The sequence below is a fragment of the Haemophilus sp. Marseille-P9675 genome (assembly GCF_916862695.1).
Taxonomy (GTDB): Bacteria; Pseudomonadota; Gammaproteobacteria; order Enterobacterales; family Pasteurellaceae; genus Haemophilus; species Haemophilus haemolyticus_K.
In genome coordinates this window covers 1-115,343 of sequence record NZ_CAKASP010000001.1, presented here as the reverse complement: position 1 = coordinate 115,343, position 115,343 = coordinate 1, and the positions used below count along the sequence as shown (strand labels likewise).

Here is a 115,343-nt window from a genome sequence, read left to right as displayed (position 1 = left end):
TAAATTTATACCATCTTATTTAGATAACTTAATTACCCCAATGTTTTCACTTTTTATTGCGGGTTTCCTTGCATTTACGGTAATTGGTCCATTTGGTCGAGAGGCAGGCTCTCTTATTTCAGCTGGATTAACTTGGTTATATGATACATTAGGTTTCTTTGGTGGAGCGATTTTCGGTACTTTATATGCACCAATTGTCATTACAGGTATGCATCAAACCTTTATCGCAGTAGAAACTCAATTGCTTGCCGAAATCACACAAACTGGAGGAACATTCATCTTCCCAATTGCAGCAATGTCAAATATTGCACAGGGCGCAGCTTGTTTAGGTGTAGCCTTAGCATTAAAAGATGCCAAAATTCGTGGATTAGCTGTACCTTCAGGTATTTCTGCATTATTAGGTATCACAGAACCCGCTATGTTTGGCGTAAATTTACGTTACCGCCAAGCATTTATTGCTGCGATGATTGGCTCTGGGTTAGCTAGTGCATTTATTGCATTCTTTAACGTAAAAGCGATTGCATTGGGTGCCGCTGGTTTCTTAGGTATCCCATCTATCAAACCGGACAGTTTGGCAATGTATAGTATAGGAATGGTTATTTCGTTTGTTGTGGCATTCAGCTTATCTTTCTTATTTGTAAGACGTGCACATACTAAATAACCTCATTACATCAAACAAATCACAATAAGAATCAAAAAGATAAATTTCTGCTAGAAATATATCAAAAAATAACCGCACGTCAGATCAAAGTGCGGTTATTTTCTTAACGTTTTTCCAAAATTGGTTTAAGGAATCTGGCAGTATGAGATCCTTCGACTTTAGCAACTTCTTCAGGCGTGCCTGTAGCAATAATTTGTCCGCCACCGCTTCCCCCTTCAGGGCCAAGATCGACAATCCAGTCTGCCGTTTTAATCACATCAAGATTGTGTTCAATGACGACAATAGTATTTCCTTGAGCGCGTAATCGATGCAGTACTTCAAGTAATTGCTTAATGTCAGCAAAATGCAAACCCGTCGTCGGCTCATCTAGAATATACAAGGTTTTACCTGTATCACGTTTAGAAAGCTCTGTCGCTAGCTTAACGCGCTGCGCTTCACCGCCTGAAAGTGTTGTGGAAGACTGACCTAATCGAATATAGGATAATCCCACATCCATCAATGTTTGTAATTTTCTTGCAATCATTGGAATCGCATCAAAAAACTCGCGAGCCTCTTCCACCGTCATATCTAAAACTTGATGAATCGTTTTACCTTTATAACGAATTTCTAAGGTTTCGCGGTTATAGCGTTTACCTTTACATTGGTCGCAAGGGACATAAACATCGGGTAAAAAGTGCATTTCAACTTTGAGTACACCATCGCCCTGACAAGCTTCACAGCGTCCACCACGTACATTAAAGCTAAAACGCCCTGGATTATAACCACGCGCACGCGCTTCTGGCACTCCTGCAAAAAGTTCACGAATCGGAGTAAATAAACCTGTATAAGTGGCTGGATTTGAACGTGGCGTACGTCCAATCGGGCTTTGGTTAATATCAATAACTTTATCGAAATGTTCTAATCCATCGATAGATTGATAAGGTGCATAATCGGTTTTTTCAGCTCTATTTAATGCATTTTGCGCAAGTGGAAATAAAGTGTCATTAATGAGTGTTGATTTTCCTGAGCCTGATACACCAGTTACGCAAGTAAACAAGCCAACGGGAATATCTAAATTTACATTTTTTAAATTATTGCCTGATGCCCCTTTAAGTTTTAGCCATTTTTTCTTATCAAGTGCAGTGCGTTTTTTAGGAATTTCGATTTTATCTGCGCCCGATAAGAATTTTCCTGTGATGGAATTTGGATTCAGCATAATTTCATCAGCATTTCCTTGCGCAATAACTTGCCCGCCATGCACGCCTGCTCCAGGACCGATATCAATAATATGGTCAGCTGCACGAATCGCGTCTTCATCGTGTTCCACGACAATTACCGTATTACCAAGATTACGCAGATGAATTAATGTGTTAAGTAAGCGTTCATTATCACGTTGGTGCAAGCCAATAGAAGGTTCATCTAATACATACATCACACCAACAAGCCCCGCACCAATTTGGCTAGCAAGGCGAATACGTTGTGCTTCACCGCCTGAAAGAGTTTCAGCAGAACGAGAAAGAGAAAGATAATTCAAGCCAACATTGACTAAAAACTGCAAACGCTCGCGAATTTCTTTAAGAATTTTTTCCGCAATTTGCGCTTTTTGACCAGTGAGAGAAAGTGCAGTGAAAAATTCGAGCGTTTCACCAATACTTTTTTCCGCGATCATCGGTAAATTCGTTTTTTCGATATACACATTACGCGCTTCTGGTCGTAAACGAGATCCGCCACAGTCTGCACAAGGGCGATTGCTAATATTTTTCGCTAATTCTTCTCGCACCGACATTGATTCTGTTTCTTTATATCGGCGAGCCATATTATTCAAAATACCTTCAAAAGGATGCTTGCGAATAACCACATCGCCACGATCATTCATATATTGGAATTCAATTTCCTCTTTACCTGAACCATGCATAATGATGTGTTGAATTTTCTTTGGCAAAGATTCATAGGGCGCTTCAACATCAAAATTATAATGTTTCGCCAATGAGGTGAGCATTTGATAATAATAAAAATTACGACGATCCCAACCTTTCACCGCACCACCAGCAAGGGAAATAGTTGGATTTTGTACCACTCGCTCTTCATCAAAATATTGTTGCATACCCAAACCATCACAAGTAGGGCACGCTCCGGCTGGATTATTAAAGGAAAATAAACGAGGTTCTAATTCTGGCACAGAATAACCGCAATGCGGACAAGCAAAATTTGCCGAAAAAACTAATTCTTCCGCTTTCGGATTATCCATATCTGCCACAATCGCGGTGCCACCTGAAAGCTCTAATGCGGTTTCAAAAGACTCAGCTAAACGTGTTGCTAAATCTGACCGCACTTTAAAGCGATCCACCACTACTTCAATAGTATGTTTTTTCTGTAACTCTAATTTTGGTGGATCAGATAAATCGCAAATTTCGCCATCAATACGCGCACGAATGTAACCTTGTGCAGCAATATTTTCTAAAATCTTAACGTGTTCGCCTTTTCGATTTTTGACAACTGACGCAAGTAACATCATCTTGCTGTCTTCTGGCAAACTTAATACCTTGTCCACCATTTGACTAATCGTTTGTGCCGTTAATGGAACATCATGATCTGGACAACGCGGTTCACCTACTCGAGCAAACAATAAACGTAAATAATCATAAATTTCCGTAATTGTTCCCACCGTAGAACGTGGATTGTGTGAGGTAGATTTTTGTTCAATCGAAATTGCAGGCGAAAGTCCCTCAATAGAATCCACATCAGGCTTTTCCATTAAAGATAAAAACTGACGTGCATACGCCGAAAGAGATTCAACATAGCGGCGCTGCCCTTCTGCATAAAGTGTATCAAACGCTAAAGAAGATTTTCCCGAACCTGAAAGCCCTGTGATAACCACAAGTTTATTGCGTGGAATAGTTAAATTAATATTTTTCAGGTTATGGGTTCTAGCCCCGCGAATATCGATATTTTCCATAAAATAACTCAAAAGGATGAAATAAGTTTAAATTCTGCGATCATTATCGCATATTTTAACATCTGTGCAAATATCCAGTTAAAATATATAGATCTTTTGAAAAATTTCAGGCAAAATAACCGCACTTTTTAAGATAAAAAATGAGGTTTTTTATGGCTGGAGTTAATAAAGTCATTATTGTGGGTCATCTAGGCAATGATCCTGAAATTCGTACCATGCCAAATGGCGATGCTGTAGCAAATATTAGCGTAGCGACTAGTGAAAGCTGGAATGACCGCAATACTGGCGAGCGCCGTGAAGTAACGGAATGGCACCGCATTGTATTCTATCGTCGTCAAGCGGAGATTTGTGGTGAATATTTGCGTAAAGGCTCCCAAGTTTATGTGGAAGGTCGTCTAAAAACGCGTAAATGGCAAGATCAAAATGGCCAAGATCGTTACACCACAGAAATTCAAGGTGATGTAATGCAAATGCTTGGTGCGCGTAATCAAAACGCAGGTGGCTACCCTAGTGATATGGGATCTGCACCACAACCATCTTACCAAGCTCGTCAAACTAACAATGGTGGTAGTTACCAATCATCTCGTCCAGCACCACAACAAGCTGTACCACAGGCTGAGCCACCAATGGATGGATTTGATGACGATATCCCATTTTAATTAAAATAATTTGAAAACCATCTTTTGATGGTTTTCTTTTTTCTCTGGGTTTTCATTGAGATAATTTTCTAAATCAGGTAAACTACCGTCCCGTCTTTGATAGCTAGTTATCTTCGATTTTTGACCGCACTTTTGGTTGATTTTGTCTGTAAGATGATTAGCTATAATCATTTATATCCCAATACAGATTAGGTTCCCTATGGCTACAAATTATATTTTCGTCACTGGCGGTGTGGTTTCATCGTTAGGTAAAGGCATTGCGGCAGCATCATTGGCGGCAATTTTAGAAGCTCGTGGTTTAAATGTAACCATTATGAAATTAGATCCATATATTAATGTGGATCCAGGTACGATGAGCCCAACCCAACATGGGGAAGTTTTCGTCACTCAAGATGGTGCAGAAACAGATTTAGATTTAGGTCACTATGAGCGTTTTATTCGCACGAAAATGACTAAACGTAATAACTTCACCACAGGCAAAATTTATTCTGAAGTATTACGTAAAGAGCGTCGTGGCGATTATCTTGGTGCAACAATTCAGGTGATTCCACATATTACCAATGAAATTAAAGATCGCGTTATTGCTGGCGCTCAAGGTCACGATGTTGTGATTGTTGAAGTGGGCGGCACTGTTGGGGATATTGAATCACTTCCATTCTTAGAAGCATTACGTCAATTAGCCGTTCAAGTTGGTCGTGAACACACGTTATTTATGCACTTAACTTTAGTGCCTTATATTCCAACTGCGGGTGAAGTAAAAACTAAACCAACTCAACATTCTGTAAAAGAATTGCTTTCTATTGGTATTCAACCTGATGTGTTGATTTGTCGTTCAGATCGTATGATTCCGCCAAATGAGCGTGCGAAAATTGCTTTATTCTGTAACGTTCCAGAACGCGCAGTCATTTCATTAAAAGATGTAAATTCGATTTATCAAATTCCCGCATTATTAAAATCTCAAGGTTTAGATGATTTTGTCTGTGAACGTTTCCGTTTAACTTGCCCTGAAGCGGATCTGTCTGAATGGGAGCAAGTGCTTTACAAACAAGCCAATCCAGTGGGTGAAGTGACCATTGGGATGGTGGGTAAATATACTGAGTTACCCGATGCCTATAAATCTGTAAATGAAGCATTGAAACATGCAGGTTTAACGAACCGTTTAAGCGTTAACATTAAATATATTGATTCCCAAGATGTTGAAACCAAAGGTGTTGAAGTATTAAAAGGCATTGATGGCATTCTTGTTCCTGGTGGATTCGGTTATCGTGGTGTGGAAGGTAAAATTCGTACCGCACAATATGCACGTGAAAACAAAATTCCTTACTTGGGCATTTGCTTAGGTATGCAGATCGCGTTGATTGAATATGCACGTAATGTAGCAGGTTTAACTAAAGCCAACTCGTCTGAGTTTGATAAAGATTGTGAACAACCTGTGGTTGCATTAATCACGGAATGGCAAGATGCGGATGGTAATACAGAAGTGCGTACCGATGAATCAGATCTTGGTGGAACAATGCGTTTAGGCGCACAACAATGTCATTTAGTGTCAGGCAGCCGTGCTCGTGAGCTTTATGGCAAAGAAACCATTGAAGAACGTCATCGTCATCGCTATGAAGTGAACAATACCTTACTTCCACAAATTGAAAAAGCAGGATTGAAAGTAACGGGTTTATCTGCAGATAAAAAATTGGTAGAAATTATCGAAGTGCCAAATCATCCTTGGTTTGTCGCTTGCCAATTCCATCCAGAATTTACTTCTACGCCTCGTGATGGTCATCCGTTGTTTGCAGGCTTTGTAAAAGCAGCCTATGAAAATCACAAACAATCAGTGAAGTAATGGATTAAATTAGAGTAAAAAGAGCGGTGAGAAATGACAAATTTTTTCACCGATCTTTTATTTTGTAAAAATAGATAAAGATCAAAGCATACGCATTTTTTACAAGACAAAATCTCAAAATAGCTTTATTATATCGCCTGTTTTAGGCTCGCCTAACCCGTTTTAATTAACTTAATTGAGGAAAATAAAAATGGCAAAAATTGTTAAAGTGATTGGTCGCGAAATCATCGACTCACGCGGTAATCCAACTGTTGAAGCTGAAGTCCATCTTGAAGGTGGTTTTGTTGGTTTAGCTGCGGCTCCATCCGGTGCATCAACTGGTTCTCGCGAAGCATTAGAATTACGCGATGGTGACAAATCTCGTTTCTTAGGTAAAGGCGTATTAAAAGCTGTAGCAGCAGTAAATGGTCCAATTGCTGAAGCAATTCTTGGTAAAGATGCGTCTAACCAAGCTGAAATCGACCAAATCATGATCGATTTAGACGGAACCGAAAACAAATCTAACTTTGGTGCAAATGCAATCTTAGCGGTATCTTTAGCAAACGCAAAAGCAGCTGCAGCATCTAAAGGTTTACCACTTTACGCTTACATCGCAGAACTTAACGGCACTCCAGGTGTTTACTCTATGCCATTACCAATGATGAACATCATCAACGGTGGTGAGCACGCAGATAACAACGTTGATATCCAAGAATTCATGATTCAACCAGTTGGTGCAAAAACGTTACGTGAAGCACTTCGCATCGGTGCAGAAGTGTTCCACAACCTTGCGAAAGTATTAAAATCTAAAGGCATGAGCACTGCTGTTGGTGATGAAGGTGGTTTTGCACCTAACTTAGCCTCTAACGCTGACGCTTTAGCATGTATCAAAGAAGCAGTAGAAAAAGCAGGTTACGTATTAGGTAAAGACGTGACTTTAGCGATGGACTGCGCATCTTCCGAGTTCTACAATAAAGAAACTGGCAAATACGAAATGAAAGGCGAAGGTCGTTCATTCACTTCTCAAGAGTTCACACACTATCTTGAAGAATTAACTAAACAATACCCAATCGTGTCTATCGAAGATGGTCAAGATGAATCTGACTGGGAAGGTTTTGCATACCAAACTAAAGTGTTAGGCGACCGCGTTCAATTAGTGGGCGATGACTTATTCGTCACTAACACCAAAATCTTAAAAGAAGGCATCGAAAAAGGTATCGCAAACTCTATCTTAATCAAATTCAACCAAATCGGTTCTTTAACTGAAACTTTAGCTGCAATCAAAATGGCTAAAGATGCAGGTTACACAGCGGTTATCTCTCACCGTTCTGGCGAAACTGAAGATGCGACTATCGCTGATTTAGCGGTGGGTACAGCAGCAGGTCAAATCAAAACTGGTTCTATGAGCCGTTCTGACCGTATTGCGAAATACAACCAATTAATCCGTATCGAAGAAGCATTAGAACGCGCAGGTACTCCAGCAGCGTTTCCTGGCTTAAAAGCGGTTAAAGGTCAAGCGTAATTCACGCTGAATTTACTGTAAAATCTCACCGCACTTTGTATAAAAGTGCGGTGTTTTTTTAGGGAGTTTTTATGAATACTCAATCTGATTCACTGCTTACTGAACCTTGGTTATCTTGGGCGATTGAAATTCAAAGTATTGCACAAAGTGGCTTGGCTTATTGTAAAAATATTTATGATATAGAACGCTATGAGCGACTTCGAGATTTAGCAGCTGAAATGATTAGCCATAAAATGGCAATACCAAAAGAAACGGTTAAAAATCTTTTTTGTAATGAGGATGGATACCAAACTCCCAAAATAGATACTCGGGCAGCGATTTTTCAAGACGATAAAATTTTGTTAGTGCTAGAAAATGATGGACTTTGGTCATTGCCTGGGGGATGGGTTGATGTATTGGAGACGCTTCATAGTAATACAGTAAAAGAGGTGTATGAGGAAGCAGGGCTTGATGTGAAGCCAACTTTTATTATTGCGATTCACGACCAACATAAGCATAACTATCCACCTTTGGCTCATCGTGTACAGAAGGCTTTTATTATGTGTGAAAGATTGTCAGGTGAATTTAAGAAGAACAGTGAAACGTTGGAGTCTGCTTATTTTTCCTTGGATAAACTTCCACCAATGAATGATGCAAAAAATACGAAAGCTCAAGTAGAGCTTTGTTTTCAAGCATATAATAGTCGCCATTGGATTACACAATTTGATTAGGAAAGATTATGTTACATTTAACTTTAGAGGATGAACTCTTTTTAGGAACGCCAAAGCAAGTGGGAACGCATTCTACGGTATTTGAGCATTTTGCTGTAATGTTTGAAGATGACGGTGAAACGGGCTATTTTTATGCACTTGATATGCGTCAAAATGCTCAACCGATAGTGGATATGTTGCATGTGTATAATGTTGATTCAACCTCTAATCCTCATGAAGCACGCAAACTTGAAATTTGTTGGGATGAGAGTGGTTATTTAGCATTGTTGCTTATTAATGGTTATCCTCATGCCGTATTTGATTTTGCTCGTTTAGTCGGCTATAACAGCAATAAATATCCACAACCAGATTTAATGAGTATGTGGACTCGTGAAGAAATTACCAATAAACAGGCCGAGCAATGGCTAGGCGTGAAAACCATTCGATAAAAATTGAGAACAATGAAAAAGAAAAATCAGATTTTAGTTAGTTTATCTATTGTGGCCTTATTAGGAGGCTGTTCAGAAGAACAAGTACAACGTGATGTGTATCAGTCTTTAGATGATTGTTTAGCGGATTGGAAAAAAATTGAGCTTTGTGAGGTAGATAAAAATACCGAGAGTACTCAGAAAACTGAAACCACACCACAACAGGGGCTTGGTTTAAATATTCGTGATAATGGTAATGAAGAAAGTGCGGTAAAAAATCCAGCTGAAAATAATGCACAAGCGAATCAAAGCGAGAACAATGTCGAATCGACTGCAAAAGCTGAAAGTACCGATCCTTCTTTAGGGGCCGCGATTGCTGGTGGAGTTATGGGGTATATGGCGGCTCGTGCAATTAGTAGTTTCCTTGGCCCAAGTTATCATCCCGGAAATCGCGCTGTCACCACGCCAACAGGGCAAGTTGTGCAACCGCAAACAAATCGTTCTGTTGGAAAACCAATGCTTGTGAAAGGAAATGCAGGAAGCATGAATAGTAAACCTGTATCTCGTGGTGGTTTTAGTAGCCCAAATAATACTAATCGTAGCAGTGGGGGCTAAATGAAACGTGTAACAGGGTTTCCTACTCGTCCAGATATGGTGCAACAGCTACTTAATGTTGGATTTGATTACTATAACTTGCCTTCCAGTGATGGATCTCATTATTGGTCTGATAATGTCGCCTATGAATTTACCTTAGCGGAAATTGATCGCATTGAGGATACAACTAATGAATTACATTCAATGTGTTTAGATTTTGCGGCGGATGAAATTAAAAAAGGCGATTATGAAAATTACCGTTTTACGGAGTTGCAAAAACAGCTTATTGAAGCCTCTTGGCGTAATCAAGATCCTTATTTATATGGACGCTTTGATTTTGGCTATGATGGTGAAAACCTAAAAATGTTTGAATATAACGCCGATACGCCAACATCCTTGTTGGAGGCTGCGGTTGTTCAATGGCAGTGGTTGGAGCAAATTGAGGGCTTGAAACATCGGGATCAATTTAACTGGATTCATGAAGAATTAATAAAACATTTCCAATTTTTGAAACAACAAAGTGGCAAAACCGATTTCCATTTGAGTGCTATGCAAGATGCTGGCCGTGAAGATTGGGGCAATGTGGATTATTTAGCTGATGTGGCTTATAACGCTGGTTGGAATATTCATCAATTAGCGGTAGAGGATATTGGCTATAACAGCGAAACAAAAAAATTTGTAGATTTAAATGATCAGCCTATTGAAATGTTATTTAAATTGTATCCGCTAGAATGGTTAAGCCACGCTGAGTTTGCTCGTCATATTACAACGGCTGAAACACGATTTATTGAGCCTGCGTGGAAAATGCTGTTAAGTAATAAAGCACTATTGGCAAAACTTTGGGCGCGTTATCCTAATCATCCGAATTTATTGCCTGCTTATTTTACGCCCTTCGAATTACCAAAAGATTTATCAATGTGGGTGAAAAAACCGTTGTTAGGTCGAGAAGGTGCCAATGTATTCTATTATGAGAAAAACCATGGCGTAGAATTTGCAGCGAAAGGAAGCGAACACTCTGCGTTTTATACTAATTCAGGTTATGTTTATCAACAAAAATTTGAATTGCCGAGTTTTGATGGAATGTATCCAATTATCGGCTCTTGGGTTGTGGGTGATGTGGCTTGCGGTATGGGATTACGCGAAGATTTTACTGCAGTGACGGGGAATGATAGCCATTTTATACCTCATTATTTTGTACCTTAATGTGTCCTGAGTATTGCTAAAATAACTAGAAAACAAACCGCACTTTTGTCTTTTTTGATAAAAGTGCGGTTATTTTTTTACCTAAAAACTATTACTAAAGAGTTATGGTTATTTTATCTGAAAAAATCTTGCAAAATATCAAATTTTGTTAGAATAAATCGTAGCATTTCTTTGAAATGAAAAATTAAAAGAGTAAAATGTCCCTGGTAGTAGAAGTATTTGAAGTTGTAAACATATTAGAAGTATTAAATTTTCATCAATTTTTTTTAATATTTGGAGTTTGATTATGGCATCAGAAATTCAAAAACTGTCTTCTGTTGCGCTCACACCTGTTGAAGCAACGGATTGTGCAGAAAGTACAGCTACTTATAAAGCAAATAAACGTCCATTTTTATCGTTTATGTCTGGCATTAGTGCTGGAGCTTGTATTGCTTTAGCTTTTGTATTTTACACGACAACACAAGCTGCTAGTGCCGGAGCACCTTGGGGACTGACCAAATTAGTGGGTGGGTTAGTATTCTCATTAGGTGTGATTATGGTGGTGATATTAGGATCTGAATTATTCACCTCTTCTACTTTAACCTTAGTTGCCCGTGTTGGTGGTAAGATAACCACAGCGCAAATGATCCGAAATTGGATTGTCGTATATTTAGGTAACTTTGTGGGCGGCTTATTTATTGCTGCAGTGATTTGGTTTGGGGGACAAACCATGGCAGCAAATGGCCAATGGGGTTTAACAATTCTTGCAACCGCCCAACATAAAATTCATCACACGTGGTTTGAAGCATTTAATCTAGGTATTTTATGCAACATTATGGTGTGTGTGGCGATTTGGATGTCTTATTCTGGTAAGACTGTTACAGACAAAGCTTTTATTATGATTATGCCGATTGGTTTGTTTGTTGCGTCAGGATTTGAACACTGTGTGGCTAATATGTTTATGATTCCGATGGGAATTATTACTGCACATTTTAGTACTCCTGAATTTTGGCAACAAATCGGCGTTGATCCGATGAAATACGCAGATTTAGATTTGTATCATTTCATTGTGAAGAATTTAATTCCCGTAACGTTGGGAAATATTGTCGGCGGGGCAATTTGCATGGGTGTATTCCAACGTTATTTAACCAAAACGCATTAAAGATTTATTTACTTATTTATTAATTAACAAAGGAAATGACTATGTCAGAACTTAATGAAGCGCAAAAATTAGCGTGGGCTGGTTTTACTGGTGGTGATTGGCAAGAAAATGTCAATGTACGTGACTTTATCCAAAAAAACTACACCCCATATGAAGGTGATGATTCTTTCTTAGCAGGTCCAACTGAAGCGACAACAAAACTTTGGGAGGCTGTAATGGAAGGAATCAAAGTTGAAAACCGCACACATGCGCCATTAGACTTTGACGAGCATACGCCTTCAACAATTACTTCTCACGCACCAGGTTATATTAACAAAGACTTAGAAAAAATCGTTGGTCTTCAAACTGATGAGCCTTTAAAACGTGCCATTATGCCATTTGGTGGTATCAAAATGGTGGAAGGGTCATGCAAAATTTACGGTCGAGAATTAGATCCTGAAGTGAAAAAAATCTTTACTGAATACCGTAAAACCCACAACCAAGGTGTATTCGATGTTTATACGCCAGATATTTTACGTTGCCGTAAATCTGGTGTATTAACTGGTCTTCCAGATGCTTATGGTCGTGGCCGTATCATCGGTGACTACCGTCGTGTAGCACTTTATGGTGTTGACTTCTTAATGAAAGATAAATACGCACAATTCTCTTCTTTACAAAAAGATTTAGAGGATGGCATAAATCTTGAAGCAACAATTCGTTTACGTGAAGAAATCGCAGAACAACACCGTGCATTAGGCCAATTAAAACAAATGGCTGCAAGCTATGGTTATGATATTTCTAACCCAGCGACTAATGCTCAAGAAGCCATTCAATGGATGTACTTTGCTTATCTTGCTGCAATCAAATCACAAAATGGTGCGGCAATGTCATTCGGTCGCACTGCAACCTTTATCGATATCTATATCGAACGTGATTTACAAGCAGGTAAAATTACTGAAACTGAAGCGCAAGAATTAGTTGACCACTTAGTCATGAAACTCCGTATGGTTCGTTTCTTACGTACACCTGAATACGATCAATTATTCTCAGGTGACCCAATGTGGGCAACTGAAACCATCGCAGGTATGGGGTTAGACGGTCGTACATTAGTAACCAAAAATACATTCCGTATTTTACACACTCTTTACAACATGGGTACTTCTCCAGAACCAAACTTAACTATTCTTTGGTCTGAACAATTACCTGAAAACTTCAAACGTTTCTGTGCGAAAGTATCGATTGATACCTCATCAGTTCAATACGAAAACGATGATTTAATGCGTCCAGACTTCAACAATGATGACTACGCAATCGCATGTTGTGTATCACCAATGGTTGTGGGCAAACAAATGCAATTCTTCGGTGCACGTGCAAACTTAGCGAAAACATTGTTATACGCAATCAACGGCGGTATCGATGAAAAATTAGGTATGCAAGTAGGTCCGAAAACTGCACCAATTACTGATGAAGTATTAGATTTCGATACAGTCATGACCCGTATGGATAGCTTTATGGATTGGTTGGCAAAACAATATGTGACTGCCTTAAACGTAATCCACTATATGCACGATAAATATTCATACGAAGCAGCATTAATGGCATTACATGACCGTGATGTATACCGTACCATGGCTTGTGGTATCGCAGGTCTTTCTGTTGCGGCTGACTCACTTTCAGCAATCAAATATGCGAAAGTTAAACCAGTTCGTGGCGACATCAAAGATAAAGATGGCAATGTTGTTGCAACTAACGTAGCAATCGACTTTGAAATCGAAGGTGAATATCCACAATATGGTAACAACGATAACCGTGTTGATGACATCGCTTGTGACTTAGTTGAACGTTTCATGAAGAAAATTCAAAAACTTAAAACTTACCGCAATGCAGTGCCTACACAATCTGTATTAACCATTACTTCTAACGTGGTTTATGGTAAGAAAACTGGTAACACCCCAGATGGTCGTCGTGCTGGTGCGCCATTCGGACCAGGTGCAAACCCAATGCACGGTCGTGACCAAAAAGGTGCGGTAGCATCATTAACTTCTGTAGCTAAACTTCCATTTGCTTACGCGAAAGATGGTATTTCTTATACCTTCTCAATCGTACCAAATGCGTTAGGTAAAGATGCCGAAGCACAACGCCGTAATCTTGCTGGCTTAATGGATGGTTACTTCCACCACGAAGCAACAGTTGAAGGTGGTCAACACTTAAATGTGAATGTGTTAAACCGTGAAATGTTGTTAGACGCAATGGAAAATCCGGATAAATATCCACAATTGACTATCCGTGTATCTGGTTACGCAGTACGTTTCAACTCTTTAACTAAAGAGCAACAACAAGACGTCGTAACTCGTACATTTACTGAGTCTTTCTAAGTAAATAAAATTATGTTTTAATATAAACCACTCACAGAATAGTTTTGTGAGTGGTTTATTTTTATATAGGAGAGCAAATTATGCTAACAGTTATTGCCCAATTTTCAGTAAAAGCGGACAAAATTAATGATTTTCTAACTCAATGCCAAGAATTAATTAAGCATACTCGTCAAGAAACAGGATGCGTATCTTATGAATTACAACAAAATAGCGAGCAGGCTAATCATTATGTTTTTATTGAGCAATGGAAAAGCAAAGCCGATTTAGAACAACATTTTGCAACGCCACACTTTACCTCAATTGTACCTGTATTGGTCGAGTATTGTGAACAAGCGCCAGTGGTGCAAACCTTTCAAAAAGTCAGCGAATAATGACCGCACTTTGATAAATATATTTTAATTATGAGCCTGATTTAAATCAGGCTCATTTTTTATAGACCAAATCTTTGGTAAAATTTAGCTATATCTAATTTTAGGAAATCTATGTATGTCAGTTCTTGGAAGAATTCACTCTTTTGAATCTTGTGGTATGGTAAGTGATTTGAGGATTTTCATTATTTTGTTTTTATTAAGGGCAATATAAAGTGATATTGGGTATTATAGTATTCTTTGCTTTGCTTAGTTTGTGGATGCATGATTATGGTTCTCAAAATTTAGAAAAATTACTATGTATATTGAGAAAAAGGCCATCCTCATTTATTCCTTTCTTAATACTAATACTTACACTATTCTGGTATGAGTATAGGTTTCATCTTCCTTATATTAGTTCATTATTATTTATTCCACATGAGCTAAATATTAGCAATGAAATTCTAGATATATTGACTCCTGCAATATTATTGTTTTTATCATCCTTTTATATTTTTCAGGTTTTACTGGTTAAGGTAAGGAGATTTGGTGAGAAAATTAATTTAAATAAAAATATTTCATTATTAAATAAACTAATAACAATTCTTGTTGCTGTTGTTTTTTTTCCTATGGTAAAGTCTTTTGTTGGGGCTAGTATAAATACAACAATTATTGGTATTGTAGGGTATTCCTCTGAGTATTTCCCTTATTTTCAAAATGTAGTGCTCTCTATTTGTTTGATTCTTCAGTTTGTGTTTATTATTTTTTTAATGAATATTTTATTTATATATTCTTACTTTATTATTTTAAAAAAATATTTTTTTAGTTTGTTTCGTTTATTAAGTTTTTTTATATTTTTGGCAATTTTAGGTAACAATATATATTTAACTTGGATTGTCTTTGACCGAATACAATTCATTTTGTCTGAAAATGGAGATAGCAAAGAAATTAGGGAGCTTCTATTGGTTACCTCATATAATGAAATACCAAATAGGTGTAATTTATTATTAGATAGTTATGGAAAAAAAGAAAATGCATTATTGGCTTTTATAGATAAAGATTCTGTTTCTCTTTATATAATAAAAGAAAACAAATTTATTAATGAGTCATGTAGATAATATTGGAGATGTCATGTCTGTTTTAGGAAGAATTCACTCTTTTGAATCTTGTGGCACTGTAGATGGGCCAGGTATTCGTTTTATTTTATTTATGCAAGGCTGCTTGATGCGCTGTAAATATTGCCACAATCGTGATACTTGGGATCTTGAAGGTGGTAAAGAAATCAGTGTCGAAGATTTAATGAAAGAAGTTGTGACTTATCGCCATTTTATGAATGCTACTGGCGGTGGTGTTACGGCATCTGGCGGTGAGGCTGTGCTACAAGCAGAGTTTGTGCGTGATTGGTTCCGGGCTTGTAAAGCGGAAGGGATTAATACTTGCTTAGATACAAATGGTTTTGTACGTCATTATGATCATATTATTGATGAATTATTAGATGTAACGGATCTTGTTTTACTCGATTTAAAAGAGCTTAATGATCAAGTTCATCAAAATCTTATTGGAGTACCAAATAAACGTACCCTTGAATTTGCAAAATATTTGCAAAAACGTCATCAACGTACATGGATTCGTTATGTTGTTGTTCCTGGTTATACTGATAGCGATCACGACGTGCATTTATTAGGTCAATTTATTGAAGGTATGACCAATATTGAAAAAGTTGAACTTCTTCCTTACCATCGATTAGGTGCGCATAAATGGAAAACCCTTGGGTTAGATTATGAGCTTGAAGATGTATTACCGCCAACCAAAGAATCATTAGAGCATATTAAAACAATCCTAGAAGCTTATGGGCACACTGTAAAATTTTAGAATGAATGTCAGCTAACATAAGGAGTAAATAATGAAAAAACTGATTTTAATATTATCATTTGGGTTACTTAGCGCTTGTTCTATTCATCCTAAACAAAATCCAATACAACAAGATGTAAAACTCGCAACACCAATAGAAATTAGAAATGGCTATATTCGTCTAGTGAAAGATATAAATTACTATATCGATACTAGTTCAATTTGGGTTGATAATGAAGAACCTCAAATTGTCCATTTTGATGCAGTGATTAACTTAGATAAAGGTTTATTTGTTTATCCAGAAACTAAACGTTATGCCCGTTCTGTTCGACAATATAAAATATTAAATTGCCAAAACTATCACTTAACCCAAGTCCGTACTGACTTCTACGATGAATTTTGGGGCGAAGGCGTACGTGCAGCCCCTAAAAAGCAAAAAAAACATACTTTACGCCTAATGCCTGATACTACACTTTATAATGCTGCACAAATTATTTGTGTAAATTATGGTAGAGAAATATCTGAAATAAAATCAACTAAAAAATAGAAATAAAAAATAGAAATAAAAAATAGAAATAAAAAATAGCTATAAATAAATTTATAGCTATTTTTCTTCTCTATTAAAAGAAACTTTGCCAAAGATAAGAAATCGGCATTGCTAAAAAAAGTGCCGGTAGCATATTTGCTACGTGGAACATTTGAATATTGCAAATTCGAAAACCTGTAGCAATCATCAACACTCCACCTACAGCGCCAAAATCAGCACGCATTTCAGGTGTGACAAAAGGGATAATAAATACTGCTGAATATGCCAAAATAGATTGTAATAAGGTTTGTGGGATAAAAGTTGTTGTCACCGCATAACCTAATGTTGTTGCAAAAATCATTGCAGTGAAAAAGTCCAAGAAAGATTTTACGATTAAGATGCTTGGGTCCCCTGTCATGCCTTCATTCATTGCACCAAAGATTCCAGTTCCACTAAAAGAAGCAAGAATCACAAGAGCCACAAATTTTCCTAAAAATTCATCATGACTAATCCCTTTAGGGGCTGAAGGAAATACCCGTTCTACTAGACTTTTAGCATAGCTAGCCAATTTATTAATACCATTTTCAAGCAAGATGATTTCACCAATAATTGTTCCAATCAGTATAGATAAAACCATTGCTGGCATACTTTCTACTTTAGAAAGCATTACTATTCCCATACACATTGAACACAAACCAAAAATTAATGTTAAATTAACTCGTAATCGTTCTGGTAATTTTCCACCAATCATTGCACCGATTAATGTGCCAGTAATAATTGCTGCCGCATTAATATAAGGCCCCACTATCATTATACTTCCCCTATTTTTCAAAAATAAAATAGCGCTTAAATATCAAGCGCTATCTTTAACATCTCAATTAAAATTTACCGCACTTTATTACTTCAATAAGTAAGCCCGTAGTTGTGCAAAATCATTATCCATTTCATCAGAAAGCAATGGTAGCTGATTATGTTTATCCAGTGCTTCAGGTAATGAAAGCTGAATACCAAGAATACGTTCTACGGATTCTTTAAATTTCGCAGGATGCGCTGTACACAGAAAGATTCCTGTTTCACCTGCTTTAAGTTGATCTTTCAACACTTGGTAAGCTATCGCACCGTGCGGTTCACATAAATAACCTTTTGCCTGCATCGCTTTTAAGGTATCTTCTGTTTCACTATCACTTAGCATTCCGGAACCTAAATCACTTAGATTCCAGCCATTTCGTTTAAACAATTCTTCCACTCTCGGCCAATTATTTGGGCGACTTACATCCATTGCATTAGAAAGGGTTGCAACTGTCGTTTTAGGATCCCAATTTCCCGATTTCAAATAACGTGGCACTGTATCATTTGCGTTTGTTGAGGCAACAAAGCGTTTTATTGGCAAGCCTAATGTTTTTGCAATTAATCCTGCAGTTAAGTTACCAAAATTACCACTTGGCACAGAAACCACAACATTATCACGTTTTTCTTTTGGCAACTGTGCTACAGCCTCAAAGTAGTAACAAACTTGAGCTAATAAGCGGCTGATATTAATAGAATTTGCAGAGTTAAGTCCGATAGCTTGGCGCAATTCACCATCATCAAAGGCTTGCTTAACCAAAGCCTGACACGCATCAAAATCACCGTTAATCGCAACAGTACGAATATTCCCACCTAAAGTACAGAATAGCTTTTCTTGTAATGGGCTGATTTTGCCTTTTGGATAAAGGATAACTACATTAATATTTTCTAATCCATAAAATGCATGTGCTACAGCGGCTCCGGTATCGCCAGACGTAGCCGTTAGAATGGTGATTTTTCCATCACCACGAACTGCTGCAAGTGCCTGAGCCATAAAACGGCCACCAAAGTCTTTAAATGCTAATGTAGGCCCATGAAATAATTCAAGTGCATAAATATTATCTTCCACTTTTTCTAACGGTGCGGTGAAAGTGAATGCATTTTTTACCATCTCATCTAACGTTGCTTTCGGTAATTCTTCACCAATTAATGCACCTAGAATTTTTTGGCTACGCTCCACAAGAGGCAATTCAAGTAATTCATCAATGTTATTAAGTTGAGGAATAACTTCAGGAAAGAATAAACCTTGATCCCGACCAAGTCCTTGACGAACAGCCTGAGAAAAAGTGACTTGTTCTTCGGGATGTTTGATATTGTATAAATTCATATTTAATCCGTTTTTAATTTAATTTTATCTATTTAAATTATGCTTATTTAATTTCTCTTGCGCCTTCGTTATCAACCTTACATACATGCACAAAACCTTCATTATTTTGTAAATAATGATTCTCTAAATAAGTTGAAAGTTTAATTGCAGTTTGTAAATCTGGGGCAATAGAGAAAATTGTTGGGCCTGAGCCTGAAATACCTGTGGCAAGTGCACCTAAATCGCGTGTAGCTTGTTTTACTTCAGCAAAATTAGGTAGCAGAGATTCACGATAAGGCTCGGCAATGACATCTTTCATCATAATCGCCGCAAGGTTTTCCTGATGGGTATGGCAAGCATGCACAAAGCCACCTAAATGACGACCATGGGCAATCACGTCTTGTCGAGTATAGCTTTTCGGTAAAATTGCTCGAGCTTCAGCAGTAGAAACTTCAATTCCCGGATATGCTAACACCCAATACCAATTATCAAAAAATGGCAATTTTTGACAAATATTGCCGAGCGATTGCACCATAAATTGCACACCGCCAAGATAGCAAGGTGCAACATTATCATAATGGATTGAACCAGAAATACGGCCTTCCAATTCTCCCATCATTTCAAGCAACTCCATTTTCGAAAAAGGGCCATCATGAAACTGATTTAATGCCACTAATGCAGCAACAATAGAACAAGCACTAGAGCCTAAACCAGAGCCTATAGGCATATTTTTTTCTAACGTTAAACGTAAAGGTTTAACATTTCCTCCGCGTAATTTTAATTGCTCGCTAAATAGCACATAAGCTTGGTAAACAATATTTTTTTGTGGTTCTTTCGGTAATTTACGAACAAAATAGCCCGCACTTTCTAACTCAAAACCACTTGATATAGATTCTATTTGAACCACATCACCTAACAATGAACCATCAATAGGAGAGATCGCGGCACCTAAAGTATCAAAACCTACGCTAATATTCGCGCTAGATGCAGGGGCGTAAATTCTTAACATTGGGAATCCTTATTAATGTTGTAATGTTCTTAAAATATCTGCAAAGATACCTGCCGCAGTAACTGCATTGCCTGCGCCATAACCACGTAATAAAAGTGGGATAGGTTGGTAATAACGAGTATAAAATGCCAAAGCATTTTCACCATCTTTCACTTTATAAAGAGGGTTATTCTGATCAACTGCAACAATAGATACTTTACATTTACCTTCGCAAATTTTTCCAACATAACGCAATACTTTTCCTTCAGCTTTAGCGGTAGAAACACGAGTTTTAAACTCTTCATCAAGCTGTGGCAATATTGCCATAAATTCATCTGCAGATTTTCCTTCAGAGAAGCCTTTCGGCAATACGCCTTCAACTTCAACATCTGAAAGTTCAAGCTCAATTCCAGCTTCACGAGCAAGAATTAATAATTTGCGCGCTACATCTTGTCCCGAAAGGTCATCACGAGGATCAGGTTCAGTAAACCCTTTTTCTCGGGCAAGTGCGGTGACTTCTGAAAGAGAAAGTCCTTCTTCCAATTTACCAAAAATAAAGGAAAGGGAGCCAGATAAAATACCTTCAAAATATTCAAGCTCATCGCCCGCAGCAAGTAAGTTTTGAAGATTTTCAATAACTGGCAAACCTGCGCCCACATTGGTTTCATACAAAAATTTATGTTGGCTTGCTTGAGCATTTTGACGTAACTCATTGTAATAAGCTAATTCTCGTGTATTCGCTTTTTTATTTGGCGTAACCACATGGAAACCTTCTTTTAACGCACGAGCATAAAGCCCTGCTACAGATTCGGCTGAGGTACAATCGACAAATACTGGATTCACCACATGATGTAATTTTATGAAAGAAAGCAATACATCAAAATCTGATGGCTGAGTCGCATTTTCTAAATCGTTTTTCCAATCGTCTAAACATAATCCATTTTCATCGAGCAACATGCGGTTGGAATTCGCAATAGCGCAAACTCGAATTTCAACATTCTTCTTTGCTAGATACTCCTTTTGGCGCTTTACCTGCTCAATTAATTCTCCGCCTACTCCACCAACGCCCACTAAAAACATATCCACGACTTTTTTATTATTGAAAAGCGCCTGATGGGTAGCTTTCACCGCTTCAATCGCTTTATTTTGCGGCACAACCGAAGAAATTGAACGTTCACTAGAACCTTGTGCAATCGCCACAATGCTAATATTTGCCTGTGCTAACGCAGAGAAGAAACGAGCAGCAATACCCTTCGCTTGTTTCATTCCATCGCCTACTACAGAAATAATGGATAAATCTTTAATCACTTCAATTGGTTCTAATTGATGTTCGTTTAATTCATTAGCAAACTCAGTTTCTAGTACAGTTTTCGCTACTTCTGCAGATTTCACAGGCACACAGAAACTAATACTATATTCAGACGAAGACTGAGTAATTAAAATGACTGAAATGCCTGCTCCTGACATAGCTGAAAATACGCGAGATGCCATTCCTACCATGCCTTGCATACCAGGGCCTGATACATTAAACATCGCCAAGTTATCTAAGTTAGTGATACCTTTGACTTGTAAACCTTCTGATTTCACATTGCCATCAATAATAGAACCTGGCGCAGAAGGATTTCCTGTATTTTTAATGACACAAGGAATATTTTGTGGCAACAATGGGCCAATCGTACGAGGATGAATCACTTTCGCACCGAAATAAGAAAGCTCCATCGCTTCACGATAAGAAAGAGTTGGTAATAAACGTGCATCTGGCACTAAACGCGGATCACAAGTATAAACGCCATCCACATCGGTCCAAATTTCGCATACGCTTGCGCCTAAACAAGCGGCTAAACAGGCTGCAGAATAGTCTGACCCATTACGACCGAGCAGCACTAACTCACCTTTTTCATTACCCGCAGTAAAGCCTGCCATAAGCACTACTTTATCTTTTGCGATACTTGCTGCATCAACACGTTTTGTGGATTCTTCAATTTCAACAGAAGACTCAAGATAACCGCCTTTTGCTAATAATTGTTTGACAGGATCCACAATATGTACGCTATAGCCACGCGCTTCAAACCAAGCTTTCATCATTGCGATAGAAAGTTTTTCACCACGGCAATCAATCGTCGCTTTAACTGCATCTTCTACTTTTCCTGCCTGACGAATTTCTTCTAATAATCCTTTAATTTGAGCAAATTCAGCATCAATAAGCGCTTTGGTGCCATTTAAGTCGAATTGATTATTTTCGGCATGTAAGCCATTGATGATGTTATAGAAAATTTCGATTGCTTCGTTGAAATGCGTATCGGTTGGTTGATTTAATGCAGCTTTTTCAGAAAGGGCGACGAGATGATTAGTTATTTTGGCTGGTGCTGATAAAACACCTGCAGCCTGCTCTTCTAAATGAGCTTGCTCGATCAATTTCGCTGCTTGGGAAAAACGTTCCGGATTTGCAAGCGAAGTGCCGCCAAATTTAAGTACGCGCATGATTGGTTCTCCTAGAGATATTGTGTTTTTGAATTTATAAAAAAACCCGCTATTCAGTTGAATCGCGGGTTTTCTGTATCCTGTTTTTTGGTGCACTAACCCGCGCCATTAATCATAGTAATGGTCATCATAATAGTGGTAATCGTGCTAATGATTACGGATAAAGTGCGGTTATTTTTCATTGTGTTTTATCTTGAAAAATGAATACGTAAAGAAATACCGAAATTTCCCGAGCTTGTCAAACAGAAAGTAACAAATTTTTCAGAAATTTTCTCAGTAAATAAATTTCGTGTAAACTAACCGCACTTTTATAAAGGAGAACCTATGGATATCCAGCATAATCTCAACCTAATTCATCAAAAAATTAAAACAGCTTGCGAAGAAGCAAGACGCGATCAAAATACTGTTAAATTACTTGCCGTATCTAAGACCAAACCTATTTCCGCCATTATTTCGGCTTATCAAGCTGGACAAACGGCTTTTGGGGAAAATTATGTGCAAGAAGGTGTAGAAAAGATCCAATATTTTGAATCTCAAGGTATTAACCTTGAATGGCATTTTATCGGTCCATTACAATCGAATAAAACACGTCTCGTTGCAGAACATTTTGATTGGATGCAAACACTTGATAGAGCAAAAATTGCAGATCGTTTAAATGAACAACGACCGACGAATAAGGCACCGTTGAATGTCTTAATTCAGGTTAATATCAGCGATGAAGAAAGTAAATCTGGTATTCAACCAGAAGAAATGCTAACACTGGCAAAACACATCGAAAATTTACTGCACTTACGCTTACGTGGCTTAATGGCTATACCCGCGCCAACTGATAAAATCGCTGAACAAGAAGCCGTGTTCAGAAAAATGTCCGATCTATTTGAACAACTAAAACAGGCCTTACCCAATCAACAAATTGATACCCTTTCTATGGGAATGACCGATGATATGCCGAGCGCAATTAAACGTGGCTCAACAATGGTAAGAATTGGTACCGCTATTTTTGGCTCAAGAAATTATACCCAAAAGTAAAATGAATAATTAAAAACGGCTTATGTTTCCATAAGCCGTCCCCAAAATATACTGTACCTTAAAAAATATTCCGTATATTAGAAAAATAGGATTCCCCCCCAAACAACAGCAACAATACAAAGGGCAATAAATACCGATGCAGAACCTTGATCTTTCGCACGCCCTGAAAGCTCGTGGCGTTCTGTACCAATGCGATCGACAACAGCCTCCACCGAACTGTTTAAAAGTTCCAACGCCATCACAAGCAAAACAGAAGAGAGCATCAAGATAATTTCAATTTTTGTTTCGCCTAAAAAGAAAGCAAGAGGAATTAAAATGCAGGCTAAAAAACATTCGTGGCGAAAAGCCGTTTCATTTTTAAACGCACTTTTTAAGCCTTGTAATGAATATTTAGTGGAATTGATTAAATGGGCTAGCCCCGTCGTTTTATACATAAATTTTCCTATTTTTATAAACGTTTCGCTTCGATAACATCATCTAATTTTGCTAATCGAGCCAATATTTTACTCAAACTTTCAACATTATGGAGTTCAATTTCCATATCAATAGTTGCAAGTTGTTTTTTTGTATCAGCACGGCTTGACACCCCTAATACACTAATTTTTTCATTTGCTAGAACGGTCGTAATATCACGTAATAAGCCATTGCGATCGCCTGCCACAATACGGATATTAATATGGAACCCACTTGCGTAATTTTCACCCCAAATAGATTCTACTACTCGTTCTGGGTGAGCCGCTTGCAAATCTAAGAACTGTTCACAATCTGCTCGGTGAATAGAAATACCACGCCCCATAGTGATATAACCAACAATCGCATCGCCAGGAATAGGTTGGCAGCAACGTGCAATATGATGCATAAGATTGCCCACACCTTCCACAATCACATAACCATTGTTTTTCTCAGATTTCTGCTGAGAATTCACCGCACTTTTGTTAGCGACATGACGTAAAATTTCTTGATCAGCTTCTTCAGCGGTCACTTTAATCAATTTACTTTGCAAGAAATTGATTAAGTTATTTAAACGAATATCACCACTGCCAATGCCGGCATAAAGATCGTCCAAATTTTTCAAGTTATAGCGCGGTAATGCATAAGGTTCCACTTGCTTAATACTTAAATTTAAACGCGCTAATTCATTATCGAGTAATTCTTTACCCGCTGGAATATTTTTATCGCGATCTTGCTTTTTAAACCACGCTTGAATTTTGGCTCGAGATTTTGCAGTGTGAGTAAATCCTAAATTTGGGTTTAGCCAGTCACGGCTCGGGTTAGGATTTTTCTGGGTAATGATATCGATTTGATCACCCATTTGTAGCTGATAGGTAAATGGCACAATACGTCCCGCTACTTTTGCCCCGATGCAGCGATGACCAATTTCACTATGAATTGCATAAGCAAAATCTAATGGTGTAGATCCCGTTGGCAAATCCACTACTTCACCTTTCGGCGTAAACACATAGACGCGATCGTCAAATACTTGGCTACGCAACTCTGCCATCACTTCGCCTGAATCCGTAATATCATCTTGCCAAGCTAGCAATTTGCGCAACCATGCAATTTTTTCTTCGTAGGCAGACATGCTGCCCGTATTACCTTCCTTGTATTTCCAGTGAGCCGCCACCCCTAACTCTGCATCATCATGCATTTGTTGGGTTCGAATTTGCACTTCAATTGGCTTGCCGCCTTTACCTAAAACAACAGTATGAATGGATTGATAACCGTTTGGTTTCGGGTTCGCGACATAATCATCAAATTCTTTGGGTAAGTGTTTAAATTGAGTATGCACAATCCCAAGTGCGGTGTAACAATCTTGCAATTTTTGCACGATAATTCTGACCGCTCTTACATCATATAAACCGCTAAACTCAAGATGCTTTTTCTGCATTTTGCGCCAAATGCTATAAATATGTTTCGGACGACCATAGACTTCTACTTGCTCGATATTTTCGCGTAAATAACCGCTCAACTCACTGACGAAATCAGCAATGTAATGTTCACGATCAAGACGACGTTCCTGCAATAATTTAGCAATAGCGCGATATTGTTCAGGATGGAGATAACGGAAGCAGTAATCTTCTAACTCCCATTTCAACTGACCTATCCCAAGACGATTGGCAAGAGGGGCATAAATATTAGAACATTCTTTGGCAGCAAGGACTTTGTCTTCCTCTGCGCAACGATGCTCTGCATCACGCAAGAAAGTAATACGTTCGGCAAGTTTAATGATTACACAGCGGAAATCGTCCACCATCGCCAACAACATACGGCGAACATTATCTACTTGTAAGGCATTAGCTGAGTGACTAGCATTAAGTTGACGGATGTTATCCATCTCCAACACACCTTTAAGTAATTTAGTGATTTTCGCACCAAACTTTTCTTTTAGGCTTTCCCAATCGGTTAATTTATTTGCAACCACAGGAAACAACATTGCAGTAAGCAATGTTTCCGCATCCATATTAAGTTCGTGCAAAATTTCTACCATTTCCACACCAGACTGGAGCATCAAGGTAGCATTCTTCATTTCATCGGGATGGGTGCTCATTAAGTCACGTGCGTAATACCACGCATCGATCAAACTTTTTTCTGTTTGTTCTGCCAGTTTTAAGCCAGCGCACCATTGTTCAATCACAAAATCCTGCGGATTTAACAAATGAGAACCACGAACAGCAACCATAACACCCCCTTGTTGATGAAGAGCAAGCAACTTCCTGTCGCTTTTATTTTGGGTGGATATTGTACCGAATAACCGAGTTATTTTGTAGTGAATAACGTTATCGATTCCAAATGCCCCGTATGAGGGAACATATCTATCACCGCACTTTTTTCAATCTTGTAGCCAAAATCACGTAAAATTTCCGCATCACGCACTAATGTTGCGGGATTACAAGACACATATAAAATTTTCTCTGCTTTCAACTCGCACAAAGCATTTAACGCGAAAGCTGCGCCACTACGTGGAGGATCAAGCAAAATTTTATTGAACGACTGACGTGCCCAAGGTTGTTCAATAAAAGATTGGTCAAGATCGGCTTGGAAAAATTCAATATTCTTGATTTGGTTTCTTGCAGCATTTTGCTCCGCTTTTTGTACCATTTCAAAAACGCCTTCAATTCCTACCGCACTTTTCACGCGTTTGGCGAGAGGAAGCGTAAAATTTCCCATGCCGCAAAATAAATCTAACACACAATCTTGTTGGTTCAATTCAAGCCAATCCAAGGCTGTATTGACCATACGTTCATTTAATGCACGATTTACTTGGATAAAATCACGAATATCAAAATGTAATTTTATGCCATCAGAAAATTGATAATAAGGTGCATCGCCATAGCTTTGTTCAATGCCTTCATCGCTTTGTAAAAACAGCATTAGCTTTTCTTGTTCAGCAAATTTGAGCAATAAAGTGCGGTCAATTTCCGAAAGTTTTTTGGTGTAACGTAACAACATTGCGACACCATTATCGGCCACCACAAGTTCAATATGCCCAAGCTGTTTCGGTGCTGAAAATTTTTCTAAAAGTGCGGTTAATTTAGGCAGTAAATAATTAATTGCAGATTCTGCCACTTCGCAAGATTGAACAGTAATTAAATCGTTGGTATTTTTCTGACGAAAGCCCATCTCAATTTGTTTTGTGCTTGGATTAAACCATAAACTCAAACGCACACGACGACGATACGCCCAAGCATCGCCACAAATCATAGGTTGAAATGAAATCGGCTCTGACTGTAATTTACTTAATCGTTTAAACAATGCGGATTCTTTCGCTTTTCTCTGCATTTCAATAGGAATATGTTGCCCTTGGCAACCACCACAACGCATAAAATGAGCACATTTAGGTTCTAAACGTTCAGAACTTTTTACTCGCCATTTTTTTGCCGTAGCATGCCCATATTGGAGTTTATCCTCCAGAATACGACATTCCACTTTTTCGTGCGGAAGCGCATTTTCAATAAACCAAGTTTTACCATTAATTTTCGCGACGCCTAAACCTTGATAATCTAAATCAAGAATATCAGCCGTAATGGTTTGAACATTGTTTGTTTTTTGCTTTGGAGTATAAAGAAGAACCATTATTTTAAAAGTAAAATATTTTGAGTGAATAATTCCCGGCTTTTTAACGGTTTATCGCCAAGATAAGGTTTCAGTGCAATACGAGTAAAACGTTTTGCCGCTTGACGAACCGCCTCATCGGAAAAATCTAGGGCTTCAAAGGCTAACAAATCTCTGCCATAAAAGGTGAGATTATCTTTCACTAAGGAAGCAATAAAACCTTTTTCCTCACGATAACGATATGTCATTGTGCAATCCACAGGCTCGCCAGAGCCTGCACAATGCAGAAAATCCACGCCGTAACCGAGAATTTGTAAAAGTTGAAATTCAAAAAGACGCAATGTTGGTTCAACGTTGGTTTCAGTTGCCAAGCCCGTTAAGCATTTTAAATAATGTTGAAATAGCGAAGGATTCGGTGTTTCAGGCTCAATGACACGAGTCAATAACTCATTCACATAAAAACCGCTATAAAGTGCGGTTTGTTGTAAAGGCAGTGTAATTGCGGCAGGTTCAGCTTTAGTGAGGGTTTTCAATGAGCTTTTTCCCGACCAACGCAACAATAAAGGTGTGAAAGGTTGCAAGACCGACTTCCAAGATGAACGCTTTGCTCGTGCACCCTTGGCGATCACGGTTAGGCGACCACTTTCTTCAGTAAACAAATCGACTAAAAGACTCGTTTCACTATAAGGGCGACGATGAAGAATAAAGCCACGTTGGAGTTCGGTTTGCACAATTAATTACCGGATAAACGCTCTACGGGTTGTAATACACATTGTTCCGCTAAAACTTCACCTAAATTAGTTTTTAGCACACTAAAATCCTCGCGCTCTTGCCACGTCCAACGAATATTGCCGTAATTCTTACCGCGCTCAGAAATCATTAATGTCAATTTTTCTGACATAGAATTGAACGTCACCGTAATGTGATGCAATAATTTTTTACGTTTTTTTTGAGTGGAATGAACAACACGAACTTGCTTGTCATCTTTACACAAATAAACTTTCGCCTCACCTTTTTGCAAAGCTTTATCTACTTTTTCCACCTGCATCTTTTGCGGCTCTGGCTTCTTTGGTAAATCACTTTGAGCACAACCGACCAAGCAAAGTGCGGTTAAAATTAGAAACGTTTTTTTAAACATAACATCCTACTTAAAAAAGAAAAATGGGCGATTGCTCGCCCTAAAAATTATTTTTTATATTCATAAGAACCATCAGACTGACGAACAAATCGCGCACCGTTAGATAAACGCATTTCATTTACTCGCCCTTGACTGTTTACGGATACCGCAACTTTATCACCCGGTTTAAAGCTACTTAAAACATTGCCCGCACCCGCTGCTTTACTCATTGCATTAACATCCGAAATATTAAGTTGATTATCACGGAATACTTGCATAAGAGAAACGCCTTTAGGCACAGTTAATGTTTTCGCCGATACAGTTGGTGCAGCTGCTTTCGTTGCAGGTTTTGCATCAACAATTTGAACTTTAGCTTCTTTTTTAACTTGAACCGGTTTTGCCTCAACAATTGGTGCTTTTCCAGCTGTTTTAGCGACGGTTTGTTCAGTTGCTTTTGCTGGTACATGTGCTTTTTCCGCAACTTTCACTTCTTTTTTCGCGGTATCTTTATGTGCAACTTGTTGTTCTACTACTTTTTTCACCGGTTGAACTGGCGCTACAACAGTTGGTGCTTTTGGCTGTTCCACTTGAGTTTGTTGAGCTTGAGTTTGTGATTGCTCAGGTTGAGCTGCTTGCATAGGTTTAGCTGAAGCTGAATCCATTGTATTTGAGGTTTGAACTGGAGCTTGAGCCATATTTTGTGGCGCAGCCATGTTTTGTGGCGTAGCCATGTTTTCTGCAGGTTGATTTTGAGCGGTCAAACTATTAGCTGATTCATCTGCTTTTGGCGCATTTTCAGGTTGGTTAGCTTGCTCTGCTGCCATCTGATTTTGTGCAGGAGGATTATCTAAAATCGTGGTTTCAACTGGTTGATTTTGATCTAAAGATTGGAACTGCACTGGGATTTCATTGCTGTTAGATTGAGTGAAAGACTCAACGGTGTCAGAACTTGGTTTTAATGCAAAGAAAATAATTAATAAAATGACCAACGCCAAAATAGCCATAAATAAACGGCGATGTTTTGCTGGTAATACTTGCAACACTTTCCATTTTTCCGGTTGGCCTAAAGTACGTTTTTCTGCTTGCTCAACAGTTTCTGTGGCAATCGTTTCAGTCTTAATTTCTTCTTCAACAGCAGATATTGTCTCTTCTGCAGATACAGTCTGAATAACTGGCTCTTGTTCTGTTCTCAATGTTTCGCTAGAAATAAAAGGCGCGCTTTCTTGAGCAGGAGTATGCCCAAAAGTGGGCTCTTTACGCTCATGAAAATTTGTTTCTACATGATCTTTTTTCGCAAATAAACCCTTTGCTTTATCAAAAATTGACTCACTAGGTTGCACCACTTTCTTTGGTGTAATTGGTTCAACTTGATTAAGACCTAAATCTAATTCATCTTGAGATGATTGTTCATTTTGATTTTTATTCATAGAATCCACTGGATTACTCCTGATACTTGTTGTTATTCATGTTAATTAGCCACGGAAGTGCGGCAAAAAAATTACGTGATATTTTATCGGATCTTATGCCGCGTATAAAGTCTTATTTGGTTCGCCGGCAATTTCTCGTGCGAGTTTGGGAACAAGATAGCCAGATGTAAGAGATTGCAAGGTTTTATAAATTTGCATAGCTTCAATATCGCTAATCAAAAAATGGCTCGCCCCTTGCACTTTATCTAGCAAATGCAAGTAATAAGGCAAAATTCCTGTTTGAAAAAGTTTATCACTCAATATTTTTAGAATTTGCGCGTCATCATTCACGCCTTTTAGCAAAACGGATTGATTCAAAAGCGTGACATTCACGGCTTTTAATTTTTGCATCGCATGAGCAAAAATTTGATCAATTTCATTGGGGTGATTAATGTGTGTCACCATAACAGTTTGCAAGCGACTTTCTGCTAATAAGGTACAAAATTCATCAGTAATCCGTTGCGGAATCACAACAGGCAAACGGGTGTGAATACGCAAACGTTGTAAGTGCGGTATATTTTCTAAATGTTTTATTAACCACGCTAACTCATGATCTTTCGCCATTAAAGGATCGCCACCTGAAAAAATCACTTCTTCAATTTCAGGATGCCCCGCAATGTAATCTAATGCCAGTTGCCAGCTTTTTTTATTTCCTGGGTTTTCGTCGTAAGGAAAATGTCGGCGGAAGCAATAACGACAATTCACCGCACAACCGCCCTTCGCCATAAAGAGCAAGCGATTTTGATATTTATGAAGAATATTCGGCACCGCATTGGCATTTTTTTCTTCTAATGGATCCGTACTAAATCCTTCGGCTTGTACAAACTCTAGATCAGAACACATCACTTGCAAGAAAAGGGGATCTTGCGGATTACCTTTTTCTATTTTATCAATGAAAGGTTGTGGTACGCGGAGCGAAAAAAGTTTCCGCGCAGCAATGGATTGCTCAAAATCATCTTCTGGTAAATTTAAGGCTTTTAGCAATAATTTAGGATCTGAAATCGCATTTTTTAGAATTGTGAGCCAATTTTGTTCTTCTCTAATGACGGGTTCTTGGGTTAAAATACGCACTTTTCAAACCATCTCTAATTTTTAGGATATTAAAAATATGGCTACATATACTACCAGTGATTTCAAACCAGGTCTAAAATTTATGCAAGACGGTGAACCTTGCGTAATCGTTGAAAATGAATTCGTAAAACCAGGTAAAGGTCAAGCTTTCACCCGTACTCGTATTCGTAAATTAATTTCAGGCAAAGTATTAGACGTAAACTTCAAATCTGGTACTTCGGTTGAAGCTGCTGATGTTATGGATCTTAACTTAACTTATTCATACAAAGATGATGCATTCTGGTATTTCATGCACCCAGAAACATTTGAACAATACTCTGCTGATGCAAAAGCTGTAGGTGATGCAGAAAAATGGTTATTAGACCAAGCAGATTGTATCGTGACTTTATGGAATGGTGCACCAATTACTGTTACTCCACCAAACTTTGTTGAATTAGAAATCGTCGATACAGACCCAGGTCTTAAAGGCGATACCGCAGGTACTGGCGGTAAACCAGCAACATTAAGCACTGGCGCAGTAGTAAAAGTACCTCTTTTCGTTCAAATCGGTGAAGTAATCAAAGTAGATACTCGTTCTGGCGAATACGTATCTCGCGTAAAATAATATTTTACTGTTAAACGAAGGTAAGTTATTTTCGCTGCTATTCAAAGCAAAAAATCTAAATAAAAAATAGCCCCAGACAATTATAGTCTGGGGCTTACTTTTAGTTGATTATCAAGAAATCACGGTAATTCATCAATTTCCTTATCTACTTTAGGCGGGATCATATGTTCACGCCGTAATCCAACATCGTATGCAATTGCGATTGCAATAAAGATTGAAGAATATGTACCAAATCCAATACCCACAAGTAACGCTAAAGAGAAGTTATGAATTGATGGTCCACCAAAAAAGAACAATGCAATAACAACAATTAATGTTGTCGCAGAGGTCATGATGGTTCTTGATAAAGTTTGAGTTAAAGAAACATCAATAATATCAATCGTATCTAGACGTCTTATTTTTCTGAAGTTTTCACGCACACGGTCAAAGACCACAATACTATCGTTAATAGAATAACCCACAACAGATAAAATCGCTGCCACGAAGGTTAAATCAATTTCGATTTGTAATGCTGAAAACACACCAAGAGTAATTATTACGTCATGCGCAAGGGATGCGATACCGCCGAAACCTAAACGCCATTCAAAGCGAGAGCCTACATAAACTAGCATCATCGCTAATGTCGCTAATGTCGCATACACCGCGCCTTGAGCCAACTCTTCCCCTACGTTTGGTCCAACGAATTCAACACTACGAATCTTAATGCCAGAATCTACTTCTTGAAGCATTCCTTTTACACGATCGCCAATGCCTGAATCATTATCCGTAGCTGGTAAACGAATCATGACATCTTGAACAGACCCCGTTGTCTGCACAATTGGACTTTCAATACCATTTTCATGGAGCTTACCACGGATTTTTTCTAAGTCTGCAGATTGTGAAAAATGGGTATCAAAAACAACACCACCAGTAAAATCCAATCCCCAGTTAAAGCCTTTTGATACGATAAAAAATAGCGAAACGGCCATTAAAAGTGCGGAAAAAACATAGCCCCATTTACGCATTTTCATAAATTCGGTCAATGGGAACGGGAGTTTAATCCCATTGATTTCACGGATAAAATGTCCGTCTTTATCTTTTGCAAAAATTTTCATCGTTCCCTACCTAAATTGATAATTTCTTAAGTTGTTTGCCGCCATAGAGCGCATTAACTAATGCTCGTGTTCCTGTAATTGCGGTAAACATTGAAATTGCCACACCAAGTGAAAGCGTAATCGCAAATCCTTGAATTGGGCCTGTCCCCACAGCATACAAGATAATTGCAGTTAAAATTGTCGTTAAATTCGCATCAAAAATAGAGGTAAACGCCCCGTTATAGCCTTCGTTAATTGCTTGTTGAATTGGACGACCATTACGAATTTCTTCTTTAATACGTTCAAAAATTAACACGTTTGCATCCACCGACATACCTAAGGTTAATACGATACCGGCAATCCCTGGCATAGAAAGTGTCGCACCAGGTAAAATGGACATTAAACCCACTAACAACACAATATTAATAACCAAAGCAAAACTTGCGATAATACCGAACATTTTGTAGTAGAACAGCATAAAGACAATCACAGCGATGAGTCCCCAGAAACTCGCATTAATCCCTTGTTCTACATTTTGTGCACCTAAAGATGGGCCAATTGTACGTTCTTCAACAATTTGAATTGGTGCAATTAATGCGCCAGATTTCAATAAGGTAGAAAGATTGTGCGCTTCCGCGATACTATCAACACCGGTAATTTGGAAGTTAGAACTGAAACGACCTTGGATCGTCGCCACATTAATGACTTCCTCATGTTTTTCTAAAATGGTTTTACCATTTTCGTCTTTTTTACCGTTATCTTTATATTCAACATAAAGCGTCGCCATTGGCTTCTTGTAATATTTTTTGGTGGTTTGAGACATAATCTCCCCACCTTCACCATCCAAGGTTACACTCACTTGTGGGGTGCTTGAATGCTGATCTAAACCAGAACTTGAATTAATAATATGCTCACCACCTAAGACCGCGCGTTTAAATAATGCGACAGGATGACCTTGGCGATCATATTTAACTTCCGAATCAGCTGGCAACATATTACGAGAAATTGCATCAGCTGTAACATTTTGATTTACGATACGAAACTCAAGTGTTGCAGTTGCACCTAAAATTTCTTTTGCGCGAGCAGTATCTTGAACACCTGGTAATTCAATTACAATACGTTCAGCGCCTTGACGTTGAATGACCGCCTCAGATACCCCTAGTTCAGCAACACGTTTACGCAAAATCGTTAAGTTTTGCTCAATGGCTAAGTCGCGTGCTTCATTTAATGCTGAAGTTGAAAGACCTAAATTGATACTATCGTTATCCAACTCTGTGATATCTAAGGTTGGATGCAACTGATGAATAATACGTTCCGCTTTAGAGCGTTGACTTGCATCAGCCAATGTGACAGACGTGCCAAAATGCTCAGTATTTTTAATTGTCGTATATTGAATTTTTTCTTTGCGAAGTTCGTTACGTAAACTGTCTTGTAATTGCTCTTGACGTTTTACAAGTGCAGCATTCATATCGACTTCCATCAAAAAACGAACCCCACCGCGTAAGTCTAATCCCCATTTCATTGGGTTAGCACCAAACATGCTTAACCAAGCTGGAGTGGCCGGAGCAAGATTTAATGCGGTGGTGTAATTATTGCCAAGACGTTCAGCAATTTTATCTTTAGCGAGAAGTTGATCATCGGTATTAGTGAAACGAGCTAGAATTGAGCCCTTCTCAAGCACGACAGATTTGGTTGGAAGATTATTGGTTTTAAGCACATCTTGAACTTGTCCAAGCACGCTAGTATTCGCTTCTTGACCGCGCGTACCGGAAATTTGCACCGCAGGATCTTCACCATAAATATTTGGAAGAGAATATAAAATCCCGATGGCCACAATAAAAATAACCATCAAATTCTTCCATAATGGATAACGGTTTAACATAGTTTTCCTTTTCTTTTCTAACGCACAGAGCCACAATTCGTGGCTCTGGAAAATAATTTAACGTTACTCTTAAAGTGATTTTAATGAACCTTTAGGAAGAACGCTCACAATGTAGTTACGATTAATCGTAATTTCTGTCGTGTCGTTTAACGCAATCACGATACTATCGCTACCTTCAGTTACTTTAGTAATTTTGCCGATTAAACCACCAGCAGTTAAAACTTCAGTACCCTTTGCAAGCTCAGACATCAATTTTTTATGTTCTTTATTGCGTTTAGCTTGCGGGCGATAAATCATAAAGTAAAAAATTAAACCAAAGATCACGAAAATAAATAACGTGGACATCGGGTTTTGTGCTTCCATTGTATGTTTTCCTTGTTAATTTAAGTTAAAAATTGCGCTTAAAATACCATAAATTGGCTCATTGGGAAAGGTGAACCACACCCAATATCCTACGTTATGGCGATTAATTTTATTTTTTCAAGATAACGATAAATTCTTTTTCCGAAGCGTAATATTGCTCGACCAAAGCAACAGAATTTTCCTTTGCAAAAATAGAAAAATTTTCCACCGCACTTTCAAGGTTTAAGATCAACATTAGCTCATCATTTTTATCCAAATTTTTTAAGGCTTTTTTGGCACTTAAAAGAGGAATTGGACATCGAAGTGCGGTTAAATTGAGCTGATATTTCATTCTTTCACTTGACGACGAGCACTCATGCTCTTGCCCATTTCAGCCAAAATATCCGCACTTAAGCATTCACGCCCCATTTCAAATAACGGTTCTTCTAACGCAATATGACGATCATAACCTTGAACAAAGCATTCAATTAAATGTTCATCAATATTTTGACGTTGTTCAGAAATAAGCTCTTCTAACTGCGCAGATAATGCATTCCAATTTTCATGCAAATATTCGTGCTGTTGTTCTAATTCATCAATGGAGCTTTGTGCTTGCGGAGCGACTTTGACTAATTGAGGGAAAAAATCTAATTCTTCATCCTCATGATGTAGGGGGGCGGCACGATTGAAATAAGTTAAAATCTGCTCAACATCATTTAATACAGCCTGAGTATAGCCGTGTTTTTCTAGATAATCAGGCAAAATGCTTAACTGACGACAAAAACGTTTTACCTTACTATGACAGGCATAAAGCATTTCAATAGGTTCATTCCAGGTGGTGAATTGTTGAGGTTCAAGAATTTGCATAAGGTTTCCTTTGTTAAAAAATGCGGTCAAAAAACATTTCATTTTTCTACCGCACTTTCATCAATTATGATTTATCCGCTAATTGTAATGGTGGAACAGGTTTGCCCATGCGAGCATAGAATTCCACCACAAAATCATCAAAACGATCATCTTCAATCGCTTGACGAATTTCCGCCATTAAACGTTGATAATAGCGTAAATTGTGAATGGTATTTAAGCGTGCACCTAAAATTTCACCGCACTTATCTAAGTGATATAAATAAGCTTTCGTATAGTTTTTACAGGTGTAGCAATCACATTCAGGATCTAATGGGCTCGTATCATCGCGATATTTTGCATTACGGATTTTAACAATACCATCAGTCACAAATAAATGGCCGTTACGTGCGTTACGAGTTGGCATTACGCAGTCAAACATATCAATACCACGACGCACGCCTTCCACTAAATCTTCTGGTTTCCCCACGCCCATTAAATAACGTGGTTTATCAGCGGGAATTTGTGGGCAGATATATTCTAAGATACGGTGCATGTCTTCTTTTGGTTCGCCTACCGCTAAACCGCCCACTGCATAACCGTCAAAGCCGATATTCACTAAGCCTTCCAATGAGACTTTACGTAATTCTTCAAATACGCCGCCTTGGATAATACCGAATAGCGCATTTTTATTGCCTAATTCATCAAAGCGATCGCGGCTACGTTTTGCCCAACGAAGAGACATTTCCATAGATTTTTTCGCATAATCGAAAGTAGCTGGATAAGGCGTACATTCATCGAAAATCATCACGATATCAGAACCTAAATCATATTGAATTTCCATGGATTTTTCAGGCGAAAGGAAGATGCGCTCACCGTTAATTGGATTTTGGAATTTCACGCCTTCTTCAGTGATTTTACGTAATTTACCTAAACTAAATACTTGGAAGCCGCCACTGTCAGTTAAAATCGGGCGATGCCATTGCATAAAGTCATGTAAATCACCGTGTTTACGCATGACTTCTTGACCTGGACGAAGCCATAAATGGAAGGTGTTACCCAATAAAATTTCTGCACCTGTCGCACGCACTTCTTCTGGCGTCATGCCTTTTACCGTACCATAAGTACCCACCGGCATAAATGCAGGGGTTTCTACGCTGAACGTGCCTTGTGGACGTTCAAATACCAAGCGACCACGACGCGCACTGCCGCTTGTTTTATCTAATTCATACTTCATTTTGGCTCCAACGAATAAACAGTTCGAAGATTTTTGTGAACAAAAAAGCCTGTTAAAAAATACAGGCTTTGTGCTATCATATTTCCAATGCTCTTTGAGCAGAGGCGGATCTGTTAAAATCAGTCCGCCAGTATGCACCTGACGGGCTGTTTGAGTAGATCCTTCATTTGTAATCAAATTGAGGATAAAAACTATGATTAATCTCATTATTAAACTAATCATTGTTATTCTACTTTGCCTACTATTGAAAGGTAGCGCTGGCTAGGTAGATTCTCCGACAAGGGATGGTTACCGCTCTTTATTGTAGGTGCTGACTAATTACAAGTCAAACAACTTATTCCAATCCTCTCACATTAGAATTTTTATTAATAAACATCGCATCGCCATAACTAAAGAAACGATATTTTTCTTGCACTGCATGTTTATACGCATTCATAGTATTTTTATAACCAGCAAAAGCTGAAACTAACATTATCAATGTGCTTTCAGGTAAGTGGAAATTAGTAATTAAACAATCTACCACTCGGAATTTTTTACCAGGATAAATAAAAATAGAGGTATCAGAAAAATAAGGCTCAATTAAATCTAGATTGCCAAATTCTTCTGCAGAAAGTGCCGCACTTTCAATAGAACGAACAGAAGTGGTTCCTACTGCAATCACACGTTTACCCACTTTTTTTGTTGCAATAATTGCATTGCAAACTTCTTGGGAAACTTCTACGTATTCTGTATGCATCACATGATCTTCAATATTTTCGACACGAACTGGCTGGAATGTTCCTGCGCCCACATGCAATGTAACAAATTCAAAATTCACGCCTTTCGCTTTAAGTTTTTCAAGTAAGGGCTCATCAAAATGTAAGCCTGCTGTTGGTGCTGCTACCGCACCCGGTACTTTACTATAAACGGTTTGATAACATTCTTGATCAGCTTCTTCATCTGGACGGTCGATATAAGGCGGCAATGGCATATGTCCAATGGATTGCAACACATCTAAAAGAGCGGTTGATTTATCACTTAATTCCACTTCAAATAATGCGCCATGACGCACTGTCATTACCGCTCTAATTCCATGATTTTCGCCTAATTTATCTTCACCTAAAAATAATTCAGTTCCTTCTTTTGGTGATTTTGATGAACGAATATGCGCTAAGAAACGATGCTCATCTAGCATGCGTTCAACTAAAACTTCAATTTTTCCACCGCTGGCTTTACGCCCAAACATTCTTGCAGGAATGACGCGAGTATTATTGAAAATCAATAAATCGCCTTCATTAATTAAATCCAATACATCTGAAAAAGTGCGATCAATTACCGCGCCATTTTCCCCATTCAAATGTAATAAACGGCAAGATGCTCTGTCCTCTTTTGGATAACGAGCAATAAGTTCATCAGGTAAATCGAAATTAAAATCTGAAACACGCATAATCAATATGGATAAAATAAAATGATGGTTAAGTCTAGTTTGAATTCAATATGAACTCAAGAAAAAATCAAATTAAGAGAATTTTATCCCCCTCATTGTATAGCTGTTAATTTAAGATTTGTTTCTTTCGAGAGATAATAGCTAAATATCTTATGATAGCCTTACATTAGCCATCAATGAGCATTCAAAATGTTAATAAACTATACCTACACGATCTTTTTGCTATCAAAAAAGATATCCTATAGAATGCCGAAATCAAGATAAGGTGAAAGACAATGACAAAGAAAAAAATAAAACCCGGATCAAATAATATTGCGTTGAATAAACGAGCAAGACACGATTATTTTATTGAAGATGAGATTGAAGCAGGCCTTGAACTACAAGGCTGGGAAGTAAAATCAATGCGTGCAGGCAAAGCCAATATTAGTGATAGCTATGTAATTTTCAAAAATGGAGAAGCTTTTTTATTTGGTGCCAGCATCCAACCTCTAAATGTTGCCTCAACTCACATTGTTTGCGATCCTACACGAACACGTAAATTATTACTCAATAAGCGAGAACTTGCCTCACTATTTGGTAAAGCTAATCGTGACGGATTCACTATTGTGGCGCTATCTCTTTATTGGAAAAGTGCTTGGGCAAAAGTTAAAATTGGCTTAGCAAAAGGGAAAAAACAACACGACAAACGCGATGATATTAAAGAGCGTGAGTGGAAAGTTACAAAAGATCGCATTATGAAAAATGCACATCGTGGATGATATGAAAAAAGCATAAAGCCCGAAATGATTCGGGCTTTATTGCATTGTTTATTTTACTTTAGGCAAGGCTAATTCAGGTTCTTTCGGTTTTTCTACCGCTTCAAAAGATTTACCTTTATTCGCATCAATAATTTGTTGAGTTTGATTTTCTAATGTAGTTAGCCCCATCTTATTGTAGGCTTCTTTCATTAAGAATAAACCTTCATAGGTTGCTTGCGCATCGGGATATTGTTTTAACATACCAACAACACGATTTGACACAGCTACCCAAGCATCTCGTTTAGCATAAAACTTCGCAATATCTAGCTCATGGCGAGCAAGGGCCGCTTTAATATAAGCCATACGAGCAAGCGCATCTTGTGTATAAGGACTATTTGGGAAATGCGTAACTAAACCTTGGAAATAATTAAATGCATTACGCATAGAAACCGTTTCACGTGTTGCGCGATCGATTCCAAAAAAATCTTGAATAAAATTATCGCTCATAGCCGAATATGCAAGACCTGTCATATAAATCACATAAGGTTGGTTTTGGCTTTGAGGGAACATACGAATAAAATCATTTCCCAACGTCTCAATATCCGTATAGTTTTGTGACTTATAATTTGCGTAAATCAAATCAATCATTGCTTGCTCTTGATAGATGCTGCCAGGGAAGCGCTCATTTGCAGCTTTTAAGTAGCGAATAGCTTCTGAATATCCACCTTCTTGCAACGCGTTTGAACCTTTCGTATAAAGTTCACTCACCGATGCTTGTTCAACATCTTTTGAGCCTGAACACCCAACTACCAATGCTGCCATTGCCAATAAAGCTAAAGATTTCATTTTACGCATTGTTTTTTCCTTAATTTTTACGAAAACCGATAAATAAGATACAATTGCCAGCTATTGTATAGAACATTAATCAATAAGCCAACTTTTAAAAAAACTTTGAGAGCCTTTTATGCCATTAATAACCCTTTCAGCTGAAATACAGTCAGAACAAATAGGACAACGCTTAGACCAAACGCTTGCAGAATTGTTCCCAGAGTACTCTCGATCCAGATTAAAAACTTGGATTGAAGCAGATCTCGTTAAACTTAACAATCAAATTGTCAATATTCCTCGAGAAAAAGTGCTGGGGGGAGAACACGTAGCAATTACCGTTGATATAGAAGATGAAACACGTTTTGAACCTGAAAATATCCCCTTGAATATTGTTTATGAAGATGATGATATTATAGTTATAAATAAACCCAAAGATCTTGTTGTTCATCCAGGTGCGGGGAATCCGAATGGAACTGTGCTCAATGCGCTACTCTATCATTATCCACCAATCGCAGAAGTGCCTCGTGCAGGGATTGTCCACCGCCTAGATAAAGACACAACCGGATTAATGGTCGTAGCTAAAACGATCCCCGCACAAACCAAACTTGTGCGAGATCTACAAAAACGAAAAATCACACGCGAATATGAGGCAGTCGCATCAGGCATAATGACTAAAGGCGGTACTGTAGATCAACCAATGGCTCGCCATGCAACCAAACGTACATTAATGGCTGTTCACCCTATGGGAAAACCTGCCATTACCCATTATCGTATTATGGAAAATTTCCGCAATTACACTCGCTTACGCTTGCGACTAGAAACAGGTCGAACCCACCAAATTCGTGTACATATGGCACATATAGCCCACCCATTATTAGGTGATCAAACTTATGGTGGACGCCCTCGCCCACCTAAAAATTCTAGTGAAGCATTTATGTCTGTTTTACGTGATTTCAAACGTCAGGCTCTACATGCCGTCATGTTACGCCTCGCACATCCAATTACAGGGGAAATGATGGAATGGTATGCGCCTTTACCAGATGATTTTGTGAAACTGCTCAACGCATTAAAAACAGATTATCTAGAACACCAAAATGAATTGGACTATTAATTAATGCGGATCATACAACCTAACTGGCCTGTTGCCGATAATATTCACGCCTTTACTACGACACGTGAAGGCGGTGTTAGTACTGCACCTTTTAATGATTTTAATCTTGGCGATCATGTCGGCGATGATAAAAGTGCGGTCAAAATTAACCGCGCTTTACTCGTAGAAAAATTTAGCTTACCTCAAGAGCCTTTATTTCTCACTCAAACTCACAGTACACGCGTTATTCAACTCCCTTATTTGGACGATAATTTAGAAGCTGATGCTGTTTATACCAATGAACCCAATCAAGTCTGCACTATTATGACAGCAGATTGCTTGCCCGTATTATTTACAACAAAACCCGGAAATGAAGTAGCTGCAACTCATGCAGGATGGCGAGGCTTATGCGACGGCATATTAGAAGAAACAATAAAATATTTTCAAGCCAAACCTGAAGAGATCATGGCATGGCTTGGACCAGCTATCGGTCCAACAGCATTCCAAGTAGGAAACGATGTGGTAGAGCAATTTATCGCCATAGATCAAAAAGCGAAACTGGCATTTCAACCAGATAGGAGAGAAAAAGAAAAATTCCTTGGTAATCTTTACCAAATCGCTACGCAACGATTAAACAACCTAGGTATTACTCAAATTTACGGTGGAGAACATTGTACCTTTAACGAAAAAGAATATTTCTTTTCTTATCGCCGAGATCATCAAACAGGACGAATGGCAAGTGTTATTTGGTTTGAATAAAAAAAAGAAAAGCATCTATTCATGCTTTTCTTCTTTTAAAATTCCAAACTTAGCTATTAATTCAACCAGAATAAATATCCCATTGTTGAAATTACAAGAATACATACTAGATTTAGAACAAAGCCAGCTTTTACCATTTCACTTTGTTTTACTTGACCAGAACCGAATACAATAGCATTTGGTGGCGTTGCAACTGGTAGCATGAAGGCACAAGATGCACCAAGACCAATAATTAATGCTAAACCAATTTCTGGCATACCCAATGATTGGGCGATAGAAATAAAGATTGGGACCAGCAGTGCCGCACTTGCTGTGTTAGAGGTAAATTCAGTTAAGAAAATAATGAATGTAGCAACTAACAAGCCAATAAGATAGAAATGTTGTCCTTCAATCATAAAGACAATGCTATCTGCTAAAATTTTACTTGCTCCAGAATCCTTCAATACTGCACTTAATGTTAATCCACCACCGAAAAGCATTAATACGCCCCAGTCGGTACTTTCTTGAATTTGTTTCCAGCTTGCAATGCCCGTAGAACAAATCACAATAGCGGCTAATAAAGCGACGACACTATCGAAGCTCGCAATATTTTTCTGCAAACCAAGTAAGCCTGAAATCAAAGGATTAATTTGCCCACTAAATACCCAAGTTAAAGCAATTACAACAAAAATAACAAGTGTTAATACACGCACTGAATTCATTTCAATGCGTTCAAAAGATTGCTCAAAATTAATATGAAGTTTTGGCTTAAAAATAATGTAAAGCGTACCAATCATCAGTGGTAGCAAAATGATCATTATTGGTAAACCGTACCATAACCAATCTGCAAAAGTTAAATGCAAGTTACTTGCTACAATCGCATTCGGTGGACTGCCCACAAGGGTTCCCATACCACCAATTGATGCACTATAAGCAATCCCTAATAACACAAACACATAAGTATTATGTTCTTTCTCATGATCAAGTTGGCTTAAAATCCCCATTGCGAGGGGTAACATCATAGCTGCTGTTGCCGTGTTACTCATCCACATAGAAAGGAAGGCTGTAATCAAAAAGAGATAAATAATGGCAATAAATAAATTACCGCGCGCTAACGCCATAATCTTATTAGCAATCATTTTATCGAGTTTTTGAATATGCAAGGCTGTAGCTAAAGAAAAGCCACCAAAGAATAAAAAGATTGTAGGATCAGCAAAAGCCACTAAAGCTTGTTTGGTGCTCACTAAATCTAGCGCAATCGCCAATAATGGCACCAATAATGCGGTAACCGTAACATGCAATGCCTCAGTTAACCAAAGCACTGCGACAAAAGCCAATAAAGCTAAACCAGCACTAGCCTTTGGCTCATAAGGTAGCACTTTTAATAACACAAAAAACAGCACTATATCTAAAATAAAAATAATGCCATTTTTGTGATTTTTGAAAGATTTCATCTCAGTCATAAAGTTCCTCCGTTAGTGTTCTAACTCGAACGGACTACAATGTTAAATGAATGTTAATAAGTTGCAATGCTCAATTTTCAGAAATGTGATCTAGTGCAATAAATTTCGATAAAAAAAGTGCGGTTATTTTTCACCGCACTTTTGCTCTTTCGTATTATTCGTCCGAATCATCTAAATCTAAGGGCTCTTGCGAAAGTATAATTCCTGTCAGATCTGCGTAAATATAATCTTCTGGGAAAAAGGTTACGCCACCAAAGTTCACCGGAATATCGCTTTCACCGGCACTGCTTTCATCTGCACTGACTGGAATTGGCGCAAGGGCATGAATACCAATATCAAGGTTTTCTAATTGCTGAATTTGGCGTACTGCACCATATACAATAATGCCTTCCCAACCATTATCAACGGCAAGCTGAGCCAATTCTGCATCAATCAAACCACGGCGTACCGCACCACCACCATCAATGACAAGCACTCGACCTTCGCCGTTTTCCTCTAATACTTCAGCAATTAATCCATTACTTTCAAAGCATTTTACCGTAGTGACTTTACCGTAAAAATTACTTACGCCACCAAAGCTTGAAAAAATTGGCTCTACTACATCCACTTGTTCTGCATAAATATCGCAAAGTTCTGAAGTATCAATAAACATAACTTTCCCCTATCGATTGTTGAAATTTTGTTTGCTTTAGTATATGCCGATTTAGCTGATAAGCAAGCCTAAACTAAACAAGATATTGATTAATAAAGAAATCATAGACATTTGAGCCAACATTGGACGCAATTCTCTTGGCTGCTGACTACGATAAACAAAGATCGCATGTTTAGCTAACAATGGCATTGCCAATACAAATAAATAATTAGTCCAAGAAATGGCCGTTGCCACCGCAAATGCTAAATAACATAGGGCCGCTACACTTAATAAAATACAGTGGTAAACTCGCCCCTTATATGCACCTAAACGAACAGCTAGGGTATTTTTGCCAGCTTTCGCATCCTGTTCAATATCGCGTAAATTATTAATATTTAATACCGCACTTGCCAATAAGCCAGAACCAATAGCAGGCAAAATAATGTGGCTATCAATACCGTGAGTTTGCAAATAATAAGTGCCGCCAACACCAAGCAAACCAAAAAATACCAATACAGAGATATCGCCCAATCCCATATAGCCATAAGGTTTTGCCCCAACAGTGTAAGTAATGGCAGCAACAATAGCTAAAATACCAAGCCCAGCGAAAGCTAATAAACCCGAGAGGTTTTCATAAGCGATTCCAATCAAGAAACTTCCTGACAGAAAACTGGCCACCACCATTAGAATTAATCCCCATTTCAGTTCTTTTGCTGAAATTGCGCCTTTTTGAATGCCACGTAATGGCCCAATACGTTCTTCTGTATCTGAACCTTTTTGATGATCCCCATAATCATTGGCAAAATTAGAAAGAACCTGTAATAAAATTGTCGTGAGTAAACAAAGCGCCATTACAAGCCCATTAAAACCTTGTGGATTCGCCCAATAACCTAATGCCGAACCTGTAAAAATCGATGCCAACGCTAAGGGCAAAGTTTTTGGTCGAGCCGTTTCCCACCATATTTTCAATTTTTCATTTGTCATTTTTTTTGACCGTACTTTTGATTACAATAGGCTGCGTATTCTACACTAAGACACCCAATTTATGAATGATTTAACCTTATCGCCTATCGCCATTATCCACACGCCTTATAAAGAAAAATTCTCCGTACCACGCCAACCTAATTTAGTTGAAGACGGAGTAGGCATTGTAGAACTCTTACCGCCGTATAATTCGCCTGAAGCCGTTAGAGGATTGGAACAATTCAGTCACCTTTGGTTAATTTTTCAGTTCGACCAAATCCAACAAGGAAAATGGCAACCCACCGTACGTCCTCCGCGGTTAGGCGGTAATCAACGAGTTGGCGTGTTTGCTTCACGCACAACGCACCGCCCAAATCCTCTTGGTTTATCCAAAGTCGAATTACGTCAAGTAGAATGTATCAACGGTAACGTTTTTCTCCATTTAGGTGCGGTGGATTTAGTGGATGGCACGCCGATTTTCGATATCAAACCCTATATTGCCTATGCGGATAGTGAGCCAAATGCGCAATCGAGCTTTGCTCAAGAAAAACCACCAGCAAAACTGACTGTTGAATTTACCGAGCAAGCCAAAAGTGCGGTAAAAAAACGAGAAGAAAAACGGCCGCACTTAAGTCGTTTTATTCGCCAAGTGCTAGAGCAAGATCCGCGTCCAGCCTATCAACAAGGTAAACCGAGTGATCGTATTTATGGAATGAGTTTGTACGAATTTAATGTGAAATGGAAACTCAAAGCTGGAACAATAGATTGCGTAGAAGTGATTAACATTGAATTTTGTGGATAGATTTCAATCATCGAATATGATGATATTTTATCCACATTCTCTTAAAAATAGATACACAGACTTCATTGTAAGCTATTTGTTATGTTAACTAGTCATATTGCTCAAATAAAAAACACCGCCAAATGCGGTGTTTTTATCATGAGTTTTAGTTATTTCATAAAAGGGACACGCTATATGAATCCACTTACATATTTATGATGCCTAAATTAGCATACTTACCAATCTGTTAATAAATTAACTGAGATACAATCCGCCATTTACATGCAACGTTGTGCCTGTAATGTAAGCCGCATCATCAGAAGCTAAGAAAGCAACGGCTTTAGCGATATCTTTGGCTTCACCTAAACGACCTGCTGGAACATTAGATAAAATACCTGCTTTTTGTTCATCAGTAAGCACTTCTGTCATATCCGTTGCAATAAAACCTGGTGCAACCACATTTACCGTAATACCTCGTGCAGCCACTTCTTTCGCTAAAGATTTAGAAAAACCAATCACACCCGCTTTTGCCGCACAATAGTTAGTTTGTCCTGGATTACCCATTGAACCCACCACTGAACCAATATTGATGATACGACCAAAACGTTTTTTCATCATTGAACGTAACATGGCTTTAGAAAGATGATACACCGAAGTTAAGTTAGTTTGCATAATATCAAACCACTCATCATCTTTCATACGCATCAATAAATTATCGCGAGTAATACCTGCGTTATTCACGAGAATATCAATATCGCCAAAATCATTTTTAATTTGCTCAAGTAAAGTTTCGATAGATTCTTTATCCATTACGTTTAAAACTAAACCTTTACCTTTATCTCCTAAATATGCAGAAATTGCTTCTGCACCTTTTTCAGATGTTGCAGTACCAATTACAAACGCACCTTTTGAACTAAGTTCTTCTGCAATCGCACAACCGATACCACGAGTAGCCCCTGTCACTAAAGCAATTTTACCTTGCATTTTTTCTTCCTTTTACGCTAAAAATTCTTCTACAGCATTGAATGATGCAACATCATTTACAGATATTGCTTGTAAATCACCCACAATGCGTTTGGTTAAACCATTTAATACTTTACCTGGTCCCACTTCAACAAGTGCTTGAACGCCATCTTGCGCCATTTTTTCAACTGTTTCAGTCCAACGAACTGGGCTATATAACTGACGAACAAGTGCGGTACGAATTTCTGCACCTTCAGTTTCAGCTTTCACATCAACGTTATTTAATACCGATGTTGTTGGTGTATTAATTTGAATATTCTCAAGTGTAACCGCTAATTGCTCTGCAGCTGGTTTCATCAAGGCACAGTGAGAAGGCACACTCACAGCTAACGGCAATGCACGTTTCGCCCCCGCTTCTTTACATAATGCAGCCGCACGCTCAACTGCAGCTTTCGCACCTGCGATAACGACTTGGCCTGGTGAGTTAAAGTTTACCGCAGATACGACTTCGCCTTTCTCTGCTTGTTTACAAGCTTTAATAATCGCTTCATTATCCAAACCAATGATTGCATACATCGCGCCAGTACCTTCAGGAACAGCTTGTTGCATTAATTTTCCGCGCAATTCCACTAATTTGATCGCATCTTGGAAATCCAACACTCCAGCACAAACCAAGGCTGAATACTCACCTAAGCTATGCCCTGCCATCACTTCTGGTTTTAATTGAGGAAATTTTTCTTGCCATACGCGATAGATAGATACGGATGCAGCCAAAAGTGCGGGCTGAGTTTGCCATGTTTTATTAAGTTCTTCAGCTGGGCCTTGTTGAACAAGATGCCATAAATCATAACCAAGCGCATCAGATGCTTGTTTAAATGTTTCAGTAACGATTGGATATTCAGTTGCAAGATCAGCAAGCATACCGACAATTTGGGAGCCTTGACCTGGGAAGACCATTGCGAATTTTTTCATTATGTTTTGTCCTATTGTTTTTTAATTAAGAATTCTTCTTCGGTAATTAAAATCGGGTTTCGCCGATGGCGACTTACTTTTTCTTTGCTCGCCAAAGAAAAAGTAAGCAAAAAGAAAAGCGCCCCTGCTTTTCCTTATTTGCTTTGTTCCATTGAATTTGCTTAACGGAAATTTTCTGAACTCGCTACGCTCAAACAGACGAAAATTTCCTACAAATTCAATTCCACAAAGGTAGAAAAGAAGGGAACCCAATTTGTTCTTTCTCCTATTTAAAGTGCGATCAAAACTCAAAATATTTTTTGTTCTTAAAATGAATTCAAAATTAACCGCACTTTTTAAATAATGCTCCGATAAATTCGGGGCCCCATATAAATCGCCTTTGCGACTTTCAATTTTTAGGCAATTTGCGTCTGTTTGAGCGTAGCGAGTTCAGCAAATTGCCGTTTAGAAAATTGAAACAAAGCAAAGAACAGCGATTTAACTGGGGCGTGTTTTCTTTGCCTACTTTCTTTTACACGTGTAAAAGAAAGTAGGTCGCCATCAGGCGAAACCTGACAACAAAATACTAAAAGTGCGGTCAAAATTAACCGCACTTTTTAAATTACTTACCTATTCTAACAAATTAATTAGAAGCGTACTAATGCTGAACCCCAAGTCCAACCACCGCCAAAGGCTTCTAATAATAATAACTGCCCACGTTGAATACGGCCATCTCGAACAGCCTCATCTAAAGCGACAGGCACAGTAGCTGCACTGTTATTAGCGTATTTATCTAACGTTACCACCACTTGCGACATATCCATTTCTAATTTTTTAGCTGTCGCTGTAATAATACGTAAATTTGCTTGGTGTGGCACAAGCCAGTCTAAATCTTTTTTATCTAAATTATTTGCTAAAAGTGTTTCTTCCACCACATTTGAAAGTTCACGAACTGCCAATTTAAACGTTTCGTTACCTTGCATCTCGATATATCCAGATTTTTCTACGCCACGTTCAGGTTGAGCTAAAACAAGGGCATTATGTTTATCTGCTGAAGCGTGTAAATGAGTGGAGATAATCCCTTCTTGTTCACTCGCTTCAAGAATTACCGCTCCCGCACCATCACCAAATAGCACAACAGTGCTGCGATCAGTTTCATCTAATTTACGAGAATTGAGATCTGAGCCTATCACCAAGGCTTTTTTCACTTTGCCTGCACGAATAAATTGATCTGCCACGCTCAATGCATAGACAAAGCCAGTGCAAGCTGCTGCCAAATCAAAAGAAATCGCATCATCAATATTTAATAACCCTTGTACTTGGCACGCTGCACTCGGATAAGCGTGTGAGTGACTTGTAGTTGCAACAATAATCAGTTCAATATCTTGAGGATTAATTTGAGCAGCTTCGATCGCATTTTTTGCCGCTTCAAATCCCATTGTTGCAACAGTTTCATCTGCCGCTGCGATACGACGTTCACGAATACCGGAACGAGTGACAATCCATTCATCTGATGTATCAACCATTTTTTCCAATTCCGCATTTGTGCGGATGTAGCTTGGTAAATAACTACCAGTAGATAAAATTCTGCTATTCATACTCAATAAGATAAGCGATTAAAAAAAGGAAAAAATTGAGACACCGGATTATTTTCCGATGTTAAAAGAAATGTAGAGATAGTAATACGGGGACCAATGTCCCCGCCCATCACATCTAACGCCAAGGTTAGACGAGTCAAGTGAATACCTATAAGTAAAAATTACTTATTGATCACTTTGCGACCACGGTAGTAACCGTCTGCAGTTACGTGGTGGCGTAAGTGAGTTTCACCGCTTGCTTTATCCACTGATACTGCAGCAGTAGTTAACGCATCGTGTGAACGACGCATGTCACGACGTGAACGAGATTTTTTATTTTGTTGAACAGCCATTGGCCATACTCCTAAATTTAATTTACTTTTGCTTTAAATTAGCTAATACAGCGAACGGGTTCGGTTTTTTTGCCAATTCGTCAGGCAATTCGCCAAAAACCTGTTCCTGCGCGGACACTTCACAGTGTTCAGATGAATGCATTGGTACAAGCGGCAAAGCTAAAATTAGCTCATCTTCCACCGTGCCAATTAAATCTATTTCGCCAAACTCATTGAACTCGATTGGCTCATAAATTTCCGGCAATACATCAGCTTGATCCCAATTAGCCACTGGACTATAAGTAAACTCACATTCCAATGTTTGTTTGTAAGGTTCGTTACAACGCTGACATTCTAATTCAACATCAACTTGCACTTTACCTTTCATCACCACTAATTTTTGTGGATCAATATAAAACGATAATGTTACCTGTGCATCGCTGAGCACGTTTACCACTGATTCTGTCAAACGCTCAAGCTGATTAGCAGCATAATAGCCAACATAATCAAGCCGTCTTTGAGCATCTTTTACCGGATCAACGGTTAGGGGTAGTTTTACCTTTTGCATAGGGCGTGAATATTACCTGTTGTTGCGAAGATAGTCAAAGGGAAATCACGTTTTTTATGTAAGAAAACTCGTAATTTCCCCCCCCACTCAATTAACTTTTACAGGAATTGCCTTTTTTCATCACTTTACCAAAATCATTTTTCGAATCCGGTTTTGTCATATTATTTGGCGCACCTTTTTGTACAGGATAAACAGAATCCATTTGCCATTGATTCCAGCCACCATCATAAATCAAAGTATCTTTCCAGCCGGCTAATTGAGTCATAAACCAAGGTACGCCGGCTCGCCAGCCTGTACCACAATAAAAGGCTAATTTATTACCTTTTTCGATACCTTGAGTTTTCCACAAAGCAAAAATTTCATTTGGGTTACGCAACGTGCCATCTGGATCATAAAAATCAGCCATATTGGAAGAATCAGTACCGGCAAAACCCCAAATTGCTCCTCGCGGTTCACCTTTGCCTGGAATGTAATCATATCCACTCACTTTGCCAGTATATTCATCCCAAGCGCGGTTACTAATGAGTTTCAAGCCATTTTGTTGTGCCAACATAATTTCTTTCGGCGTTTCAATATCAATCGCAGGATTTGCCGGAATTGTTACACCAAAATGAGTTTCAGGTATTGGTGTATTCACTGTGGTTTCTGTTGGTAAATTGGCATCCATCCAAGTAGAAAGATTGCCATTTAATACACGCACATCTTTCACGCCAGCCCATTTTAAAGCCCAAAATACGCGATAGGCTGCCAACTGATTATCTGAATACAAAATAATAGTTTTGTCCGCCGTAATACCATTTTTCAACAAGTTTTGCTCAATCACTTCCGGCGATGATAAATTCCAAATCGGGCCATTTTCGATCCAATCTGTATCAAAATGATAAGCGCCAACAATATGTTGTACATAGCCTTGGGATTTTTCTAACGGTCCCCAAGACACTTCAAAAATCGCAAATTTATCATTGTCGTAAGTTTCTGGTTTTTCGCCTTTCAGCACAGAATTAATCCATTCCGGAGAAACGCTATATTGGAAATTTTGAAAATGTTCTAATGGATAATCTGCATTAGCGTAACTGATAAAATCATTAAATACGCGAGTTTTATAGCCTTTTGCGGCGAAATCAGCACTAATGCAAGCTAAATTATCCAGATTAGAATCATAAAATACCAAGGTTTTATCCTTAGTAATCCCCTTGCCAGCTGCAAAAGATTCAAATTTATCCGGCGCAATGGAATCTAGCCATGAGCAAGAAAATTGCACGGCGTTAGGAATATGTCCACCACGCGTCGTATTTTTATCTTTGAAACCGTTGTAAAGACTATCTTGGCGAGAATCAATAATCACATAATTCGGATTATTCAAATTATCCAAAAGTTCTTTTGTTTCAATAGTTTTTACTTGATTGTCATCACAAGCTGCAAGTGCAAATACAATGCCAATACCTAATAAAGAGCGGTTAAATTTCATTGAGTTTCTCCTTTTTATCTTTTCACGAATAATCTGTTACCAATCCAACACCCTAATAAAATAAAGCCTGTGGCAAGCCAGCCTTGCCAAGAAAAATAGGCGATTGCCACTAAGGAATTTGTCACTGTGCAGCCACCAGCTAATGCTGCGCCTAAGCCCATTAAAACACCTCCTAAAATACGTCGTAAGGCTTCTTTTGGCTGAGGCATTCTGAGATTAAAATCGCCACTAAGTTTTGCCATTAAAAATGCCCCCAATGGAATCCCGAGCACAAATAAACTCCCCCAGTTTAAATAACGTTGCTGACCGATGACTAAATATTGCACCACATTAGCCGAAGGCACAGAAATACCATAGCCAAAATTGCGCCCAGCCTTAGCACTAAAATACCAAGCGCCCCCCCCCAATAAACCGATTAATAACGCCCCCAAATAAGGATTCCAACTACGCTTAAAAGTGCGGTCAAAAAATGAAAGATTTGAAAGATTTTCTTGGGAAACAATTTTTTCACGGCGAGAAAACAGAATCAGCGTGGCGATAATTAAAATCGCAACCAACCACCAAGGAGAAATGGAGAATGTTAAATAAATATTATTCCATTGTGTGGTTTGTTGGGTTAATCCACCAATGAATTGACGAAGGCTGCCAGTTTGTGTTGAAGCCATTGTGAGCGCAAAAGCAAACAGAGCAAGTAAACTGCCTAACGCCCCTTCAGCACTGCGAAACCAAGCTCCGCTCCCACAACAATTACTTAACACCATACCAATGCCAAATAATAATCCACCTAAAATACTGGCAAGCACAGGCAACTGAGATGTAGGAATTTTAATGAGTTCAAATTCAGCCAGTGTAAAAAGCCCGATAGATTGCACACTGACAGCAATTAAAAGTGCGGTAAAAAAACGGAAATTTTTTTCAAATAAAAAACGACGAAAACCAGAAACAAAACAGAATTGTGTACGTTGAAGTAGAATGCCGAAAGCTATTCCAATAAATAAGCCGCTAAACATAGATTAAACCTTAATACTGATGGCGGAAATGAATTGCTGATATTAAAACATAATTGTTCTGTAGCTGTCATTATTTAAATAGTTGGAAGAATAAAAAAAATTGCTATAATCACGCCTCTTTTTTTAACAAGGAAAGATAATGATGACTTCAAATTCTTATTGGCAACGCTTAAAAGTGGCATTTCAATATGTCATGCCGCAAATTTATTTAACTCAAATTGCAGGCTGGTTTGCTAAACAAAAATGGGGTGTGCTAACCCATGTTGTAATTAAAGCTTTTGCGAAAAAATACAACATTGATATGAGCATTGCGCAAAAAGAACAATTTTCTGATTACGCAAGTTTTAATGAATTTTTTATTCGTCCGTTAAAAGAAAACGCGCGTCCAATTAATCAAAATCCTACCGCACTTTGTTTACCAGCAGACGGTCGCATTAGCGAGTGCGGTCATATTGACGATAATCTTTTATTACAAGCTAAAGGGCATTTTTTCAGCCTAGAAGACTTACTGGCAGAAGATAAAGAATTAGTGGAAACCTTTAAAAATGGTGAATTTGCCACTACTTATCTTTCTCCTCGTGATTATCACCGAGTACATATGCCGTGCAATGGTACGCTACGCAAAATGATTTATGTGCCAGGTGATTTATTCTCTGTAAACCCATTTTTAGCCCAACATGTACCAAATTTATTTGCGCATAATGAACGCGTGATTTGTGTATTTGATACTGAATTTGGCACAATGGTACAAATTTTAGTCGGCGCAACCATTACTGCAAGTATTGGCACAACTTGGGCGGGCGTAATTAATCCACCACGCCACAACGAAGTGAAAACTTGGACTTATGAAGGCGAAAGTGTGGTCAAATTATTGAAAGGTCAAGAAATGGGTTGGTTCCAACTTGGTTCGACAGTAATTAATTTATTCCAAGCCAATCAAGTGCGTTTGGCTGAGCATTTAAGCGTCAACGAACCTGTTCGTATGGGCGAAATCTTGGCATATAAAAAATAATTTTTAACGAAAGGAAAACATCAAATGAATTTTGAACACGTAAAATTAGAAAGCATTTCTGAAAAAGGTAGCTACGGGATTGGTTTGCAAATTGGCCAACAATTAGCCGATAGCCAAATGGAGATCACCGTTGAAGCTGTGGCGAAAGGGATTTTTGATGCATTAAATCATAACCAGCCAGCATTAGACATCAATGACTTAATGCATTCGGTTCAAGCACTTCAACAACAAGCAGCTGAAGCACAACAAGCGCAATTTAAAGCAATCGAAGAAGAAGGCAAAAAATTCTTAGAAGAAAATGCGAAAAAAGCGGGCGTAAACGTAACCGACAGCGGTTTACAATACGAAATCATAACTGAAGGCAATGGCTCAAAACCAGCTGCAACAGATAAAGTGCAAGTACACTACACTGGTACATTACTAGATGGCACTGTATTCGACAGCTCTGTTGCTCGTGGCACACCAGCTGAATTCCCTGTAAATGGTGTAATCCGTGGTTGGGTTGAAGCATTACAAATGATGCCTGTGGGTTCTAAATGGAAACTCACTATTCCACACGAACTTGCTTATGGTGAACGTGGCGCTGGCGCATCAATTCCGCCATTCTCCACACTCGTATTTGAAGTAGAATTATTAGATATTCTTTAATCGAAAAATACGATACCAATAAAGGCAAAGTCATAAAGATTTTGCCTTTATTGTTAAAATAATGTTATTATTTTATCCGACAAATTTCATTTGTCTTATATCGCAAGTTTTGTGTATAGGAAAATGGGCACTTCTTTTTTTCACTGCATTCATTATTTATACCTTTCTTGCAAATCTTTCTTTTCAATAAATTTAGGTTATCTTATGAAAGAGATTTGGCTACAATTTAAACAAAATTACTTAATTAAATACTGGAATCCGATTGTCGCAGTGACTGCAGCAGGTTTGCTTTCCGCTTATTACTTTGGAGTAACAGGCACTTATTGGGCTGTGACAGGGGAATTTACTCGATGGGGAGGACATGCATTACAAGCATTAGGCGTTGATGTATCTGAGTGGAGCTACTACAAAATCATAGGAATGCAAGGTAACATCTTCTCACGTGTTGATGGTGTCATGATCTTAGGCATGTTTGCAGGTTGTATTTCTGCAGCACTTTGGGCAAATAATGTAAAATGGCGCAACCAACCACATAAACGTCGGATTGTTCAAGCTTTAATTGGCGGTGCATTAGCAGGATTTGGCGCACGTTTAGCAATGGGATGTAATTTAGCTTCACTTTTTACAGGTATTCCACAATTTTCGGTACACGCTTGGTTCTTCACTATCGCAACTGCAATAGGTACTTATGCGGGTGTAAAAGTCACATTACTACCAATATTTCGCGTTAAATTAGAACTGAAAAAAGGCGCAGCGAAAATAAAAGAAACAGATCCTAAACAAGCACAGCGCCGTTTCTGGATTGGTATGATTGTATTTTTTGCTTATCTTATTGCTTCACTTTATGTCATGACTCAATCTATTAAGCTTGGTTTTGCTATGCTTTGTGGTTTGGCTTTCGGGTTATTAATTGAGCGTGCTCAAATTTGTTTTACCTCAGCTTTCCGCGACTTATGGGTAACTGGGCGTGCTTATATGGCAAAAGCGATTATTTTTGGAATATTAGTGGGCACCATTGGTGTATTTAGCTACATTCAACTTGGCGTCTCGCCTAAGATTATGTGGGCTGGTCCCAATGCGATTATTGGCGGTTTATTATTCGGCTTTGGTATTGTACTCGCTGGTGGTTGTGAAACAGGTTGGATGTATCGCTCAATGGAAGGTCAAGTGCACTTTATGTGGGTTGGATTAGGTAACGTAGTCGGTTCAACTTATCTCGCCTATGTTTGGGATGATATCGCTCCTGTTTTAGCACTTGATTACGAAAAACTTAATTTACTAAAATCTTTCGGGCCAATAGGTGGCTTACTTGTGAATTACGGTTTATTAATTTTATGTTTAATTGCCGTAGTCTGGTGGGAACGTCGTTTCTTAGCCAAAGCAAAATCTCAAATAACCGCACAAACTGGCTGTGGATGTAATTAACCAAAAGGAGCATAATCATGGCATTTACTATTGTTCAAAAATTAGATAAAGATCCAAAAGACATTTCACCCGATTATACATTAGATACGTTAGGCGAACCCTGCCCTTACCCCGCTATTGTAATGTTAGAAACCATGCCACAATTACAAAAAGGTGAAATTTTAGAACTATTAAGCGATTGCGCACAATCTATCAACAACATTCCTATTGATACTAAAAATCATGGCTATACACTGCTAAGTGTGGAGCAAGATGGAACAAAATTGCGTTACTTAATTCAGCGTTAAAAAATGGCTCCATAAGGAGCCATTTATTATCTCCCCATAAAATCAAATTAATCTTCGCCCCAAACCTCTTTAGCGATTTCTTCAACGTGGCGCACTTTTGCCCATTGTTGGGATTCACTCATAATATTGCCTTCCTCTGTAGAGGCAAAACCACATTGAGGGCTTAAACAAAGCTGTTCGAGAGGCACATATTTTGCAGCTTCCGCAATTCGTGATTTAATCACATCTTTATCTTCTAAATCAGGAAATTTAGAACTCACCAAACCAAGTACAACGCGACCTTTATGTGGATTTTGTGCAAAATATTTTAATGGCTCAAAACCACCTGAACGATCATCATCATATTCCAAGAAATATCCATCATAATTAGTCTTAGCAAATAATGCATCTGCTACTGGATCATAAGCACCACTTAATAAATATGTTGAACGGAAATTACCACGGCAAACATGCGTTGTAATCACCATATCAGCAGGCTTATCTGCCAATACCACTTGAATATTCTCAAGTGCTTGAGCTTTATCTGCCTCAAATTCAGGTTTTAAGTGGTTATTACAGAGTGAACCCCAGTAAACATCATCAAATTGTAAATAACGGCAGCCAGCATGATAAAAAGCTTTAATCGCTTCTTTATAAGCCTGTTGAACATCTTTAGCAAATTCTTCGCGTGTAGTATAAATGCCCGTATCCCACTGGATAGGATACATTAATTGATTGGGACTAGGGATGGTATATTTAACTATACCGCGACCACCAACAATAGCATTCAATTTCTTAAAATGCTCAATAAATGGATGATTTGGATTCCAAGAAACCTTTCCACAACAACGTGTATTATAAGGTTTCGTTTCAACACCATTAAATTTATAGCCATGTTCAGGGTGATAACCTTCAATACCATTTAATTCTTCTAGAAAATCAATGTGCCAAAATGCACGACGATACTCACCGTCAGTGATAATTTGAATACCCGCATCTAACTGAGCTTGGACTAACTTTGTAATTTCTTGATCTTCAATCTCAGTTAATTGTTCACGAGAAATTTCACCTGATGCAAATTTTAAACGAGCCTCTTTTAATACTTGTGAACGTAAATAAGAGCCGACTGTGTCTGCATGTAATGGGAGGATTTTTGACATTTTACTTCCTTATTTTATGATTTAATTAGAAGAATTCTAACGTATTTTCAACATCCCTTCTACTTTTCACTAATTCCTTGTGAACAAGCATAAGCCGAGCTCCACGCCCATTGGAAATTATAGCCACCTAGCCAGCCTGCCACATCCAGCACTTCACCAATAAAATACAAACCGCTTACTTGATTACTTTCCATTGTTTTAGAAGAAATTACTTTAGTATCCACACCGCCCATTGTCACTTCAGCTGTGCGATAACCTTCTGTGCCATTAGGGGTAAATTCCCAGTGATGAATAAAATCCATTAGATTTTTTACCCGCACTTTACTGATGTTAGCGATAACTTCATCTTGCACAAGGCCTTGTTCAATCCAAAGCTCGACCAATTTTTTCGGAAGTAATCGAACCAAGATGGTTTTCAACATTTGTTTTGGTGAATGTTGTTTAGCTTGATTAATTTCCTCCTCCACATTGTGGTTCGGTAATAAATCAATTTCCACTGACTCAGTGGGCTGCCAATAATTGGAAATTTGCAACACCGCAGGGCCTGAAATACCACGATGAGTAAACAAAAGCTGGTTGTGAAACGATTTTCCGCACAGGGCAGTGATCGTGACTGGCAAGCTAATGCCTGAAAGTGCGGTTAAAAATTTATCTGTTTCTCGATACGTAAAAGGTACCAAACTCGCGCGAGGAGGAATAACTGGAATGCCAAATTGTACCGCGATTTGATAGCCAAATGGCGTTGCGCCAAGCCCTGGCATAGAAAGCCCACCTGTGGCGACAATCAAATTTTTACATTGCCATTGGGTTGAATTTACCTGTAAAACAAACCGCACTTTTTCATCATTTTGAATCCGTTCAACTTGAGAAACTTCGCTACGCAATAAAATCTTAGCACCATATTTATCACATTCAGATTTCAGCATTTCAACAATTTGTTCTGCGCCATCATCGCAAAATAATTGCCCCAATTCCTTTTCGTGATAAGCAATCCCCTGCTCCGCCACTAAGGAAATAAAATCCCAATTGGTATAACGAGCAAGGGCAGATTTGACGAAATGAGGATTTTGTGAAAGGTAATGAGCAGGCGTAACCTCTAAATTGGTGAAATTACAAAACCCGCCGCCCGACATCAAAATCTTACGTCCGATTTTTTTGCCGTTGTCGAAAACTGTCACTGACTTGCCTAATTTAGCTAACTGTGCTGCGCAAAATAATCCAGCCGCACCTGCACCAATAATAATATTTTCAGAATATTGGCTCACGGATTTTGCCCTTTTTCACCACGTTGTAAAAAATCTAACATCTTCATTCGTTGAATAACAGAACGACGATCCACTGCCGCATTACCAGAATCTAATAATTGCTGTAAATACGCACTGGCTTGTTGATATTGACGATTTTCTAAGGCAATCGTCGCCAACAAAGAAAGGCTCGATACTTCATTTTTATCTTTTGCCAATGCTTCATTCAAGAGTTGTTCTACTTTTGGGGTGATTTGCTGACCTGATTGATAATAAAGTGCGGTGGCAGCCAAGCCTAAAATATTAGGTTTACTTCCTGATATTTTTTCTGCATTAGAATAGGCCACAAGCGCACTATCAAATTCATTATTCTGCACATAGGCTTCGCCAAGTTGAAGCCAAGTTTCCGCATTATTCGGATCAGTTCTCAGTTTATTTTGGATCTTCTCAATCACATTTTCATTTTTGTGTTCATCATTCATTTCAACATTTTGATTATGTTGCTCAATCATCGATTGCTCACCTTGTTGAACACGACTAAAACGATCAAGGGAAAAATAATAAGCGGTTGGAATAGCAATTAATAAAAAGAAAACCACAAAAGAAAGTTTGTGATTACTTTTCCCGAAAAAATCTGTCTTTTGTTCATTTTGCTTAGGATCCGAATGAGCCTCAGCATCAACAGAAAAATATCGCTGTTCTTTTTCCAATGCACTTCCCTGATCGACTGAAGATAGAGACGATTTTTTCCTATTTGAGAAGTAAAGCAATGCGGCAGCTAAAATAAAAAGAGCGACTGGCAACAGCCACAACAATGCCGTATTCCATTTGAACGGTGGTTTGTAATTCACAAAATCACCAAATCTAGCCGTCATTTGATCAATAATTTGCTGATTGCTTTTGCCCTCATCCACCATTTTGTACACTTCAAGACGCAAGTCATAAGCAATTGGTGAATTAGATTCCACCAAATTTTGGTTTTGACATTGTGGGCAGCGTAAAGATTTTGCCAATTCTACGGCGCGAGTACGATCATCTTGATTTTGGAATTGATAGGTATCCACCATTTCCGCTTGTACGAATAAGGAAAATGCGAATAAAAGTGCGGTTGCAAAAAAGGCTGTTTTTTGAACCTGAATAAAACCACGAGTAAAAATATCTAATATGCTTTTCATTTGTTCTTCAATGCTTCAATTTTTGGCAGAAAGACTGTTTGCCAAGTTTCTTTATCCAGTAAACCAGAATGGCGATAACGAATCACACCATTTTCATCCACAAGATAAGTTTCTGGCGCGCCATCCACGCCTAATTTTAATCCCAATTCACCCTGGCTATCATCAATGGTGAAGACGAACGGATTGCCCATTCGCTTAAGCATTTCAATGCCATTTTGAGGATTGTCGCGATAATCCACTCCCACAATAGGGAACGTTTTTGCAATCTCAATTAACAGAGGATGTTCTTCCTTGCAATAACCACACCAACTGCCCCACACATTTAATAAAAATGGCTGTTTAGGAAAATCCTTCGGGCTTACGATTTGTGATGGCTCATGTAAATTAGCCTGATAAAACTCTGGAACAGGTTTATCAATCAAAGCCGAAGCAATTTTTTTCGGGTCTTGATTTAACCCAGCAATTAATAATACACACACGCCTAAAAGCACAAAGAGCGGTGCAAAAAAGATAAGTTTTTTGTTCATTATTTTTCCTGTTTTCTGCGCAATCCGAAGATGCTACAAAGTGCGCCAAACGCCATTAAAATACCGCCAGCCCAAAGCCAACGAATCAGTGGTTTATAGTGTAAGCGGAAAGTAAATTCTCCTTTGCCGAGAGAATCGCCCATCACAATATATAAATCCCCCCAGAACCCACCATCAAGCCCCACTTCACTCATTGTCATTGTTCGCACATCGTAATAACGGCGTTCGGGGATAATTTCTGCATAAGGCTTGCCATTTTCAGTTACGTCAAAAAAGGCGACTTCTGCCGTAAAGTTTGGCCCGATTTCATTAGAAAATTGACGATAATGAAATTCATATTGCCCCAATTTTTGACTTTGTTGCGGCGCTAAACGCACACCAATTTCACTACCAAAATAACCACTCATCACCGCCCCAATAGTCACAATCGCCACGCCACAATGCGCTAAAATCATCCCAAATTGAGACAAGCGAATTTGTCGCCAATTTTGCCATAAAGTGACGAACAAAAGCCAAATCGCAAGAGTTAATAACACAAAGGCGAAAGCATGGAAATGTAATGCAGAATTATTGTGTAGCTGTTGCCAAATCATCAAGCCAGCAAGAATTAAAGACGGAATAAAAAACCATGCGCAACGTACCAATAATGTGTGATCAAATTGCGCCCGACGGATGGTAAGGGAAACCACCATTAGGATTAAAATCACCGTAATAATTGGGAAGAAAATACTATTAAAATAAGGACTTCCCACCGAAATTGATCCCCAATTCATCGCTTGGAATAACATCGGGTAAAAGGTGCCTAAAAAGGTGGAAACAGTGGCAATCGTCAGCAAAATATTCAGTAATAAAATGCCACCCAATTTAGAAACGAACTGAAATTTCATCGCACTTTCTGATGAACTGCCCGCACGCAAAGCGAATAATCCAAAGGCTAACACCGTCAAAACAAAGAAAATTAATAACAACACATAACCGCGCGTGTTATCCAATGCAAAAGCATGCACAGAAGTGAGTGCGCCAGAACGAACAATAAAAGTGCCTAATACGCTAAAGGCAAAAGCAAGCAAAGAAAAAAGCGTTGTCCAATAACTAAATACGCCTTGTTTTTCCGTTGCCATTAAACTGTGTAATAACGCCAAACCAAGCAACCAAGGCATTAAAGACGCATTTTCTACGGGATCCCAGAACCACCAACCGCCCCAGCCGAGTTCGTAATAAGCCCACCACGCACCGAGCACAATGCCAATGGTTAAAAACAACCAAGAAACCAACACCCAGCCACGCATTGAGCGTGCAATTTGTCGTGCTGACTGGTTATAAATTAACGTACTTAAGCTCATTACAAAATTCACCGCAAAACCCACATAACCAACATACAACAAAGGCGGATGGAAAATTAATCCCACATCTTGCAACATTGGATTGAGATCGCGCCCTTCTGCCGGCGCAGGGAAAATGCGTCCAAACGGATTAGAATAAAATAAGATAAACACCGCAAAACCAAAACAAATCAATCCCAATAAAGATAAAGATTGAGCGGAAAAAGTGCGGTCATTTTTTCGATTAAAAAAAGCAAAAGCAGCAAGCCATAAACTCAATGAAAATAACCAAAACAACATTGAACCTTCATGCCCGCCCCAAGTGGCAGCCACTTTAAAAAATGTAGGCAATTGGGAATTAGAATGTGCCGCTACATATTCAAGGGTGAAATCATCCACCGCAAAAGAATATGATAATAAACCGATGGAAAGTGTCGTGCTTATAGTAAAAATGTATGATAGTGGCCACGCAGAATTAATAAGAGTTGTATTCTTTTTTAACAAACCAAGTTGTGGAACAATAACGAGCAAAAGCGCGGCCGTCGTTGCGAGGAGTAATAAGTAAAATCCAAGTTCTGGGAGCATAAAATATTATTCTTTGTTAATTAACGTCAGGATGTCTTCTGACAAATAAAAAGAAAGGCGCATATTATTACGCCTTTCCTCTAAATACAATTTTAATTTACGCGACTGTTAATTGCCCTGCATACAATATAAAGAATCGTAAACAAAATACCCCAATTAAGTCAAAAATTGATACTAAGATAATAAAGTTACGATTATATTTTAAGCGGTCATTCACAAACATATTGGCAATTAATGGGATCAAGATACCAATAAAGAATACCCCAATCCAGAACACGGCTCCCCAAAAACCAGATAATGCATTATGTAATGCAACTGTTTTTTGTCCACCACCAAAATGTAAGCCAACGAAGAAACACACAAGCAAACCAAGCTCTGTCACCATAATTGGTACTTCAAATTTATGGATGAAGTGCGATTCATGAGAATCTCCTTTTAATTTTCCTGCAATCAAGATAATTAAGAAGGTTGCGGCAATACCAGATGATGTACCAGAGGCTAAGAACAATGCAGGTAATACAGGATTATTCAACATTGGATAGCTAATTAATGCAGAAAGCAAGAAACCAGTGTATGCACCAAGCACTGCAGCCAATATGAAAAGAATAACTTCAACTGGACTGACAATGCGTTCTACAATACCGATGAGTTTTATCACAAATTGTAGTTTTGGCATAAAGCGATTAATTAATACTTCGATTTCTTTTTTGAAAATCACCACACCCCAAATTACTAAAAACAACATATAAATTTGGAATAGCATGACCCCCATCGACATTACGGAGTTAAATTGATAGTTAAACATCAATTTCCAGAATGTCCAAGGTCTCGCTAAGTGGAAAACTAATAGCGTTAAACCAATTAATGTTGGCACAGATCCCAAAATCACACCGGATCGAATAATCCAATTTTGACTTGGATTCATTAATTTATTACTACGTTTATAAGCAATTGCCAACTGCACCGCACCAGATGAGATCCCCAATAAAAACAAGTAGATCGCAATGGTAGAATCCCACACTAGATTAGGCGTATGAAATGGAACTGGATAATCTAATGTCATCTTCTAGGCTCCCCATGTTGGAATGGAATATGATACAAGTTTGGTTGTGTACCTAACTCCACTTTAGTGCGATAAACCGGTTTTTCTTTCACTTTACGTGAAACTGCACTCATCGGATCATTCATATCCCCAAAAGTTAATGCTTTGGTTGGACAAGCTTCCACACAAGCCGGTTGTTTACCATTGGCTAAATTTGTATCGCGGCAGAAGTTACATTTATCTGCGGTACGATGTACTGGATGAATAAAACGTACACGATATGGGCAAACTGCTATACAGTATTGGCAGCCTACGCATAAATCTTTATGTACATCTACAATGCCAGTCTCTTTATCAATAAAAGATGCACCAGTTGGACAAACAGCTACGCAAGGTGCATTTGTACAATGTTGGCAAGATTGACGGAAGAACTCATATTCCTGATTTGGAAATTCACCGTAAGGTTCACTGCGTAGAATCTCTAAGCGAGAAACGCCTTCTGGCACTTGGTTTACATCACGGCATGCATCCATACAGGCTGTACAGCCGATACACGAATTTTCATCGTGTACCATTGCGTAACGTTTAGGTTTATCCGCCTTGTCTTCTTTCGAAAAAGAAGGTAAAGATGTTCCCGTCATAAGGATCACAGCCCCCATGCCGGAAACAAAGTTTCGGCGTGAGCAGGCTGTCATTGTTTATCCTTTTGTTCGGTTAGTTTATCTTGTTCTGCTTTACGTTTTTGTTGTTCACCATGGCAATCTACGCAAAGTTTAACGCGTTGTTTTGGTTGAATACCTTTCATTGCGTCTTCTTTCGGGTGAAGCGTATGGCAACTTGCACAAGGTAATTTCATTGCGTGTACATCATGCGCCCATAGTTTTTCACGAAGTTTGTCAGGTTGGTGACAAGCAAAACAAACTTGGTTTTGTTCTTGAACTGAATACATCGGTTTTTTATTACCGAAAATATCCCCTTCAAAACGCATAACATCTTTAGCACCACGACGGTGATTTTCAGAAACGTTACCGTGACAGCTTACACAAGTAATTGCTTTACCGTTATTTGGATTTTTCTTATCTAAGTGCGCACCATGGAATTTACCAAAGTGGAGTTCGCCACCAGACTGATCTACAGTTTGGTTTTTATCTACTTTGTCGAATTTATGGCATTTAGCACAATATTGATTTGGATCGCGTTGGTTATCTAATTGCGGCTCATAAGTAAAATGATCCGCAGGTTTTTGTGCATCATCAGCATGAGCCAAAAATGGCGCTGCTACAAATGCCGCACTTAACGCTAACGCTTTTGCAGATTTGTTGATTAAAGAAGTTAAATTCATTTGGGTTACCTCAAATTTGACCTTGAAAATCACCGCACTTTCCAGTTTGCACTTAAAAGTGCGGTGGATTTTTCATTTATTTTTGTGCTGGTGGATCAACTAATAAGCCTTTTTCTTTAGCTTGTTGTTCCCATTGTGGTACCACAGTTTTTAAGAATTCTTCTTTAGCTTTGCGTTCTTTTTCAATATCAATACCCATTACTTTCCACGCTTTATCAGCTGTTGAAATATCTGGGATTTGAACTGGAGTTTTCACACCGTGTTTAGTTAAGATTGCTGCAAGTTTAGTACGAGCATCCGCTGCTTTATCTAAGCCAGAACCTAATACACGAAGCACTACTTCAGGTGCGTGCATATGACCACCGTGGCTTGCTGCAGCATAATCCCAACGCCATTGAGCATGACGAATATCCATTAATGCCGCTTCCATTTCTTCTTTAGTTGCACCTGCATCCCAAGCCGCTTTCGCTTCAAAGTGAGCTTTAACAACTTGCTCTTCTAAACGACCCATTACATCTTTCACTTCTTTTTTACGTGAAGTGACGATATCGCGTAATTTTTCTTTACTTTGATCGTGACAGTTTGCACAAGTGCGGTCAAATGCATCGAATGGATTTTGGATTTGGTGATCAGTATAAACTTTACCGTCTTTACCTTGCACTTTTGGCATGTGACAGTCTACACAAGTTACACCATTTTTACCGTGCATACCTAAAGACCAAATTTCAAAGTCAGGGTGTTGCGCTTTTAACATTGGCGCTTTAGAAAGGCTATGAGTCCAATCACTGAAACCAATTTCATCGTAATATTTTTCAATATCATCAACAGTTTGACCTTTATTCCAAGGGAAGGTTACTTGTTTGATATCGCCTGCGAAGTAGTATTCAACGTGACAGTTTGCACAGATTTCAGCGCGTTTTTCAGTACGAGCTGCCGTGTTGAAGCTTAAATTGTTATGTGGGCGACCTTCTGCTTTATCTTTTTCAGCAGTTGCTTTTTCTAAAGCGTCAAGCGCGCGTAATACGTGTGGACGAGCAATACGTAATGCTGGTTTTCCTTCAGCAAAATCTTTAGAGGTCGTATCGTGACAGTCAGCACAACCGATTGAGTTCACGATTTCTGGACCGCCTTTTGCCCATTTCGCATTGAAATAATCTTTTTCACCCCATTCCGCAATTAAACGTGGAACATCAGGGCCTTTACATGTCCAACATGCCATTGGTTGTGGACCATCATTTGCTGTTTTTGGTGCACCAGTACGTAGAATGCTACGAACATCAGTGACCGCATAAAAGTGACCACGCGGTGCATTGTATTCTTTTGCAAATGAATAACCGCCCCAAAGAACAATTAAGCGTGGATTTTCTTCATCGGCATAAATAATTTTTTCGCCGTTGCCATTTGCAGTTGAACGCCAGCTGTTATATTGATTTGGATATTTTTCTGCAAATTTTTCATTTACAGATTCAATTTTCAAATCTGGTTTTACTGGTTCAACAGGTTGTTCTAATGGCTTATAAACCATATCAGCTACCGCTGAGTTAAATAAGCTTAAACTCGCGAAAGACGCTGCCACAATGAGGCTTTTTTTGAATGCGTTCACGATAATCACTCCATTTGTTGTAATAAAAAAGTTAGGTTAAATAGAAAGTTGAGAATTATTCTTAATACCACATAAAACATGTGGATATAGATTCATTCGAGCGTAAAATAACAAAATAAAAAAGTTTTTCTACTGTCTCTGTAGAAAAACTTGAGATCGATCAAACTTATTTTTCAAAATACCAAGATATAGGTATAAACCCAATAAGAGTTAACTCTTTTTTGTTAAATTTTGAGAGGTTATACCTATTATTTTTTCTGACATCTAGAACAAAAAAAGCTATTTCTTTGTCCAATTACCAAACTCTCAATGTTTGTACCGCACTTCGGACAAGGTTTATCTTTATTGCCATATACCAATAATTCTTGTGCAAAATAACCTGGGCGCCCATCTGGCTGTAAGAAATCTTTAAGTGTAGTTCCACCTTGAATAATAGCTTTTCTCAAAACATCTTTAATCGTATTTACTAGGGAAATACATTGATTGCGGGTCAGATTTTTAGCGAGTTTAAGTGGATGAATACCACAAATAAACAAACTTTCATTCGCATAAATATTTCCAACGCCCACCACCACAGCGTTATCCATCAAGAAGCTTTTAAGTGCGGTCGATTTTTGACGAGATTTTTTGAATAAATATTCTGCATTAAATTCATCAGAAAGCGGTTCAGGCCCTAGCTTTAAGAAAAGATGAAAGTCATCTAAATTCTCCGTCCACAACCATGCACCGAAACGACGAGGATCGTTATAACGTAATAATTTGCCATTGTTCATTACAATATCAATATGATCATGTTTATCTATTGCGCTATCCTGTGGCACAATTCGCACCGAACCTGACATGCCCAAATACCCGACGATATAGCCTTTTTCCGTGTGAATAATCAAATATTTTGCTCGACGAGTGAGATCTACAATTTTTACATGTTTAAGGGTTATCAATTCCTCTGATACGGCCCAGCGCAATTTAGGCTGGCGCACGACAACTTTCTCAATCGTAAAATTCTTAAGATAAGGGCGAATACCGCGTAGTGCAGTTTCGACTTCGGGAAGTTCCGGCATGATTTGTTCCTTAATAAATTTGTGATACAAAAAAACCCGAACAATGTCGGGCTTTTTCTAAATAAGCAAAATTATTTGATTTTTGCTTCTTTATAGATAACGTGTTTACGCACTACTGGATCAAATTTTTTGATTTCCATTTTTTCAGGCATATTACGTTTGTTTTTATCAGTTGTGTAGAAGTGACCGGTCTCTGCAGTAGAAACTAAACGGATTTTCTCACGAGCGCCTTTAGCTGCCATTTTTTAGCTCCTTAGATTTTTTCGCCACGAGCACGGATTTCAGCTAATACTGCATCAATGCCTTTTTTATCAATAATACGCATACCTTTCGCAGTTAAACGTAAGGTTACGAAACGGTTTTCACTTTCAACCCAGAAACGGTGAGTGTGAAGGTTTGGAAGAAAACGACGACGTGTCGCATTCAACGCGTGTGAGCGGTTATTACCCACAGCTGGACGCTTGCCTGTTACTTGACAAACTCTAGACATAATAATCTCCAATAATTAAATATAAGCTCGAGCTTACGGTTCGGATTGTTTAAAGCCAGTTAAAACCAGCTTGCTACCTCGTCAGGTCGCGCTAATCCGACCCGCTTACTATATTAAAGGTCGCAAATTATACTGGCTTTGTTTTCATTTCTCAAGTGTAAATGCGATTTTCCTAGATGTAATCGGTAAAAAAATGGTCAACATTATAAAAATTTATAATAAAAAGTTCTCTGCAAAAGAATAGCAATCTGTTTTTCCGACAATTAAGTGATCAAGCACTCTGATTTCCATTAGTTCTGCAGACTCCTGAATTTTTTTAGTAATAAGCTGATCCGAATAACTCGGTTCCGTTATACCCGAAGGATGATTATGCGCCAAAATTAAAGCAGCCGCATTACAATAAAGTGCCTCTTTAATTATTTCCCGAGGATAAACCGCTGATACATTAATTGTACCTAAAAATAACCGCTCTTTTTTAATCAAACGATGTTGATTATCCAAAAATAAAACCATGAACACTTCTCTTTCCTCATGTTGCAATTCAGTGAGTAAAAAAAGTTTTACCGTTTCAGGATCATTAATAATCGGTGTACTTAACATCTCTTGCTTTAAATAACGCTTGGTCATTTCCGTAATCGCTTGCAGCTGAATAAATTGCGTAATGCCTAAGCCTTTCACTGAGCAGAAGGCTTTTTCATCTGCAGAAAGTAACGTATGCAAGGAACCAAAATGTGATAAGACATTTTTAGAAAGCTGAATGACTGGGCAGCCTTTTATGCCAGTTCGTAAAAAGATCGCCAGCAATTCATAATCAGCGAGCGTTTCTACACCAAATTTAAGCAATTTTTCCCGTGGCATTAAATCATCATTGTTTTCCATAAAATATTAAACGCAAAATAGAAAAAATTTTGACCGCTCTTTTCTTGTTTTACGAGTAACTTATGTAAAGTCTGCGATATGTATCGCAAAAATAGCATTGGGCATTCAATAAAATTAAAGTAAAATAACGGAATTGTGGCTAAGTACTAACAAAGGTTGAAACATGAAATTAAACGGAAAACATATTGTAGTTGGCATTACTGGCGGAATTGCTGCCTATAAAACAATAGAGTTGATTCGTTTATTACGCAAAGCAGAAGCTGAAGTACGTGTAGTATTAACCCCAGCTGCGGCAGAATTTGTTACGCCTTTAACGCTTCAAGCCATTTCTGGCAATGCTGTCTCACAATCTTTACTTGATCCACAAGCAGAACTGGCAATGGGGCATATTGAGCTTGCCAAATGGGCCGATGCCATTATTATTGCGCCAGCTAGTGCAGACTTTATTGCCCGTCTTACTGTAGGCATGGCGAATGATTTACTTTCAACAATTTGTCTTGCGACTGATGCGCCAATTTTTCTTGCCCCAGCAATGAATCAGCAGATGTATCGCCAATCCATTACTCAACAAAATTTAACGGCTCTTCAAACGCGTGGAATTGAGCTTATTGGCCCGAATAGTGGTTTTCAGGCTTGCGGCGATATGGGGAAAGGACGTATGTCAGAACCAGAGGAAATTTTTACCGCACTTTCTGACTTTTTCTCTCAAAAACAAGAGCTACAAGGATTAAATGTCGCTATTACAGCAGGCCCAACGCGTGAGGCAATCGATCCCGTTCGTTATATTTCTAACCATAGTTCAGGGAAAATGGGATTTGCGATTGCTGAAGCATTTGCCGAACGTGGGGCGAACGTCACGCTAATTTCAGGGCCAGTGAATTTAACAACACCAAAAAATGTAAATCGAATCAATGTCATCTCAGCACAAGATATGTGGAAAGCCTCTCTTGAAAGTGCGGCGAAAAATCAAATTTTTATTGGCTGTGCGGCTGTTGCTGATTACAGAGTAGCCGAAGTTGCTGACCAAAAAATTAAAAAATCTGGCGATGAAATATCTATCAAGTTAATTAAAAATCCCGATATTATCTCAGATGTAGGACATTTAAAAACACATCGCCCTTTTACTGTTGGATTTGCGGCTGAAACCCAAAATGTTGATGATTACGCAAAAGATAAACTTGAACGCAAAAATCTTGATATGATTTGTGCCAACGATGTATCTGGCGGACAAGTTTTTAACGCAGATGAAAATGCCTTACAGCTTTTCTGGAAAAATGGTCATAAAAAATTATCGCTAAAATCAAAAGTGGAACTTGCAGCTGATTTAGTTAATGTAATCATTGAACGCTATCAAAAAACCTTATAATTCCAACCGCACTTTTACCTAAAAATGAATTTCAAACGGAGTATTACATGAAAAAAATTGACGTAAAAATTTTAGATTCTCGCATTGGAAATGAATTTCCTCTGCCAACTTACGCAACTGAAGGTTCGGCGGGTCTTGATTTACGTGCGTTGATCGATGAAAGCTTTGAAATTCAACCAGGTGAAACCAAATTAATTCCGACGGGGCTTTCAATTTATATTGCAGATCCAAATTTAGCGGCAGTGATTTTGCCTCGCTCAGGTCTTGGCCATAAACATGGTATTGTGCTAGGAAACCTTGTGGGATTAATTGACTCCGATTATCAAGGAGCATTAATGGTATCAATGTGGAACCGTGGAAATGAGCCATTCAAAATTGAAGTCGGCGATCGCATTGCTCAACTTGTTTTCGTGCCAGTAGTACAAGCCGAATTTAATATTGTAGAAGATTTTCAACAAACCGAACGTGGTGAAGGCGGTTTCGGTCATTCAGGTAAACAATAATTTATGGTAGAAGAACAATTATCTTTATCGGGCGTGGAAGAAATTACGCCTAAAATTGAAACACCAAAAATTGAAAAAAGAACGGTAAAAGAACGTCGTCAACAAGTGCTTACTGTATTGATACATATGCTTCATTCCGAACGAGGTATGGAGCGTATGACAACGGCTCGTCTAGCAAAAGAAGTTGGGGTATCTGAAGCTGCGTTATATCGTTACTTTCCAAGCAAAACAAAAATGTTTGAAGCCTTAATCGAGCATATCGAAAATACCCTACTAAGCCGTATTACCGCTTCTATGCGTAACGAAACCCAAACAATGAATCGCATTCATGATATTTTACAAACGATCTTAGATTTTGCCCGTAAAAATCCTGGGTTAACTCGAATTCTAACGGGCCATGCATTAATGTTTGAAGATGCGCAATTGCAAGTTCGAGTCGCACAATTTTTTAATCGTCTTGAAATGCAGTTTGTCAATATTTTACAAATGCGAAAATTGCGTGAAGGACGCGGCTTTAATGTGGATGAACGCATAATTGCTTCGCATTTAGTCACACTATGTGAAGGACAATTTATGCGCTATGTTCGTACTAATTTCCGTCTGAATGCAAGCCAGTCTTTCGAACAACAATGGCGTTTTATCGAGCCACTTTTTGCCTAATTGACTTTACCGAGTAAATATATGATTATTCCTTGGCAAGAACTGGAAGCAGAAACATTAGATAATATCGTAGAAAGCGTAATTTTACGCGAAGGAACCGATTACGGTATAGAAGAACTTTCACTCAACCAAAAAAAACAACTTTTACTGACTCAAATTCGCAATGGAATTGCGGTGATTGTATGGTCTGAATTGCATGAATCCATTGACATCAAAAATAAAACGGAATTTTTGAAACAGGAATGTAAGGAGCACGAATGTCAAATGAATTAACCGAAATTGATGAAGCATCAGTTCCACCACAGGAAGAAGAATCAACGACTCGAGATCCTATTTTAGACTGGTTTCTTACGCATTGCCACTTACACAAATATCCAGCAAAATCTACGCTAATTCATGCGGGAGAGGATGCAACTACACTTTATTATGTGATTAAAGGTACTGTAATGGTCTCTGCAAAAGATGATGAAGGAAAAGAAATGATCCTAACTTATCTAGGAGCCGGACAATTCTTTGGAGAAGCAGGGCTATTTGATGAAGGCTCAAAACGTTCAGCATGGGTTAAAACAAAAACAACATGTGAAATTGCTGAAATTTCCTATAAAAAATATCGTCAATTAATTCAAGCTAACCCAGAAATCTTAATGTTTTTAACCGCACAATTGGCAAGACGTTTACAAAATACTTCACGCCAAGTGAGTAATTTAGCATTCTTAGATGTGGCAGGTCGTATTGCTCAAACGCTAATGAACTTAGCTAAACAGCCTGAAGCAATGACACATCCTGATGGAATGCAAATCAAAATTACACGTCAAGAAATTGGACAAATGGTTGGTTGTTCACGAGAAACTGTAGGACGTATTATTAAGATGTTAGAGGATCAAAATCTTATTCATGCCCATGGAAAAACCATTGTTGTATATGGCGCAAGATAATTTTTCATCATAAATTATTCAATAATGAAACCATCCAAAATCAATTTGGATGGTTTTTGTTTAATTGGAAATAATATTCAAAACATTAATTGACAATTAATATAAAGGATTCTATTATTATCCAACTTCTTACAAATATAGTGGGAAGACAGGATTGGTCTCCTGATATAGTGGCTTTTAAAGGTTTATAACCTTATTGCATAGTTTTATGCCGCAAAAGCTAGAACACCAAGATGCATTTTCTAATCTATGGTGGGCTAGGTAGAAATCCCGCAGGGATGCGTGCAGTAAGCCACTTGCTGTTAAGACCAATTCTGCTTAGTTCCACCACCCTTCGTTCAAATCCCCAACCTTTTTATATTTCTTTAACTCTTCTTTTTTCTTTCTAGTAAAACTAATACTTCATAATGAGATGTTTGCGGAAACATATCAAAAAGTTGAATTTTCAATGGTTTATAACAAGTGAGATGCTGTAAATCTTTCCCCATTGTCACGGCATTGCAGCTGGAATACAAGATAAAGTGCGGTTGAATTTGGTTAAGAAATTCACTTAATTCCTTTCCAATTCCACGACGTGGTGGATTTACAATCACAAGATCTGGCTTATTCTCATTCTGATTTTTCATCACACTTGTCGCGTCTAGTGATTGGAAATTTACATGTTCTAAACCTAATATTTTAGCGGAATGACTCGCCGCAAAAATAGCTGATGAGGAAATTTCAATTCCAGTCAACTCAATACTTTTTCCCCATTTTTCCTTTAAAGCTTTCGCGCAATGTAAGCCAAATCCACCCACACCACAAAATAAATCCCAGACTTTATAGATTGGTAATTCTCTTACCCATTGCTGAGCGGTTGCATATAATCCCGCCGCCACTTTAGGATTAGTTTGAAAGAAACCTTGTGGGCGAATAAAGAGTGGAATACCGTTGAAATTCTCAGGTAAAAATTGTTGTTCTGTCAGAAAAATTTCTTGTTCACCTTCTAAGATGGCTGCGTGTTGTGGTTGTAAATTAATGCTAACCACTTCTAAGTGAGATAATTTTTCCAATAATTTGGGTAATTCTCGACGAATTAATGGCAATTTATTTTCTGTGCGCAATACAAAGCGCAACATTAATTTTCCCGTCGCGATACTTTCTGTGAGCAGAATATATTTAAGCTCGCCTTTTTGTTTAGCAATGTTATAAGGTACTAAACCAGCACGGCCAATAAAATCCTTCAGAACAGGAAAAATCAATGAAAAATGAGTTGGATAAAGGGGACAATCACACAAATCAATCGCGCTTTGTGGATCATTAGGATTTTTTAAAATGCCAAGTATCGGGCGTTCAACACTGCCACTAACAACCATTTTAGCTTTATTACGAAAGCCTTGTTCATCAGATTCAAAAGGAGCCAACCATTGCGCTCCATCGCAATTAATAGAAATCAGTTGCTGCTTTAAATGGTGTTGTTTTTCAGCTAGCTGCTGACTATAAGGTATTTCAAGCCATTGACAAGAACGACACTCATTTTGTTGATAGTATCGACAATCAATCATTTTCTTGCAGCCTGAATATCTAGCCAACGGCTTTGAATATCTGCGAGATTTCGGTGATTCAGTTTCCAACGTTGATCTAAAACCAAATCATTCCACTTGATCACGCTACGTTTAAATAAATTTTGTAAGCGAGCTTCACGAGCCATAAAGTGCGGTTCATTTTCAGTAAGTTTTAGATTATCTAATACTTGAATGACACCTTCACGTTCATTGCACAGTAACAAAAGATCACAACCTGCATTTAGCGCTTTTTTGCTACGCTCTACAAAATCGCCCATTACGCCAGCGCCTTTCATACCAAGATCATCGGAAAAAATTGCACCTTGGAAATTTAGTTGTTTTCGTAAGATTTCTTTCAACCAATATTCTGAACCACTTGCTGGTTGACTATCACATTGTCTATAAATGACATGCGCAGGCATAATGGCATCGAGTTTATTTTGTGAAATCAACTGTTGGAAAGGTTGGAGATCGCAACTAAAAATTTCGTCTTTTGTGCGATCATCATAAGGGGTTTCTAAATGAGAATCGGCTAATACATGACCATGTCCAGGGAAATGTTTACCTGTAGATGCCATACCTGCTTGATGCATACCATCAATAAAAGCGATTGCTAAATTTACCGCACTTTTTACATCAGATGAAAAACTGCGATCACCAATCGCTCGACATTCATGCCCCAAATCCAGCACCGGCGCAAAACTCAAGTCAATATCCAAGGCAATCATTTCTGCAGCCATTTGCCAACCTGCTTCTTTAGCAAAACTCACTTGTTCAGTTGTTGACAGTATTTCTTGAAAAGCCTGCATTGAAGGCAACATTGTGAATCCATCACGGAAACGTTGAACTCGTCCGCCTTCTTGATCCACCGTAATCAATAAAGGCTTTTTCACTCGTTGACGAACAGAACGAATTAATTCTTGAATTTGTTCTCTGTCTTCAAAATTTCTAGTAAATAAAATCAATCCCGCAACAAGAGGATGAGAAAGTAACTCAACTTCCTCTTGTTCCAACTCTTTTCCTTTTAAATCAATTAACAACGTGCTCATAAATTATTTTAAATAAAGGCGATAATTTTTACTTTCTACAGTAGGTTTAATTAAATCGATTGATTTCTCTTCTTGTGGTTTTAGCAACAATTGAGCGGAATAGCTTTCTTGCTGATTTTCCCAAGTTTGGGTTACCCCTAAATGATCATACCAATACAAGTAGTAACTTATCTTCAAAAGTTGCTGACTTTTATTTTTTATAAGCGCTGATTTTTGACTCGTTTCAACTTGAATTAAAGGTAAAAGATTAGATGTGATATTTAAAATCGGCTTCGTTGAATAAGTTAAGTCTTCTACTGAACTTGAACAAGCCACGAGCACAAGGCTCGCCAAAATTAAAAAATATTTTTTCATTATTTAACTAACATTCTACCTAAAGGTTCACCACCGACTAAATGCATATGCAAATGGAATACTTCTTGCCCACCATGTTTATTGCAATTCACAATTAGGCGATAACCATCTTCTGCAATGCCTTCTTCTTTAGCAAGCTTAGCCGCCACGCTAAATAATCGACCTAGCGCTACTTCATCTTGCTCCGTCACATCATTCACTGTTGGGATTACTTTATTTGGAATGATCAAAATATGTGTTTTAGCTTGTGGTGAAATATCACGAAACGCTGTGACTAATTCATCTTGATAGACGATATTTGCAAGAATTTCTTTACGGATGATTTTACTAAAAATTGTTTCTTTTGCCATTGTTTGCTCCCTATAAAAAAGTGCGGTGAATTTACCGCACTTTTTATCAAAATTTATCTGAGATTGCAATTTAATCAATTATTGCTGCGCTTCATCATCTTGATTGATGAAAGAGTCATTTACTTCAATTTTAGCTCTCTCACGCAATCCTTGCATTAATTGCGCTTGAACTTCAGCCTGACTTGTACGTAATAATTGAGCACTAAATTGGCTTAATTCTTTATCGTTAAGCACGCCGTCTTCTACTTTATTTAGAGCAATAATAACAACATCGCCTTTCTCATTACGAGCCACTTGGTAAACCACTTTACCTGATGCTGGTTTAGCAATTGAGAATACGCCATTTGTTAAAATTGGATCTTTATTTTCACTTAAAGTAAAAGTTTGCTCACTTGAGAAATTAATTCCATCCACTTTCGATTCAGCATTTTGGTTTAATGCTTTCACTGCTTGTTGTGCTTTTTCATTTAAGACATTTTCAGCCTTCTGACGTTTTAAGAACATTTCAATATCCGCTTTCGCATCTTCCAATGTTCTCACACCTTCAGGTTTGTGATCTAACACACGCACTACGATAGCGTGATAATCGCCGACATTCAAAGGCTCTGAGTTCGCGCCACCGTTGGCAATATCAGATTCAAAAACGGCAGAAACTACATTAGGGAAATTTAATTCTGCAGGTACATTTTGACGAGAAAAATAACCGCTCTCTTGAACTTTAACACCTGCAACTTGTGCCGCGGTATTCAGTGATTTGCTATCTTCAAAAGCCTTATCACGCACTTGCTTTTCAATTGCGTAATAACGATTTTCTAATAAGGATTTACGCACCAAATCAGCAACTTGTGCTTTCACCTCATCTAAAGTTTGAGCTTTACGCTCTTGCACTAAAACAATATGGTAATTGCCATCCACATTGATTGGTTGGCTATATTGCCCTACCTGCAATGCAGCTGCAGCATCTTCAAAGGCTTTTGGTAATTCATTTGCATTTACCCAACCCAAATCACCACCATTCTCACCAGAAACTTTATCTAAAGATTTAGCTTTAGCTACATCAGCGAAATTTGCGCCTTTTTGTAATTCATCGTAAGTAGCCTTAGCATCTTGCTCATTTGCAAATTGAATATGTGCTAAACGCTGAGTCATAAATTGAGCTTTATTATCTTGATAATATTGCGCAATTTCTACATCTTTAACTTCGATACCTTTTTCGATTTGGCTACCTGAGAGATCCATATATTGAACCTTCACTTGTTCTGGCTGAACAAAAGATTTTTGATTAGCTTCGTAATAAGCTTTAATTTCATCATCAGATACCGCTTGCTTTGCCATTTCATCAGCAAGAGATAACGTCGCTAAGCGCGCTGAACGTTTTTGGAAGAAAACTTCTGCGGTATTTTTTGCTTGAACAGGCACAATAAACTCACTGTTAGCAACACCACTTTGCATTTGTTCAAGGGTTAATGCGCCACGCAAAATAGCCGCATAACCATCTGAAGTTAAACGATTTTGTTGTAATACTTGTTGATAAACACCGTTATCAAATTTGCCATTAACCTGAAAATTAGGATCTGTCACGATTGCTCGTTTAATCATTTCATCGCTCACGCCTAATTTTAATTCTTTCGCATATTGACGAAGTAATTCTTGATCAATCATTCGATTGATGGTGCTTTGACGAAGTGCGGTAACAAATTCAGGAGAATCTGACTGAGCCATAAATGCTTCGCCTTCGCGTTGTGCACGAGCCTCAAATTCTTGGTTGTAGCGATTTAAAAAATCTTGTTGCGAAATCACTTCACCATTAACTTTTGCAGCATAAGTATCATTTGAACTAAAAAGATAGCCAGACATACCGCCGACTAAAAACGATAAAGTAATCAAACCCAAAATAAACTTAGCTACCTTTGAATTTGATAAATTGTGCATTTTTTCAATTAACATTCTATAACCCTTGTTATAAACATAAAATTTTCCCCGATTATAATCTAAACGTAGAAAATTAGCATCTTAAAAAGTGAAAACACCGTGCTCATAAAGCAAGCTAATACCAATTCCAATCAGCACTATGCCACCAAAAATCTCCGCTTTTGATCTAAATTTTTGCCCAAGAAAATGACCGCCCTTTACGCCGAATAATGAAACGATAAAAGTAGTCAGTGCAATAATTGCCATAGCCGAAAAAATATCGACAGAAAGAAAAGCAAAAGATATGCCAATTGCTAAGGCATCCACACTCGTAGCTAAACCCAAAGTCAATAAACGTTTTAAATTTATAGATGGCTCTACACTTGCTTCGGAATCAGCATTTAATCCCTCACGCACCATATTAATGCCAATTAATGCAAGTAAAACAAAACCAATCCAATGATCCCAATCTTGAATCATTGAACTGAATTGCAAGCCTACAAAAAAACCTATTGCGGGCATGATACCTTGGAAAAATCCAAAACAGAGAGAAATATAAAGAGCTTGTTTCCAACGAAAAGATCTTAATGCAATACCTTTAGAAATGGATACAGCAAAAGCATCCATTGATAAGCCCAGTGCAATAATACAAAGTGTATAAAAGCTCATAATTTAGAAATTATTTTCCAATACAGAAAGAGCTAAAAATATTACCTAGCAAGTCATCAGATGTGAATTCACCTGTAATTTCACTCAAGTAAGTTTGTACTAAGCGTAATTCTTCCGCTAAAAGTTCTCCTGCATGAAATTCAGTAAGTTGAACCAAACCGATTTGCAAATGCTCTGCAGATTTCTCAAGTGCATCTAAATGACGACGACGAGCTAAAAAGCCCCCTTCCATACCAGTTTGAAAACCCATTACTTGTTTCAAATGCTCACGTAAAAGTTGTACACCATCATGCGTTTGAGCGGAAAGACTGATTATTTGATACCCCCCCAGTTCGCTTTCACTTGCTTGTTCGCCATTTAAATCAATTTTGTTTCGAACAATAGTGACAGGCAACGTTGTGGGTAATTTTGCTAAAAATTCTGACCGCACTTTGCTTAAATCTGCACTTTCAGGATCGCTACTATCTAACATCAAAATAATACGATCGGCTTGTTCAATCTCCGTCCATGCGCGAGAAATGCCAATGCGCTCGACTTCATCGGTTGCATCTCGAAGACCCGCAGTATCAATAATATGCAATGGCATGCCGTCAATATGAATATGCTCACGCAATACATCGCGCGTTGTACCCGCAATATCCGTGACGATAGCCGCTTCGCGACCAGCAAGCGCATTAAGCAAGCTCGATTTGCCTGCATTCGGACGACCGGCAATCACCACTTTCATGCCTTCACGTAAAATAGAACCTTGCTTGGCTTCAGAGCGAACATCTTCCAACTGATTAATAATACCGCGTAAGTTTGCTTCAATTTTTCCATCCGCCAAGAAATCAATTTCTTCATCAGGAAAATCAATGCTTGCTTCTACATAGGTGCGCAAATAAATCACAGAATCAACTAGTTCATTTACTTTCTTTGAAAATTCACCTTGCAAAGATTTTAATGCTGAGCGTGCGGCTTGTTCCGATGTTGCATCAATTAAATCCGCAATGGCTTCCGCTTGAGCAAGATCCAATTTATCATTCAGAAAAGCTTGCTCAGAAAACTCACCCGGTCTCGCCAAACGAATTCCATCAATTTGTAAAATACGTTTGAGTAATAAATCTAATACAACCTGCCCACCGTGACCTTGCAACTCTAATATATCCTCACCGGTAAATGAATTTGGTGATTTGAAGTAAAGGGCAATCCCTTGATCTAAAATAGTGCCATCAGCATCCTTAAAAGGGAGATAATCAGCCATTCTTGGCTTAGGACATTTCCCTAACACCGCTTGTGCAACTTCTGTTGCTAAAGGCCCAGAGACTCTTAAAATCCCAATGCCACCACGACCTGGCGCAGTAGCTTGAGCAACGATTGTTTCTTTCATAAAAAACCTATTATCACGTAGAGTAAGCATACTCTAGACTAATCGTAATATTACCCTATTGAGAAAATGTATATATTTACCAACAGCGCTATTACTATCATTAACCGTAGCAATATTTACCACGACTGATAAAACAAAGAAAGGCACTTTTGGTGCCTTTCTTTCCATTCATTTAAGATTATTTCTTACGAGAATGTAATCCCTTTTTCTCTAATCCACGGTAAATCAATTGCTGTTGTGCAATTGTAATTAAGTTAGAAACTAACCAATACAACACTAAACCAGCAGGGAACCATAAGAAGAAGAACATAAACACTAATGGCATAAAGTTCATCACTTTTTGCTGCATTGGATCAGCCACTGGTGTTGGCGACATTTTTTGCAACAAGAACATTGAGATACCCATTAAAATAGGGAAAATATAATAAGGATCTTGTGCTGATAAATCTTGAATCCAACCAAAGAACGGAGCATGGCGTAGTTCAACAGCTTCCATAAATGTCCAATACAATGCAATGAAGATTGGCATTTGAAGAAGAATTGGCAAACAACCACCAAGTGGATTTACTTTTTCTTCTTTATAAAGTTTCATCATTTCTTGGCTCATACGTTGGCGATCATCACCAAAACGCTCACGCATTTCTTGCATTTTAGGTTGCAACATACGCATTTTAGCCATTGAAGTATATTGTGCTTTCGTAAGTGGATACAAAATTGCTTTCACCACGATTGTTACACAGATAATCGCTAAGCCCCAGTTAGATACAATCCCTTGAATAAAGGTTAATAACCAGAATAACGGTTTAGCAATAAACCAAGCCCAACCGTAATCAACTGTTAAATCTAAATGGTTTGCTACGGTAGCCATTTGATTTTGAAGTTTAGGCCCAGTCCATAATGAACTTGTAATCGTCTCTTGACCACCAGCAGGAATTGTCACAACTGGACCACGATAACCGATTGAAGCGACATTATTTTTAGTATCTGTAATTGTGTAAAGTTGATTATTTACATCTTGATTAGGAATCCAGGCAGATACGAAATAATGCTGTAATACTGCAACCCAACCAGCTTTAGTATCAATAGAAAGATTATTATCTTTCATATCGCCAAAACTATATTTTTTATAGTTTGTTTCTGAAGAAGAATATGCGCCACCAGTATAAGTTGGCATTGCGACATTACCAGAGCTTTCAACAATAGAATGTTTTAATTGACCATAAGGCTCTACTTCAATAGCTTGACCACTTTGGTTATCAATCTTGTAATCTACGCCTAAATCATAGCTACCACGTTTTAATACGAAGATTTTTTGATAAGTTACACCATCTTTTTCAAAAAGAAGAGGCACAGAAAGAGATTCTTGACCATCTGCTAATTTAAAATTATCACCTTCAATTTGATATTGCGCACGACCGGAACGAGTATCGATACCGTTTTTACCAATTAAACCACTTTGCGCAATATACACATGTTCTTTGGTGTCTTTTAATAACTCAAACGGTGTTTTTGAATCCAATTCTGCATCATATTTTAATAATTCAGAACTAATTACATCACCGCCTAAAGTATCAACTTTCAAACGAAGTACATCGTTTTCAAGAGTAATAATACGGCCATGAGTTTGAGAATCTGCTACGACTTGTGAATTAGAAGAAGGAGAACTTGCCGGAACATCAGAATTGGCTGTCATTGAAGTTGTTTGCTCAGTTGGCACTTGTGGATTTTTATCCAACTGCCATTGCTGATAAACAAGGAAAGAAATAAAAATTAGCGCTAACACTAATAGGCTACGTCTTGAGTCCATTATTTTTTCTCATCGTTATTATTGATTTTAGGTGGAACAGGATCGAATCCACCAGCGTTCAAGGGGTGACATTTTAATACACGTTTTAGAGTAAGCCAACTACCTTTTAACAATCCATGTGTTTTTAACGCTTCAATGCCATAGCAAGAACAAGTGGGCACAAACCGACAACGAGGCCCGATAAGAGGACTAATAACAAGTTGATAGAAACGAATAAATCCAATTAAGATTTTTGCACCAAACGAATGTGTCGTTGCCATAATTTTTCTAAGATTTGCACAAAAGAGCTATTATCAAGCTTACCAATACCACCTTTTGCAACAAAAACAAAATCACATGCTGGTAAACGATGTTGCGATAAACGAAAACTTTCTCGTACTAAGCGTTTAATACGATTACGATCATGGGCTCGTTTTAAGTGTTTTTTAGCCACAGTCAAACCTAAGCGAGGATGCTCAAGATTATTTTTTCTGGCAAGGATGGTTATTTCTGGAGTGCTAGCTCTGAACGGTTGTTCGAAGACATTTTTGAATTGAACGGGAGTTAACAAACGTAACTCCCTTGAAAAGTTCAGCTTAACCACTAAGAACGGTGATTATGCAGATAAACTTTTACGACCTTTAGCACGACGACGCGCTAAAACTTGACGGCCATTTTTAGTTGCCATACGAGCACGGAAACCGTGAGTACGACTACGTTTTAATACAGAAGGTTGAAATGTACGTTTCATTGTAATCTACCTAAATCCAGATTATAAGTTAATAAAAATAGAGCGCAATTTTAATCATAAAATACGCGTTCGTCAAATAAGAAACGGAAATTTTTCGGGAAAAACTCTCGAACTTCCAAAATCGGGGGGATTATACGGATTTTTGTATAAATCTCAAGCCGATTTTTTAGAAGATCTTTCCACGCATTTATTGTAAAATCTCCGCCAATTTTTACCGCACTTTTCTCTATTACAAAAACAACAAGGATCCTTTTGTGAATCTCTCAAATCTTTGGCAAAGTTGCCTGTTACAACTTCAAGATCAAGTTTCGGCCAGCGATCTTAGCACTTGGCTTCGTCCTTTACAGGCTGATGTGGTGGCGGATAACCACATTGTTCTATATGCTTCTAATATGTTTGTGAAAGGTTGGGTAGAAACTCATTATCTCGCACAAATCCAGCAAATTTGTCAAACACTTGCACAAAATTCTGAACTTCGCATTTCTTTAAAAGAAGGGGTCAAGCCTACACCCAAAGTAGTGGACAGTGCACCAAGTGGCAATCCTAAAACAGAAAGTGCGGTAGATTTTCAAGCTGAATCTAGTGCTTCAATAAAATTTGAATCTCATCTAAATACTAAACACTTATTTGATAACTTTGTTGAAGGTAAATCGAACCAACTCGCACGTGCAGTCGGTCAAAAACTTGCTCAAGCACCAGGCGAACCTTCGGCCAATCCTTTCTTTTTATATGGTGGTACAGGCTTAGGTAAAACTCACTTGTTACACGCGATTGGCAACGGCATTTTAGCCAATAAACCAAATGCACGTGTACTTTATATTCACGCAAATAACTTTATGCAACATATGGTAAAAGCAGTGCGTGATAATAAAATGGATCAGTTCAAAAAATTCTATCGTTCTCTTGATGCGCTTTTAGTGGATGATATTCAATTTTTTGCTGAAAAAGAAAAAACTCAAGAAGAATTCTTCCATATATTCAATAACTTATTTGAAACTGGTCGCCAAATTATCTTAACATCAGATCGTTATCCTAAAGAAATTGAAAAAATTGAAGAACGTTTAAAATCACGTTTTGGCTGGGGCTTAACAACAGCTATTGAGCCGCCCGATCTTGAAACGCGTGTAGCGATTTTATTGAAAAAGGCGGAAGAACATAATATGAACTTGCCAGAAGAAGTTGCTTTCTTCATTGCTCAACGCTTGCGTACCAACGTGCGTGAACTCGAAGGGGCGTTAAATCGCGTGAAAGCAATGCAAGACTTCAAAGGTGGCGACATTGATATTGATTTCGTGCGTGATACCTTAAAAGATATTTTGGCTCTACAGGAACGCTTGGTTACCATTGAAAATATTCAAAAAGTGGTGGCTGAATATTATCGAATTAAGGTTTCAGATTTAAAATCAAAAAGTCGTGCACGCTCGGTGACTCGTCCTCGTCAAATTGCAATGGCATTAGCAAAAGAATTAACAAACCGCAGTTTACCTGAAATCGGTCGTGCATTTGACCGTGATCACACGACCGTATTAAACGCTTGTCGCGAAGTACCAAAGTTCCGCGAGCAAGACAATAGCATTCAAGAAGATTGGGCGAATTTGATCCGCACTTTGTCCGCATAAAAGGAGAACGAAATGCAATTTAGTATTTCAAGAGAAAATTTATTAAAACCGTTGCAACAAGTATGTGGCGTATTGAGTAGTCGTCCAAACATTCCTGTATTAAACAATGTGTTGTTGCAAATTGAAGACAATAGATTGACTATCACAGGCACAGATTTAGAAGTTGAACTCTCTAGTCAAACTCAGCTTTCATCGTCTTCTGAAAATGGCACCTTTACAATTCCAGCAAAAAAATTCTTAGATATTTGCCGCACTTTATCTGATGATTCAGAAATCACGGTTACTTTTGAAGAAGATCGTGCATTAGTGCAGTCTGGGCGTAGCCGTTTTACACTCACAACTCAACCAGCAGAAGAATATCCAAACCTCACGGATTGGCAGTCTGAAGTAGATTTTGAACTACCGCAAAATACCTTGCGCCGTTTAATTGAAGCCACTCAATTTTCCATGGCAAACCAAGATGCGCGCTATTTCTTAAATGGCATGAAGTTTGAAACAGAAGGCAATTTATTGCGTACTGTGGCGACAGATGGTCATAGACTTGCTGTCTGTACTATCTCACTTGAACAAGAATTACAAAATCATTCTGTGATTTTACCGCGTAAAGGCGTGTTAGAACTTGTTCGCTTATTAGAAACAAGCGATGAACCCGCGCGTTTACAAATCGGTACCAACAATTTACGTATTCATCTAAAAAACATTGTATTTACATCAAAATTAATTGATGGTCGTTTCCCCGACTATCGCCGAGTGCTGCCTCGTAACGCAACGAAAATTGTCGAAGGCAGCTGGGAAATCCTTAAACAAGCCTTTGTTCGCGCATCAATCTTATCGAATGAGCGTGTGCGTAGCGTACGTTTAAACTTAAGCGAAAACCAACTAAAAATTACCGCCTCCAACACCGAACATGAAGAAGCGGAAGAAATCGTCGATGTAAATTACAATGGCGAAGAATTAGAAGTGGGCTTTAATGTCACCTATATTCTTGATGTTTTAAATGCGCTTAAATGCAATCAAGTTCGCATGCGCTTAACTGATCCCTCTTCCAGTTGCTTAATCGAAAACTGCGAAGATAGCAGTAGCGAATATGTAATTATGCCAATGCGTTTATAATATGGCGATTTCGCGCTTACTGGTAGAAAAATTTCGTAACTTAACAGCCGTGGATCTTAATTTTGATCCCGGCTTTAACTTTTTGGTCGGTAACAATGGCAGCGGGAAAACGAGCTTATTGGAAGCAATTTTTTATCTTGGTCACGGACGCTCATTCAAAAGTGCGGTAACAAATCGCATCATTTCTTACGACGAACCTCACTTTACTCTATTTGGACAAATCCAAGAAAGCCAACATCAATGGTCAGTGGGGTTACAAAAACTTCGTCAAGGCAATACGTTAGTAAAAATTAACGGCGAAGATGGCAATAAAATTTCCGATCTTGCTCATCTTTTACCAATGCAATTAATCACCCCAGAAGGCTTAACCTTACTGAATGGTGGGCCAAGTTATCGTCGAGCATTTTTGGATTGGGGACTGTTTCACCATCAAACAAGTTTTTATGCTGCCTGGAGCAACCTTAATCGATTACTCAAACAAAGAAATGCAGCGCTTGCACAAAATCAGCCCTACTCCGCTATTAAAGTTTGGGATGTCGAGCTTGCCAAACTCGCTCATCAAGTGAGTCAATGGCGTGCCGACTATGCAGAAGCACTACGCCCTGAAATCGAGCAAACTTGCCAACTTTTCCTCCCTGAATTAGAAATTAATGTCAGCTTTCATCAAGGATGGGAAAAAAATACAGATTACGCAGAGGTTCTTGAGCAAAATTTTGAACGAGATCGTGCCTTAAATTACACATTTTCTGGACCTCAAAAAGCTGATTTTCGTTTCAAAGCACAGGGATTACCGGTGGAAGATGTACTTTCTCGTGGACAACTTAAACTTTTAATGTGCGCATTGAGACTGGCTCAAGGCGAGCATTTAATGAAAGAAAAGCAACGCCATTGTATTTTTTTAATCGATGATTTTGCATCGGAATTGGATCAATATAAGCGAGCATTATTAGCAGAACGATTACAACAAAGCGGTTCACAAGTGTTTGTTACCGCCATTACTCAAGAACAATTAAAAGAGATGCAAGTCGAAAACAGAAAAATGTTTTCAGTCGATAATGGAATCATTAAAACGTTAGATTAGATCAAAAAGTACGGTGAAAAATCACCGCACTTTTATCTTTTTAGCGCAAGAACGCTGGGATGTTTTTCTCGTATTCTGAGATTTTGTCTTCGTGTTGAAGGGTTAAACCAATATTATCCAAGCCGTTTAACAAACAATGACGGCGGAATTCATCCAGTTCAAAGTGATAGACTTTGTCACCTACGGTTACGGTCATCGCTTCTAAATCCACATGGATTTGTTTGCCTTCATTTGCCCACACCCATTGGAAAATTTCTTCTACTTCTTCTTCGCTTAAACGAATCGGTAACATGTGGTTATTTAAGCTGTTGTTGTAGAAAATATCCGCAAAACTTGGTGCGATCATTACTTTGAAACCGTAATCGGCTAATGCCCAAGGTGCATGTTCACGAGACGAACCACAGCCTAGGTTTTTACGTGCTAATAAAATGGTCGCGCCTTGATATTGTGGATAATTCAATACGAAATCAGGGTTTGGCTTGGTGCCTTCTACATCCAAATAACGCCATTCATGGAATAAGTGTTTACCGAAACCCACGCGGGTAATGGCTTGTAAAAATTGTTTTGGAATAATCGCATCAGTATCCACGTTTGCCGCATCCAATGGCACTACTAGGCCTGAAAGTTGTTTAAATCCTGCCATTTTCTGCTCCTTAGTTTAATGTTACGTCACGAATATCAACGAATTTACCGAACATTCCCGCAGCCGCTGCCATCGCAGGGCTCACCAAGTGAGTTCGTCCATTACGGCCTTGGCGACCTTCAAAGTTACGATTTGAAGTAGAAGCACAACGTTCCCATTCACCTAAACGGTCATCGTTCATTCCTAAGCACATTGAACAACCTGGATTACGCCATTCAGCACCTGCCTCAATAAAGATTTTATCCAAGCCTTCTTTTTCCGCTTGTTCTTTCACTAAACCGGAACCTGGTACCACTAAAATCCGTTTTACATTGTCGGCTTTTTTACGACCTTTCATCACTGCCGCTGCTGCGCGTAAATCTTCAATGCGCGAGTTGGTGCAAGATCCGATAAATACTTGATCAACTTTAACTTCTTTTAAATTAGTGCCAGCTTCTAAGCCAATATAATGTAAGGCTTTTTCCGCCGAAGCACGCTGTACAGGATCTGCCATTTCTTGCGGATTTGGTACGGTTTCATTCACAGAAATAACCTGCCCCGGGTTGGTACCCCAAGTTACTTGTGGTGCGATGTTTTTTGCTTCTAATGTTACCACCGTATCAAATTTTGCATCGTCATCAGATTTTAAGGTTTTCCAATAAGCAACAGCATCATCCCAATCTTTACCTTTCGGTGCGTGCGGACGACCTTTTAAGTATTCGAAAGTGGTTTCATCTGGTGCGATTAAGCCGGCTTTCGCGCCCATTTCAATCGCCATATTACAAACGGTCATACGGCCTTCCATAGAAAGATCACGAATCGCTTCGCCACAGAATTCCACTACATGGCCTGTACCGCCCGCCATAGTGGTTTTGCCGATAATGGCAAGAATAATGTCTTTGGCGGTAATGCCCGGTGCCACCTTGCCACGCACTTCAATTTTCATGCTTTTGGCGCGAGCTTGTTTTAAGGTTTGTGTGGCTAATACGTGTTCTACTTCGGAGGTGCCGATACCAAATGCCAAAGCACCAAATGCTCCGTGGGTGGCTGTGTGGGAATCACCACAAACAATTGTCATACCCGGTAAGGTTAATCCTTGTTCAGGCCCCATCACATGTACGATTCCCTGCTCTTTCGTTGTCATATCAAATAATTTAATACCCGTCGCTTTGGTGTTTTTATCAAGTTCTAACACTTGGATTTTCGCTTGTCCTTCAAGTTTGTTCACATCGCGTACTTGAGTAGAAATGCTGTGATCCATTGTGCCGAAAGTTTTATTCACTTGACGCACTTGGCGCCCCGCAACACGTAGCCCATCAAAAGCTTGCGGACTGGTTACTTCATGGATTAAATGACGGTTGATATACAAAATCGGCGTTTCGCCCTCTGCTTCATACACAATGTGCGAATCAAATAATTTTTCGTAAAGTGTTTTTGCCATAATATTTCTCAATTCGTTAGAGGCTTTTGTTAGGGTAAGTGCGGTTAAAATCCGAGGTATTTTTGAACCGCACTTTCATTGTTTTTTATTAGATTGCGTTAGCAATCAATGTGCCCATTTCCGCAGTTGAAACAGGTGTAGAGTCATCGGCTAAATCACCCGTACGGTGACCTTTTGCTAAGACTTTTTGTACCGCATTTTCAATGGCATCTGCGGCTTCGTTTAAGTTGAAGCTGTAACGCAGCATCATTGCCGCAGAAAGAATTTGTGCGATTGGATTAGCAATGCCTTTGCCTGCAATATCTGGAGCGGAACCGCCAGCCGGTTCATATAGGCCGAAACCTTCTTCGTTTAAGCTAGCGGATGGCAACATCCCCATAGAACCCGTGATCATCGCTGCTTCATCAGAAATAATATCGCCAAAAATGTTAGAGCAGAGTAGCACATCGAAAGACTCAGGCGCTTTGATTAACTGCATGGTCGCGTTGTCGATATAGATATGCTCTAAGGTGACTTCTGGATATTCTTTTGCAATTTCTGTCACGGTTTCACGCCATAAAATAGAAGACTGTAATACGTTCGCTTTATCCACAGAAGTGACTTTTTTATTGCGCTTCATTGCTGCCTCAAAAGCAGCTCTAGCAATACGCTCGATTTCATATTTGTAATACACTTCCGTATCAAATGCTTTGGTTTGTGCGCCTTCGCCCTCACGGCCTTTAGGCTGACCGAAATAAATTCCGCCTGTTAATTCACGAACCACCACCATATCAAAACCTTTCGCAGCAATATCAGCACGTAATGGACAGAATTTTTCGAGTCCTTTATAAAGGGTAGCAGGGCGGAGATTGCAGAATAATTTGAAATGTTTACGCAATGGTAACAATGCACCGCGTTCTGGTTGTTGATCCGGTGGTAAATTTGTCCATTTTGGGCCACCAACAGAACCAAACAAAATCGCATCAGCCTCATCACAACCTTTTAAGGTTTCTGCCGGTAATGGGCAACCGCAGTGATCAATTGCAGCGCCGCCTACATAAAATTCATTGAAGTTAAGTTTAAAACCGAATTTTTCTTGGACTTTGTTTAATACTTTAATGGCTTCAGCCATCACTTCCGGACCGATACCGTCTCCTGGTAGAACTGCGATGTTGTATGATTGCATATTGTTTTTCCTATTTCAGTCACACTAAAGTGCGGTTAATTTTTTCATATTTTCTCCCCTCTTTTATAAAGAGGGGAATTGGGTTAATGATATTTGTGGCTTTTAATATCGGCGACTTTATGCGCTCGATAAATCGCATTGATCGCGTGGACTAAAGCAAGTGCAGAAGATTCAACGATGTCTGTCGCTAAACCAACACCATGGAATTTACGGCCTTCATGTTCCACCACAATATCCACCTGACCTAAGGCTTCTGCGCCTTCGCCTTTGGCGGTTAAGTTATAGTGAGACATTTTGATTTCTAAGCCAGTTAAATTTAAGATGGCGTTGTAAACGGCATCCACTGGGCCATTGCCGCCAATTGAAGACGTACTTAATTTCTCGCCATCCAACTTCAATTGAACAAAGGCTGTTGCTGGATATTCTTTCGTTGAATGAGCAGAAAGTTTATCTAATACTAAACGATCTTCATCACCTTGTTGCATATCAATAAACGCCAATGCTTCCAAATCATAATCAAACACTTGACCTTTTTTATCGGCTAATTTTAAGAAGGCATCGTACAATTTATCCAAATCGTAATCTTGTTCGTTATAGCCCATATCCGTCATATGACCTTTTACCGCTGCACGACCAGAACGTGCAGTTAAATTCAATTTTTCTTTTTTCAAACCGATCGTTTCTGGAGACATGATTTCGTAGGTATTTTTGTTTTTCAACATACCATCTTGATGGATGCCAGAAGAGTGCGCAAAAGCATTTGAACCCACAATGGCTTTATTCGGCTGAATCGGCATATTGCAAAGCTGGCTAACCATTTGACTCACACGATGAATTTCTTGAGTATTGATACGAGTATCTACACCCATAAATTCTTGGCGAACTTTCATTGCCATCACCACTTCTTCCAAGGCGGTATTGCCTGCGCGCTCGCCGATACCGTTGATAGTACATTCAATTTGACGCGCACCATTTTGTACTGCAGTTAAAGAATTAGCGGTTGCCATACCTAAGTCATTATGGCAATGCACAGAAATCACAGCTTTATCGATATTTGGCACGCGATTGCGCACTTGAGCAATAATGTTGCCGTATTCATTTGGTAAACAAAAACCTACTGTATCGGGAATATTTACTGTAGTTGCACCTGCATTGATTGCGGCTTCTACAATTCGGCAGATATTATCAATACCTGTACGGCCGGCATCTTCGCAAGAAAACTCAACATCATCCGTATAATTACGTGCGCGTTTCACTGCTGCAACTGCCATTCCTACCACATCATCAAAAGAACGTTTTAATTTCGCTTCAACGTGCAATGCGGAACTTGCAATAAATGTATGAATACGGAATGCTTCAGCGACTTTCAATGCCTCGTATGCGGCATCAATGTCTTTATCTACAGCTCGAGATAACGCGGCAACACGAGAATTTTTGATATGACGCGCAATGGTTTGAACAGACTCAAAATCTCCTTGAGAAGAAACGGGGAACCCCACTTCCATTACATCCACGCCTAAACGTTCAAGTGCTAAAGCAATCTGTAATTTCTCTTTTACCGTCAAACTTGCTTTTAATGCCTGTTCCCCATCACGCAAAGTCGTATCAAAAATAATAACGCGATCTATCATAATTTATATCCTTCTTAAATCACTCCGAAAGTGCGGCGCATTTTCCTGTATTTTTTAGACAAAAAACCCGCAGCTTATAAAGTGCGGGTTTAAAATTGGGTATTTACATCTGATGTTTTTCATCCACAACTTAGCCGCACACAAAATGTGAGAGCAGCAGGTTGAGAGATAAAGAAACAATACGAGACATAAATAAAAATCCTTCTGTGTAAAACACTTTTCATATTACGAATAAAAAACTGGCTGTCAAACTATTTTTTAGCGTTTTATATCAAAAACAATCATCTCAACACAAAACAAAATATACATTTAACTAATAAATTCAAAATAAAAAGAATATTCAACCAAGTAGATTATAATCGGCAAATTTTTATTATTGAATTTTCTACATTTTCAAAATAAGAAAAATTTTGCAATTTTTTACTCATCAAAAAGAATTTTTGCGATCTATATCGCAAAATGCTTTCAAGTTAATCGTTTCTTTCACTCGTTTTTTCCATACTAAATTTTCAAATCAAAAAGGAAAAAGCATGCACGATATTACTTACACGCTACTCCGCCTAATGCAAGTCCCTAAACTTGGCGGAGTGGGCATTGATAAAATTTTATCCAATATTACGCTAGATGAGTTGCTCAATTATGATGATGTTGCTTTTCGACAAATGGGATGGGGAGCCATTCAAATTCGTCGTTGGTTCAAGCCTGAAACAAAATTTATTGAGCCAGCGCTAGAGTGGTCACAAAAAGAGGGAAATCATTTGGTGAATTATTTTTCCCCTTTTTACCCCTTTCTATTGAAACAGATAGCGAGCTTTCCTCCTCTGCTATTTGTAAAAGGAAATTTAACCGCACTTTCACAACGTCAAATTGCTATGGTGGGAAGTCGCTACTGCACAGCTTATGGTGAATATTGGGCTAAATATTTTGCTACGGAACTTTCATTGGCTGGCTTTACGATTACCAGTGGACTTGCGTTGGGAATAGATGGGCATTGCCATCAAGCAGTTGTTGATATTCAAGGACAAACCATTGCAGTTTTAGGAAGCGGATTAGAACAAATTTATCCCGTAAAGCATCGAAAACTTTCAGAACTCATTTTGCAAAACAACGGTACATTAGTTTCTGAGTTTTTACCAAACCAAGCACCAATTGCGATAAACTTCCCTCGTCGTAATAGGATTATTAGCGGGCTTTCGGTTGGGACATTAGTGGTTGAAGCCACGGAAAAAAGCGGCTCTCTGATTACCGCTCGGTATGCATTGGAACAAAACCGAGAGGTTTTTGCTGTGCCAGGCAATATTCAAAGTGAATTTAGCCAAGGTTGTAATCGTCTCATTAAACAAGGCGCAATGTTGGTGGAAAATGCAAAGGATATTTTGGAAACCCTCTACCAACATTCGATCCATAGCCAAACTGAAATCGATTTTGACCAGATCGCAGTGCCTAATTACACGCCACCACCCGATCCTCGCCGATTAGTAGAAGCACCAAGTCACCCGAAACTTTACTCGCGTATCGGTTACACGCCTGTGAGCATTGATGATTTAGCTGAAGAATTTAACTTGAGTGTCGATGTTTTACTTGTTCAGTTGCTCGATCTTGAATTGCAAGATTTAATTTTGAATGAAAATGGACTATACAAGCGTGTCTAACGCTATAAAAAACGGCTGAAAATCATTAAATTTTCAGCCACAATTAATCACTGATTTTATTCTTTTAATACTCGAACACTTCCTAAAGAATGATCCAATTGCTGGATTTTCGTTCTCAACACATCTTCTATTTGTAGTGTTTTATTCTTTTCTTGTGTTAATTCAAAACTCAAATTGAGAGCCACAATCGAAAGCACACGATCAAGCTGAATAAGGCCTGTCTTTTCTTTCATTTCGGAAACCAATATATCTAAATTACGCGCAGCTTGGCGCAGTAATTCTTCTTGTTCAACGGGCACGTTTAAACGCAAGACCTGACCCAAAACTAAAATTTCGACCAATTTTAACGACATTTGATTTCCTTAAATTAAATATTTGAGTGGTTGATATTATGCCATAGCAAAAAACGTTCGTCACAAATTTTACATTGAATCCGCCGTTCGCTCATCACCATAAATTACGCTATAATGCCCGCATTTTTCAGTTTAAAACGAGATTTTTATGGCCCAAATTGCAACAAATCCGCTTGTGCTAGTGGATGGTTCTTCTTATTTATATCGTGCATTTCATGCCTTTCCTCCTTTAACTAATGCCGCAGGTGAGCCAACAGGTGCGATGTATGGCGTTTTAAATATGTTAAAAAGCCTCATCTCACAAGTGCAGCCCACTCATATAGCTGTTGTTTTTGATGCAAAAGGGAAAACATTTCGTGATGAAATGTTTGAACAATATAAATCTCACCGTCCACCAATGCCTGATGATTTACGCAAACAAATTCAGCCTTTGCACGATATGATTCGTGCACTGGGGATTCCGCTTTTAGTGGTGGAAGGGGTTGAAGCTGATGATGTGATCGGCACTCTCGCACTACAAGCATCGCGTTTGGGTAAAAAAGTGCTCATTAGTACTGGCGATAAAGATATGGCACAGTTAGTTGATGACAATATTATGCTCATCAACACCATGAATAATAGCTTATTGGATCGCGAGGGCGTGATTGAAAAATACGGTATTCCACCTGAACTCATTATTGATTATCTAGCACTCATGGGCGATAGTGCAGATAATATTCCGGGCGTTGCTGGCGTTGGCGAAAAAACCGCTCTTGGTTTACTGCAAGGTATCGGAAGTATGGCTGAAATTTATGCCAATCTTGAGAAAGTAGCAGAATTGCCAATTCGTGGGGCGAAAAAACTAGGTGAAAAATTATTGGCAGAAAAAACTAATGCCGATCTTTCTTATACATTAGCAACCATCAAAACAGATGTTGAACTTAACGTGACAACAGATGAATTGTTGCTTGGAGAAAGCAAAAACGATCAACTTATTGAATATTTTGCTCGCTACGAATTTAAACGCTGGCTTAATGAAGTGATAAATGGCGCAGACTCCATAACCCAAACCGGTGAACAACCAGTGAAAATGAACCAGTATCAGGCGACATCACCAGCTCAAAATTCGGTGGGAAATAGTGCGGTGGAGAACGCGCCTAAAATTCAAATCGATCGTACAAAATATGAAACCTTGCTCACTCAAACAGATTTAACGCGCTGGATTGAAAAACTCAATGCAGCAAAACTCATTGCAGTCGATACTGAAACAGACAGTCTTGATTATATGTCTGCAAATTTAGTAGGTATCTCTTTTGGTCTTGAAAATGGCGAAGCAGCTTATTTACCATTGCAATTAGATTATTTGGATGCACCAAAAACACTCGAAAAATCGACCGCACTTGCGGCTATCAAACCAATTTTAGAAAATCCTGACATTCACAAAATTGGACAAAATATTAAATTTGATGAAAGTATTTTTGCCCGTCATGGCATTGAATTACAAGGTGTTGAATTTGATACGATGTTGCTTTCTTATACGCTAAATAGTACGGGTCGTCATAATATGGACGATTTAGCTAAACGTTATTTAGGGCATGAGACTATCGCATTTGAAAGCATTGCAGGAAAAGGGAAAGGTCAGCTTACGTTTAATCAAATTCCATTAGAACAAGCCACAGAATACGCGGCAGAAGATGCTGATGTGACAATGAAATTACAGCAAGCGCTGTGGTTGAAACTGCAAGAAGAACCAACACTTGTTGAATTATATAAAACAATGGAATTACCATTACTTCATGTGCTTTCTCGTATGGAACGCTCAGGCGTTTTGATTGATAGTGATGCCCTCTTTATACAATCTAACGAAATTGCTGCAAGATTAACCGCACTTGAGGAACAAGCTTACGCATTAGCAGGTCAGCCATTTAATTTGGCCTCCACCAAACAATTACAAGAAATTTTGTTCGATAAACTTGGACTACCTGTTTTACAAAAAACGCCAAAAGGTGCGCCATCAACGAATGAAGAAGTATTGGAAGAATTAGCCTATAGCCACGAATTACCAAAAATTTTGGTCGAACATCGTGGGTTGAGCAAACTCAAATCCACTTACACGGATAAACTGCCTCAAATGGTCAATTCACAAACAGGCCGAGTACATACTTCTTACCATCAAGCAGTCACGGCAACAGGGCGTTTATCATCAAGTGATCCAAACCTACAAAATATTCCAATTCGGAATGAAGAAGGTCGTCGTATTCGACAAGCATTTATCGCACGTGAAGGTTATTCTATTGTCGCCGCTGACTATTCTCAAATCGAGTTACGTATTATGGCGCATCTTTCGGGCGATCAAGGTTTAATTAACGCCTTCTCTCAGGGCAAGGATATTCACCGATCCACGGCTGCTGAAATTTTCGGTGTATCATTAGATGAAGTCTCCAGTGAGCAACGTCGCAATGCTAAAGCGATTAATTTCGGCTTAATTTATGGAATGTCTGCCTTTGGACTTTCACGTCAACTGGGAATTTCCCGTCCAGATGCACAAAAATACATGGATTTATATTTCCAACGCTACCCTGGCGTACAGCAATTTATGACCGATATCCGTGAAAAAGCGAAAGCACAAGGCTATGTGGAAACGCTATTTGGTCGCCGTTTATATTTACCTGATATTAATTCTAGCAACGCAATGCGTCGTAAAGGGGCTGAACGTGTAGCAATTAATGCACCGATGCAAGGCACGGCTGCAGATATTATTAAACGAGCGATGATTAAAATTGATGAAGTAATCCGTCACGATCCAGATATTGAAATGATTATGCAAGTACATGATGAATTAGTGTTTGAAGTGCGGTCAGAAAAAGTAGAATTTTTCCGTGAGCAAATTAAACAACACATGGAAGCCGCTGCTGAATTAGTCGTTCCATTGATTGTGGAAGTGGGTGTTGGACAAAATTGGGATAAAGCGCACTAAGGAATTTAATCATGAATAAAGTTATTAAAAGTCGCCACTTTACGGCAGAACGTGCTTGGGGAGCCCTCGATATTACCAATATGAATGGTATTTCCGTGCGTCTTCACTGGACAGATAAACCTTACAAATGGCATATCAATGACGGTGAAGAAGTCTTTGCAGTGATGGATGGTACGGTCGAAATGCGCTACAAAGAAAATGGCCAAGAGAAAGCCGTATTGCTCCATACGGGTGATATTTTTTATGCGAGTATCGGTACCGAACATGTAGCTCATCCACAAGGCGAAGCGCGTATATTAGTCATAGAGAAAGAAGACAGTATTTAAAAAGAATTTTATGAATCAAGAAAGACTTAACAAAATTGAAAAACCATTACTCCACATCGTTAAACATGATGTTGTGCCAGCCCTAGGCTGTACTGAACCCATTTCTCTTGCGCTCGCATCTGCTACAGCGGCGAAATATTTGGGCAAAACACCTGAACGCATTGAAGCTAAAGTCTCACCTAATCTCATGAAAAATGGATTGGGTGTTGCAGTGCCAGGAACAGGTATGGTGGGATTACCTATTGCTGCGGCAATTGGCGCATTGGGCGGTGACCCTGAGGGTAAGTTAGAAGTGTTAAAGCACATCACGCCAGAGCAAGTTATTGCCGCCAAGACTATGCTTGAACAAAAATTAGTGAGTGTAGATATTCATCAAACCGAACATATTTTATATTCAGAATCAACATTGTTTGCCGATAATGATTACGTGAAAGTCGCAATTCAAGATCAACACACTAACATCATTTTGATTGAAAAAAATGGCGAGGTCATTTTTGAGAAAGAACACGATGAATGTAATGATTGCGATCCTTATGATATTTTCAAACAGGTGAGTGCACGTGAAATCTTTGAATTTTCTTGTGAAGTTGAGCTCGATAAAATCCGCTTTATCGGACAAGCTGCTGCGCTCAATCGTGCACTATCTAACGAAGGATTACGGGAAAATTACGGCCTACACATTGGTAGAACGTTACGTAAACAAGTTGGTAGCGGTTTAATGTCAGATGATTTACTCAGCAAAATCATGATTGAAACTACCGCAGCCTCCGATGCCCGTATGGGTGGAGCCACATTGCCAGCAATGAGCAATTCTGGTTCAGGTAACCAAGGGATTGCCGCTACTATGCCAGTAGTTGTAGTCGCCGATTATTTAAACGTGAGTGAAGAAAAATGCCTTCGAGCGCTCTTCTTATCACATTTAATGGCCATCTATATCCACAGTAAATTACCCAAACTGTCTGCCCTTTGCGCAGTAACAACCGCATCAATGGGAAGCTGTGCGGGTATCGCCTATTTGCTTACAGGTAAATTTGAAACGGTAAGTATGGGCATTTGTAGCATGATTGGTGACATCAGCGGAATCATCTGCGATGGTGCATCCAATAGCTGTGCAATGAAAGTCTCCACCAGCGTGGCTTCAGGCTATAAATCAGTACTTATGGCAATGGACGAAACCCATGTTACGGGCAATGAAGGTATCGTTGAGCATGATCTCGATCGCACTATCGATAATCTATGCTCAATTGCTTCTAAGAGTATGCACCACATCGATCGCCAAGTAATTGAAATTATGGTGAGTAAACCCTGCCCTTAACACTAAGATAACTTACGACAAAGTGCGGTCAGAAAACACTAAATTTTTTGACCGAACTTTTTTTATATCAAAAAAACATATTTTCTAGCTAAAAGTTATTGGCGCTACCTTCTTATTTTTTTAGAAAATACCGACCTACTTAGTTCTAAAATAGAAGGAATATTTATGCTTTTAACCGGATTACTTTGCGGAATTTTACTCGGATTTGTGATGCAGCGTGGGCGCTTTTGTATTACTGGCGCATTTCGCGATATGTATGTCACCAAAAATAACAAAATGTTTGTAGCCCTTTTATTGGCGATTACCGTGCAATCTATTGGTTTCTTTCTCTTAAAAGAAATCGGTATATTAAATGTGGATCCGGCTGAAAATTTTGCTTTTCTAGCCGTGATTATCGGTGCCTTTGTGTTTGGTATCGGCATTGTTCTTGCTGGCGGTTGTGCAACAGGCACATGGTACCGAGCTGCAGAAGGCTTAGTCGGCAGTTGGGTCGCCTTATTCACTTATATGTTATTAAGCGCCATCATGCGTACTGGCCCATTAGGGGAATTCAATAAAACCTTACGCAGTATCAATATTGAACAACGCAATATTTACGATACATTCGGTATTTCACCTTGGTGGTTAGTCGCATTATTAACTTTAGTGACGGCTTTCTATGTATACAAACACCTAAGCAAACCAAGCGTAAAAGTCGCGGCATTAAAACCAAAGAAAACGGGGCTTCCTCACTTATTATTTGAGAAACGCTGGCACCCATTTTTCTCTGCCGTATTAATCGGATTAATCGCACTTGCGGCTTGGCCACTCAGTGTTGCTACTGGTCGTGAATTTGGACTCGGGATCACTGGACCATCAGCCAATATCATGCAATTCCTCGTTACTGGAGACAATAAATTTATAAATTGGGGCGTATTCTTGGTCTTAGGGATTTTTATCGGGTCATTCATCGGCGCGAAAGCAAGCAATGAATTTCGTGTCCGTGTACCAGATGCCACCACAATTTTACGTAGCGGACTCGGCGGTATTCTCATGGGTATTGGCGCAACCCTTGCAGGTGGCTGTTCCATCGGTAACGGTTTAGTCGAAACTGCCTTTTTCTCTTGGCAAGGCTGGGTGTCATTGCCATTGATGATTCTCGGCACTTGGGTGGCCGCCTACTTCACCATTATCCGTCCACAACGTTTAAAATTAGCAAAAGCATCATAAGGAGTTTATATGATAGTTAAATTACCAACACTTGGCCTTGTTTGCCCCTTTCCTCTCGTTGAAGCCAAGGAAGCAATGGCTAAGTTAAATAAAGGCGATAGCCTAGAAATTGAATTTGACTGCACCCAAGCTACTGAAGCTATCCCTGCTTGGGCGGCAGAAGAAGGTTATGAAGTAACAAACTTCGAACAAATTGATGATGCAAAATGGTCAATTACGGTGATTAAATAATAAAAAAGTGCGGTCAGAAAAATATATAAATTTCTAATCGCACTTTTTCTATTAAATTTGGAAACCTATTTTGGCTCTTTCGACAAATCAAAACCAATTTTCCAAAATCCTATATCAAGTAGCTTCATTTGAGGATAATCAAGAGTTTTTTCTTCCCCATCAAATTCATATTTAATTAAAAATTCACTTCTTAAATTTTCCAGTTTTTCTTGATGCTCTTCATAAAATTTAATTAATTTCTGCAAAGACGCTATATTGTAATTTCCTGTCGTCACTTTATTCTTTTTAACTGCATCAACAAAGAAACGATCATAAGCTGGCACACAGCCTAATGTGCCCAATAAAACTTTAGAAACTAAAATATTTGAAATATCTTGTGTTACTTCTGTTTCCTTTAGTTCTAATCGAAACGGATTATAAATGGTACTAATTTCACTATTTAGTTTCTTTAGTAACGAACTGGTTTGCTCATTATTTAACTCTTTGCACTCTAATCCAAATAATGTGCTATATTCGGATTTTAATATTTCCTTTACTACTGAAGTATGGATAGTGTAATCATATTGTAATAAAAAGGACGAACCTCTATACATCCCCCAACTAGCTAAATAGAATGCCAAATGTAAACTCAAGTTATCAACATTAGCTCTTTCAGGATTTTTTCTAGCTTCATAAAACTGAGTATAGCAATACTCCCAAGAACGGTATCGACTTGCTGTGTGTTCTTGAAGCTCCTTATAAAATTTTCTAGTTTTTGTAATAAATGCATCAATATTCATTAATTTTTCCTTATAAACACTTTTTCAAAAATTAAATCAATTTAACAGGCACTTTCACGACTAATTTTTTAATTTTTTCTGTTTTTCCATTTACTACACAGCAAGGCTTATGCGGTTCGTAAGGATAAAATACAGCGAACATTTTTGGTTTCATTGTGATGGTGAATTTATCATCAATATCTGCACAAAGTTGATAATCATCCACTTCGTTGTAAGATTCATACTTAGACAAATCAGGATAATTAGCGCCAACTTCTATATTTTCCGTGCCGCGGATTAACACCTGAACATCTAAGTATTCATGATGTAATTCTGCTTTTTTGCTGCTTGATTCTGCAGTTTCTGGTTCCATTACGTTCATATAAATTTGATCGTTAATATCATGGCGACCATTTTCTAACGTATTCAAATCTAACGTATTCAAATAATCACATACTTCAGCAATCACTTTTGGTAAACCAACTTTAAAATTTGGGGTGGTTAAGCTGCTAATAATCATAGAATTTTCCTTATAGTGGCTAAAAGTTATCCTATGATACCAAGTCGGTTAAATGAAATAAAGTTACCAATCACACAAAAACCTCTGTATAATGCCTAGGCTTTATTTTCTACATTAGCGTGCGGCTATCAAAAGCAATTTTAAGCGCTCGGCGGTTATTTTTACAAAAGATTTCTTTTGCTAGTCGCAATCTGGAAAATAAGGCATTGTTTTTAATATAAATTTTAAGGGAAACATTGTGAATCCAATTGTTAAACAATTTAAATACGGTCAACATACCGTTACTCTAGAAACCGGCGCGATTGCACGTCAAGCAACGGCTGCGGTTATGGCAAGCATGGACGATACCACGGTATTCGTTACTGTTGTGGCTAAAAAAGATGTGAAAGAAGGTCAAGACTTCTTCCCATTAACCGTAAACTACCAAGAGCGTACTTATGCGGCGGGTAAAATCCCAGGTGGTTTCTTCAAACGTGAAGGTCGTCCATCTGAAGGCGAAACTTTGATTGCACGTTTAATCGACCGTCCAATTCGTCCATTATTCCCTGAAGGTTTCTTCAACGAAATCCAAGTTGTGGCAACTGTGGTTTCTGTAAACCCACAAATCAGCCCAGACTTAGTGGCAATGATTGGTGCTTCTGCAGCATTAACTTTATCTGGCGTGCCTTTCAACGGCCCTATCGGTGCAGCACGTGTTGGTTTTATCGACAATCAATTCGTATTAAACCCAACGATAGCTGAACAAAAACAGAGCCGTTTAGACTTAGTGGTTGCAGGTACAGACAAAGCCGTATTAATGGTTGAATCTGAAGCTGATATTTTAACTGAAGAACAAATGTTAGCGGCGGTCGTATTCGGTCATCAACAACAACAAGTTGTGATTGAAGCAATTAAAGAATTCGCGAAAGAGGCGGGTAAACCACGTTGGGATTGGGTTGCTCCACAACCAGACACAGATTTAATCAACAAAGTAAAAGCGATTGCTGAAGCACGTTTAGGCGATGCATACCGCATTACTGAAAAACAAGCACGTTACGAACAAATCGATGCGATTAAAGCGGATGTGATTGCACAAATCACAGCTGAAGATGAAGAAATCAGCGAAGGTAAAATCGTAGATATTTTCACCGCACTTGAAAGCCAAATCGTCCGTGGCCGTATCATTGCGGGTGAACCGCGTATTGACGGCCGTACCGTTGATACCGTTCGTGCATTAGATATCTGCACAGGTGTATTACCTCGTACTCACGGTTCTGCAATTTTCACCCGTGGTGAAACACAAGCATTAGCCGTTGCAACGTTAGGTACTGAACGTGATGCACAAATCATTGATGAATTAACAGGTGAACGTCAAGATCACTTCTTATTCCACTACAACTTCCCTCCATACTCTGTAGGTGAAACTGGTATGATCGGCTCGCCAAAACGTCGTGAAATCGGTCACGGTCGTTTAGCAAAACGTGGTGTAGCGGCGGTTATGCCGAGCCTTGCAGAATTCCCGTATGTTGTACGTGTTGTATCTGAAATCACTGAATCTAACGGTTCTTCTTCTATGGCGTCTGTATGTGGTGCATCTTTAGCATTAATGGATGCAGGTGTACCAATCAAAGCCGCTGTTGCAGGTATCGCAATGGGCTTAGTGAAAGAAGAAGAGAAATTCGTGGTGCTTTCAGATATCTTAGGTGATGAAGACCACTTAGGTGATATGGACTTTAAAGTAGCGGGTACACGCGAAGGTGTCACCGCACTTCAAATGGATATCAAAATTGAAGGTATCACCCCTGAAATTATGCAAATTGCATTAAACCAAGCGAAAAGTGCACGTATGCACATTCTTGGTGTAATGGAACAAGCAATCCCTGCTCCACGCGCGGATATCTCCGATTATGCGCCGCGCATCTATACAATGAAAATTGATCCTAAGAAAATCAAAGATGTCATTGGTAAAGGTGGCGCAACAATTCGTTCATTAACTGAAGAAACTGGTACTTCTATCGATATCGACGATGATGGTACAGTGAAAATTGCCGCAGTAGACAGCAATGCAGCGAAAAACGTAATGGGACGTATTGAAGAAATCGTTGCAGAAGTTGAAGCTGGCGCAATTTACAAAGGTAAAGTGACTCGCCTTGCTGATTTTGGTGCATTCGTAGCAATCGTTGGAAATAAAGAAGGTTTAGTTCATATTTCTCAAATTGCTGAAGAGCGTGTAGAGAAAGTGAGTGATTACCTCCAAGTGGGCCAAGAAGTAAATGTAAAAGTTGTTGAAATCGATCGTCAAGGTCGTATTCGTTTAACAATGAAAGACTTGGCTCCAAAACAAGAAACTGAAATTAACCAAGAAGATTCTGTAGAAGAACAGGAATAATCTTGGAATATCGAATCAAAACTTGGTAGCAACTGCTGCCAAGTTTTGTTGTTTTCCAACTTTTAGGCATAAAGAAAGCAAATGCGGTGTTTTCGCTTATCTCGCAATTTTATAGTCTATTTATTTAGCTTATGTGCGATCTTACTCCTTGCAGGCTGTGTTCAGTCTAGGAGTGGTTTTGTGTCTAAAAATCATGTCGTGTTGGCTGAACAAAACCCGAATACTCACTTTGAACAAGAAGTGATGATCGTGCGATTAAGCCAAGTACTACTCGTTGGAAAAATGAGTAATGAAGAACGTGCATCACTACATTTTGAACGTGGCGTACTCTATGATTCCCTTGGATTATGGGGACTTGCTCGTTACGATTTTACTCAAGCCCTTGCATTACAGCCTAAAATGGCATCTGTGTACAATTACTTAGGGCTTTATTTATTGCTTGAAGAAGATTACGACGGCGCATTGGAAGCTTTCAATACTGTGTTTGAATTAGACTCAAGTTATGACTATACCCACCTTAATCGCGGTTTAAATTTTTATTATGTAGGGCGCTACCATCTTGCTCAGCAAGATTTCTTACAGTTCTACCAAGCCGATACAAAAGATCCCTATCGTGTCTTATGGCTATATTTGAACGAACAAAAATTAAAACCACAAGAAGCCCAAAAAAACCTTGTTGAACGAGCAAAAGGGCTATCAGAGGACTTCTGGGGTACACACATCGTTCAATATTACTTAGGACGCATCTCTGTAGAAGAATTACAACAACGTGCAAGTGAATTTGCTGAAAATTCACAACAATATGCTGAAATTCTCACAGAAACCTATTTTTATCTAGCAAAACAAAAACTCAATGTAGGGCTAGTAGATGAAGCAGCAGCTTTATTTAAACTAGCTATGGCAAATCAGGTTTATAACTTTGTTGAGTATCGTTTTGCCGCGTTTGAACTCATGAAATTAAAACCGGTTCAAACAGAAGACGAAAAAGAAGAGAAAAGTGCGGTAACAAAAGCGATTGTTTTCTAAAAATCAATCCAAAACTCACCGCTCTTTGCAGTAGAACGAATAGAAAAATTCATTCGCTCTGCTCAACTTAATAAACCGAAGGCCTCTTTGAGCTTTCCTTATTTATATTCGAGTATTTTAATGACTGACAAAATTACTTTTAATGACTTAGGCTTACCTGAGTTCATCTTAAAAGCTGTTTCTGACTTAGGTTTTGAAACCCCTTCTCCAATTCAACAAGCTTGTATTCCGCATTTGCTCAGTGGCAATGATGTGCTAGGTATGGCACAAACAGGTAGTGGTAAAACCGCCGCTTTTGCTCTGCCTTTATTAGCGCAAATCAATCCAAGTGAAAAACATCCACAAATGTTAGTGATGGCGCCTACTCGCGAACTTGCTATTCAAGTTGCCGATGCGTGCGAACAATTTGTTAAATATGCTCATGGCTCCCGCATTGTTACTTTATATGGTGGCCAACGTTATGACATCCAACTTCGTGCATTAAAACAAGGCGCACAAGTGGTTGTGGGTACACCAGGTCGTATTCTTGACCATATTCGTCGCGGCACATTAAATCTTTCTGAACTTCGTTTTATCGTATTAGATGAAGCTGATGAAATGCTACGTATGGGTTTCATTGATGATGTAGAAACTGTCATGGCAGAATTACCAGAAAATCACCAAACAGCGTTATTCTCTGCAACAATGCCTGAACCGATCCGTCGTATTACGAAACGTTTTATGAATGATCCGAAAGAAGTGAAGATCAAAGTTAATAACGAAAATGCTCCAGATATTGAGCAAAGTTGTTGGTATGTGCACGGCGTGCGTAAAAACGAAGCCCTTCTTCGTTTCTTAGAAGTGGAAAATTTTGATGCAGCGATTATCTTTGCTCGCACTAAAACCGGTACGTTAGACATTACAGAACTACTTGAAAAAAATGGTTTCCGTTCTGCCGCACTTAATGGTGATATGACACAACAACTCCGCGAACAAACCCTCGATCGCTTACGTAACGGCAGTTTAGATATTGTTGTGGCAACCGATGTGGCCGCACGCGGTATTGATATTGAACGCATCAGCCTTGTGGTGAACTACGACATTCCACTTGATGCAGAATCTTATGTGCACCGAATTGGCCGTACTGGTCGTGCAGGTCGTTCTGGTCGTGCTTTATTGTTTGTTGAACCTCGCGAGCGTCGTTTACTGCGTAATATTGAACACCTAATGAAAAAAGGTATCAATGAAGTAGAATTGCCAAATCATCTTGTGTTACAAGAATGCCGCCGCAAAAAATTCGTCGCAAAAATTACGAAACAACTCGAGCATCACGATTTAGAGCAATATCGTAGTTTATTAGAAGACTTATTTACAGCCGATCAGGATCAAGAAGATATTGCTGCAGCAATGTTGATGCTGCTTCAAGGTAAACAAAAATTAATTCTTCCTCCAGATCCGCCAATGGAAAAACGTCGTCGTGAACGTAATGAACGAGGTGATCGCCGTGAAAATCCACGTTCAGCTGAACGTCGTGGCGAACGTAAAGGCTACGGAAATCCACAACCAATGGATTTATATCGTATTGAAGTGGGTCGTGCTGATGGCGTAGAAGTTCGCCATATCGTGGGTGCGATTGCTAACGAAGGTGATATCAATAGCCGCTATATTGGTCATATCAAACTTTATGATGACTACACGACCGTTGAATTGCCACAAGGTATGCCGAAAGAATTACTTCAACAATTCGGTAAAACACGCGTATTGAATAAACAAATGCAAATGTCTTTCTTAGGTGCTGTGAAGTCTGATAGTTCTCGTGGTGGTGATGATTTTAATGGTAAACGTAAAGGCCGTGGTGGCGATTTCCGTGGAGAACGCGGACGTAATGAACGCAGTAATGACAATCGTGGAAATCGTAAATTTAATGAAAAAAGTAACCGCTCTTTTAGCGATAAACCACGCCGTGATCGTCGAGGATAGTATCCTTGCGATATAAAGAATAGTGCTATTTCCTAATGTTTTTTGCATCATTTAAAATTTAGCACTATTCGGTAAACAAAACTTAGCCCCTTGAACCTCAAGGGGCTTTTTATTGTCTATTGCTTAAATTCTAGCTACAATCCCGCAAGCTTTTTATATAGGAAAAATCATTGAAAGGTCTCTTTTTACGTATTATTACTGCCTTGGCTTTATTGCTTTGGGCTATAGATATGGTATTCCCATGGCAATTTTTACGCCATGCTGAAGAAAACCACTATACAGCAATTCAAGAACGAGGCTCACTCATTGTGGGCACAATGAACAATCCTATTTCTTATTTTATAAATAAAGACAGAGAACGAGGCTTTGAATATGAATTGGCTAAAGCATTTGCTGATTCACTAGGTGTAGAACTCGAAATTAAAACTTTCGATAATCAAGAACAATTATTTAATGAGCTAGATAAACATAATATTGATTTAGCTGCGGCTCACCTTTTATATCATCCTAATCATGCAGAACGTTTCCAAATTGGCCCAGCATATCATTCCGCTTCATGGCAATTAGCTTATCGAAAAAATGAACAACGCCCTAAAAATCTAGGCGATATCAAGAAAGAAATTTATATCGCTAACAATTCATCATTAGAAGAAAAACTAAAAGAATTACAAAAACAATATCCACAATTAACTTGGAAAAGAAATCAAGCGTTTACTCAAGAAGAACTATTGCTACAGCTGTCTGAAGGAAAAATTCCTTACGTTATTGCAAATTCGATTGATATTGCGGCGATCCAACAAATCAAACCAGAATTAGCCATTGCCTTTGATATTACTGATGAAGCAAACATTCACTGGTATTTACCAAATAATGCCTACAATGATCTGCAAGCTGCCTTACTCAATTTTATGAATAATGCACAAGAAACAGGGCTAGTGGATAATTTAAAAGAAAAATATTTAGGGCATATTTCACAATTTGATTACGTGGATACGCGCTCTTATATGAACGCAATTGAAAATACACTGCCACAATTCTCACCGCTCTTTGAAAAATATAAAGGCGAATTAGATTGGCGATTACTCGCGGCCATCGCTTATCAAGAGTCTCATTGGAATCCTGATGCAACATCGCCTACGGGTGTGCGTGGCATAATGATGTTAACTAAAGATACCGCGCAACATATGAAAATCAGCGATAGAACAGATCCTGAACAAAGCATTAAAGCGGGATCAGAATATTTACACTGGCTGATTAGTCAAATTCCAGAAACCATTGAAAAAGAAGAAAGAATTTGGTTTGCCTTAGCCGCCTATAACATGGGGCTTGGCCACTTAATTGATGCGCGTCGTTTAACCAAAAATCTTGGCGGAAATCCAGATAATTGGCTCGATGTGAAAAAAAACCTGCCTTTATTAGCAGAAAAACGTTATTATTCCCAACTCAAATACGGCTATGCTCGAGGCTATGAAGCGCATCAATATGTAGAAAATATTCGCCGCTATATGAATAGCATTGTGAATTATCATCGAGTCCAAGAAAATCAAACAATGAATGATAATGCCAACAACGAAAGTGCGATTGAAAATGCAGAAGAAATAAAAGGAAAAAAGGATAAATAAAATGTTAAAACGCAAAACTTTTCTTAAAAAGAAAACCAATTTACAACAAACCTCTTTATCTCGAAATTCACGTTTAAGACGTTTAAAACATCGAAAAAAGCAACAATTTACGCGCCATTCACTTCAATTTGTGGTACAAGATATTTGTTGTTAACAAAATGAAAAGGATTGAGCATTGCTCAATCCTTTTTTACCTATACTAAGAACACACAATCTTAACTGCTAGTCCGCCCTGAGATGTTTCGCGATATTTGGCGTTCATGTCTTTGCCTGTTTCGTACATTGTTTCAATCACTTTATCCAAGGTTACTCTTGGATTAGTGGTACGGCGTAAAGCCATTCGTGATGCATTGATTGCTTTTACTGAAGCAATTGCATTACGTTCGATACAAGGTACTTGAACTTGGCCTCCCACCGGATCGCAAGTTAATCCTAAGTTATGCTCCATTGCAATTTCAGCTGCGATGCATACTTGCAGTGGATTACCACCCAAAATTTCAGCCAGTCCCGCAGCAGCCATTGAACATGCTACACCCACTTCACCTTGGCAACCCACTTCTGCGCCAGAAATCGAAGCATTCATTTTATAAAGTGAACCAATCATTCCTGCTGCTAATAAATAGCGTTCAATAATCTCAGGCGTTAATGGTGAGATGAACTTCTCATAGTAAGCTAATACTGCTGGAATAATCCCGCATGCACCGTTGGTTGGCGCTGTGACTACGCGTCCACCCGCTGCATTTTCTTCATTGACAGCAAGCGCAAACATATTAACCCAGTCGATCACACGCATTGGATCGTTGGACAAATTAGTATTTGCTTGCAACATACGATAAAGGGATGCTGCACGACGTGGCACTCGTAATGGCCCAGGTAAAATCCCTTCAGTATGAATACCATGTTCGATACAAGCTTGCATCGTCTTCCAGACATTCTCTAAATGAGCACTGACAGCTTCTTTGCCATGCAAGGCGACTTCATTTTCCAACATCACAGTGGAAAGCATTAAGCCGTTATCACTGCAATGTTTCAAAATATCTTCTGCATTTTTGTAAGGATAAGGCACTTGGACTGTGTTTTTTTCTTCTTGACCAAAATGGGCTTCATCGACAATAAAACCACCACCGATCGAATAATAGGTTTGGCGATAAAGCTCTGTGCGATTTTCATCAAGAGCGGTAATTGTCATGCCATTTTCATGCAATTTTAAAAAAGTGCGGTGGAAAATGAGATTATTTTCAAAATCAAATTTTACCGTTTTTTGACCAACATTAATTGGTAAAAGCGCAGTTTGTTTCACTTTCTCGATGAAACCTGAAATCATATCGATATCCACATTATGTGGTAAATAACCCGCTAACCCCATGATGATGGCGATATCCGTACTATGGCCTCTCCCTGTCATTGAAAGAGAACCATAAACATCCACATGAATTTCAGCGGTTTGTTCAAACTGATTTCGTTCAATTAAGTCGTCTATAAATTGTTTGCCGGCTTTCATCGGACCGACAGTGTGGGAACTGGATGGCCCAATTCCCACTTTAAACATATCAAATACGCTAATCATAAATTTCTCAAAATTCGCTAAACTTTAAAGGGCGTTTATAATAATCCATAAACAACCGCAGAGATAGCGATTAATCCCATAATCGTTACAAAAACATTGCTGAAACGTCCGCTGTAGCGTTTCATCGCTGGGATTTTGCGAATCGCGTACATTGGCATGATAAACAAAATCATCGCAATGATTGGACCACCAAGAGATTCGATTAAGCCTAAGATACTTGGATTAATAATCGCAACGCCCCATAAAGTTAATAAGAAGAAAAGTGCGGTCGCATAATTGAGTTTTTTACGATTTACAGATTCGCCTTTCATTTTCAAATATAAGCCTTCTAAGCCTTCACGTGCGCCCATATAGTGACCGAAGAATGAGCTCGTAATCGCTAAGAATGCAACAAGCGGGCCAAAATAAGAGATATATGGATTATCAAATTTATTCGCTAAGAAAGACAAAATACTGATATTTTGTGCTTTTGCTGCCACTAATTCTTCAGGTGTTAATGTCAATACGCAGCTAAATACGAAGAACATTACAAAGAATAACAAAATCGTTGAGGTGCCTTTTTCTGTATGGCCGATATGGCGTTCTGCACCATCGAAAGTTTTGTATTCACGGAATTGTGAGCAAGTGAAAGATGAAATTGCTGGTGAATGGTTAAATGAGAATACCAATACAGGAATAGTAAGCCATAATGTTGTGACGAAACCGCCTGCTGTTGGGAATTCATGTAACATCGCACCATTCCATTCTGGAATTAAGTAAATAGAAAGTGCGAATAAAATTAATACTAACGGGTAAACAAGCCATTCTGTGATTTTTAACATCACTTTTTCATTAAATAGCATAACGGAAATCAATATTGCAATTAATACAAAAGAGAGAATCGCTCGGTTTGGTGACGCCATGCCAAGTTGATTCACAATGAAAGAATCGACCGTGTTAGTAATACCGTTACCGTAAATTAAAAGAATAGGGAAAATAGCAAAGAAATAAAGTAGGGTGATAAGTTTACCCGCTGTTTTACCAAAGTGTTCTTCAACTACTTCAGTAATATCGCTGCCAGGATTTTTTGATGAAAGTACAAAATAGGCTAAACCACGGTGAGCAAAATAGGTCATTGGTCCGACGATAATTGCCATTAAAACTAATGGCCAAAATCCACCCATCCCTGCGTTAATCGGTAGGAATAAGACGCCAGCGCCAACCGCCGTACCGAAAAGGTTTAACATCCATGTTGCATCAAATTTGTTCCATTTGAGTTTTTCTGTTGGTTTCATAGTTTGCTCCAAAGCATAAATTATTTAAATTTGTCAATTTGCAGAGCAAAATATGCCCTAACAAAATTTGAGTATTATGTTATGCCGATAAATAGAGAATCTCAAAGAGCAAATTCTAAAATTGTGATCAAGTTAAAATTTTTTTATAAAAAGTGCGGTAAATTCGAACAATAAAAAATCGGTACTCCTATAAGAGTACCGACTATATAAAAGAGTTTTAGAATATTTCTTTCTATGAACGTTTCATTACTTCAAAAAACTCTTCATTGGTTTTTGCAACCATAAGTTTATCAATAAGGAATTCCATTGCTTCTACCTCTCCCATAGGATTAAGAATTTTACGTAGAATCCACATTTTTTGAAGCTCTTCAGGTGAAGTAAGTAAATCTTCCTTACGAGTACCTGAACGATTGAAATCAATTGCAGGGAATACACGTTTTTCTGCAATTTTACGAGAAAGGTGTAATTCCATATTACCTGTACCTTTAAATTCTTCGAAAATAACTTCATCCATTTTCGAACCGGTATCAACTAGCGCAGTCGCAATAATAGTTAAGCTGCCGCCTTCTTCCACGTTACGTGCAGCACCAAAGAAACGTTTTGGACGATGCAACGCATTAGCATCCACACCACCAGACAAAATTTTACCTGAAGCAGGGGTTACCGTATTGTAAGCGCGCGCTAAACGTGTAATAGAATCAAGCAGAATCACTACATCTTTTTTATGCTCTACTGAACGTTTCGCTTTTTCGATTACCATTTCTGCCACTTGAACATGACGAGTTGCAGGCTCATCAAAAGTAGACGCAATGACTTCGCCTTTTACTGAACGTTGCATTTCTGTCACTTCTTCTGGGCGTTCATCAATCAATAATACGATAAGCTCTACATCAGGATAATTATGCGTGATACTTTGCGCAATATTTTGCAGCAACATGGTTTTACCTGCTTTTGGCGGAGCAACAATCAAACCACGTTGACCTTTACCAATTGGTGATGCTAAATCCAAAATACGTGCAGTTAAATCTTCTGTTGAGCCATTGCCTCGCTCCATTCTTAAACGAGAGTTAGCATGTAATGGAGTTAAGTTTTCAAATAAGATTTTGCTACGAGAAACTTCAGGTTTGTCATCATTAACTTGATCAACTTTTAAAAGTGCAAAATAGCGTTCACCCTCTTTGGGTGGACGAATTTTACCTTCGATTTTATCACCAGTTTGAAGATTAAAACGACGAATTTGACTTGGGGAAACATAGATATCATCAGGGCCTGCAAGGTAGGAACTGTCGGCAGAACGAAGGAAACCGAAACCATCCGGTAAAATTTCTAACACGCCACCGCCGAAAATATCTTCACCGCTTTTGGCGTGCTGTTTTAAAATTGCAAAGACAATATCTTGTTTACGCAAACGAGCTAAATTCTCTAAGCCCATTTGTTCTTCGCCAAGTTTCACAAGATCAGAAACAGGGGTATTTTTAAGTTCAGTTAAATGCATAATGAATAAATATTGGAATTAATAAGAATTGATGATTCGAATGGTGGGCATATGCCCTTTGAATGAAGCGTAAATTATCACTAAAACCCTGTACTGTCTAGCGTTTATTTATATTTAATCTAAAAAACTACCGCACTTTTCTTTCTCTTTTTAACATAGAAGTTTAGCCGTCTAGATTGTTATTTATTTGATTTTTCATTAGAATACGGACAATTTGTAAGGTTATCAATAAGCACTAAGGTAAATTATGGCAGATTGGGACGGAAAATATATCAGCCCTTATGCAGAACATGGCAAAAAAAGCGAGCAAGTAAAAAAAATCACTGTGTCTATTCCAATCAAAGTATTGGAAATTTTGACGAATGAACGCACTCGCCGCCAATTAAAAAGTTTACGTCATGCAACCAACAGTGAATTACTTTGCGAAGCATTTTTGCATGCATTCACCGGTCAACCTTTGCCCACCGATGCAGATTTAATGAAAGAGCGTAATGATGAAATTCCCGAAGATGCCAAAGTGCTTATGCGTGAATTAGGTGTTGATCCAGAAAGCTGGGAATATTAACCGCACTTTTCATTTATCCTTTTAATCCATTCAAAATTGAACATTCAGGGCAGTCATTGCCCTGACAATTATCATGCCAACGCTGCAATTCTTGTACCATTTTTTGTAACTGTTCTATTTGTTGATTTAATGTCGCAATATGTTGAGCTGTTAGCGCTTTCACTTCGCGGCTGCTACGCTTAGGATTATCTTGTAGTTCTAATAATTGTGCGATTTGATGTAGCGAAAATCCCACATCGCGTGAGTGGCGAATAAAATGCAATCTTTCTAAATCACTTTCTCCATAATTTCGATAGCCTGACAAACTGCGAACAGCGGGTTTAATTAAACCCATTTTTTCATAATCACGGATTTGTTTCGTAGATAAACCTACTAATTTGGCAGCTTCACTAATATTCATAAAAAATTTCTTGACCTTAACCTAACGTAAAGGTTTATAGTGTAGCCATCAATAAAACGACTAACAAGGAGTAAAAATGAAAACAATCACATTAAACATAGAAGGCATGCATTGCGGCGGTTGCGTAAAAAGCGTTACTCGAGTTTTAACTGAATTAGATGGCGTACAGTCTGCTGTTGTGCAATTAGAAGGTAAAGCAAATATTACTTTTGATGAAAATCGAGTCAATGTTGCACAGTTGATTGAGGTAATTGAAGATGCCGGATTTGATGCCACAGAGTAAAAAAATTTCGATTCAGATTGGTGGGATGACCTGCCAATCTTGTGCCAATCGTATTGAAAAAGTTTTAAATAAAAAACCATTTGTGCAACAAGCTGGAGTGAATTTTGCCGCCGAAGAAGCACAAGTTGTATTTGACTCTACGCAAGCAAGCGAAACTCAAATTATAGAGATTATTCATAAAACAGGTTTTTCTGCTCATATCAAACAAGCCAATGAATTACCAATAGAAGAAAAAAATACATCAATTCCTTGGCGATTAATCATACTTTGGATAATCAATATTCCATTTCTGATTGGTATGCTTGGCATGATGAGTGGCTCACATAATTTGATGTTGCCCCCGATTTGGCAATTTGCGTTAGCGAGCATTGTGCAACTTTGGTTAGCCATTCCATTTTATCGCGGAGCCATCGGTAGTATTCGTGGTGGACTTGCCAATATGGATGTACTGGTCAGTACAGGAACGCTCACCATTTATATTTATTCTGCTTTCATGTTGCTTTACCACGCCAATCATGCAATGAGACATGTGTACTTTGAAGCTTCTGTTATGGTAATTGGTTTTGTCAGTCTTGGAAAATTTCTTGAAGAGCGCACTAAAAAGCACAGCTTAAATAGTTTAAGCATGCTCTTGCAACTGACACCAAAAAAAGTCACCGCTCTACGTAATGACAAATGGACTGAAATTGCACTTGACCAAGTCAATATCGGCGAAATCATTCGTGCGAATCAAGGCGAGCGTATTGCGGCAGACGGCATAATTGAAAGTGGAAATGGGTGGTGTGATGAAAGCCATTTAACAGGCGAATCTCGTCCAGAAGAAAAACAGAAAGGTGGAAAAGTATTAGCGGGGGCGATGGTAACAGAAGGTTCTATTATCTACCGAGCGAATCAACTTGGTAGCCAAACCTTACTTGGCGATATGATGAATGCATTATCTGATGCGCAAGGCTCAAAAGCGCCAATTGCACGATTTGCTGACAAAGTTGCGTCGGTGTTTGTACCTGCTGTATTACTGATTTCACTTGTTACTTTCACTCTCACTTACATTCTGACGAATGATAGTGTATCTTCACTTATTCACGCGGTATCCGTGCTTGTGATTGCTTGCCCTTGTGCCTTGGGATTAGCCACACCAGCAGCCATAATGGTTGGTTTAGGTAAAGCGGTCAATGCTGGCGTATGGTTTAAAGATGCGGCAGCAATGGAGGGAACTGCCCATGTGGATACCGTTGTACTTGATAAAACTGGCACACTAACAAAGGGAGAGCTTGAAATTTCAGCACTATGGCAACCACAAAGTTCGGTGCATTCTGAAGACGATTTGTATCGTTTTGCCGCAGCCGTTGAGCAACAAGCTAACCACCCAATTGCAAAAGCTATTGTGCACGCAGCAGAACAAAAAATGTTAGAAATTCCTACCGCACTTTTCGCAAAGATGGAGGTTGGTCAAGGAATTCAAGCCAAATTAGAACAAGTGGGAACAATAAAAGTCGGTAAACCAGATTATTGCGGTTTAATCTTACCTAAAAATTTAGAGGATATCTGGCAAATTGCGAGCATTGTCGCGGTATCTATAAATGATGAACCTATTGGAGCATTTGCGCTGACGGACACCTTAAAAAACGATAGCTTGCATGCCATTCAACGCTTACAACAGCAAAATATTGATGTAGTAATTATGAGTGGCGATCAACAATCTGTCGTGGATTACATAGCAAAACAGCTCGGCATTAAGAAAGCGTTTGGTGGACTTAGTCCTAGAGATAAGGCGGAACAAATTCAAAAGCTGAAAGCTCTAGGTCATGTTGTAGCAATGGTAGGTGATGGAATAAATGATGCGCCTGCTTTAGCCGCTGCAAACGTCAGTTTTGCAATGAAATCAGGTTCAGATATTGCAGAACAAACGGCCTCAGCAACGCTTATGCAACATTCGGTGAATCAACTTGTGGATGCGCTTTTTATTGCAAGAGCAACCTTGAAAAATATCAAACAAAATCTATTTTTTGCTTTGATTTACAATATTCTCGGCATCCCCCTTGCAGCTTTCGGTTTTCTAAATCCAGTCATTGCAGGCGCCGCGATGGCGATGAGTTCAATTTCTGTATTGATAAATGCCTTAAGATTGAAAAAAGTAAAAATATGACAACTACCCTTTTGATTCATTGATGATACGCTTCACTAATTTTTGCAAATCGGGAATGACCTTTTCGCCAAACCAAGGATTTCTTTCTATCCAAAATTGATTTCTAGGTGAAGGATGAACTAAAGGAATAAAGTGCGGTAAAAATTTTTGATAATTTTTAACTGTTTCAGTTACGTTATTTTTATTATCCGAAAGGTAAAATTTCTGTGCATATTGACCAATCAAAAGGGTTAACTGAATATTCGGTAAATTTTCTAGAATCTGGGGATGCCATTTTTCTGCAAACCCAGACCTTGGAGGTAAGTCTCCAGATTTTCCTTTTCCAGGATAATAGAAATCCATAGGAAGAACCGCAAATATCCCTGAATTATAAAAATAATCGTAATCCACACCTAGCCAATCACGCAGACGATCACCGCTTTTATCATTCCAATATAAACGAGTTTGCTCAGCCTTTAATCCAGGTGCTTGACCAACAATATTAATCCTAGCTGTTTTAGGGGCCGAAAATAAAGGAAAAATTCCACGTTGTGTAAAATCTTTATTTTGAGGATCAGCGATAATACTTGAAGTTATTTCGTTTAAATTTTTAAGCATAATGGATGAGATTAGAAATGAATATATAAAGTCTATTTGAAAAATATGAAAAATCAAAACTCTAAATGATATAAATAGGTATATTTATTAAAACTACATTGTAGGCAATACAAAAATAAAAACTCGTTGTTGAAATAAGATTTCTATTTTCTACTTTAATTCTTTTCTTTAAATAATGAATAAATTATAAAAAACAAAAACCCCAGTAGCTCAACTGGGGTTCTTCTGTTTTTATTTTATTTTATTTTATTTAATTTAGCTTTGTATTTAGTAACCTGGCGGTGCCCTACTCTCACATGGGGAAGCCCCACACTACCATCGGCATTACAGCGTTTCACTTCTGAGTTCGGTATGGTGTCAGGTGGTTCCACCGCACTATCGCCGCCAGGATAATTCTTTGATAACTTTTATTCTAACTTCTATCTATGTTC

General features: G+C 38.6%; 113 protein-coding genes, 1 rRNA gene and 1 other annotated feature (1 of these 115 running past the window's edge). Of the genes, 46 read left to right on the top strand and 68 right to left on the bottom strand.

All coding sequences use genetic code 11. The annotated features are described in order from the left end of the window. Positions 1-661: the 3' portion of a sucrose-specific PTS transporter subunit IIBC gene (locus LIX50_RS00570; protein ID WP_048954189.1), read on the top strand. The gene continues 758 nt to the left of window position 1, outside the view; the window shows 661 of its 1,419 coding nt (coding positions 759-1,419); its start codon lies beyond the left edge, outside the window; it ends in the stop codon at positions 659-661. A gap of 103 nt (positions 662-764) precedes the next feature. Here the strand turns inward: LIX50_RS00570 and uvrA are convergent, their stop codons facing one another. Next, positions 765-3,596, bottom strand: coding sequence for an excinuclease ABC subunit UvrA (gene uvrA / locus LIX50_RS00565; RefSeq protein WP_226385850.1), 2,832 nt, complete (start codon positions 3,594-3,596; stop codon positions 765-767). A gap of 152 nt (positions 3,597-3,748) precedes the next feature. On the opposite strand from uvrA, the gene LIX50_RS00560 reads away from it, so the two are divergent. Then, entirely contained in the window at positions 3,749-4,255 is a 507-nt protein-coding gene (locus LIX50_RS00560) for a single-stranded DNA-binding protein (protein ID WP_048954191.1), read from the top strand. On the opposite strand, the gene LIX50_RS00555 is transcribed toward LIX50_RS00560, so the two are convergent. Further along, a complete protein-coding gene (locus LIX50_RS00555) occupies positions 4,256-4,426 on the bottom strand; it encodes a hypothetical protein (RefSeq protein WP_193388689.1) in 171 nt (56 codons plus the stop codon). Positions 4,427-4,454: 28 nt separating this feature from the next. Between LIX50_RS00555 and pyrG the strand changes: the two genes are divergently transcribed. The 12 genes from pyrG to LIX50_RS00495 all read left to right on the top strand — a co-directional run bounded on the left by pyrG (position 4,455) and on the right by LIX50_RS00495 (position 16,747). Then, positions 4,455-6,092 (top strand): glutamine hydrolyzing CTP synthase, encoded by a 1,638-nt coding sequence (gene pyrG / locus LIX50_RS00550; RefSeq protein WP_005636432.1) that lies wholly within the window; start codon positions 4,455-4,457, stop codon positions 6,090-6,092. Between the two features lie 190 nt (positions 6,093-6,282). After that, the gene (gene eno / locus LIX50_RS00545; RefSeq protein ID WP_005635098.1) at positions 6,283-7,593 is read left to right on the top strand and encodes a phosphopyruvate hydratase; all 1,311 of its coding nucleotides are present in this window, start codon (positions 6,283-6,285) and stop codon (positions 7,591-7,593) included. A 71-nt stretch (positions 7,594-7,664) separates the two neighbouring features. Next, the gene (locus LIX50_RS00540; RefSeq protein WP_048954192.1) at positions 7,665-8,303 is read left to right on the top strand and encodes an NUDIX hydrolase N-terminal domain-containing protein; all 639 of its coding nucleotides are present in this window, start codon (positions 7,665-7,667) and stop codon (positions 8,301-8,303) included. 8 nt (positions 8,304-8,311) lie between these two features. Continuing rightward, on the top strand, positions 8,312-8,731 hold the full coding sequence (locus LIX50_RS00535; RefSeq protein WP_048954193.1) for a DUF2251 domain-containing protein: 420 nt from the start codon (positions 8,312-8,314) through the stop codon (positions 8,729-8,731). A 12-nt stretch (positions 8,732-8,743) separates the two neighbouring features. Continuing rightward, entirely contained in the window at positions 8,744-9,325 is a 582-nt protein-coding gene (locus tag LIX50_RS00530; RefSeq protein ID WP_048954194.1) for a hypothetical protein, read from the top strand. Next, on the top strand, positions 9,326-10,507 hold the full coding sequence (locus LIX50_RS00525; RefSeq protein ID WP_048954195.1) for a glutathionylspermidine synthase family protein: 1,182 nt from the start codon (positions 9,326-9,328) through the stop codon (positions 10,505-10,507). It abuts the gene before it with no gap. Between the two features lie 286 nt (positions 10,508-10,793). Next, positions 10,794-11,648, top strand: a complete 855-nt coding sequence (focA, locus tag LIX50_RS00520) for a formate transporter FocA (RefSeq protein WP_048954196.1) — start codon at positions 10,794-10,796, stop codon at positions 11,646-11,648. 41 nt (positions 11,649-11,689) lie between these two features. After that, positions 11,690-14,002: a formate C-acetyltransferase gene (gene pflB, locus LIX50_RS00515; protein ID WP_048954197.1), complete on the top strand. Its 2,313-nt coding sequence runs from the start codon at positions 11,690-11,692 to the stop codon at positions 14,000-14,002. Between the two features lie 80 nt (positions 14,003-14,082). After that, entirely contained in the window at positions 14,083-14,373 is a 291-nt protein-coding gene (locus LIX50_RS00510) for a putative quinol monooxygenase (protein WP_005636456.1), read from the top strand. A 212-nt stretch (positions 14,374-14,585) separates the two neighbouring features. After that, positions 14,586-15,467, top strand: coding sequence for a hypothetical protein (locus LIX50_RS00505; protein WP_048954198.1), 882 nt, complete (start codon positions 14,586-14,588; stop codon positions 15,465-15,467). A gap of 13 nt (positions 15,468-15,480) precedes the next feature. Beyond that, positions 15,481-16,221 carry a pyruvate formate lyase 1-activating protein gene (gene pflA, locus LIX50_RS00500; RefSeq protein ID WP_048954199.1) on the top strand — a complete coding sequence of 247 codons (741 nt, stop codon included), beginning with the start codon at positions 15,481-15,483 and terminating at the stop codon, positions 16,219-16,221. Positions 16,222-16,252: 31 nt separating this feature from the next. After that, positions 16,253-16,747: a surface-adhesin E family protein gene (locus tag LIX50_RS00495; RefSeq protein ID WP_048954200.1), complete on the top strand. Its 495-nt coding sequence runs from the start codon at positions 16,253-16,255 to the stop codon at positions 16,745-16,747. 73 nt (positions 16,748-16,820) lie between these two features. On the opposite strand, the gene LIX50_RS00490 is transcribed toward LIX50_RS00495, so the two are convergent. The 4 genes from LIX50_RS00490 to thrA form a co-directional block, all read right to left on the bottom strand. Then, positions 16,821-17,537 (bottom strand): DUF554 domain-containing protein, encoded by a 717-nt coding sequence (locus tag LIX50_RS00490; protein WP_048954201.1) that lies wholly within the window; start codon positions 17,535-17,537, stop codon positions 16,821-16,823. Between the two features lie 87 nt (positions 17,538-17,624). Next, on the bottom strand, positions 17,625-18,899 hold the full coding sequence (gene thrC / locus LIX50_RS00485; protein WP_048954202.1) for a threonine synthase: 1,275 nt from the start codon (positions 18,897-18,899) through the stop codon (positions 17,625-17,627). A gap of 43 nt (positions 18,900-18,942) precedes the next feature. Then, positions 18,943-19,887, bottom strand: a complete 945-nt coding sequence (gene thrB / locus LIX50_RS00480) for a homoserine kinase (RefSeq protein ID WP_048954203.1) — start codon at positions 19,885-19,887, stop codon at positions 18,943-18,945. 12 nt (positions 19,888-19,899) lie between these two features. Further along, positions 19,900-22,347, bottom strand: a complete 2,448-nt coding sequence (thrA, locus tag LIX50_RS00475) for a bifunctional aspartate kinase/homoserine dehydrogenase I (protein ID WP_048954204.1) — start codon at positions 22,345-22,347, stop codon at positions 19,900-19,902. Positions 22,348-22,382: 35 nt separating this feature from the next. After that, positions 22,383-22,501: a sequence feature (Thr leader region), on the bottom strand. Between the two features lie 170 nt (positions 22,502-22,671). Here thrA and LIX50_RS00470 point away from each other — a divergent pair. After that, the gene (locus LIX50_RS00470; RefSeq protein WP_048954205.1) at positions 22,672-23,376 is read left to right on the top strand and encodes a YggS family pyridoxal phosphate-dependent enzyme; all 705 of its coding nucleotides are present in this window, start codon (positions 22,672-22,674) and stop codon (positions 23,374-23,376) included. 77 nt (positions 23,377-23,453) lie between these two features. On the opposite strand, the gene LIX50_RS00465 is transcribed toward LIX50_RS00470, so the two are convergent. The 7 genes from LIX50_RS00465 to epmB all read right to left on the bottom strand — a co-directional run bounded on the left by LIX50_RS00465 (position 23,454) and on the right by epmB (position 31,083). Continuing rightward, positions 23,454-23,810, bottom strand: a complete 357-nt coding sequence (locus tag LIX50_RS00465) for a diacylglycerol kinase (protein WP_048954206.1) — start codon at positions 23,808-23,810, stop codon at positions 23,454-23,456. A 14-nt stretch (positions 23,811-23,824) separates the two neighbouring features. Next, positions 23,825-26,056, bottom strand: coding sequence for a GTP diphosphokinase (gene relA / locus LIX50_RS00460; protein ID WP_048954207.1), 2,232 nt, complete (start codon positions 26,054-26,056; stop codon positions 23,825-23,827). A 77-nt stretch (positions 26,057-26,133) separates the two neighbouring features. Continuing rightward, positions 26,134-27,450: a 23S rRNA (uracil(1939)-C(5))-methyltransferase RlmD gene (rlmD, locus tag LIX50_RS00455; protein WP_048954208.1), complete on the bottom strand. Its 1,317-nt coding sequence runs from the start codon at positions 27,448-27,450 to the stop codon at positions 26,134-26,136. Beyond that, positions 27,450-28,160 carry a DNA repair protein RecO gene (gene recO / locus LIX50_RS00450; protein ID WP_048954209.1) on the bottom strand — a complete coding sequence of 237 codons (711 nt, stop codon included), beginning with the start codon at positions 28,158-28,160 and terminating at the stop codon, positions 27,450-27,452. The genes rlmD and recO overlap by 1 nt, the downstream gene beginning before the upstream one ends. 2 nt (positions 28,161-28,162) lie before the next feature. Then, positions 28,163-28,567, bottom strand: a complete 405-nt coding sequence (locus tag LIX50_RS00445) for a hypothetical protein (RefSeq protein ID WP_048954210.1) — start codon at positions 28,565-28,567, stop codon at positions 28,163-28,165. Between the two features lie 47 nt (positions 28,568-28,614). After that, positions 28,615-29,982 (bottom strand): opacity-associated protein OapA, encoded by a 1,368-nt coding sequence (oapA, locus tag LIX50_RS00440; RefSeq protein ID WP_048954211.1) that lies wholly within the window; start codon positions 29,980-29,982, stop codon positions 28,615-28,617. A gap of 84 nt (positions 29,983-30,066) precedes the next feature. Next, positions 30,067-31,083: an EF-P beta-lysylation protein EpmB gene (gene epmB, locus LIX50_RS00435; RefSeq protein ID WP_048954212.1), complete on the bottom strand. Its 1,017-nt coding sequence runs from the start codon at positions 31,081-31,083 to the stop codon at positions 30,067-30,069. A gap of 37 nt (positions 31,084-31,120) precedes the next feature. On the opposite strand from epmB, the gene efp reads away from it, so the two are divergent. Beyond that, on the top strand, positions 31,121-31,687 hold the full coding sequence (gene efp / locus LIX50_RS00430; RefSeq protein ID WP_005635150.1) for an elongation factor P: 567 nt from the start codon (positions 31,121-31,123) through the stop codon (positions 31,685-31,687). A 119-nt stretch (positions 31,688-31,806) separates the two neighbouring features. Here the strand turns inward: efp and secF are convergent, their stop codons facing one another. The 7 genes from secF to queA form a co-directional block, all read right to left on the bottom strand. Further along, a complete protein-coding gene (secF, locus tag LIX50_RS00425) occupies positions 31,807-32,781 on the bottom strand; it encodes a protein translocase subunit SecF (protein WP_005634414.1) in 975 nt (324 codons plus the stop codon). Between the two features lie 10 nt (positions 32,782-32,791). Further along, positions 32,792-34,642, bottom strand: a complete 1,851-nt coding sequence (secD, locus tag LIX50_RS00420) for a protein translocase subunit SecD (RefSeq protein WP_048954213.1) — start codon at positions 34,640-34,642, stop codon at positions 32,792-32,794. A gap of 69 nt (positions 34,643-34,711) precedes the next feature. Continuing rightward, complete coding sequence (gene yajC, locus LIX50_RS00415) at positions 34,712-35,005, bottom strand: preprotein translocase subunit YajC (protein ID WP_005631054.1); 294 nt, start codon at positions 35,003-35,005, stop codon at positions 34,712-34,714. Between the two features lie 109 nt (positions 35,006-35,114). Next, positions 35,115-35,336, bottom strand: coding sequence for a sulfurtransferase TusA family protein (locus LIX50_RS00410; protein ID WP_046938956.1), 222 nt, complete (start codon positions 35,334-35,336; stop codon positions 35,115-35,117). Then, the gene (locus LIX50_RS00405; RefSeq protein WP_048954214.1) at positions 35,333-35,851 is read right to left on the bottom strand and encodes a hemerythrin domain-containing protein; all 519 of its coding nucleotides are present in this window, start codon (positions 35,849-35,851) and stop codon (positions 35,333-35,335) included. The genes LIX50_RS00410 and LIX50_RS00405 overlap by 4 nt, the downstream gene beginning before the upstream one ends. Positions 35,852-35,915: 64 nt before the next feature. Further along, on the bottom strand, positions 35,916-37,064 hold the full coding sequence (tgt, locus tag LIX50_RS00400) for a tRNA guanosine(34) transglycosylase Tgt (protein ID WP_005695471.1): 1,149 nt from the start codon (positions 37,062-37,064) through the stop codon (positions 35,916-35,918). A 334-nt stretch (positions 37,065-37,398) separates the two neighbouring features. Then, positions 37,399-38,490, bottom strand: coding sequence for a tRNA preQ1(34) S-adenosylmethionine ribosyltransferase-isomerase QueA (gene queA / locus LIX50_RS00395; protein WP_048954215.1), 1,092 nt, complete (start codon positions 38,488-38,490; stop codon positions 37,399-37,401). 275 nt (positions 38,491-38,765) lie between these two features. Here queA and smpB point away from each other — a divergent pair, with 275 nt between their 5' ends. Then, positions 38,766-39,248 carry an SsrA-binding protein SmpB gene (gene smpB, locus LIX50_RS00390; protein ID WP_048954216.1) on the top strand — a complete coding sequence of 161 codons (483 nt, stop codon included), beginning with the start codon at positions 38,766-38,768 and terminating at the stop codon, positions 39,246-39,248. A gap of 48 nt (positions 39,249-39,296) precedes the next feature. Here smpB and LIX50_RS00385 read toward each other — a convergent pair whose 3' ends face one another. Beyond that, complete coding sequence (locus tag LIX50_RS00385) at positions 39,297-40,082, bottom strand: outer membrane protein assembly factor BamD (protein ID WP_048954217.1); 786 nt, start codon at positions 40,080-40,082, stop codon at positions 39,297-39,299. 109 nt (positions 40,083-40,191) lie between these two features. On the opposite strand from LIX50_RS00385, the gene rluD reads away from it, so the two are divergent. Continuing rightward, positions 40,192-41,166: a 23S rRNA pseudouridine(1911/1915/1917) synthase RluD gene (rluD, locus tag LIX50_RS00380; RefSeq protein ID WP_048954218.1), complete on the top strand. Its 975-nt coding sequence runs from the start codon at positions 40,192-40,194 to the stop codon at positions 41,164-41,166. A 3-nt stretch (positions 41,167-41,169) separates the two neighbouring features. Then, positions 41,170-41,904 carry a peptidoglycan editing factor PgeF gene (gene pgeF, locus LIX50_RS00375; protein WP_048954219.1) on the top strand — a complete coding sequence of 245 codons (735 nt, stop codon included), beginning with the start codon at positions 41,170-41,172 and terminating at the stop codon, positions 41,902-41,904. Positions 41,905-41,960: 56 nt separating this feature from the next. Here the strand turns inward: pgeF and LIX50_RS00370 are convergent, their stop codons facing one another. The 3 genes from LIX50_RS00370 to menA all read right to left on the bottom strand — a co-directional run bounded on the left by LIX50_RS00370 (position 41,961) and on the right by menA (position 44,961). After that, the gene (locus LIX50_RS00370; RefSeq protein WP_048954220.1) at positions 41,961-43,346 is read right to left on the bottom strand and encodes a DASS family sodium-coupled anion symporter; all 1,386 of its coding nucleotides are present in this window, start codon (positions 43,344-43,346) and stop codon (positions 41,961-41,963) included. Positions 43,347-43,500: 154 nt separating this feature from the next. Next, the gene (rraA, locus tag LIX50_RS00365; protein WP_048954221.1) at positions 43,501-43,998 is read right to left on the bottom strand and encodes a ribonuclease E activity regulator RraA; all 498 of its coding nucleotides are present in this window, start codon (positions 43,996-43,998) and stop codon (positions 43,501-43,503) included. Between the two features lie 51 nt (positions 43,999-44,049). After that, complete coding sequence (menA, locus tag LIX50_RS00360; RefSeq protein ID WP_048954222.1) at positions 44,050-44,961, bottom strand: 1,4-dihydroxy-2-naphthoate octaprenyltransferase; 912 nt, start codon at positions 44,959-44,961, stop codon at positions 44,050-44,052. A gap of 61 nt (positions 44,962-45,022) precedes the next feature. Between menA and tsaA the strand changes: the two genes are divergently transcribed. Continuing rightward, positions 45,023-45,742 carry a tRNA (N6-threonylcarbamoyladenosine(37)-N6)-methyltransferase TrmO gene (gene tsaA, locus LIX50_RS00355; protein ID WP_048954223.1) on the top strand — a complete coding sequence of 240 codons (720 nt, stop codon included), beginning with the start codon at positions 45,023-45,025 and terminating at the stop codon, positions 45,740-45,742. Between the two features lie 234 nt (positions 45,743-45,976). Here tsaA and fabG read toward each other — a convergent pair whose 3' ends face one another. The 7 genes from fabG to LIX50_RS00320 all read right to left on the bottom strand — a co-directional run bounded on the left by fabG (position 45,977) and on the right by LIX50_RS00320 (position 52,590). Beyond that, positions 45,977-46,705 (bottom strand): 3-oxoacyl-ACP reductase FabG, encoded by a 729-nt coding sequence (fabG, locus tag LIX50_RS00350; RefSeq protein WP_048954224.1) that lies wholly within the window; start codon positions 46,703-46,705, stop codon positions 45,977-45,979. A gap of 12 nt (positions 46,706-46,717) precedes the next feature. Further along, positions 46,718-47,656, bottom strand: coding sequence for an ACP S-malonyltransferase (fabD, locus tag LIX50_RS00345; RefSeq protein ID WP_048954225.1), 939 nt, complete (start codon positions 47,654-47,656; stop codon positions 46,718-46,720). Positions 47,657-48,282: 626 nt separating this feature from the next. Continuing rightward, the gene (locus LIX50_RS00340; protein WP_009500357.1) at positions 48,283-49,233 is read right to left on the bottom strand and encodes a beta-ketoacyl-ACP synthase III; all 951 of its coding nucleotides are present in this window, start codon (positions 49,231-49,233) and stop codon (positions 48,283-48,285) included. Between the two features lie 161 nt (positions 49,234-49,394). Then, positions 49,395-49,565 (bottom strand): 50S ribosomal protein L32, encoded by a 171-nt coding sequence (rpmF, locus tag LIX50_RS00335; protein ID WP_005544470.1) that lies wholly within the window; start codon positions 49,563-49,565, stop codon positions 49,395-49,397. Positions 49,566-49,587: 22 nt separating this feature from the next. After that, complete coding sequence (gene yceD, locus LIX50_RS00330) at positions 49,588-50,112, bottom strand: 23S rRNA accumulation protein YceD (protein ID WP_048954226.1); 525 nt, start codon at positions 50,110-50,112, stop codon at positions 49,588-49,590. A 91-nt stretch (positions 50,113-50,203) separates the two neighbouring features. Beyond that, positions 50,204-51,580, bottom strand: a complete 1,377-nt coding sequence (locus tag LIX50_RS00325; protein WP_048954227.1) for a rhodanese-like domain-containing protein — start codon at positions 51,578-51,580, stop codon at positions 50,204-50,206. A gap of 14 nt (positions 51,581-51,594) precedes the next feature. Beyond that, entirely contained in the window at positions 51,595-52,590 is a 996-nt protein-coding gene (locus LIX50_RS00320; RefSeq protein ID WP_048954228.1) for a YeeE/YedE family protein, read from the bottom strand. A gap of 142 nt (positions 52,591-52,732) precedes the next feature. Between LIX50_RS00320 and asd the strand changes: the two genes are divergently transcribed. The 4 genes from asd (at position 52,733) to yedF (ending at position 55,962) form a co-directional block, all read left to right on the top strand. Beyond that, positions 52,733-53,602: an archaetidylserine decarboxylase gene (gene asd / locus LIX50_RS00315; RefSeq protein ID WP_048954315.1), complete on the top strand. Its 870-nt coding sequence runs from the start codon at positions 52,733-52,735 to the stop codon at positions 53,600-53,602. Between the two features lie 24 nt (positions 53,603-53,626). Further along, positions 53,627-54,250, top strand: a complete 624-nt coding sequence (locus LIX50_RS00310; RefSeq protein WP_048954229.1) for an FKBP-type peptidyl-prolyl cis-trans isomerase — start codon at positions 53,627-53,629, stop codon at positions 54,248-54,250. A 204-nt stretch (positions 54,251-54,454) separates the two neighbouring features. Continuing rightward, positions 54,455-55,675, top strand: a complete 1,221-nt coding sequence (gene yedE, locus LIX50_RS00305) for a selenium metabolism membrane protein YedE/FdhT (protein WP_048954230.1) — start codon at positions 54,455-54,457, stop codon at positions 55,673-55,675. A gap of 17 nt (positions 55,676-55,692) precedes the next feature. Then, on the top strand, positions 55,693-55,962 hold the full coding sequence (gene yedF, locus LIX50_RS00300; RefSeq protein WP_005627337.1) for a sulfurtransferase-like selenium metabolism protein YedF: 270 nt from the start codon (positions 55,693-55,695) through the stop codon (positions 55,960-55,962). 47 nt (positions 55,963-56,009) lie between these two features. Here the strand turns inward: yedF and LIX50_RS00295 are convergent, their stop codons facing one another. From LIX50_RS00295 to radC, 13 genes are all read right to left on the bottom strand, one after another. Continuing rightward, the gene (locus LIX50_RS00295) at positions 56,010-57,101 is read right to left on the bottom strand and encodes a 5-methyltetrahydropteroyltriglutamate--homocysteine S-methyltransferase (protein WP_048954231.1); all 1,092 of its coding nucleotides are present in this window, start codon (positions 57,099-57,101) and stop codon (positions 56,010-56,012) included. Positions 57,102-57,160: 59 nt separating this feature from the next. Continuing rightward, positions 57,161-58,366, bottom strand: a complete 1,206-nt coding sequence (locus LIX50_RS00290; RefSeq protein ID WP_048954232.1) for an NAD(P)/FAD-dependent oxidoreductase — start codon at positions 58,364-58,366, stop codon at positions 57,161-57,163. Next, positions 58,363-59,520, bottom strand: a complete 1,158-nt coding sequence (gene nrfF, locus LIX50_RS00285) for a heme lyase NrfEFG subunit NrfF (RefSeq protein WP_048954233.1) — start codon at positions 59,518-59,520, stop codon at positions 58,363-58,365. Before nrfF ends, LIX50_RS00290 begins: the two co-directional genes overlap by 4 nt. Continuing rightward, positions 59,517-60,047, bottom strand: a complete 531-nt coding sequence (locus LIX50_RS00280) for a DsbE family thiol:disulfide interchange protein (protein WP_048954234.1) — start codon at positions 60,045-60,047, stop codon at positions 59,517-59,519. Before LIX50_RS00280 ends, nrfF begins: the two co-directional genes overlap by 4 nt. Then, positions 60,047-61,954 (bottom strand): heme lyase NrfEFG subunit NrfE, encoded by a 1,908-nt coding sequence (gene nrfE / locus LIX50_RS00275; RefSeq protein ID WP_048954235.1) that lies wholly within the window; start codon positions 61,952-61,954, stop codon positions 60,047-60,049. Before nrfE ends, LIX50_RS00280 begins: the two co-directional genes overlap by 1 nt. Positions 61,955-62,051: 97 nt before the next feature. Then, complete coding sequence (gene nrfD, locus LIX50_RS00270; RefSeq protein ID WP_048954236.1) at positions 62,052-63,017, bottom strand: cytochrome c nitrite reductase subunit NrfD; 966 nt, start codon at positions 63,015-63,017, stop codon at positions 62,052-62,054. Continuing rightward, positions 63,014-63,691, bottom strand: a complete 678-nt coding sequence (nrfC, locus tag LIX50_RS00265) for a cytochrome c nitrite reductase Fe-S protein (protein ID WP_048954237.1) — start codon at positions 63,689-63,691, stop codon at positions 63,014-63,016. Before nrfC ends, nrfD begins: the two co-directional genes overlap by 4 nt. Then, complete coding sequence (gene nrfB, locus LIX50_RS00260) at positions 63,688-64,338, bottom strand: cytochrome c nitrite reductase pentaheme subunit (protein WP_005634454.1); 651 nt, start codon at positions 64,336-64,338, stop codon at positions 63,688-63,690. The genes nrfC and nrfB overlap by 4 nt, the downstream gene beginning before the upstream one ends. A 76-nt stretch (positions 64,339-64,414) precedes the next feature. Then, positions 64,415-65,941, bottom strand: a complete 1,527-nt coding sequence (gene nrfA / locus LIX50_RS00255; protein WP_048954238.1) for an ammonia-forming nitrite reductase cytochrome c552 subunit — start codon at positions 65,939-65,941, stop codon at positions 64,415-64,417. 248 nt (positions 65,942-66,189) lie between these two features. Continuing rightward, positions 66,190-67,002 (bottom strand): DNA-formamidopyrimidine glycosylase, encoded by an 813-nt coding sequence (gene mutM / locus LIX50_RS00250; RefSeq protein ID WP_048954239.1) that lies wholly within the window; start codon positions 67,000-67,002, stop codon positions 66,190-66,192. Between the two features lie 71 nt (positions 67,003-67,073). After that, complete coding sequence (gene rpmG / locus LIX50_RS00245; protein WP_005613503.1) at positions 67,074-67,244, bottom strand: 50S ribosomal protein L33; 171 nt, start codon at positions 67,242-67,244, stop codon at positions 67,074-67,076. An 11-nt stretch (positions 67,245-67,255) separates the two neighbouring features. Beyond that, positions 67,256-67,492 (bottom strand): 50S ribosomal protein L28, encoded by a 237-nt coding sequence (rpmB, locus tag LIX50_RS00240; RefSeq protein WP_005599762.1) that lies wholly within the window; start codon positions 67,490-67,492, stop codon positions 67,256-67,258. 213 nt (positions 67,493-67,705) lie between these two features. Beyond that, positions 67,706-68,371 carry a RadC family protein gene (gene radC, locus LIX50_RS00235; protein WP_048954240.1) on the bottom strand — a complete coding sequence of 222 codons (666 nt, stop codon included), beginning with the start codon at positions 68,369-68,371 and terminating at the stop codon, positions 67,706-67,708. A 163-nt stretch (positions 68,372-68,534) separates the two neighbouring features. Between radC and coaBC the strand changes: the two genes are divergently transcribed. From coaBC to crp, 5 genes are read left to right on the top strand one after another with little or no spacing between them, the layout of a single operon-like run. Next, entirely contained in the window at positions 68,535-69,737 is a 1,203-nt protein-coding gene (gene coaBC, locus LIX50_RS00230) for a bifunctional phosphopantothenoylcysteine decarboxylase/phosphopantothenate--cysteine ligase CoaBC (RefSeq protein WP_048954241.1), read from the top strand. A 47-nt stretch (positions 69,738-69,784) separates the two neighbouring features. Further along, positions 69,785-70,240: a dUTP diphosphatase gene (gene dut, locus LIX50_RS00225; RefSeq protein WP_048954243.1), complete on the top strand. Its 456-nt coding sequence runs from the start codon at positions 69,785-69,787 to the stop codon at positions 70,238-70,240. A 3-nt stretch (positions 70,241-70,243) separates the two neighbouring features. Beyond that, on the top strand, positions 70,244-70,900 hold the full coding sequence (slmA, locus tag LIX50_RS00220; RefSeq protein WP_048954244.1) for a nucleoid occlusion factor SlmA: 657 nt from the start codon (positions 70,244-70,246) through the stop codon (positions 70,898-70,900). Positions 70,901-70,921: 21 nt separating this feature from the next. Beyond that, the gene (locus tag LIX50_RS00215) at positions 70,922-71,173 is read left to right on the top strand and encodes a YheU family protein (RefSeq protein ID WP_005631427.1); all 252 of its coding nucleotides are present in this window, start codon (positions 70,922-70,924) and stop codon (positions 71,171-71,173) included. After that, on the top strand, positions 71,158-71,835 hold the full coding sequence (gene crp / locus LIX50_RS00210) for a cAMP-activated global transcriptional regulator CRP (protein WP_048954245.1): 678 nt from the start codon (positions 71,158-71,160) through the stop codon (positions 71,833-71,835). Before LIX50_RS00215 ends, crp begins: the two co-directional genes overlap by 16 nt. A 365-nt stretch (positions 71,836-72,200) precedes the next feature. On the opposite strand, the gene rlmC is transcribed toward crp, so the two are convergent. The 11 genes from rlmC to rpmH form a co-directional block, all read right to left on the bottom strand. Next, complete coding sequence (gene rlmC, locus LIX50_RS00205; protein ID WP_048954247.1) at positions 72,201-73,379, bottom strand: 23S rRNA (uracil(747)-C(5))-methyltransferase RlmC; 1,179 nt, start codon at positions 73,377-73,379, stop codon at positions 72,201-72,203. Next, positions 73,376-74,428 carry a beta-N-acetylhexosaminidase gene (gene nagZ / locus LIX50_RS00200; protein ID WP_048954248.1) on the bottom strand — a complete coding sequence of 351 codons (1,053 nt, stop codon included), beginning with the start codon at positions 74,426-74,428 and terminating at the stop codon, positions 73,376-73,378. Before nagZ ends, rlmC begins: the two co-directional genes overlap by 4 nt. Positions 74,429-74,431: 3 nt before the next feature. Beyond that, on the bottom strand, positions 74,432-74,782 hold the full coding sequence (locus tag LIX50_RS00195; protein ID WP_048954250.1) for a YcfL family protein: 351 nt from the start codon (positions 74,780-74,782) through the stop codon (positions 74,432-74,434). Next, on the bottom strand, positions 74,782-75,132 hold the full coding sequence (gene hinT / locus LIX50_RS00190) for a purine nucleoside phosphoramidase (RefSeq protein WP_048954252.1): 351 nt from the start codon (positions 75,130-75,132) through the stop codon (positions 74,782-74,784). Before hinT ends, LIX50_RS00195 begins: the two co-directional genes overlap by 1 nt. 78 nt (positions 75,133-75,210) lie before the next feature. Further along, complete coding sequence (ppiD, locus tag LIX50_RS00185) at positions 75,211-77,079, bottom strand: peptidylprolyl isomerase (protein WP_048954254.1); 1,869 nt, start codon at positions 77,077-77,079, stop codon at positions 75,211-75,213. Between the two features lie 66 nt (positions 77,080-77,145). Further along, positions 77,146-77,712: a manganese efflux pump MntP family protein gene (locus tag LIX50_RS00180; RefSeq protein ID WP_048954255.1), complete on the bottom strand. Its 567-nt coding sequence runs from the start codon at positions 77,710-77,712 to the stop codon at positions 77,146-77,148. Positions 77,713-77,722: 10 nt separating this feature from the next. Then, entirely contained in the window at positions 77,723-79,081 is a 1,359-nt protein-coding gene (gene mnmE, locus LIX50_RS00175) for a tRNA uridine-5-carboxymethylaminomethyl(34) synthesis GTPase MnmE (protein WP_048954257.1), read from the bottom strand. Between the two features lie 178 nt (positions 79,082-79,259). Continuing rightward, positions 79,260-80,888, bottom strand: coding sequence for a membrane protein insertase YidC (yidC, locus tag LIX50_RS00170; protein WP_048954259.1), 1,629 nt, complete (start codon positions 80,886-80,888; stop codon positions 79,260-79,262). After that, on the bottom strand, positions 80,888-81,148 hold the full coding sequence (yidD, locus tag LIX50_RS00165; RefSeq protein WP_005631409.1) for a membrane protein insertion efficiency factor YidD: 261 nt from the start codon (positions 81,146-81,148) through the stop codon (positions 80,888-80,890). The genes yidC and yidD overlap by 1 nt, the downstream gene beginning before the upstream one ends. Continuing rightward, positions 81,112-81,471: a ribonuclease P protein component gene (rnpA, locus tag LIX50_RS00160; protein WP_032803246.1), complete on the bottom strand. Its 360-nt coding sequence runs from the start codon at positions 81,469-81,471 to the stop codon at positions 81,112-81,114. The genes yidD and rnpA overlap by 37 nt, the downstream gene beginning before the upstream one ends. A gap of 12 nt (positions 81,472-81,483) precedes the next feature. Continuing rightward, on the bottom strand, positions 81,484-81,618 hold the full coding sequence (gene rpmH, locus LIX50_RS00155; RefSeq protein WP_005539760.1) for a 50S ribosomal protein L34: 135 nt from the start codon (positions 81,616-81,618) through the stop codon (positions 81,484-81,486). A gap of 254 nt (positions 81,619-81,872) precedes the next feature. Here rpmH and dnaA point away from each other — a divergent pair, with 254 nt between their 5' ends. Genes dnaA through recF form a run of 3 tightly spaced genes read left to right on the top strand, consistent with a single transcriptional unit; the run spans position 81,873 to position 85,431 of the window. Then, positions 81,873-83,237, top strand: a complete 1,365-nt coding sequence (dnaA, locus tag LIX50_RS00150) for a chromosomal replication initiator protein DnaA (protein ID WP_048954261.1) — start codon at positions 81,873-81,875, stop codon at positions 83,235-83,237. 12 nt (positions 83,238-83,249) lie between these two features. Beyond that, on the top strand, positions 83,250-84,350 hold the full coding sequence (gene dnaN / locus LIX50_RS00145; RefSeq protein WP_226385849.1) for a DNA polymerase III subunit beta: 1,101 nt from the start codon (positions 83,250-83,252) through the stop codon (positions 84,348-84,350). Position 84,351: 1 nt separating this feature from the next. Then, on the top strand, positions 84,352-85,431 hold the full coding sequence (recF, locus tag LIX50_RS00140) for a DNA replication/repair protein RecF (protein ID WP_048954265.1): 1,080 nt from the start codon (positions 84,352-84,354) through the stop codon (positions 85,429-85,431). A gap of 40 nt (positions 85,432-85,471) precedes the next feature. On the opposite strand, the gene leuD is transcribed toward recF, so the two are convergent. The 4 genes from leuD to leuA form a co-directional block, all read right to left on the bottom strand. Further along, on the bottom strand, positions 85,472-86,074 hold the full coding sequence (gene leuD, locus LIX50_RS00135) for a 3-isopropylmalate dehydratase small subunit (RefSeq protein ID WP_048954267.1): 603 nt from the start codon (positions 86,072-86,074) through the stop codon (positions 85,472-85,474). A gap of 10 nt (positions 86,075-86,084) precedes the next feature. Further along, the gene (gene leuC / locus LIX50_RS00130) at positions 86,085-87,494 is read right to left on the bottom strand and encodes a 3-isopropylmalate dehydratase large subunit (RefSeq protein WP_048954269.1); all 1,410 of its coding nucleotides are present in this window, start codon (positions 87,492-87,494) and stop codon (positions 86,085-86,087) included. Positions 87,495-87,582: 88 nt separating this feature from the next. Next, positions 87,583-88,659 carry a 3-isopropylmalate dehydrogenase gene (leuB, locus tag LIX50_RS00125; RefSeq protein ID WP_048954271.1) on the bottom strand — a complete coding sequence of 359 codons (1,077 nt, stop codon included), beginning with the start codon at positions 88,657-88,659 and terminating at the stop codon, positions 87,583-87,585. 83 nt (positions 88,660-88,742) lie between these two features. Beyond that, on the bottom strand, positions 88,743-90,290 hold the full coding sequence (leuA, locus tag LIX50_RS00120; RefSeq protein WP_048954273.1) for a 2-isopropylmalate synthase: 1,548 nt from the start codon (positions 90,288-90,290) through the stop codon (positions 88,743-88,745). 530 nt (positions 90,291-90,820) lie between these two features. Between leuA and dprA the strand changes: the two genes are divergently transcribed. After that, entirely contained in the window at positions 90,821-91,942 is a 1,122-nt protein-coding gene (gene dprA, locus LIX50_RS00115; protein ID WP_048954274.1) for a DNA-processing protein DprA, read from the top strand. 56 nt (positions 91,943-91,998) lie between these two features. Here the strand turns inward: dprA and LIX50_RS00110 are convergent, their stop codons facing one another. Further along, positions 91,999-92,295, bottom strand: coding sequence for a cell division protein ZapA (locus LIX50_RS00110; RefSeq protein ID WP_048954276.1), 297 nt, complete (start codon positions 92,293-92,295; stop codon positions 91,999-92,001). 148 nt (positions 92,296-92,443) lie between these two features. Here LIX50_RS00110 and polA point away from each other — a divergent pair, with 148 nt between their 5' ends. The 5 genes from polA to LIX50_RS00085 all read left to right on the top strand — a co-directional run bounded on the left by polA (position 92,444) and on the right by LIX50_RS00085 (position 98,332). Beyond that, positions 92,444-95,251, top strand: coding sequence for a DNA polymerase I (gene polA / locus LIX50_RS00105; RefSeq protein WP_048954277.1), 2,808 nt, complete (start codon positions 92,444-92,446; stop codon positions 95,249-95,251). Positions 95,252-95,262: 11 nt separating this feature from the next. Then, complete coding sequence (locus LIX50_RS00100; protein WP_048954279.1) at positions 95,263-95,577, top strand: cupin domain-containing protein; 315 nt, start codon at positions 95,263-95,265, stop codon at positions 95,575-95,577. Between the two features lie 10 nt (positions 95,578-95,587). Then, on the top strand, positions 95,588-96,892 hold the full coding sequence (locus tag LIX50_RS00095; protein ID WP_048954280.1) for a serine dehydratase subunit alpha family protein: 1,305 nt from the start codon (positions 95,588-95,590) through the stop codon (positions 96,890-96,892). Positions 96,893-97,057: 165 nt separating this feature from the next. After that, positions 97,058-98,101 carry a YeeE/YedE family protein gene (locus LIX50_RS00090; protein WP_048954282.1) on the top strand — a complete coding sequence of 348 codons (1,044 nt, stop codon included), beginning with the start codon at positions 97,058-97,060 and terminating at the stop codon, positions 98,099-98,101. A 9-nt stretch (positions 98,102-98,110) separates the two neighbouring features. Beyond that, positions 98,111-98,332, top strand: coding sequence for a sulfurtransferase TusA family protein (locus LIX50_RS00085; RefSeq protein ID WP_048954284.1), 222 nt, complete (start codon positions 98,111-98,113; stop codon positions 98,330-98,332). Between the two features lie 65 nt (positions 98,333-98,397). On the opposite strand, the gene LIX50_RS00080 is transcribed toward LIX50_RS00085, so the two are convergent. Together LIX50_RS00080 and nanQ are read right to left on the bottom strand one after the other, a co-directional pair. Next, entirely contained in the window at positions 98,398-99,111 is a 714-nt protein-coding gene (locus LIX50_RS00080) for a hypothetical protein (RefSeq protein ID WP_048954285.1), read from the bottom strand. 31 nt (positions 99,112-99,142) lie between these two features. Continuing rightward, positions 99,143-99,610, bottom strand: a complete 468-nt coding sequence (nanQ, locus tag LIX50_RS00075; protein WP_048954287.1) for an N-acetylneuraminate anomerase — start codon at positions 99,608-99,610, stop codon at positions 99,143-99,145. Positions 99,611-99,848: 238 nt separating this feature from the next. Between nanQ and pnp the strand changes: the two genes are divergently transcribed. The 5 genes from pnp (at position 99,849) to LIX50_RS00050 (ending at position 106,739) form a co-directional block, all read left to right on the top strand. After that, on the top strand, positions 99,849-101,978 hold the full coding sequence (gene pnp, locus LIX50_RS00070; protein ID WP_048954288.1) for a polyribonucleotide nucleotidyltransferase: 2,130 nt from the start codon (positions 99,849-99,851) through the stop codon (positions 101,976-101,978). A gap of 81 nt (positions 101,979-102,059) precedes the next feature. After that, positions 102,060-103,004 (top strand): lipoprotein NlpI, encoded by a 945-nt coding sequence (nlpI, locus tag LIX50_RS00065; RefSeq protein ID WP_048954290.1) that lies wholly within the window; start codon positions 102,060-102,062, stop codon positions 103,002-103,004. Between the two features lie 120 nt (positions 103,005-103,124). Then, positions 103,125-104,963 (top strand): DEAD/DEAH box helicase, encoded by a 1,839-nt coding sequence (locus tag LIX50_RS00060; RefSeq protein ID WP_048954291.1) that lies wholly within the window; start codon positions 103,125-103,127, stop codon positions 104,961-104,963. Between the two features lie 170 nt (positions 104,964-105,133). Next, positions 105,134-106,585 carry a membrane-bound lytic murein transglycosylase MltF gene (gene mltF / locus LIX50_RS00055; RefSeq protein ID WP_048954292.1) on the top strand — a complete coding sequence of 484 codons (1,452 nt, stop codon included), beginning with the start codon at positions 105,134-105,136 and terminating at the stop codon, positions 106,583-106,585. Between the two features lies 1 nt (position 106,586). Continuing rightward, positions 106,587-106,739 carry a hypothetical protein gene (locus LIX50_RS00050; protein WP_165818712.1) on the top strand — a complete coding sequence of 51 codons (153 nt, stop codon included), beginning with the start codon at positions 106,587-106,589 and terminating at the stop codon, positions 106,737-106,739. Between the two features lie 45 nt (positions 106,740-106,784). Here LIX50_RS00050 and LIX50_RS00045 read toward each other — a convergent pair whose 3' ends face one another. The 3 genes from LIX50_RS00045 to rho form a co-directional block, all read right to left on the bottom strand. Then, entirely contained in the window at positions 106,785-108,152 is a 1,368-nt protein-coding gene (locus LIX50_RS00045) for an L-serine ammonia-lyase (protein WP_048954293.1), read from the bottom strand. A gap of 35 nt (positions 108,153-108,187) precedes the next feature. Continuing rightward, positions 108,188-109,426 (bottom strand): HAAAP family serine/threonine permease, encoded by a 1,239-nt coding sequence (locus LIX50_RS00040; RefSeq protein ID WP_048954294.1) that lies wholly within the window; start codon positions 109,424-109,426, stop codon positions 108,188-108,190. 232 nt (positions 109,427-109,658) lie between these two features. Continuing rightward, positions 109,659-110,921 carry a transcription termination factor Rho gene (rho, locus tag LIX50_RS00035; RefSeq protein ID WP_048954295.1) on the bottom strand — a complete coding sequence of 421 codons (1,263 nt, stop codon included), beginning with the start codon at positions 110,919-110,921 and terminating at the stop codon, positions 109,659-109,661. Positions 110,922-111,168: 247 nt separating this feature from the next. On the opposite strand from rho, the gene metJ reads away from it, so the two are divergent. Beyond that, positions 111,169-111,486, top strand: coding sequence for a met regulon transcriptional regulator MetJ (gene metJ / locus LIX50_RS00030; RefSeq protein WP_005634287.1), 318 nt, complete (start codon positions 111,169-111,171; stop codon positions 111,484-111,486). A gap of 13 nt (positions 111,487-111,499) precedes the next feature. Here metJ and cueR read toward each other — a convergent pair whose 3' ends face one another. Further along, complete coding sequence (gene cueR / locus LIX50_RS00025; RefSeq protein ID WP_005629546.1) at positions 111,500-111,886, bottom strand: Cu(I)-responsive transcriptional regulator; 387 nt, start codon at positions 111,884-111,886, stop codon at positions 111,500-111,502. 76 nt (positions 111,887-111,962) lie between these two features. Between cueR and LIX50_RS00020 the strand changes: the two genes are divergently transcribed. Together LIX50_RS00020 and LIX50_RS00015 are read left to right on the top strand one after the other, a co-directional pair. Next, on the top strand, positions 111,963-112,169 hold the full coding sequence (locus LIX50_RS00020) for a heavy-metal-associated domain-containing protein (RefSeq protein ID WP_048954296.1): 207 nt from the start codon (positions 111,963-111,965) through the stop codon (positions 112,167-112,169). After that, on the top strand, positions 112,144-114,315 hold the full coding sequence (locus LIX50_RS00015) for a heavy metal translocating P-type ATPase (RefSeq protein WP_048954297.1): 2,172 nt from the start codon (positions 112,144-112,146) through the stop codon (positions 114,313-114,315). The genes LIX50_RS00020 and LIX50_RS00015 overlap by 26 nt, the downstream gene beginning before the upstream one ends. A gap of 3 nt (positions 114,316-114,318) precedes the next feature. Here the strand turns inward: LIX50_RS00015 and LIX50_RS00010 are convergent, their stop codons facing one another. Then, positions 114,319-114,912 carry a uracil-DNA glycosylase family protein gene (locus tag LIX50_RS00010; RefSeq protein ID WP_048954299.1) on the bottom strand — a complete coding sequence of 198 codons (594 nt, stop codon included), beginning with the start codon at positions 114,910-114,912 and terminating at the stop codon, positions 114,319-114,321. 273 nt (positions 114,913-115,185) lie between these two features. Next, positions 115,186-115,301, bottom strand: a 5S ribosomal RNA gene (rrf, locus tag LIX50_RS00005). Positions 115,302-115,343: the final 42 nt, after the last annotated feature.

Coding starts and splice junctions, on each gene's coding strand:
- uvrA (WP_226385850.1), bottom strand. CDS start 3,596: ATGGAAAATATCGATATTCGCGGGGCTAGAACCCATAACCTGAAAAAT.
- LIX50_RS00560 (WP_048954191.1), top strand. CDS start 3,749: ATGGCTGGAGTTAATAAAGTCATTATTGTGGGTCATCTAGGCAATGAT.
- LIX50_RS00555 (WP_193388689.1), bottom strand. CDS start 4,426: ATGATTATAGCTAATCATCTTACAGACAAAATCAACCAAAAGTGCGGT.
- pyrG (WP_005636432.1), top strand. CDS start 4,455: ATGGCTACAAATTATATTTTCGTCACTGGCGGTGTGGTTTCATCGTTA.
- eno (WP_005635098.1), top strand. CDS start 6,283: ATGGCAAAAATTGTTAAAGTGATTGGTCGCGAAATCATCGACTCACGC.
- LIX50_RS00540 (WP_048954192.1), top strand. CDS start 7,665: ATGAATACTCAATCTGATTCACTGCTTACTGAACCTTGGTTATCTTGG.
- LIX50_RS00535 (WP_048954193.1), top strand. CDS start 8,312: ATGTTACATTTAACTTTAGAGGATGAACTCTTTTTAGGAACGCCAAAG.
- LIX50_RS00530 (WP_048954194.1), top strand. CDS start 8,744: ATGAAAAAGAAAAATCAGATTTTAGTTAGTTTATCTATTGTGGCCTTA.
- LIX50_RS00525 (WP_048954195.1), top strand. CDS start 9,326: ATGAAACGTGTAACAGGGTTTCCTACTCGTCCAGATATGGTGCAACAG.
- focA (WP_048954196.1), top strand. CDS start 10,794: ATGGCATCAGAAATTCAAAAACTGTCTTCTGTTGCGCTCACACCTGTT.
- pflB (WP_048954197.1), top strand. CDS start 11,690: ATGTCAGAACTTAATGAAGCGCAAAAATTAGCGTGGGCTGGTTTTACT.
- LIX50_RS00510 (WP_005636456.1), top strand. CDS start 14,083: ATGCTAACAGTTATTGCCCAATTTTCAGTAAAAGCGGACAAAATTAAT.
- pflA (WP_048954199.1), top strand. CDS start 15,481: ATGTCTGTTTTAGGAAGAATTCACTCTTTTGAATCTTGTGGCACTGTA.
- LIX50_RS00495 (WP_048954200.1), top strand. CDS start 16,253: ATGAAAAAACTGATTTTAATATTATCATTTGGGTTACTTAGCGCTTGT.
- LIX50_RS00490 (WP_048954201.1), bottom strand. CDS start 17,537: ATGATAGTGGGGCCTTATATTAATGCGGCAGCAATTATTACTGGCACA.
- thrC (WP_048954202.1), bottom strand. CDS start 18,899: ATGAATTTATACAATATCAAACATCCCGAAGAACAAGTCACTTTTTCT.
- thrB (WP_048954203.1), bottom strand. CDS start 19,887: ATGTTAAGAATTTACGCCCCTGCATCTAGCGCGAATATTAGCGTAGGT.
- thrA (WP_048954204.1), bottom strand. CDS start 22,347: ATGCGCGTACTTAAATTTGGCGGCACTTCGCTTGCAAATCCGGAACGT.
- LIX50_RS00470 (WP_048954205.1), top strand. CDS start 22,672: ATGGATATCCAGCATAATCTCAACCTAATTCATCAAAAAATTAAAACA.
- LIX50_RS00465 (WP_048954206.1), bottom strand. CDS start 23,810: ATGTATAAAACGACGGGGCTAGCCCATTTAATCAATTCCACTAAATAT.
- relA (WP_048954207.1), bottom strand. CDS start 26,056: ATGGTTGCTGTTCGTGGTTCTCATTTGTTAAATCCGCAGGATTTTGTG.
- rlmD (WP_048954208.1), bottom strand. CDS start 27,450: ATGGTTCTTCTTTATACTCCAAAGCAAAAAACAAACAATGTTCAAACC.
- LIX50_RS00445 (WP_048954210.1), bottom strand. CDS start 28,567: ATGTTTAAAAAAACGTTTCTAATTTTAACCGCACTTTGCTTGGTCGGT.
- efp (WP_005635150.1), top strand. CDS start 31,121: ATGGCTACATATACTACCAGTGATTTCAAACCAGGTCTAAAATTTATG.
- secF (WP_005634414.1), bottom strand. CDS start 32,781: ATGAAAATTTTTGCAAAAGATAAAGACGGACATTTTATCCGTGAAATC.
- secD (WP_048954213.1), bottom strand. CDS start 34,642: ATGTTAAACCGTTATCCATTATGGAAGAATTTGATGGTTATTTTTATT.
- yajC (WP_005631054.1), bottom strand. CDS start 35,005: ATGGAAGCACAAAACCCGATGTCCACGTTATTTATTTTCGTGATCTTT.
- LIX50_RS00410 (WP_046938956.1), bottom strand. CDS start 35,336: ATGAAATATCAGCTCAATTTAACCGCACTTCGATGTCCAATTCCTCTT.
- LIX50_RS00405 (WP_048954214.1), bottom strand. CDS start 35,851: ATGCAAATTCTTGAACCTCAACAATTCACCACCTGGAATGAACCTATT.
- tgt (WP_005695471.1), bottom strand. CDS start 37,064: ATGAAGTATGAATTAGATAAAACAAGCGGCAGTGCGCGTCGTGGTCGC.
- queA (WP_048954215.1), bottom strand. CDS start 38,490: ATGCGTGTTTCAGATTTTAATTTCGATTTACCTGATGAACTTATTGCT.
- smpB (WP_048954216.1), top strand. CDS start 38,766: ATGACAAAGAAAAAAATAAAACCCGGATCAAATAATATTGCGTTGAAT.
- LIX50_RS00385 (WP_048954217.1), bottom strand. CDS start 40,082: ATGCGTAAAATGAAATCTTTAGCTTTATTGGCAATGGCAGCATTGGTA.
- rluD (WP_048954218.1), top strand. CDS start 40,192: ATGCCATTAATAACCCTTTCAGCTGAAATACAGTCAGAACAAATAGGA.
- pgeF (WP_048954219.1), top strand. CDS start 41,170: ATGCGGATCATACAACCTAACTGGCCTGTTGCCGATAATATTCACGCC.
- LIX50_RS00370 (WP_048954220.1), bottom strand. CDS start 43,346: ATGACTGAGATGAAATCTTTCAAAAATCACAAAAATGGCATTATTTTT.
- rraA (WP_048954221.1), bottom strand. CDS start 43,998: ATGTTTATTGATACTTCAGAACTTTGCGATATTTATGCAGAACAAGTG.
- menA (WP_048954222.1), bottom strand. CDS start 44,961: ATGACAAATGAAAAATTGAAAATATGGTGGGAAACGGCTCGACCAAAA.
- tsaA (WP_048954223.1), top strand. CDS start 45,023: ATGAATGATTTAACCTTATCGCCTATCGCCATTATCCACACGCCTTAT.
- fabG (WP_048954224.1), bottom strand. CDS start 46,705: ATGCAAGGTAAAATTGCTTTAGTGACAGGGGCTACTCGTGGTATCGGT.
- fabD (WP_048954225.1), bottom strand. CDS start 47,656: ATGAAAAAATTCGCAATGGTCTTCCCAGGTCAAGGCTCCCAAATTGTC.
- LIX50_RS00340 (WP_009500357.1), bottom strand. CDS start 49,233: ATGAATAGCAGAATTTTATCTACTGGTAGTTATTTACCAAGCTACATC.
- rpmF (WP_005544470.1), bottom strand. CDS start 49,565: ATGGCTGTTCAACAAAATAAAAAATCTCGTTCACGTCGTGACATGCGT.
- yceD (WP_048954226.1), bottom strand. CDS start 50,112: ATGCAAAAGGTAAAACTACCCCTAACCGTTGATCCGGTAAAAGATGCT.
- LIX50_RS00325 (WP_048954227.1), bottom strand. CDS start 51,580: ATGAAATTTAACCGCTCTTTATTAGGTATTGGCATTGTATTTGCACTT.
- LIX50_RS00320 (WP_048954228.1), bottom strand. CDS start 52,590: ATGTTTAGCGGCTTATTTATTGGAATAGCTTTCGGCATTCTACTTCAA.
- asd (WP_048954315.1), top strand. CDS start 52,733: ATGACTTCAAATTCTTATTGGCAACGCTTAAAAGTGGCATTTCAATAT.
- LIX50_RS00310 (WP_048954229.1), top strand. CDS start 53,627: ATGAATTTTGAACACGTAAAATTAGAAAGCATTTCTGAAAAAGGTAGC.
- yedE (WP_048954230.1), top strand. CDS start 54,455: ATGAAAGAGATTTGGCTACAATTTAAACAAAATTACTTAATTAAATAC.
- yedF (WP_005627337.1), top strand. CDS start 55,693: ATGGCATTTACTATTGTTCAAAAATTAGATAAAGATCCAAAAGACATT.
- LIX50_RS00295 (WP_048954231.1), bottom strand. CDS start 57,101: ATGTCAAAAATCCTCCCATTACATGCAGACACAGTCGGCTCTTATTTA.
- nrfF (WP_048954233.1), bottom strand. CDS start 59,520: ATGAAAAGCATATTAGATATTTTTACTCGTGGTTTTATTCAGGTTCAA.
- LIX50_RS00280 (WP_048954234.1), bottom strand. CDS start 60,047: ATGAACAAAAAACTTATCTTTTTTGCACCGCTCTTTGTGCTTTTAGGC.
- nrfE (WP_048954235.1), bottom strand. CDS start 61,954: ATGCTCCCAGAACTTGGATTTTACTTATTACTCCTCGCAACGACGGCC.
- nrfD (WP_048954236.1), bottom strand. CDS start 63,017: ATGACATTAGATTATCCAGTTCCATTTCATACGCCTAATCTAGTGTGG.
- nrfC (WP_048954237.1), bottom strand. CDS start 63,691: ATGACAGCCTGCTCACGCCGAAACTTTGTTTCCGGCATGGGGGCTGTG.
- nrfB (WP_005634454.1), bottom strand. CDS start 64,338: ATGAATTTAACTTCTTTAATCAACAAATCTGCAAAAGCGTTAGCGTTA.
- mutM (WP_048954239.1), bottom strand. CDS start 67,002: ATGCCGGAACTTCCCGAAGTCGAAACTGCACTACGCGGTATTCGCCCT.
- rpmG (WP_005613503.1), bottom strand. CDS start 67,244: ATGGCAGCTAAAGGCGCTCGTGAGAAAATCCGTTTAGTTTCTACTGCA.
- rpmB (WP_005599762.1), bottom strand. CDS start 67,492: ATGTCTAGAGTTTGTCAAGTAACAGGCAAGCGTCCAGCTGTGGGTAAT.
- radC (WP_048954240.1), bottom strand. CDS start 68,371: ATGGAAAACAATGATGATTTAATGCCACGGGAAAAATTGCTTAAATTT.
- coaBC (WP_048954241.1), top strand. CDS start 68,535: ATGAAATTAAACGGAAAACATATTGTAGTTGGCATTACTGGCGGAATT.
- dut (WP_048954243.1), top strand. CDS start 69,785: ATGAAAAAAATTGACGTAAAAATTTTAGATTCTCGCATTGGAAATGAA.
- slmA (WP_048954244.1), top strand. CDS start 70,244: ATGGTAGAAGAACAATTATCTTTATCGGGCGTGGAAGAAATTACGCCT.
- LIX50_RS00215 (WP_005631427.1), top strand. CDS start 70,922: ATGATTATTCCTTGGCAAGAACTGGAAGCAGAAACATTAGATAATATC.
- crp (WP_048954245.1), top strand. CDS start 71,158: ATGTCAAATGAATTAACCGAAATTGATGAAGCATCAGTTCCACCACAG.
- rlmC (WP_048954247.1), bottom strand. CDS start 73,379: ATGATTGATTGTCGATACTATCAACAAAATGAGTGTCGTTCTTGTCAA.
- nagZ (WP_048954248.1), bottom strand. CDS start 74,428: ATGAGCACGTTGTTAATTGATTTAAAAGGAAAAGAGTTGGAACAAGAG.
- LIX50_RS00195 (WP_048954250.1), bottom strand. CDS start 74,782: ATGAAAAAATATTTTTTAATTTTGGCGAGCCTTGTGCTCGTGGCTTGT.
- hinT (WP_048954252.1), bottom strand. CDS start 75,132: ATGGCAAAAGAAACAATTTTTAGTAAAATCATCCGTAAAGAAATTCTT.
- ppiD (WP_048954254.1), bottom strand. CDS start 77,079: ATGTTAATTGAAAAAATGCACAATTTATCAAATTCAAAGGTAGCTAAG.
- LIX50_RS00180 (WP_048954255.1), bottom strand. CDS start 77,712: ATGAGCTTTTATACACTTTGTATTATTGCACTGGGCTTATCAATGGAT.
- mnmE (WP_048954257.1), bottom strand. CDS start 79,081: ATGAAAGAAACAATCGTTGCTCAAGCTACTGCGCCAGGTCGTGGTGGC.
- yidC (WP_048954259.1), bottom strand. CDS start 80,888: ATGGACTCAAGACGTAGCCTATTAGTGTTAGCGCTAATTTTTATTTCT.
- yidD (WP_005631409.1), bottom strand. CDS start 81,148: ATGGCAACGACACATTCGTTTGGTGCAAAAATCTTAATTGGATTTATT.
- rpmH (WP_005539760.1), bottom strand. CDS start 81,618: ATGAAACGTACATTTCAACCTTCTGTATTAAAACGTAGTCGTACTCAC.
- dnaN (WP_226385849.1), top strand. CDS start 83,250: ATGCAATTTAGTATTTCAAGAGAAAATTTATTAAAACCGTTGCAACAA.
- recF (WP_048954265.1), top strand. CDS start 84,352: ATGGCGATTTCGCGCTTACTGGTAGAAAAATTTCGTAACTTAACAGCC.
- leuD (WP_048954267.1), bottom strand. CDS start 86,074: ATGGCAGGATTTAAACAACTTTCAGGCCTAGTAGTGCCATTGGATGCG.
- leuC (WP_048954269.1), bottom strand. CDS start 87,494: ATGGCAAAAACACTTTACGAAAAATTATTTGATTCGCACATTGTGTAT.
- leuB (WP_048954271.1), bottom strand. CDS start 88,659: ATGCAATCATACAACATCGCAGTTCTACCAGGAGACGGTATCGGTCCG.
- leuA (WP_048954273.1), bottom strand. CDS start 90,290: ATGATAGATCGCGTTATTATTTTTGATACGACTTTGCGTGATGGGGAA.
- dprA (WP_048954274.1), top strand. CDS start 90,821: ATGCACGATATTACTTACACGCTACTCCGCCTAATGCAAGTCCCTAAA.
- LIX50_RS00110 (WP_048954276.1), bottom strand. CDS start 92,295: ATGTCGTTAAAATTGGTCGAAATTTTAGTTTTGGGTCAGGTCTTGCGT.
- polA (WP_048954277.1), top strand. CDS start 92,444: ATGGCCCAAATTGCAACAAATCCGCTTGTGCTAGTGGATGGTTCTTCT.
- LIX50_RS00100 (WP_048954279.1), top strand. CDS start 95,263: ATGAATAAAGTTATTAAAAGTCGCCACTTTACGGCAGAACGTGCTTGG.
- LIX50_RS00095 (WP_048954280.1), top strand. CDS start 95,588: ATGAATCAAGAAAGACTTAACAAAATTGAAAAACCATTACTCCACATC.
- LIX50_RS00090 (WP_048954282.1), top strand. CDS start 97,058: ATGCTTTTAACCGGATTACTTTGCGGAATTTTACTCGGATTTGTGATG.
- LIX50_RS00085 (WP_048954284.1), top strand. CDS start 98,111: ATGATAGTTAAATTACCAACACTTGGCCTTGTTTGCCCCTTTCCTCTC.
- LIX50_RS00080 (WP_048954285.1), bottom strand. CDS start 99,111: ATGAATATTGATGCATTTATTACAAAAACTAGAAAATTTTATAAGGAG.
- nanQ (WP_048954287.1), bottom strand. CDS start 99,610: ATGATTATTAGCAGCTTAACCACCCCAAATTTTAAAGTTGGTTTACCA.
- nlpI (WP_048954290.1), top strand. CDS start 102,060: ATGCGGTGTTTTCGCTTATCTCGCAATTTTATAGTCTATTTATTTAGC.
- LIX50_RS00060 (WP_048954291.1), top strand. CDS start 103,125: ATGACTGACAAAATTACTTTTAATGACTTAGGCTTACCTGAGTTCATC.
- LIX50_RS00050 (WP_165818712.1), top strand. CDS start 106,587: ATGTTAAAACGCAAAACTTTTCTTAAAAAGAAAACCAATTTACAACAA.
- LIX50_RS00045 (WP_048954293.1), bottom strand. CDS start 108,152: ATGATTAGCGTATTTGATATGTTTAAAGTGGGAATTGGGCCATCCAGT.
- LIX50_RS00040 (WP_048954294.1), bottom strand. CDS start 109,426: ATGAAACCAACAGAAAAACTCAAATGGAACAAATTTGATGCAACATGG.
- rho (WP_048954295.1), bottom strand. CDS start 110,921: ATGCATTTAACTGAACTTAAAAATACCCCTGTTTCTGATCTTGTGAAA.
- metJ (WP_005634287.1), top strand. CDS start 111,169: ATGGCAGATTGGGACGGAAAATATATCAGCCCTTATGCAGAACATGGC.
- cueR (WP_005629546.1), bottom strand. CDS start 111,886: ATGAATATTAGTGAAGCTGCCAAATTAGTAGGTTTATCTACGAAACAA.
- LIX50_RS00020 (WP_048954296.1), top strand. CDS start 111,963: ATGAAAACAATCACATTAAACATAGAAGGCATGCATTGCGGCGGTTGC.
- LIX50_RS00015 (WP_048954297.1), top strand. CDS start 112,144: ATGCCGGATTTGATGCCACAGAGTAAAAAAATTTCGATTCAGATTGGT.
- LIX50_RS00010 (WP_048954299.1), bottom strand. CDS start 114,912: ATGCTTAAAAATTTAAACGAAATAACTTCAAGTATTATCGCTGATCCT.